Genomic DNA, 98760 nt, shown 5'->3' on the forward strand with positions numbered 1-98760 from the left:
GTCAGCACGAGCAGAGCCCGCAGCAACGTGGTGGCGTGGCGAGGGTGCAAGCGGAGTTTGTCGAGGATGCGCCAGGATTTGAGGGCGGCGAAGCCACCCTCCACCGCGCAGCGCATCGCCGAGAACACCGCATTGGCCCGCAACTGACCCACAGTCAACGGCCGGTTCGCTTCGGCCTTGTAAGGAGTGAGCACGACCTGCTCACACACTCCGCCGCAACGGTCGCAGCCGCGGCTGTTGCGGACGTCTGTGTGCCAGCCGTGGAACCCCTTGTCCCCGGCCGGGGACAGGCCATAGTCGTGCAGCCGTTCGCGTAGGTGTAGCCGGCGGGCGGCGGTGATGTCAGCGGTCCGCCCGGGCAGCACCCCCGAGACCCACATCAGCCGGCCTGTCTCGTCGGTCACGCCGAGCACGACCAGGCCGTGGTGTTTGTGTTTGCCGCTGTAGTTGGCCCGGTTGGCGCGGCCGGTGCGGCGACGGGTCCGCATCAGGGTCCCGTCCACCAGCGCCACGGCCGCGCCCTGGGCGGCCAGCCGGTGCAGGACCCGACCCAACCGGCAGGCGCGGGCGGCGAGCAGGGTGAGGACTTCCAGCACCCAGCGCCGCACCGTGGAAGCCGACACACCCTGGCCTGCGCCGATGTGGGCCAAGCGCGGGTCGTCGCGCAGCACGGCCAGCACGACCAGGGCCTGCTCGCCGGGGCTGGCTTTGCGCCAGCGGGACCGCAGCCGGCCTCGGTGGGCGCGGATCAGTTCGGCGACCATCTGCAGGGTCTGTCGTGAGAGGGGGAGGGTGACCTGGTAGGAAAGGGGGCTGAAGCCCTCGGCGGGTTGTTGACTCACATCTCGATCTTGCCGAGGGCTTCACCTATGCCCGGGCCATCACGCTGGTCCGCGTGTCGTTTCTTGCCACAGCACCTAATCAGGCCGCTCTCGGCATCCTGACCAGCCACAACCACGATGAAACAACCCCAATGTGGCCTTCGGTGCGTTCAACGCACCGAAGGGTCCCTTGGGTGCGCTCAACGCAACCAAGGCCACATTGGGGCGCTTTACTCGCGCTCGATCTTGCGGAGCCCGGCCTCCGGCGTCCACCACTCCACGACCAGCAGGGTCGCCTCCGGGTTCAGGTGCGTGTGGACCACCTCGGTGACGTCGACGCGGAAGCCCTCACCCGTGTCGAAAGCCCGGCCGGCGATCTTCGCCTCCCCCGGCCAGTCCGCCTCGGCGCCCTCGACCGGGTCGACCGTCGCGCTGTGCAGCGCCAGCCGCGGGTCGCGCTTCAGGTCCGCGCCCTTGCGGGCGTTCGGCATCGAGCCGAACGTCAGCTCGCCGTCGGTGAACTTCGTCTCGATGCCGGAGATCCGCGGTGACCCGTCGGCCCGCAGGGTCGCGATCGTCTTGTGCCGGTGCGCGTCGAACAACCCCTGCACGCGCCGAGCGAACTCCGGTTCCGCCGCTTCGAACTCACGCCACGCCGTCATGCGGTCATGATGGCAGCCAGCGCGCGTGGACCGCCGCGGGTTTCCGGAACACCAGCCCGGACGGCGCGGCCGGCTCCGCCAAGGCGATCCCCGGCAGCCGGTCGAGCACGGTCTCCACGGCGATCCGCGTCTCCAGCCGGGCGAGGTCGGCGCCGAGGCAGAAGTGCGGGCCGTGGGCGAACGCCAGCTGTTTGCGCAGGTTCGGGCGGCGCGGGTCGAAGACGTCCGGGTCCGGGAACACCGCGGGGTCACGGTTGGCGGCCGTCAGCGAGACCGTGACGAGATCGCCCCGCGCGATCGACGCGCCGGCGAGCGAGACGTCGCGGGTCGCGTACCGGTCGACCACCGCCGCCGCGGGTTCCAGCCGCAGCGACTCCTCGATGGCCGCCGGGATGAGGGCGCGGTCCAGGTGGACCGGCTCGCGCAGCAGGTGCAGCAGCAGGTTGGCGATCATGCCCTCGGTGGTCTCGATACCCCCGAACATCAGCACCGCCGCGTTCGACACCACCTCCGGCAAGGCCAGCACCGAGGCCGCCTCGGTCAGCAACGAGCGACGCCCGATCGAACCCTCCAGGTGTGCCCGCAGCTCGTCGAAAGCTTCCGCGCCATGAGAACCCGGCTGACGGCCCGCCGAGATGTTGTCCACTGTGGACACGATCGCGTCGTACCAGGCCAGCACCCGCGCCGCGTCGGTACCGTCCAGGCCCAGCGCCTCGGCCACCACCGCGACCGACAGCGGCCCGGCCAGCGCCCGCCGCAGCTCCGCCTGCCCGGCCGCGGCGAACCCGTCGACCAGCCGGGTGCATTCGGCGCGGACGAACCCGGTGAACCGGTCCTCGATCTCCCGGGGCCGGAAGTGCCGGGAGAACGGCGTCCGGTGCCGGGCGTGCTCCCCGGCGTCCAGCGAGAGCATCGACGGGCCGACGACCCGGGCCGTCGAGAAGCGCGGGTCGTCCACGGTGAACGTCGCCGCGTCGCGCATCACCTGCACCGCCAGGTCGTACCGCGTGACCAGCCAGCCGTTCAACGCCGGCAGCCAGGCCACCGGCTCCTCCGCCCGGAGCCGGGCCAGTAGCGGGTACGGGTCGGTCGTGAGCTGCTCGATCACGCCCGCAGCCCCTCGATCAGCAGCCCGACCAGGCGGCGCGCGTCGTAGTCCGGGTTGTCTTCCGCGCCGACGCACAGGTTGCCCACCCCGCGCATCAGCTCCAGCGGTCGCACCCGCGAGGTCAGCTCGGCCGCTTCGAGCAGCTGCGCGCACACCGGGACGAGCCGCTCCAGGAAGTACGCGTGCAGCGTGTCGAAGCCGTCGCCCTGCAGGACGCCGGCCAGCCCGTGCTTGGTCACCAGGAAGTCGACGAACAGGTCGATCCACCGGGCCAGCGCCGCGTGGGGGGAGTCCGCCGCCGCCAGCAGCGCGGGTCCGGCCGAAGCGCACTCCTCCACCTGGTGCCGGTAGACGGCGATGATCAGGTCGGCCCGCGTCGGGAAGTGGCGGTAGATCGTGCCCATCCCGACGCCGGCCTTCGCCGCGATGTCGCGCACCGGCGCGTCCACGCCCGACGCCACGAAGACCGCGGCCGCCGCGTCGAGCAACGTCTTCTCGTTGCGCCGGGCGTCCGCCCGCTTGGGCTTGCTTTCGCTCACCACACCTCCCGGGGTTGCTAAACGGAACACTGCTCCGTATCGTTAGCGGAGCAGTGTTCCGTTTGCCATCTTGTCACGGAGGCCACCGAAATGCAGTACCGCACCCTGGGCCGCACCGGCATCCAGGTCAGCACCCTCGCGCTCGGCGCGATGAACTTCGGCGCGATCGGGCGCACCACCCAGGACGAGGCCACCGCCATCGTCGACGCCGCGCTCGAAGGCGGGATCAACCTCGTCGACACCGCCGACATGTACGGCCAGGGCGAGTCGGAGGTCATGGTCGGCCAGGCCGTCAAGAACCGCCGCGACGACCTCGTGCTGGCCACCAAAGCCACCATGCCGATGGGCGACGAGCGCAACCACCGCGGCAGCTCACGCCGCTGGCTCTTCAAAGCGCTCGACGACAGCCTGCGCCGGCTCGACGTCGACCACGTCGACCTCTACCAGGTCCACCGCTGGGACCCCACCACGAGCGACGAGGAAACGCTTTCCGCGCTGACCGACCTGCAGCGCGCGGGCAAGATCCGCGCCTTCGGCTCGTCGACCTTCCCGGCCTACCGCATCGTCCAGGCCCAGTGGGCCGCGCGGGAGAACCGTCTCAGCCGGTACGTCACCGAGCAACCCAGCTACTCGATCCTGCAACGCGGCATCGAGGCGCACGTCCTGCCCGTGGCGCAGGAGTACGGCCTCGGCGTGCTGGCCTGGAGCCCCCTCGCCTCGGGCTGGCTGTCGGGCGCGGTCCGCGCCGGGCAGGAGATCGCCACCAGCCGATCGAAGGTCCTGCCGCAGCGCTTCGACCTGACCGATCCCGTCAACCGGGCCCGCCTCGACGCCGTCGAAAAGCTGGCCAAGATCGCCGAGCAAGCGGGTCTTTCGCTGATTCAGCTCGCCCTCGGCTTCGTGACCGCGCACCCGGCCGTGACCAGCGCGCTCATCGGCCCGCGCACGCTCGGCCACCTGAATTCGCAGCTCGAAGCCGCCGACACCGTCCTGCCCGCCGACGTGCTCGACGAGCTCGACGCCGTCGTCGCGCCCGGCGTAGACCTGGCCGCGCACGAGAAGTTCGACACCCCGCCCGCCCTGCTCGACCCGTCCCTCCGGAGGCGTTGATGACCCCCAGCTTCGGCATCATGACCGCACCCATGAACGTCGGCTACGACGAGATCCTGCGTGTCTGGCGCGAAGCCGACACCGTCCCGGAGATCGAGCACGCCTGGCTGTTCGACCACCTCATGCCGATCGGCGGCGACCCGGACGGCCCGATCTTCGAAGGCTGGACGCTGCTTTCGGCGCTGGCCGCGCAGACCGAGCGGCTGCGCCTCGGCCTGCTCGTCACCAGCAACCGCTTCCGGCCGCCCGCGGTGCTGGCGAAGATAGCGACGACCGTGGACATCGTGTCCGGCGGCCGCCTCGACTTCGGCATCGGCGCGGGCTCGCGCCCGAGCCATCCCTTGGCCCGCCGCGAATACGACGGACACGGCCTGCCCTACCACACCCAGGACGACGCCGTCGCCGCGCTCGCCGAGGCTTGCACGGTCATCCGTCGCTTGTGGACCGACGATGAGCCGTTCGACTTCGACGGCGAGCACGTCAAGCTGAAGGGCGCCTTCGGCAACCCCAAGCCGGTGCAGCGGCCGCACCCGCCGATCATGATCGGCGGCCGGGCGAGCGCGACGCTGCGCGTGGTCGCCGAGCACGCCGACCTGTGGAACATCCCGGGCGGCGGCGACATCGACGACCTCGCCGGCCGCAGCAGGCTGCTCGACCGCTACTGCGCCGAGATCGGCCGTGACCCGGCGGAGATCACCCGTTCGATCTTCCTGCCGGTCGACTACGACAAGCCCGAGTCCACCCGCGAAAAGATCGAAGAAGCCGTCGGTGCCGGCTTCGGGCACTTCGTCCTCGGCCTGGCGAACCCCTATCCGGATGGCGTCGCGCAATGGGTCGCCGACGAGCTCATCCGCTGAGCTACTTGTCGACTCCCTCGTAGGTTCCCTGCGTGAACCGGCGTGAGAACACGAAGTACACCACCGCGACCGGCACCGTCATGAGCAGCGCGGCCGCGAGCTTCAGCGGGAACTGGTTGCCCTGGCCCAGCTCGCCGGACACCAGGGACGCCACGCCCGAGGTCAGCGTGTTCAGCGCCGGGTCCTGCCGCGACACGATGTAGTGCGGCAGCTCGTTCCAGGAACCCTGGAACGACAGGATGGTCACGGTGATCAGCGCGGGCTTCGACATCGGCAGCACCACCGACCAGAACGTGCGCAGCGGGCCGGCGCCGTCGATGCGCGCGGCCTCCTCCACACTCACCGGCACGGTCTCGAAGAACTGCTTCATGATGAACACCCCGGCGCCGTCGACGAGCAGCGGGATGATCATCCCCGAATAGCTGTCGTACATGCCGAGCTGGTTCAGCACCAGGAACTTCGGGATCAGCAGGACCACGCTCGGGACCGCGATGACGGCCACGACGGCCCCGAAGATCGCGTGACGGCCGCGGAAGCGCAGCCGGGCCAGTGCGTACCCGGCGAGCGAGTCGAACACGACGCGGCCGACGGTGATCGTCACCGAGACGAACACCGAGTTCGCCGCCCAGCGCGGGAAGTCCTGCTCGGCGAGCGTCTTGAAGACGCTGAAGGACCACTGCTGCGGCCAGGGCAGGAGCGGGTTCGCGGTGGCGTCGGCGTCGGTCTTGAACGCCGTCGCGAGCTGGATGAGGAAGGGGTAGATGTACAGCGCCGCGACCAGCACGAGCACCGCATAGCCCAGCCAGCGGCGCTTCATCGACGCTCCCGCAGGGCCCAGCGCTGCACCAGCGTGAAGGCCACGATCACGAGGAACAGGAGGAACGCGATCGCCGCGCCCTGGCCCCACTGGTGGCCGATGAACGACGTCGAGTACGAGAGGTACGCCGGGGTGAGCGTGGTGTTGGCGGGGTTGCCGCGGCTGAGCACGTACACCTGGTCGAAGACCTGCCAGGTGCCGATCAGGCCGAGCGTCAGCACGAGGAACAGCGTCGGGCGCAGCTGCGGCAGCGTGACGCGCCGGAAGCGCTGCCACGCGGTCGCGCCGTCGATCAGCGCGGCCTCGTCGACCGACGGCGGCAGGTTCTGCAGCGCCGCGTAGAACATCAGCATGAAGCCGCCGGTGGAGGTCCAGATGACCAGCACGATGATCGAGCACATCGCCACGCTCGGGCCGGCGAGCCAGTCCCACCAGGACAGTCCGAGGAAACCGTGCCCCGCCAGCGCGGACGGCGGGTTCGCCGGGTCGCCGAGCGCGAGGTGGAAGATGCCGCGCGGGTCGGCGAACCAGCTGGGACCGTCCACTCCGAACAGTTTCAGCGCGGCGTTCACCGTGCCGGTGCTGGAGAACAGGAACAGGAACACGACCGAGATCGCGACCGAGCTGGTCACGGTCGGGAAGTAGAAGGCCGTCCGGAAGAACTGGCGGCCCTTCAGCTTCTTCTTGTGCAGCACCAGCGCGAGGAACAACGCGAACGCCGTCTGCAGCGGCACGACGAACAGCACGAAGTAGCCGTTGTTCCGGACGCTGGTGGCGAAGTTCTGGCGCGTCAGCCCGGGTTCGGTCAACAGCGCGGCGTAGTTGTCCCCGCCGACGAAGGTGACGCGGGAGGAGAACGGGCTGCCGTTGCCGGTCCAGTCGCTGACGCTCACCCAGAGCGCCATCAGGATCGGCAGCACCATGAAGAGGCCGAGCACGACCAGCGTCGGGGTCAGGAAGAGCCACCCGGCCCGGCCCTCGCGGCGCAGCGGACGCCTTCCCCGGGTGCCGCGAGGCGGTGCGGTACCCGGGGCGGGCGGAATCGTGAGCAGCGTGCTCATGGTGTCACTGCCCGAGCGCGGCGGTGGTGTTCTGCTGCAGCTGCTGCAGGATCCGCTTCGGGTCGGCGCCCGGCAGCTGCTGCAGCTGGGCGTCGAAGTCGGTCAGCACCGGGTCCATCTTGGTCACGGTCACCGGGCCGTGCGCGTGGTCGGCGCCGGCGACGAACGCCGACTGGGCCGGGAACTTCTGCTCGTACTGCGCCCGCACGGACTGCCGCGACGGGATCACGCCGAACGCCTCGGCGAACGCGAGCTGCTGCTGCGGCTGCATGAACGAGTCGACGAGCTGCTTGGCCTGCTCCTGGAACTTGCTCTTGGCGGCGATGCCCCAGCACTGCGTGAACGACAGCGTCCCGGGCCCGGCCGGCCCGGCGGGCAGCGCGACGACCCGGTACTTGACGTCCGGGTAGTCCTTCTTCATGCCGCCGACCATCCAGTTGCCGTCGATGCTCATCGACGCCTTGTGCTGGCCGAACGCCTCGCCGGAGTCGCCCGCGCCGATCTGCTTCGGGTACTTGGCCACCCCGGACGAGAGCAGGTCGCGGACGTAGGTCAGGGCCTGGAGGTTCTGCGGGGTGTCCGCGGTGGCCTTCTTCTGGTCGGCGTCGACCGCCCAGCCGCCGGCCTGGACCAGGAACGCGCCCATGCGGTCGCGGGTGTCGTTGAAGACCAGCCCGGTCCGGCCGCCGGTGGTCAGCTTCTGCGCGACGGCCTTGAGCTGGTCCCACGTCTTCGGGAAGTCGGCGTCGGTGAGCCCGGCCGCGGCCCAGTCGTCGGTGTTGATCGCCAGCGCCAGCGTCGAGAAGTCCTTGGGGGCGCAGTAAAGCTTGCCGTCCTGGGTGAACGTCGTGCGCAGGGTCGGGTAGATGTCGTCCTTGTAGGACAGTCCGTCGCCGTACGGGAGCATTTCGGCGGCGTAGCCCTGGAACTTGGTGGCGTCGACGGCGAAGACGTCCGGTGGGCTCCCCGCGGCGAAGCCCTGGCTCAGCTGCTGCGGGAGGTCGTTGGCGGAGACGACCTCGGCCTTGGAGCCGTCTTTGCCCCAGGCCGCGGCGGCGTCCTGCATGGCTTTGAGCTCGGCGCCGCCACTCGCGGCGATCATCACCTTGAGCGTGGCGGGCCCGGCCTGCTGGGTGGCGGGCTGGGACGAGTCGTCGAAGCCACTGCCGCAGGCGGAAAGCGGGAGCAGCAGGCCGGCCGCCGCGAAGGCGGCCACAGTTCGGCGGGGAAGCATCGATCCTCCTTGATCGCGCGGGGACTCAGGTACTGCGGAGCACCAGGTGCGGGGTGAAGAGCGTGGTCGCGGGTCCGGCCGGAGCTTCGCCGCGCAGGATGGCCCGCAGCTGCCGCACACATTCGGCGGCGACGTCGGCGATGGGCTGGGCGACGCTGCTCAGCCCGAGCACGGACGCGGTCGGGGTGTCGTCGAAGCCGATCACGGCGGCGTCGGCACCGGGCCGGATGCCGCGGTCGCGCAGTTCGGCGGTGACGCCGAGGGCGAGAGAGTCGCTGGCACAGACGAACGCGGTCGGGGCGCCGGTATGGCTGCTCTCGGCCGGCCCCCCGCCGGGCAGGCTCGCCGAGCGGTCGCGCCCGGCCGGCCCGCTCGCGTCCAGCAGCCGGACGGCGGCCGAGCGGCCACCCTCCACCCCGTCGTACACCGCGGCCTGCGGGCCTTCGCCCAGCCCGGCCGCGGCGAGCCCCGCCGCCCAGCCCGCGCGGCGGTCGTCACCGCTGCCGGAACCCTCGGGCCAGCCGACGAACGCGATCCGGCGGTGGCCCTGGCGCAGCAGGTGGTCGGTGGCCAGCCGGGTGCCGGCGGCGCCGTCGACGTCAACCCACGGGTGGGTGTCCTCCGCGCCCCACGGGCGGCCGAAGGTGACGAACGGCAGCTCGCGCTCGAGCAGCCAGCGGGTGCGCAGGTCGTCGTGGTGGGTGTTCGTCAGAACGAAACCGTCGATGCCGACCGAGGCGATCAAGTCCGCGTACGCGCGGGTCTCGGCCTCGTCGTCGGCCGCGGTGAACAGCATGATCCGGTGGTCGTAGCGCTCGGCGGTCGCGGTCAGCGAGTGCAGGAACTGGTCGAGCACGACGCCGCTGACGCCGTTGCCCGACGGCGGGATGCACAGCCCGATGATCTGCGAGCGCGTGGTGCGCATCTGCCGCGCCGCGGTGTTCGGGCGGTAGCCCAGCCGCTCGATGGCGGCCTGGACGCGTTCCCGCGTCTCCGGGCTGACCACCTCGGGCGAGTTGATCACGTTGGACACGGTCTGGCGCGACACCGCGGCCGCCTCGGCCACCGAGTTCAGCGTGGGCCGTCCCATTCGAGCCTCCGTTTTGAACGTTCAACTGGCCGACACTCTGAACCCGTGGCGCTGAGCTGTCAAGACCGCGAATAGAGTTGACATTCTTTCGTTTGATCGATCCAATCGTGGTCATGGCCGACCTCCAGCCCCTCCTCCACGACCTCGCGATCGCGCTGCACGCGCCGACCGTCGTCCTGTCCGGCCGGGACGGGCAGATCCGCGACGGCGGCACGCAGGGTCTCCTGCACGGGGACCTGCGGCTGCTCAGCGAAGCCGTAGTGACGGTCGACGGGGACGAGCCGGAGGCCATCGCGAGCGACGAGCCGGGCGCCGGCCGCGCGCGGTTCACCGGGCTGCTGCGCCGGCTCGGCGCCCCCGGGCCCGACCCGACGGTGTGGCTGCGACGCGAGCGCCGCGTCACGGCGTCCGGGATGACCGAGGAGCTTTCGCTCGTCTCGACGGACGGGGTGAGCCGCCACTGCGTCGTCGAAGTGGTGCTGGCGGCCGACTTCGCGCCGATCGACGAGATCAAGTCGGGCGGCCGCCGCGCCCCGGTGACCCCGGACGGCACCCGGTGGGCCGCGGACTCGGCCGTGTCCGAGGTGACGGCCGAGGGCGCCGAAGTCGTCGCCGACGGCCCCCGCGTCCGGCTGCGCTGGCCGGTCGAACTGGCCGGCACCACGACTTTGCGCTGGTCACTGGCGGTGTCCGACGAGCGGGCCCTGTTCGTGCCGGCCGGCACGCGGCTGCCGCGGCCGGAGGTGCACGCCGACGACCGCCGGTTCACGGCGTTGCTCGACCGCGCCCTCGACGACCTCGACGGCCTCCTGCTCGCCGAGCACGATCACCCCGGCGACGCGTTCGCCGGCGCGGGCGCACCCTGGTTCCTCACGCTGTTCGGGCGCGACAGCATCTGGGCCGCGCGGCTCGCGTTGCCGCTGTCAGTGGACCTCGCGGGCGGCACGCTCCGGACGCTCGCCCGGGCGCAGGGCACCCGGCACGACCCGGCGACCGGCGAGGCGCCGGGCAAGATCCTGCACGAGCGGCGCCGGGACGTCTTCGAGACGATCGGCGGCGCCGCGCTGCCCGCCGAGTACTTCGGGACCGTCGACGCGACCGCGTTGTGGGTCTGCCTGCTGCACGACGCGTGGCGCTGGGGCCTGCCCGAAGACGAGATCCGCGACCTGCTGCCGACGCTGCGGTTCGCGTTGTCCTGGATCACCGGCGCGGCCGACTCCGACGGTGACGGGTTCGCCGAGTACCGCGACGAAAGCGGGCACGGCCTGGCCAACCAGGGCTGGAAGGACTCCGGCGACGCCGTCCGCTTCCGCGACGGCGAGCAGGCGAAACCGCCGATCGCCCTGAGTGAAGTCCAGGCGTACCAGCACGAAGCGGTCGTGTGCGCGGCTTCGTTGCTGACGGCGCTCGGCGAGCCCGCCGACGGTCTTTCCGAGTGGGCCGCGGCTCTACGAGAGCGCTTCCGCGACCGGTTCTGGGTGTCCACTTCGGACGGCCACTACCCGGCCTTGGCACTGGACGGCGACAAGCGGCCGGTGGACGCCCTGACGAGCAACATCGGCCACCTGCTCGGCACCGGACTGGTCTCCGATCCGGAAAGCGCGGAGATCGGGGCGCTGCTGCTGGATCCGCGACTGGCGCCAGGGTTCGGCCTGCGCACGATGAGCTCTTCTTCGGGCGGCTATTCGCCGCTGAGCTACCACTGCGGCTCGATCTGGCCGCACGACACGGCGATCGTCCTCCGGGGCCTGCAGCGATCGGGACAGGGTTCTCGCGCGGCTTCCTTGGCCGCGCAACTGCTTTCGGCCGCTCCGGCGTTCGACTACCGGTTGCCGGAACTGTTCTCTGGTTACAGCCCCTCGGAGACGTCGTCGCCCCTCCCCTACCCGGCGTCGTGCCGCCCCCAGGCCTGGTCGGCGGCGGCTGCCATGAGCCTCCTCATGGCATTCCTCGGCTTGGACGCCGACGTCCCCGCGCGGACGGTGACCCTGGACCCGCCCCGGCCCAGCCCGGTCGGGGCGCTGCGGGTCCGGGGGCTGCCGCTGGCCGGGTCCACTTTGGACGTGGCGATCAACGCCGCCGGCGAAGTGACGGAACTGCGGCTGCCGCCGGGTTTCTCACTCCTTCCGGAACAGCGCCACGAGTAGGAACGGCTGGACCGTCGCCTGAAATCGGGTAGCCACTTCGGGCTCGTCTACTCGCCCCGGGGACCGGCGACCCGGACGTCCCGGTTCACGCTTCGACGCGCTCTCGCACGGCCTTGAGCTCTTCGTCGACGACCGCCATCTGCGCGTCGACCGCCGCCGGTTCGGTTTCCTCGGGGAAGAAGAGGCTGAAGATCAGCTCGGCGCCGGTCAGGTTGGGCACCACGCGGGCGAAGAGGCCGAGGTTCGGGTCGTCGGCGCTGACGAAGTCGACGACGCCGTGGTCTTTCGCGACCTTGACGACGACCTGCCGCGCCCCGCCTTCGCCGGGGATGCGCCAGACGTCGTCGTGGTCGTGTTCGACGGCCGGCGCGAACCCGGGCGCCCACTCGGGGAGGTGGCGGGCGTCGGAGAGGTAGGCGACGACGCTTTCGGGCTTCGCGGTGAGGGTGATCGTGCGCGTCTCGGCGCGCCCCGTCTCGATTGATGTCATGATGGAAACGATACGCACATGCGTATGATTTGTCCACGCGTAAGATCCCCCGGGTGACGGAGGACGACGACCTGGCGGCCCTCTGCGCCGGGGCGGGCCGCGCGCTGGCCGAGGCGGAGGGGCCGGTCCTGGCGGAGCACGGGCTGTCGATGTGGCAGTACGCGGTCCTGGCGACCCTGGCCCACGGCTCGGCGTCCAGTCAGCTGGCGCTGGCCCAGGAGATCCACTACGACAAGACGCGGTTGATCGCGTTGCTGGACGGGCTGGTCGCGGAGGGGTTGGTGACCCGCGCGCCGGACCCGTCGGACCGACGTGCGCGCATCGTCCGCTTGACTCCGGCGGGGATCCAGCGGCACGGGGCGGTGCGGGACGCGATCCGGGTGGTGGAGGAACGGAAGCTCGCGGGGTTGAGCCCGGAGGTGCGGCGGGTGCTGCGGTCGGCTTTGACGCACCTGGCGAACACGGACTGACCCGGCAAAGTCGGCTGCCGACCCCGCGCCGGCGCGCCTCCGATGTCGTGAACGACTCGTTCACCTCGTCCGACGCCATGAACGAGTCGTTCACGTCATCCTCAGCCCACCGAGCAAAGAGTCCCGTTCACCCTGAACGCCGTCGGCAGGATGTTCGGCCCGCCATAATCCGCGACGAACCCGACATCCGCCCCCGACGCCAGCGGCGCCGACGACGTCACCTTCACCTCGGAACCGGACTGGGTCCACGTCCCGTTCCAGCCGCTCGTCACCCGCTGCCGCGCGGTCGGCCACGTGAACGTCAACGTCCAGTCCGTCGTCGGGTCGGTGGAGACCACGTGGATCCCGCCCACGAAACCGCTCGCCCAGTCGTTCACGTCCGTCATCCGGACCGTGCAGCTGCTCGCGGACGGCGCACCGGTAGTGAGAGTCAACGGCGGCGACGCCCACGAGACGTTCCCCGCCCCGTCCCGGGCCAGCACGTTCACCGTGTACCGCGTTCCCGGCACCAGGTTCCCGACCGAGAGCGACGTCCCCGTCGTCTCACCCCACTGCTCACTGACGACCCCCGCCTGCCGGTACACCTCGTACTTCACGCCAGGCGCCGACGGCGGCCAGCTGATCGTCGCCGTCGTGTCGGTCGTCGTCGCGGTCGGCTGGCCCGGCGCACGCAACGCAACCGAAGCCGCCGCGGGATGCAGCACCACCGTCGTCAGCGAATACGGCGGCACCGTCCGGTCCCACGACGACGCGTGGGTGATCGACGTCGCGCCGTTCGTGAAGGTGAACACGTCAGACACCGAAGCACCCGCGTAGTCCAGCGTCACCGCGCGGGCCTCGGCAGGATCCTTGTTCACCAGCAGCACCGCGAGATCCCCGTCCGGACGGCGGACCGCGTGCACGTCGAGCAGCGGGTCGTCCGCGCCGGCCCGGACGAACTGGTCGCCGGGACGCGCGAACGTGCTCAGCATCTTCAACCCGTAGTACGGCGCGAACGGGGTGTTGAGCGCGGGCTCGCACCCGCCGTCGAGACAGGTCGCGCTGGACAGCAGGCCGAAGTCGCCGTAGTCCGGATATCCGGCCACTGTGGACAGTGCGGTCGCCCCGTTGTGCGTGTCCCACCAGTCGACCGTGAACACGCCGTTCTCCAGCATGGACGCGTACGCCTCGGCCGCGAACAGCGCGCCGGGCTGGGTGTTCATGCCGATCGGTGTGTTCGTCTCGGTCAGGGCTATACCGAGCGGCCGGCCCGCGTACCGCGTGATCTGGTCCCGCGCCAGGTAGATCATGTCGCTCACCTGCTCGGTCTTGGTAAGCGCTTCCGCGGCCGTCGACCCGCCCGGATACCAGTGCAGCACGGCGAAGTCGACGTGCGGGCCCGCGATCGACAGCACCGTCTGGTTCCACGTGCCGGTGTCCCCGGCGCCGACGATGCCGTCCGGCCAGTTCGCCGGGGTCGTGAGCACCGCGCCGATCTTCACCGACGGGTCGACGGCCTTCATCGCGTCGGCGTAGGCCACCACGCCCGCGGCGTACGCGGCCGGGCTCTTGTCCTCGTGGTTGTCCGCCTCCCAGTTCGCGCCGTAGTGACCGTTGCCGTAGAGCTCGTTGCCGATCTCCCAGTACTTGACGCCGTAGCCCTTCGTGACGTTGGCGTACCGCACCCAGTCGGCGGCTTCCTGCGGCGTCCCGGTGCCGTAGTTGGCGATGACGATCGGCTGGGCACCGGCCCGCCGGACGCCGCCCATGAACGTGTCGAAGTCCGTGCCGGGCGCCACGTAGCCGCCCGGCGCGGTGTTGTCCTTCCAGTGGTAGATGTCGCCGTAGGAGCCGCCGGGGTACCGCATCGTGCGGACCCCGGCGCCGCCGAGCAGGTCGGCCACCGCATCGGTGCCCAGCTGGCTGTCCCACACCGCGTGGTTGACGCCGAGGGCGGTGTCCGGCACGGTGGCCAGCCCCGCTCGCGCGTCGACCGTCACGGTCGCTTCGGGCGGGACCGCCGCGGCCGCCGCCGGCACGGCCGCCACGAGCACGGCGGCCACCGGCCACGCTGCCCAGCGCAGACGTCGAGCTGTCATGGATCGTCCATCCTCACTCGTCGAGACGCACGGATGGCTGAGAGCGCTCTCAGAGCAGAGAACCAGTGCGCGGCCCGGAAGTCAACGAAAGTCCCGCGACGGCCCGGGTTTCATCCGCAGTTCGAGTCTTTCGAGGCGGTCGGCGACGAGCGTGACGACGCCCTCGGCGGCCTGCACCTGCCCGCGGACCAGCAGCGCGGCACTGGTGCGGGCGACCAGGCGCTGCCGCTGCCACAGGCCGGGCGAGACTAGGACGTTCGCCATGCCCGTCTCGTCCTCGAGGTTGAGGAACGTGATCCCGCCGGCGGTGGCCGGGCGCTGCCGGTGGGTGACCGCGCCGCCGACCCACACCCGCGTCCCGTCCTCGACCCGCATGAGCTCGGCGACGGTGAGCGCGCCGCGCTCGGTGAGCAGCTCGCGCAGGTACTCGACGGGGTGGCTGCCCGGGGAGACGCCGGTGGCCCACAGGTCCGCGGCGGTGACCTCCAGCCGCGTCATGCCCGGCAGCGCGGGCGCGTCGAGGCCCGGGGCCAGGCCCGGTAGGTGTCCGGGCCGGGTGGCCGCCGCGGCGCCGGCGGCCCAGAGGTCCTGACGCCGGTCGCCGCCGAACGCGCCCGCGGTGGCCAGGGCTTCGACGGCGTTCTTCTTCAGCTGGACGCGGCGGGTGAGATCACCGGCACCGGCGTACGGGCCGTTCGCGTCACGCTCGGCGACGATCTCATCGGCTACGGAGTCGCCGAGGTGCCGGACCCCGGCGAGGCCCAGGCGGAGCGCGACGCCGCCGGTACTGCCGGCGTCGGGTTCGAGGGTGGCGTGCGCCAGGCTCGCGTTGATGTCCGGCTCCCTCACCAAGACGCCGTGCCGGCGCGCGTCGGCGACCAGGGACTGCGGGCTGTAGAAGCCCATCGGCTGGGCGCGCAGCAGCCCGGCGCAGAACGCGGCCGGGTAGTAACGCTTGAACCACGCGCTCGCGTAGACCAGGAGCGCGAACGACATCGAGTGCGCTTCGGGGAAGCCATAGCCGGAAAAGGCGTGGATCTGCTCGAAGATCCGCGTCGCCAGCTCGCGGTCGAGGCCGTTGGCTTCGCAGCCGGCGAAGAACCGCGCCATCAGCGCCTTCATCTTCGCACTGGACCGCTTGGCGCCCATGGCGCGGCGGAGCTGGTCGGCTTCGGCCGGGGTGAAGCTCGCGACGTCGACGGCCATCTGCATCACCTGCTCCTGGAACAGCGGCACCCCGAGCGTCCGGTCCAAACTGGACGCCAGCAGCGGGTGGGCGTGCTGCCATTCCTCCTCTTCGCGGCGGCGCCGGATGTACGGGTGCACCGAACCACCCTGGATCGGCCCGGGCCGGATCAACGCGACTTCGACGACCAGGTCGTAGAACTTCCTCGGCCGCAACCGTGGCAGCGTCGCCAGCTGGGCGCGTGACTCCACTTGGAACACTCCGACGGCGTCGGCTTCGCAGAGCATGTCGTAGACGTTCGGGTCGGCGAGGTCGAGCTTGCCCATGTCCACAGTGGAGCCGTGGTGCTCGGCGACGAGGTCGATCGTGTAGTGCAGCGCGGACAGCATGCCGAGGCCGAGCAGGTCGAACTTGACCAGGCCGACGGTGGCGCAGTCGTCCTTGTCCCACTGCAGGACCGATCGGTCGGCCATGGTCGCCCATTCGACGGGGACCACTTCGGACACCGGCTGTTTCGAAATCACCATGCCGCCGGAGTGGATACCGAGGTGGCGCGGGAAGTCCTCGATCCGGGCGGCCAGGTCGAGGACGTCGGCGGGGATTTCGCCGGCCGTCTGCTGTTTGGTGCCACCCCAGCGATCGACGAGCTTGCTGTAGGCGTCCTGCTGGCCGGAGCTGTGCCCGAGCGCCTTCGCGGCGTCGCGGATCGCCGAGGGTGCGCGGTAGGTGATGACGTTGGCGACCTGCGCGGCGTGGAAGCGGCCGTGCTTCTCGTACACGTACTGGATGGCCTCCTCGCGGCGGCCGGACTCGATGTCGATGTCGATGTCCGGCGGCCCGTCCCGTTCCGGCGCGAGGAAGCGTTCGAACAGCAGGTTCCACTTCACCGGGTCGGCGTGGCAGATTTCCAGCGCGTAGCAGACCGCGGAGTTCGCCGCGGAGCCGCGGCCCTGGCAGAGGATGCCGGCTTCCTTGCAGAACCGGACGATGTCCCACACCACCAGGAAGTAGCCCGGGAAACCGAGTTTCTCGATGATGGCGAGTTCGTGGTCGAGCTGGGCGTAGGCCTTCGGGTTCTCCTCGCGCGACCCGTAGCGTTTCGCCGCGCCGCGCCGGGTCAGCTCACCCAGGAACGACATCTCGTCGTGGCCGGCCGGCACCGGGAACGGCGGCAGGTCGGGGGCGACGAGCTTCAGGTCGAACGCGACCTCGACGCCCAGGACGGCGGCGCGGCCGACCGCACCGGGATAGCGGCGCTCGAAGCGGCGTCGCTGCTCCATCCCGGACCGCAGGAACGCCTGCCCCGACGGCGGCCGCCAGCCTTCGAGGTCCTCGGCCGAGCGCCGGGCCCGGACGGCGGCGACCATGTCGGCCACGACGGCGTCCTCCGGGCGGGCGTAGTGCGCGTTGTTCGAGACGACGGTCGGCAGCCGCAGCTCCTTCGCCATCGCGGCGAGGTGGTCGTTGGCCGCGTCGTCGAGGGGCTGCCGGTGGTCGATCAGCTCGACGGCGAGGTGCCGCGGCCCGAACCAGTCCGCGAGCCGGCCCAGCTCGGCCCGCGCGGCCGCCGGCCCGTGCTCGGCGAGCGCCCGGCGGACGGGCCCCTTGCGGCAGCCGGTGAGCACGACGACGTGCCCGGCCAGCTCGTCGACCAGCTCCTCGAGGTCGTAGACGGGCCGGCCCTTCTCGCCGCCCGCGATCTGCGCGTGGGAGATGACCTTGCAGAGCCGGTGGTAGCCCTCCTGCTGCCGGGCGAGCACCAGCAGGTGCGACCCTTCCGGGTCCGGTTCGCCGGCCTGCGGCCCGGGCAGGTCGAGCGACAGCTCGGCCCCGAACCCGACCCGGACGCCGAGCTCCCGGGCGGCGTCGTTGAACCGGACGGCGCCGTACAGGCCGTCGTGGTCGGTGAGGACGAGGGCGTCGAGCTCGAGCCGCGCGGCCTCCTCGACGAGCGTCTCGGGATGGCTCGCGCCGTCGAGGAAGCTGAAGTTGGAGTGGACGTGCAGCTCGGCGTAGGGAGCACGGATCCGGTCGCCGGCGTCGTCCCGCGCTCTCCGGTCCCGCAGATCTTCGGGCGCCCCCGCGTACCCTTCGCGCTTGCGCGACCACGCCGGGGCATCGTTGCCGTCGCCGGGAACGGGCGGCCGCCCGGAGGCGATCCGCTCCACTTCGGACCACGGCACGCTCGGATTGTTGAACGCCAAAATCGGCTCCCCACAAGGAGTTCGCTGAGGGGAAGCCAGCGACTACTGTTCGAACACACGTACGACTGCGGTGGCTCGATCCTGAGCCGGGAGCCGCCTGGTGTCAACTCGGGAGTCGCATCGGTCACAAAGGACTAGTCGTAAATTCCTTCGACTGTCCACTGTGGATCGACGCCGACGGTGACTTCGAGCAGCACCGCCAGATCGTCGTCCTCGCCTTCCAGCACCACCTGGACGCGAGCCTTCGGCCGCGCGCCGCGCTTGGCCGGTAACGACGGGTGCACCATCCAGGGACCCGCCGACCCGAGAACGCGGCGCGGCGGGCGGCCGTCGACCGCGACCGTGGCCGGCGGGTAGCTGAGCTCGCCGCGGTCGGTGCAGCGGACCGCGTCGCCCACCGCGTCGAGCACCAGCGCCGCCGGGGGCCGGGGCGGCACCCGGGCCGGGGACGGCGCGGGCAGGCGGCCCGGCCACGGCCGGTCCTCGACCACCGGGCGCCGCGGCTCGCCCCACGGGACCAGGCGGACACGCTCGGCCGGGCCGCGGCCGCCGTCGAGCAGCGGGGTGAAGACGGCGTCGGGTCCGAGGAGGCCCTGGATGCGCACCAGGGCGCGGCCGGCGCGCTCGGCGGCGTCGGCGTCGCGGCCCATCGAGCCGAGCTGCAGCTGCAGCTGCAGCGCCTGCCCGCCGACGACCTCTTCGGGATCGAGGCGCAGCCGGACGATCCCGGCGGTGGGCCGGTCGCGGGTGGTGAGCCAGCCTTCGCACTGCCAGCGCACGCGGTCCGCCGTCGCGCGGGCGGTCAGGGGTTCGGCGCAGCGCCAGACGCGTACGCGTTCTTCGCCCGCTTCGGTGACGGCGACGATCGCCAGGCGGGTGCAGGCGAGTCCGTGGTTCGCGAGGCCGGCGAAGAAGCGTTCGCCGAGGGTTTTCGCGACGAACGCGGCTTCGTCGATTCTCCTGAGGGGGTCGTCGAAGGTTTCGGTGACGGTCAGGTCCGGCGGCAGGGCGCGCCGCAGCGGCGGGCGTTCGGCGAGGCCGCGGGCGAGCCGGTGGGCGGTGACGGCGTCCCGGGAGAAGCGGCCGGCGACGTCGCGTTCGGCCAGGGCGGCGAACGCGCCGAGGGTGCGCAGCCCGAGCCGGCGGAGCGTGTCGACGAGCTCGCCGCGGTCGTCGCCCGGCTGGTTCAGCTCGGCGATCGAGAGCGGCGCGAGGAACTGTGCTGCCTGCCCGGGCGCCACCAGCGCCGCGCGGCGCGCGGCGAGGATCGCGGCGAAGAGGCCGTCGGCGATCCCGACCTGGCACTCGACGCCGGCGTTGGCTTCGACCTCGTCGATGAGGAGCTCGGCGAGGGCTTCTTCGCCGCCGAAGTACCCGGCGGCACCGGTGACGGGGACGGCGACGATGCCGGGCCGCACGACCTCGACCCCGACGGCCTGCGCTTCGACGGCGGCGGCGACGGGTTCGAAGAGCCGGGCGTCGCGGTCCGGATCGTGCTGGTGCACCACGAGTCCGGGACAGCGGGACTGGGCGTCCCGCCGGCGCATCCCGCGCCCGACACCATTGCGGCGCGCCTCGGCGGAGCAGGCGACGACCCGGTTGGCGGAGAAGACGGCGGCGGGGGTGAGGGGCGGAGTCCCGCCGGCGGCCCCGGCGGCGACGACCGGCCAGTCCGGGCACCACAGCACGAGCAGCCGTGGCGGACCGTTCATCCCGCGGCCGCGGGAGGGAAACCGGCTGTGGCGAACGGCTTCCGGGTCATCGCCCGGCCCGGGCAAGGTGCCCGACCGGCATGCACAACGGCGGCGCGGCTCATCGCGCGACCGCGGCAAACCCGCCGCGGAGGCCGGCTCGAAGAACTGCTGCGCACCACTCATCGCGTGGTCCGATCAGCTCGCGGCACCCAGCCCGTCGTCGCGCGGTCCTGGCTGGCTCAACCGATCCCGGCGCCACGGCTCACCCGGCCACCTCGGCCAGCCGTCGCTCCGGCGGCTCGCTCCCCGCGATCCCTCCGCCCGGCCCCGGCAGCTGCAACCGGACCGACGACGGCCTCGCCGCCGCCCCGCGGCCGCGGCTCGTCGCCACCACTTCGCGCGTCCGCAGGTGGCCGTATCCGTCCTGCGTCAACCCTTGCCAGCGACGATCCGAGACCCGCAGCTCCAGGTCCGCGCCCGGCCACGGGCCCACCGTCAGCAGGACCGTTCCGCGGTTGCGGACCCGGCCCGCCAGCCGCCGGGCCAGCTGGGGCTGGACCGCGACCGGTCCGAGCACCACCAGGTCGAACCCGTCCACCAGCGCCGACAGCACGCCCGTCAGCTCCGCGCCCGGGTGCGGCACCAGTGCGAGCCGCTCCAGGTCGACGCCGAGCTCCGCCGCCGCGGCCAGGCCCAGCTCGGGGAGCGCCGTCACCGCCGCCCATGACCCGTCGCGGGTCGCCGCCGCCAGCAGGGCCAGCACCAGGGACATCGCGCCGCCCACCGCGATCGTGCTGCCGCGGCGCAATCCGCCTTCCGGCAGCAACCGCGCCAGCGGCGGGAGCACCGTCAACAACTCAGGAGAACCCGAACCCGGACTCAGCTGCGCCGCCGTACCGACCCCCGGGATCGCCGTGAGCCCGGCCAGCGCCTCCGGCACCGCCACCACGCTCACCTCCAGCACCACGTACTCGCACCGGGCGAACCCAGGAACTCATCGAACACTTGTTCGCATAGTGCGAGACGAGCGGCCCGCTGTCAAGCCGGGGGTCACCCCGGCGGGGCAGGTGCGTTCCGGCACACTGGAGCGCATGACCCGCACGACCCCGGGCATCGACGCCGCGAGCGTCGACACGCTGACCGACGCGGTCCTCACCGCGTCCCGGCTGCTGGTGGCGGTGTCCGTCCGGTCGATCGCCGCGGCCGAGGGCAGCTTGACCCTGCCGCAGTTCCGGCTCCTGGTGGTGCTGCACACGCGCGGGCCGCTCAAGCACGCGACGCTGGCCGAGCACCTCGGGGTCACGCCGTCCACCGCCAGCCGCATGGTCGACAGGCTGGTCGCCGGCGGCCTGGTCGATCGTCAGCACAGCCCCGTTTCCCGCCGCGAGATCGTGCTGGAGATCACCCGCGAAGGCGCCCGGATCGTCCGGCAGGTGACGACCCGGCGGCGCAAGGAGATCGCCAAGATCGTCGCCCGGATGCCGGCGGAGAGCCGGCAGGGGCTCGTCGACGCGCTCACCGCGTTCGCCGAAGCCGGCGGGGAACCGCCCGCCGCCGCGGCCCCCGAAGCCATCTGGGGCTGACGCTCAGACCACGCGGCTCACGATCCACGCGTGCGTGCCGACCTGCCGCACGCGGGTGAACCCGAACTCCTCGAACAGCTCGACGGTCGCGCTGAACAGGAACCGGCCCGGCGCGTCCCGGCCGGCCGTCACCTCGGAGACGGCCTCGACGAGCCCACCGCCGACCGCGGCCAGCTGCGCCAGCGCCCCTTCCAGCGCCGCCCGCGCGACGCCGTCGCGCCGGTGCTTCCGGTCGACGAAGAAGCAGGTGATCCGCCAGTCCGGGCGCGGCGGCGCGGCCTTCTCGTACTCGCGCCGGTGCTTGATGCGGGGCAGCTCGTCCGGGCCGCCGTACTGGCACCACCCCTGCGCGACGCCGTCGTCGTCGAACACGAGCGCCGCGTGCGCGCCACCGGTCCGGACCCGCTCCTCCTTGAGCTCCCGGCGGACCTTCCCGCGCACGGTGCCCTCCGGGTGGAATCCGAGGCACCAGCAACCGCCGAAGACGCCGTTGTTGCGCTCGGCCAGCTCCGCGAACGCGTCCCACGTCGAAGCGTCGAGCGGTCCGGTGGTGTAGGTCATCCGCGGGATCCTGCCCCCATTTCCGCGGTGGTGTCGAACGGCGACGGGCCCGTTCGTAGCCAGGGTGAGAGACCCCCACCTGAGGAGGACACCATGACCGCCACCTACACCTTCGACGTCTTCTCCAGCCTCGACGGCTTCGGCACCCACTGCGGCGACTGGGGCGGCTACTGGGGCAAGCAGGGCCCCGAACTGCTCGAGCACCGGTTCGCCCAGTTCAGCGAGCCGCAGCGGATGGTCTTCGGGGCCACGACGTACCGCGAGAACGCCGAGCTGCTGCCCTCGATCGTCGCGGAGCCCGGCAGCTGGGACCAGTGGCTCGTCCGCATGAAGGACCTGCCCGCGACGATCGTGTCGAGCACCCTGCGGGGACCGCTCGGCTGGCCGGACGCCACCGTCGTGAGCGGTGACGGTGTGGACGTCGTCGCCCGGCTCAAGGAAGAGTCCGACGTGCCGTTGCGCTCGAACGGCAGCCTGTCGCTGAACCGGGCGCTGCTGGCCGCCGGCCTGGTCGACCGCGTCCAGGTGACGATCTTCCCCGTCATCACCGGCCGGACCGGGACCAACCCGGTCTTCGCGGGCGCGGAGGACTTCGACCTCGAGCTGCTCGAGAGCCGGACGCTCGACGGCCACACCCAGGAGCTCGTCTACCGGCCCACCCGGCACGGCCTGTGACGCGGATCCCTGTCACGTCCCCGGCCGCCCCCTCGTCCTGGGGGTGAAGCGAGAAAAGAGGACGAGATGCGCCGGATCCTGATCGTCGGCGGTGGTTACGCCGGTTTCTACGCCGCCTGGAAGCTGGAAAAGAAACTGAGGAAAGGCGAGGCCGAGGTCGCCCTCGTCGACCCGCGGCCCTACCTGACCTACCAGCCCTTCCTGCCCGAGGTCGTCGCCGGGGCCGTCGAAGCCCGGCACGCCGCGGTGTCGCTGCGGCGGCACCTGCGACGCACCCGCGTCATCGCGGGCACCGTGACCGCCATCGACCACGCGCACCGCGTCGTCACCGTGCGGCCCACCGACGGCGACGCCTTCGAGCTCGGTTACGACCTCGTCGTCGTCACCGCCGGGGCCGTCACCCGGAAACTGCCCGTGCCGGGTGTCGCCGACGAGGCGATCGGCCTCAAGCACGTCGAAGAGGCCGTCGCGATCCGGGACCGGCTGCTCACCTCGTTCGACCGCGCCGCGGCGCTGCCCGACGGCCCACTGCGCCGCAAGCTGCTCACCGTCACCTTCGTCGGCGGTGGTTTCTCGGGCGTCGAGGGCTTCGGCGAACTGCTGTCGCTCGCGACGGCGCTGCTCAAGCACTACCCGGAACTGCACCGCGACGAGCTGCGGTTCCACCTCGTCGAAGCGTCGGGCCGGATCCTGCCGGAGGTCACCGACCGGCCGGGACGCTGGGTCGTGCGCGAGCTGGAACGGCGGGGCGCGCGCGTCCACCTGGACACGCTGGTGACGTCGGCGACCGGCGGGCACGTGACGCTCTCGACGGGCGAGGAGTTCGACTCGGAGCTGATCGTGTGGACGGCCGGCAACGGCGCCAACCCCGTCGTCGGCCAGCACACCGACCTGCCGGTCGACGAACGCGGCCTGGTCGTCGTGCGGCCGGACCTGCGTGTCGAGGGCGTGGCCGATGCCTGGGCGGCCGGCGACGACGCCGCGGTGCCCGACCTCGCCTCGCCGGTGCCGGGCGCGCGCACGGTGCCCAACGCGCAACACGCCTACCGGCAGGGAAAACTGCTGGCCCGCAACATCATCGCGACGCTGCGCGGCCGGCGGCCGAAGCCGTACGTCCACCACAGCCTGGGCGCCATTGCGACGCTCGGCCTCGGGCGCGGCATCTTCCAGTACCGGCGCCTGGTCGTCACCGGCCTGCCCGCGTGGCTCATGCACCGCGGCTACCACGTGCTGGCGGTGCCGAGCTGGGAACGCAAGGTCCGTGTGCTCACCGTGTGGCTGACCGCGGCGCTGTTCGGGCGGGACATCCTGTCGCTGGCTTCGGTGCAGCACCCGCGCGACGCGTTCGTCAGCGGCGGCGACCGTCCGGAATGGAACGAAGAACTCCCCGCCCCCTTCAAGGTATAGCCGAACCCGGGGCTTGCGGCAAGGCGGGGGTGATCCCGCAGAATGGCCCGCCGAAGGCTGCAACCTGGGAAAACGGGGGAACGCGGAATGCGTGTTTTGCTGACGACGTGGGGATCGCGCGGGGACGTCGAACCGCTGGCGGGACTGGCGGTGGCGCTGCGGGAGGCCGGCGCGGACGCGGTGGTGTGCGGGCCACCGGACGAGGACTTCGTATCGCTGCTGGCGCGGGCCGGGGTGGCGCACGTGCCGCTGGGCCCGTCGGTGCGGTCGGTGGTGACCCGCGAGCGGCCGGACCCGTTCGCGCTCGCGGACGAGCTGGTCACCGCGCGGTTCGCCACGCTCACCGAGGTGGCTGCGGACTGCGATGTGGTGGTGGCGCAGGGACTCCTGCCCGCCGGCGCGCGGGACGTCGCCGAGCGGGCCGGGATCCCTTACGTGTACGCGTGCTACCACCTGCACGGCCTGCCGTCGCCGCACTTCCCGCCGGGGGCCCGGCCGGGCACGCCGTCGCCGGCGGGCGAGACCGACAACCGGGTGCTGTGGCGGCAGGACGCCGAGCGCGTGAACGCCTTGTACGGCCCGGCGCTCGACCGGAACCGGGCGGCGATCGGGCTGCCGCCGGTGGACAACGTCCGCGACCACGTCTTCACCGACCGGCCGTGGCTGGCCGCGGATCCGGTGCTGTGCCCGACGGACCTCGACGTGCTGCAGACAGGCGCGTGGCTCCTGCCCGACGAGCGTCCGCTGTCGGACGAGCTGGAAAAGTTCCTCGACGCCGGCGAGCCGCCGGTGTACGTCGGCTTCGGCAGCATGGCCGCGTACGCGCCGGAGGGCATCGCCCGGGCGGCGACCGACGCGATCCGCGCGCACGGCCGCCGGATCGTCCTGGGCAGCGGCTGGGCCGGCCTGACGGCGGTCGACGACGCCGAGGACTGCTTCGTCGTCGACGAGGTCAACCACCAGGCGCTCTTCCGCCGGGTGGCGGCGGTCGTGCACCACGGCGGCGCGGGCACCACCACGACGGCCGCCCGGGCCGGCGCGCCCCAGGTGGTGGTGCCGCGGATCGCGGACCAGCCCTATTGGGCGGAGCGGGTGGCCGAACTGGGCATCGGCGCGGCCCACCCGGACCCGGTGCCGACCGCGGAGTCCTTGTCCGCCGCGCTGGCCACGGCGCTCGCGTCCGAAGCCCGCGTGGACATCCGTACCGACGGCGCAATGGTGGCCGCGAAACGGCTCGTCGAACTGGTCTGAGCGAGCGGGCCTCGCCGGGAGTTCCGGCGAGGCCCGCCCTACCTCAGCCCGCGAACGGGCTCGCGTCGATCGCGCAGGTCTTGCCCGCGGCCGGGAACGTCCCGGCGATCAGGTAGTCCCGCTTCACCTGCTCGGTGCACGTGCTCGGCACGTACATCGACGAGTGCCCGTACCCCTCGGTGACGAACACCCGGGCGCGCGCCAGTTCCGCGGCGCCGTCGCGGGCCCCGGCCAGCGGCGTCGACGGGTCGTAGCGGTTGTTCAGCACCAGGATCTCCGCCGACGTCGGGCGGTTCCACGGGCCGGTGTACCGGTCCGCCGCCTTCGCCTTCCAGAACGCGCAGCTCATCATGTCCAGCACCGCGATCCGGCCGAAGTACGGGACCCGCTGGTCCTCGGACTCCGCGTACCGGCTGTAGATCGCCGGATCGGTGGGCACATCGCTGTCACTGCACTGGATCGCGTTGAAGGCCTCAGTGCGGTTGGAGGTGTACGGCTCGCCTGCCTTGACCGCGGCGACCGTGCTCTTCGCGTCGTACAGACGCTGCAGCAGCGACGCGATGTCCGGCCAGCCCCGCGAGTCGGACAGGTCCGCCGCCGCGTTGATGATCCCGGAGTACGTCCACGTTTCGCCGTCCGTGGTGATCGGCGCCTGCTTGGCCCGCGCGGTGATCGCCGCCCACTTCGCCTTCGGGTCGCCCGAGGAGAACGCGCACTTCGGCCCGGCTTCCGTGCAGAGGCGCAGGAACTGGTCGAACGTCTGCGAAATGCCGGTGGCGACGTCCTGCCGGGTGTCCAGCGGGACGCTCTTGCCGCTGCCGTCGTGACCGGTGGCGTTGCCGACGAAGTCCATCGTGCCGTCGAACACCATCGCGCGGATCCGGCCCGGGAACAGGTTCGCGTAGGTGGCGCCGAGCTGGGTCCCGTAGGAAATGCCGTGGTAGGTCAGCTTCGCGTCGCCGACCGCGCGGCGCAGCAGCTCGAGGTCCCGCGCGGTGTCGGCCGTCGAGACGTGTTCGAGGATCGGGCCGGCGTTCGCCGCACAGCGATCGGCGAGTTCCTTCGACTTGGCGTAGAAAGCCGCGTTGCCGCTCGGGTCGCCGGGCATCTCCGGGAACGAGCCGAAGAACGACTCCTGCTCGGCCAGCGAGCCGAAGCACCGGACCGCGGTGCTGTTCCCGATCCCGCGCGGATCCCACGACACCACGTCGAACCGCGCACGCAGCTCGTCGGAGAACAGCCACGGCCACTTCCCGCGCTCCCGCAGCCGCTGCAGGCCGGACGCGCCCGGGCCGCCGAAGTTGACGAACAGCGTGCCGATCTTGTGCGTGGGATCGGTGGCCGGCAGCTTGATCAGCGCGAGGTCGATCTTCGCGCCGGCCGGCCGGTCGTAGTCCAGCGGCACCTCGGCGGTGGCGCACTGGAAGCCGTCTTCACAGCCGGTCCAGCTCAGCTTGGGTGCCGGAACGCTGTCGACGGAGGCCGAAGCCACGGCCGGGCCGCCCACGACGGCCATCGAGACGCCGAGCGCGACGACCAAGCCGCGCACGATGCCTCCCCCAGGAAAACAAGGCACGAAGAACCCTTTCGTCGGAGGGAAACGATCACCTCCACAGACGGCCGAGGGGGTGGGGAGGTTGGCAGCGGAGCCGGAAAAGATCTCGGACGGGCGGTTCGCGGCGTTCGCCGGGTCCGGTCCGCACGTCATGAACGACTCTTTCAGGGCGCCGGACGCGGTGAACGACTCTTTCATGACGTGCGGACCAGCTGCCCGCGCGACCCGCCGGCGCCGGGCGGGCAGCGCCGCAAAGACCCTCTGGCGCCGACTTCTCCTCCTTAGCTATAGTACTAGTCACCTAGTTAAATGGAGTTGCCGATGATCGAGTTCCATCTCGACGCCCGGTCGGGGCTGTCGCCGTACCAGCAGCTGGTCCAGCAGGTGCGGCACGCGCTGCGGCTGGGCATGCTCGCCAAGGGAGACCAGCTCCCGAAGGTCAAGGACGTGGTCGCCGACCTCGCCATCAACCCGAACACCGTGCTGAAGGCCTACCGCGAACTCGAGCACGACGGCCTCGTCTCGGCCCGGCCCGGCGTCGGCACCTTCGTGACCGCGACGCTGAACGGCGGCGCCTCCTTCGCCGCGCTCGGGCCGCTGCGGCAGGACCTGCGCCGCTGGCTGGGCAAGGCCCGCAAGGCCGGGCTCGACGAAGAGAGCATCGAGGCCTTGCTGATGTCCACGTTTCGCGACTCCGCCAGAGAGGACATAGCGTGACCGTCCTGCGTGCCCAGGGACTGGGCAAGAAGTACAAGCGCAACTGGGCGCTGACCGGCTGCTCACTGGAAATCGAAGCCGGTCACGTCACCGGGCTCGTCGGCCCCAACGGCGCCGGCAAGTCCACCCTGCTGAACATCGCGTCCGGCATGCTGGAGCCGACGACCGGCACCATCGAGGTGTGCGGCGGCGTGCCGGGCAGCGGCCCGGACCAGCTGGCGAAGGTCGGCTACGTCGCCCAGAGCACGCCCGTCTACACCGGGCTGACCATCGAAGAGCACCTGCGGCTCGGCGCGCACCTCAACCCGCGGTGGGACGACTCGCTCGCCACCAAGCGGGTCGAACGGCTCGGGCTGGACCCGAAACAGGCCGCCGGCAAGCTGTCCGGCGGCCAGCGCGCGCAGCTCGCGCTCACCCTCGGCATCGCCAAGCGGCCCGAGCTGCTGCTGCTCGACGAGCCGGTCGCCGCGCTGGACCCGCTGGCACGCCGGGAGTTCCTGCAGGACCTGATGGAGTCGGTCGCCGAGCACGGGCTGTCCGTCGTGATGTCCTCGCACCTGGTCAACGACCTGGAACGGGTCTGCGACCACCTCGTCGTGCTGGTGGCGTCCGAGGTCCGGGTGATGGGCGACGTCGACGAGCTGCTGGCCTCGCACCACCGGCTCTCCGGGCCGCGCCGCGAAGTCGACTCGCTGCCGGCGGACCAGCACGTCATCTCCGCGAAGCACACCGACCGCCAGACCACCGTGCTCGTGCGCACCGAGGCGCCGATCCTCGATCCCGCGTGGACGGTCGCGCAGCTCGGCCTGGAGGACCTCGTCCTCGAGTACATGAGCAACCCCGTCGCCACCCGCCCCGCCCTGGAGGTCCTCCGATGACCTGGCTGACCTGGCGCCAGTTCCGCCTGCCCGCGCTGTCCGTGTTCGCCGCGCTGGTCCTGATCGGCGTCGTGCTCGGGATCACCGGGCCGGAGCTGGTCGGGCGCACGAACTTCTCCGACCAGGACACGATGTTCGGCGGGACGATCCTGGTGCTCTACCTGCTGCCCGCGGTGATCGGCGTGTTCTGGGGCGTCCCGATGATCACGCGCGAGCTGGAGAGCGGCACGCACAGCCTGGTGTGGAACCAGACCGTCACGCGCAAGCGGTGGCTCGCCACGAAGCTCGGGTTCGGCCTGCTGGCCGCGATGGTCGCGGCCGGCCTGCTCGGCTGGGCGGTGTCGTGGTGGGCGAGCCCGATCGACACGCTCGCGGCCGCGCAGACCGATCGCGGGATGCTCTCGCGCATCGCGCCGGTGGTGTTCGGCGCGCGCGGCATCGTCCCGATCGGCTACGCGGCCTTCGCCCTCGCGCTCGGCGTCGCGGTCGGGATGCTGCTGAAGCGGACGGTGGCCGCCATGGCCGTCACGCTCGTCGTGCTCGCCGCCGTGCTGCTCCTGGTGCCGAACTTCGTGCGGCCGTACCTGCTGCCGCCACAGCAGATGACGATCGCGATCGTCGGCGAGGACATCACGAACATCAGTGGCGACGAAACCGGCGCGGTGCAGGAGATCGGCGTGCGGAACCCGGCCGGCGCGTGGGTGCTGGCGAACGAAACCATCGACCCGAACGGGAACGTGGCGTCCCCGCTGCCGGACTTCGTGCAGAACTGCCTGCCGCGGCCGGGTGGGGGCCCGCCGGAACGCGGCGGCCTCGAGCAGTGCATGGCGCAGCTCGGCGCGCACGGCTACCAGCAGCGCCTGACCTACCAGCCCGGCTCGCGGTTCTGGCCGCTGCAGTGGCTCGAACTCGCGCTGTTCCTCGCGATGACCGCCCTGCTCACCTGGTTCAGCTTCCGCCGCGTCCGCCACCTGTCCTGATCCCGATTCCTGGGGGAATCATGCGCACTCTCGCAGTAGCCACCGCTTTGACCCTCACGCTGGCCGCGTCGCCGGCCGCTTCGGCGGCCACGACGCCTTACCTGCCCCGCCCGACCGGCCACCAGCCCGTCGGTGTCACCTCACTGTCCCTCAAGGACATTTCACGGCCTGACCCGTGGGTGCCGACGGTGCCCTACCGGGAGCTGATGGTCTCCGTCTTCTACCCGGCGACCTCGGCGAACGGGCCCAAGAAGCAGTACATGACGCCGCTGGAGTCCGAGCGCAACCTCGAACGGGAAAACATCCCGGGGCTGCCGCTGGACGTCATGAGCACCGTCCGGACGAACGCCGTCGTCGACGCGAAACCGGCCGGGCGGTGGCACGACCTGCCGCTGGTCGTGCTGTCGCCGGGCTGGACGCAGCCCCGCGCCACGCTCACCGCACTGGCCGAGGAGCTCGCCAGCCGCGGTTACGCCGTCGCGGCGATCGACCACACCTACGAGAACCGTGCCACCACGTTCCCCGACGGCCACGTCACCGGCTGCGCCGCCTGCGAAGTCGACGACCAGCCCGGGTTCTGGGAGAAGTTCGCGCAGGTGCGGACGAAGGACACGTCGTTCGTGCTCGACGAGCTGCTGCGTTCGAAGAAGTGGGGCGCCCTGATCGACCCGCAGCGGATCGGCATGACCGGGCACTCCGCGGGCGGCGCGATCACGACGCAGGCGATGCTGGCCGACCCCCGCATCCGCGCCGGCGCCGACATCGACGGGAGCATCCACGTCCCGCTCCCGGCGTCCGGGTTGTCGAGGCCGTTCCTGTTCCTGGGCAGCATGGACGAGTACACGCCGGGCCAGCCGGGTCCGTACGACGACTGGGAGACGGACTGGACGCACCTCACCGGGTGGAAGCGCTGGCTCATGGTGTCCGGCACGGCGCACAGCTCGTTCACCGACCTCGGCGTGCTCGCGTCCCAGCTGGGGGTCGACATCGGCGCGTCGATCGACGCGTACCGGGCGCTGGCCATCACGCGGAACTACGTAAGCGCTTTCTTCGACGAGAACCTGCGCTGCCGTCCGCAACCGCTGCTGGCCGCGCCTTCGCCCGCCTACCCGGAAGTGACGTTCATCGGATGAAGAAAGCCATTCTCCTGACCGTCACCGCGCTCGCGCTCGGATCGGCCGCACCCACCTCGGCGTCTCCGGCGCTGTCGCTGGCCCGGCCGACCGGCGCGCAGCCGGTGGGCACCACCTCGCTGTACCTGAAGGACACCTCGCGGCCGGATCCGTGGGTCACGACGGTGCCCTACCGCGAGCTGATGGTGTCGCTCTTCTACCCGGCGGTTTCCGCGCAGGGGCCGAAGAAGCAGTTCATGACCGAAGCCGAGGCGGCCGCGGTGTTCGAGGAGGCCGGCATCACCGGCATCCCGGCTTCGGTCATGACGACCGTGCACACCGACGCCGCGGTCGACGCCCGGCCGGCCGGGCGCCACCTGCCGCTGGTCGTCCTGTCCCCCGGGTTCAAGCGACCGCGGGCCGAGCTGACGTCGCTGGCCGAGGACCTGGCGAGCCACGGCACGGCCGTCGTCGTGGTCGACCACACCTACGAAAACGTGGCGACGACGTTCCCCGACGGCCGGGTCACCGGGTGCGCGGCCTGCGGCAGCTACGACGACGCGTTCTGGAAGAAGCTGGAACGCGGGCGCGCGGCGGACGTGTCGTTCGTGCTGGATTCCCTGACCCGCTCGCCGAAGTGGGCTTCGCTGATCGACGCGTCCCGGATCGGCATGGCCGGGCACTCGGTCGGGGGCGCGAGCGCGATCGACGCGATGGTGACCGACCCCCGGATCAAGGCGGGGATCGACATCGACGGCACCACGGACGACCCGCTGCTCGCGCCGGGGCTCGACCGGCCGTTCCTGTTCCTGGGCCGGGCGAACATGTACACCCCGGGCACCGGCGTCGAGTCGGACAGCTGGCACCAGGACTGGGCGCAGCTGAAGGGGTGGAAGCGCTGGCTCGTCGTCGCGGGCATGGCGCACCCCTCGTTCACCGACATAGGTTTGGTGGGTGAGCAGCTCGGCCTCGACTTCGGCGCGACGACACCGGCGGCGCGCGGGCAGGCCATCACAGCGGCGTACGTCCGGGCGTTCTTCGACCAGCACCTGCGCGGACAGTCCCAGCCGCTGCTCGACCAGCCGTCTTCCCGGTACCCGGAGGTCAGCTTCGCCATGACGTCGACGCCCTACCTGCCCGCGCCGACCGGGAACCGGCCGGTGGGCAGCACGCAGGTGTACCTGAAGGACGCTTCGCGGCCGGACCCGTGGGTGCCGTCGGTGCCCTACCGGGAGCTGATGGTTTCGCTCTTCTACCCGGCGACGTCTTCGCACGGGCCGAAGACGCGGTACCTGACCGCGGCCGAGTCGGCGGCACTGCTCACCGGCAGCGGCCTGGACGTGCCGCCGGACCTGCTCACCAAGGTGGTGACCCACTCGGTCGCCGACGCCCGCCCGGCGGGGTCCCACCTGCCCTTGGTGGTGCTTTCGCCCGGCTACACGAAACCCCGCGCCACGCTCAGCGCGCTGGCCGAGGACCTGGCGAGCCACGGGTACGCCGTCGCGCTGGTCGGCCACACCTACGAAAACAGCGGGACGAGCTTCCCCGACGGGCGGTTCGCGGGCTGCGCGTCGTGCGAAGTACCGCACGATCCCGCGTTCTGGACGAAGCTGGAGCTGGGCCGGGCCGCCGACGTGTCGTTCGTGCTGGATTCCCTGACCCGTTCGCCGAAGTGGGCTTCGCTGATCGACGCGTCCCGGATCGGCATGGCCGGGCACTCGGCCGGCGGGGCGAGCTCGCTGCCCACGATGGTCGCCGACGCGCGGGTGCGCGCCGGGATGGACATCGACGGCACCACCGAGGTTCCGCTCACCGCACCGCTTTCGCGGCCGTTCATGTTCATGAGCCACCAGCTGGCGCCGACCGCCTGCGCGCCGAACGTGCCGTGGGAGCGGGATTGGGCGCAGCTGTCGGGGTGGCGGCGCTGGGCCGAGGTGGCGGGCACGAAACACGCGTCGTTCACCGACATCGGCCTGTTCGGTGACCAGCTGGGCGTCGACGTCGGCACGACGACCACGGCGCTGCGCACCCAGGAGATCACCCGGACGTACGTCACCGCGTTCTTCGACCAGCACCTGCGGGGCGAGGCGCGGCCGGTGCTCGACGAGCCGGGGTATCCGGAAGTTTCGTTCTGCCATTGAGACTCGGCGGAAGCGGCACGCGTTGGGGGTGTGCCGCTTCCGCCGGTTCGGTCAGCGCAGCCCCACGATCGGCAGCTGACCCGCCATCCGCCGGCGGGCGGCGGCGCTGCCGTCGTAGCGCCACCCCAGCAGCTTGCTCAGCACCCGCCGCAGGATCGGGGCGACCAGGCGGTTGCGGTGCTCGTACGCGGCGAGCACCGCGACCGCCTCGACCTCGTCCAGCACCCGGTGCGCGGGCACGAACCGGCGCCGGCCCACCACCACGTCCACCGGCGGCCGCGCCCGGATGTTGCGGTACCAGTCCGATCCCGCGCCCAGCCCGGCGACGACGAAGAACTCGCCGCCCTCGACGCCGACCACCTCCAGGACCGTCCGGTAGGTCCGCCCCGACCGGTGGCCGACGTGCGTCAGGCACAGGAACCGCCGGCCGAACACCCACCCGAAGCCGTGGTCGTACACCCGCACCGGCGCGCGGAAGACCGCCCGCATGAACGGCCCGGGCCGCACCGCCCTCATGACCGGACCAGGCGGCGCAGGACCGCTGCCGACGTCGCGGGCGCCGGGCTCAGGGCCCGGTGCAGCAGCAAGCCGTCGACGGTGGCGGCGAGCACCGCCGCGGTCGCGTCGGGGTCGGGGACGCCGTGGTCGCGGAACCAGCCGCCCAGCCGCGTCCGCAGGCCGTCGAGGACCTCCGCGATCCCCCGCCGCAGCGCCTCATCGCGCGTCGCGGCCAGGGAGGCCTCGATGACCAGCAGGGACATCGGGTCGGTACCGGTGTAGCGCTCGACGGCGCCGGCCACCGCGTCGACGGCCTCTTCGGGCGTGCGCGCCTGCTCGAGCATCGGCTCGAACTCGCCGGCCACGCCGCGCATCGCTTCCAGCACGGCCTCGACGAGCAGTGCCTGGACCGACGCGAAGTGGTAGTGCACGACGCTCGGCGTGACGCCCGCGCGCTCGGCGAGAACCCGGGTGCTGACCGCCGGCCAGCCCCGCTCCGGGACCAGTTCGAGCGCGGCCGCCAGCAGCCGTCGCCGGACCGCTTCGCCGCGCGCGGCCGCTGGTGAAGTCATGGGAGCTCCGATCAGGGCAGTCGTCCTGTACGACTGCCCTGATCGTAGGGCCGGCGCCAACCCCGGCAAAGCGGGTAGATCAGATGTTTTGCCTGATCAAGCCGATACTGGACCGGTGAACGAGACGCTGTCGCTGCTCATCGGGCTCATCAACGCGATCGCGGCCGCCGTCGGAGCCTGGATCGCCGTGGCGCAGTGGCGAGCCTCGCGATCCAAACCGCCGATCGCCGCTCCGCCACCGCGGGCACCCGCCGTGACACCTCGGCTGCCCGCGCCGCTGCGCGCCCCCGTCGCCGCCCGGCAGGACGGCCGGATCCTCGCCCGCACCGCCGCCGTGGCGGTCGCTTTCGGAGCGGTCGCCGCCGTGTTCTCCGCGCTGACCGACCTCGTGTACGGGGTGGAGCAGTCGTCCGACGGAGAGCACGGCGCGCTCCTCACCGTCCTGGCGAGCGTCCTTTACCTGGTCGCCCTGGTCGCCTTCCTGCTCGGGCTCTTCGTGCTCGTCGCGGGCCTGGTGAAGCGACGCAAGCGCGTGGTCCGGCTGGGCCTGCTCGCGGTGCTGCTGAGCCAGACGCTCTGGCTCGCGATGTGGCTGACCTCGTTCATGTAGCCGGCGTCAGAGCTTCCCGCCGGCGACCGGCGGCATGGCCGGCGCGTCCTCGACGCCCGTGGCCGCCTCGCGGTACAGGTGGTTCTCGACCTCGAAGAGGTTGTCCGCGGCCCGCTCGACGACCGTGAGCAGCGTGGACATCTGCGACACCTCTTCGACCTGCTCCTTGAGGAACCAGGCCACGAACTGCTCGCCGAGGTAGTCCTCCTCCAGCCGCGCGGCCTTCGCCATCGCCTCGATGTCGGCGGTCACGGCGCGTTCCTGGTCCAGGGCCAGCTCGATCGCCTCGTGCGCGCTCGAGAAGTCGTTGCGGACGTCGCCGCTGCCCGGGATCGCCACCGGCTGGCTCCGGTCGAGCAGGTACTGGACCATCGCCAGCGCGTGGTTGCGCTCCTCGATCGACTGCCGGTAGAAGCGTTTCGCCAGCCGCGGCAGGTCACGCGCGTCGAACCAGACGGCGAGGGCGACGTACTGCTGCGCGGCGGTGAACTCGTGCCGGATCTGCTCCTGCAGGAGTTCGGAGAACTTCGAACGCTCGGTATCGGCCATGCCCCACAAGGTACGGCGCCGGGCCGCCCGCGCGCACCCGTCAGCCGCCTCACGTGCGCGGCTGGTACTGCTCCACCCGGATGCTGTCCTTCACCGCGTCCAGGAACTCGTTCCGGGCCGTGTTCAAGGCCCGGTACTCGGGCTTTCCGGGGTTGATCAGCTCGTGCCACAGGGAAACGACCACGCCGCTGCGGTCTTCCAGCTCGTGCGCCCGGGAGATCAGCGCCGGCGTCCCGATCACCTCCAGCATCGCGACCTGTTCCCGCATGCCCGCGAGCGCGTCGGCGCCGGCCTGGTACCGCACGCGGCGGTCGTCTTCGTCGGTCAGCACCTGGTGCCGGAAGGCGGTGATCCGGGCGAGCTGCCGGGTGATCTCGAGGTAGGTGTCGCGCACCTCCCGGTCCCACCGGCGGCGGTCTTCCCGGTTCAGCTTCCGGCGGTCGCTCAACGCGATCGCGAGGAACGCGAGCAGCGCGCCCGCGAGCAGGAAGCCCCCGGCGATCACCGGAACGCCCCACCAGGGCACCGGCTCGACGAGGGTGAGTGCGGTCGGCACCGGCGAGATCATGCGGGCACGATACTCGCGAAATCCGGGAAAAACGCCCGCCGATCGCGTCCCGGCTACGATCGGACTCGTGCCGAGCCACCTCCCCGACCTCTCCGGCACGGTCACCTGCGTCACCGGTGCCGCCGGCACGATCGGCCGCGGGATCGCGCTGCGGTTCGCCGAGGCGGGCAGCGCGGTGGCCGTGCACCACCGCCGTCCCGGCGCGGGCGACGACGTCGTCGCGGCGATCGAGGCCGTGGGCGGCCGGGCCCGCGCCTTCTCCGCCGAGCTCACCGACGAAAGCGCCTGCGACGCACTGCTCGAAGCCGTCGCGGTCTGGGGCGGACGGCTCGACGCGCTCGTGAACAACGCCGGCGTCCAGCCGGTCGAAGCCCTCGCGGACCTGACGGCCGAGCGCTGGCGCGCGATGCTGGACAGTACGCTGACCAGCGCTTTTTCCTGCACCCAGGCGGCATGCCGGCTGATGCGCGAGGGCGGCAGCGTCACGCACATCGCCTCGATCGAAGCCCGGCAGCCCGCGCCCGGGCACGTCCACTACAGCGCGGCCAAGGCGGCGCTGGTGATGCACGCCCGCGGTGCCGCGCTGGAGTACGGGCCGCGCGGCATCCGCGTCAACACGGTGTCGCCCGGGCTGATCTCGCGGGCGGGACTGGAGCAGGACTGGCCCGAAGGTGTCGAGCGGTGGCAGCGCGCCGCCCCGCTGGGCCGGCTGGGCACGCCGGCCGACGTCGGCAACGCGTGCGTCTTCCTGGCTTCCCCGCTGGCTTCCTGGATCACCGGGCACGACCTCGTCGTCGACGGCGGAGTGACGGCCCGTCCGACCTGGTAACGTGGAACACGTTCTAGTTTTTGGGGGGCGCGATGACATTCCCGATCGTCGACGGCGTGCCGCCCGGGCGTGCGCTGCTCGGGTCCCGGATCCGCGAGCTGATCGACGCTTCCGTGTGCGCGGGCGAAGACGCCGACCTGGCCGCCGCCGCGAGCCGGGTCGAGGCGGTCACCACCGCCCTGCGCGCCACCGCCGGTTCGCCGCCGTTGCTGCTGGCCGCGCTCGAAGGCGGTGGCCACCTCAGCATCAACAACCCCCTCGAAGGCCCCGGGAACCCGCTGGCTCCCCCGCTTTCCTGGACGCACATCGGGCCCGACGAGGTCCGCGCGGAGGTCCTGCTCGGCGCGGCGCACGAAGGACCACCGGGCCGGGTCCACGGCGGCTGGGTGGCGGCGGTCCTGGACCACGTCCTGGGCCGCGCGACCGCGGCGGCCGGCTATCCCGGGATGACGGCGTCGCTGACGATCGACTACCACCGCGGCACGCCGTACGCCGTGCCGCTCGTCGCGGAGGGCAGGCTGGAACGCCGCGACGGGCGGAAGCTCCACGCGACCGGGACCCTTCGCGCCGGGGACACGGTCTGCGCCAGCGCGAAAGCGATCCTGGTGCACTTCAGCGCGGACCGGTTCCCGGTGTCCACAAGGGACTGACCGGTCGCCCGGTGCAGTGAATGACTCATTCCTTGCGCCGGACGCCAGGAATGAGAGTCATTCACCGCGTTCCGGTCAGGAGACCGACGTCGTGTGGCGGGGCGCCTCCGAGCTCGACGAAGCCATCAGGACCGCGCAGATCGGCACCGCCATCGCCAGCGCCGCCAGCACGAACACCGGGAACAGGAACGAGAACACCTCCGTGCCCGACGGGTCCGGCGCCGCCGGGTCGAGGTGGAGGCGGACCGCCGCCATGCCCGTGTAGTGCATGCCGGTGACCGCCGCGCCCATCACCAGGCCCGCCGCCAGCCGGGGCAGGAGCTTGTCGAGCCCGACCGTGAACCACAGCGCCGCCGTCGCCGCGACGACCGCGATCACCACCGACAGCGCCACCAGCGTCGGGTCGTAGCCGATCGTGCCCTTGATCTGGACCGCCCACATCCCGGTGTAGTGCATGACGTTCACCGCGAGCCCGGTCAGCAGCCCGCCGAACAGCAGCCGCTTCCACGCGAACCGGTTGCGGACGCCGAACACCAGCAGGCCGCAGAACACCGCCGCCACCGACAGGACCGCCGAGAGGGCCGTGCGCAGGATGTCGTACCGCACCGGCAGCCCCGGCGTCGAGAAGCCGAGCATCGCGATGAAGTGCATGACCCAGATCCCGACCCCGCCGATCGACACCGCCGCGAGCGCGAGCCAGGTCAGCCGCGTCCGCGCGTTGTCCGTGGACCGCGCCTGCAGCGTGCAGGCGAGCCCGAGCGCGCAGCCCACCACCGAAGTCAAGTACGCGAGCACGACGAGCCAGTTGCCCATCGCGAAGTCGTCGTGGTCCATGTGCATTTCCGTGCTCCTGTCAGGCTTGTTGCCGGCGCGGCGCGTGCAGCGCGGCCAATGCGTGCTCCGCCGCGGCGATGAGGGTCTCTTTCGTCGACTCCGGCGAACGCGCGTCGCACGTGATCACCTGGACCTCGGCCGGGATCTTGAGGGCCTCGCGCACCTGTTCCGGCGGGTGCTGGCGGGTGTCCGCGAACTGGTTGACGGCCACCAGGAACGGCAGCCCGCGCGACTCGAAGAAGTCGATCGACGCGAAGCAGTCCGCCAGCCGGCGCGTGTCGACCAGGACGATCGCCGCCACCGCGCCGGTGACGAGGTCGTCCCACATGAACCAGAACCGGTGCTGGCCCGGCGTGCCGAACACGTAGAGGACCAGGTCGTCGGCCAGGGTGAGCCGGCCGAAGTCCATCGCCACGGTCGTGGAGAACTTCCCCGGCACCGCTTCGGTCCGGTCGACGCCGACGGCCGCGGCCGTCATCACGGCTTCGGTGCGCAGCGGGTCGATCTCCGAGACGGCGCCGACGAAGGTCGTCTTGCCGGCTCCGAACCCGCCGGCGACCACGATCTTGGCCGAGGTGATCCGTTTTTCAGAGTGCGCGTAGTCCACTGAGGACCCTTTCGAGCAGGTCGTTGCGTTCGTCGAAGGAAGCGTCCGCGGTGAGCGTGTCGCGGATCGACACCTGGCCGGCGACCAGCAGGTCGCCGATGAGCACCCGGGCCACCCCCAGCGGCACGCCCAGGTGCACCGCGACCTCCGCCACCGAGCGCTGGTGCAGGCACAGCTGCGTCACCGCGGCCAGCGGGTTGGTCGGGCTGAAGGGCGCCGTCCGCCCCTCCCGCGTCGTTTCGACGAGGGCTTCCACCGCCAGGTCGACCGTCGGCCGGGTGCGACCGGCGGTCCACGAGTACGGGCGGGCCAGCGAAGCCGCGTGCCGCCCGCCTTCGCGGCGACGGCCTTCCGTCACCGGCTCGCCCCCGGGGCAGCCGCGGGCCGCGCGGGAGTCTCGACCATCTTCCCGACCCGGTCGACGAGCAGCGTCATCTCGTAGCCGACCAGGCCGATGTCGCAGCCGGGGTTGGCCAGCACCACCAGGTTCGAGCCGTCGCCGACGTTCATCAGCATCAGGAAGCCCTGCTCCATCTCGATGACCGACTGCACGACCCGGCCGGCGGTGAACAGGTCGGCCGTGCCGAGCGCGAGGCTCGCGAGGCCGGACGCGATCGCCGAGAGCTGGTCCGCGCGGTCGCGCGGCATCGTTTCGTTCGCCGCCACGAGCAGGCCGTCCGCCGAGACGAGCGCGGCGTGCGCGACGCCGGGCACCTCCTGCGTGAACGCCGACACCAGCCAGTTCCGGGACTGGTCGACCACTTCCGCTCCTTCCTGCCGCGCGCTCGTGCTCATGACGGGCCCTTCGGGTCGGTCGCGACCCGGTGCCGGGCCGCGCGCATGCCGCTGTAGTGCCGGGAAAGGTTGTTCCGCACCGCGGCCGGGTCCCGGAACGACGAGTCGGCCGGTTGCGGCTGACGCGGGGCGACCGAGCCCGGGGCGAGCTGGGCGCCGGGCTGCCGGGTGGGCAGGCCCGAGTCGGTGAACTCGAGGTCGTCCAGCGTCCCGACCGCGGCTTCGGCGGCCTGCCGGACGTCGTCGGCCGGGGTCGTCCACTCACCGGGCCGCGCCGGTTTCGCGGGGGTGTCGGCGAACCAGTGCGAAAGCATCTGGTCGAAGATCGGCGTCGGCATCGGCGCGTGCTCCACGACAGCGACGGGTTCTTCGACGGGCCACCGGGGTTCCAGCTCGTGCCGGGCGGCGCCGTTGACCCCCGGGGTCAGTGCCGGCAGCCCGGGCCGGGCCGGCAGGTCGACCAGGATCAGCACGCCCGGGACGTGCACGCTGGCGGTGATGCCGGCGCTCGCGGTCCGCGTGGTCGTGGGCCGCAGCCGCACGGTGATCCCGTGGGAGGCGGCGAGCCTGCTCACCACGAACAGGCCCATCCGGCGGGTGGTCTCCGGGCTCACCGAGGCGCCGGCGGCGAGCCGGGCGTTCGCCGCATCGAGGTCCTCGCGGGTCATGCCGAGGCCGACGTCGACGACCTCGATCAGCACGCCGCCGTCGAAGCCGCGGTCGGCGGTGAGCACGACCTGCTCGTCCGGCGGGGACGACCGGATCGCGTTCTCCAGCAGCTCGGCGAGGATGTGCACGACGTCGGCCGCGGCCTCGGACTGCACCGAACCGCGGGGTGCGTTGCCGAGCGTGATCCGCTGGTAGTCCTTGACCTCCGACGTCGCGGCCCGCAGCAGCTCGACCGTCGCGACCGGGCCGACCTCGCGGCGCACCGGCCGGCCGCCCGCGAGGACCTGCAGGTTCTCGCCGTTGCGCCGCAGCCGGGTGGCGATGTGGTCGATCTGGAAGAGCTCGGCCAGCCGCTGCGGGTCCTGTTCGTCGGCTTCGAGGTCCTCGATCACCGACAGCTGCAGCTCCACCAGCGACTGGCTGCGCCGCGACAGCGTCATGAACATCTCGCTGACCTGGATGCGCATCTCGGCCTGCTCGCCGACGGCCAGCCGCACCGCCTGCCGGTGCATGTCGTCGAAGGCGCGGGCGAGCTGGCCGATCTCCTCCTCGGAGTCGACGGGGAGCCGCTCGGTCGCCTGCCAGTCGACGTCCTCGCCGCCCCGGATCCGCTCGATGGTGCCGGGCAGCCGGCGGCGCGCGGTGTCGAGCGCGGCCGCGTGCAGCCGCCGGATCGGGGCGACGACCGAGCGGGCCACGGCGAGCGCGATGGCGAGGGCGCCGAGCAGCGAGGCGATCACCAGCGCGGCGTCGCGCAGGGCGTCGGACCGGGTGACGTTGGTCCGCGCGCCGACCGCGTCCGAAAGCGTCTTCACCTGGTCGGACAGGATGGTCCCGAGCGCGGCGCGCTTGGCCGCGGGCCCGCCGGCGCCGGGGATGGTGGCGGCGGCGAACCGCGCGGCCACCGCACCGGTGGGCAACGCCCGGCGGATCTGCCCGGTGAGCACGGATTCCTCGGCGACGGCCGCCGCGAGCGAGTCCGCCGACCGCCCGTCCGGCACCTCCTGCCCGGCGAGGGTCGCCCTCAGCTGCGTCAGCCCTTTCGTGATATCGGCCGAAGCGTCGAGGTCGGCATTCCCGGCCTGGCCGACGATGCCGGGGATCACTTCACTGAGGGAGACGACGAAGTCGTGGTAGGCCGGGGTTTTCCCGCCGGCGGAACCGCCTTGCTGACGCAGTCCGGCCAATTTTCCCAATTGATCTTCCAGCGTCCGCGAAAGCTCCGGTCCCAGCTGTGCGAATTCGGCGTCGTGGCGGATGGTGGCGGCTTTCGCGTCCACCGCGGCGGTCTGCTCGGCTCCGCCGTCGTGGATCATCTCGTCGTCGACGAGCCCGGTGAGCTCGGCGATCCCTTGCACTACCGGCATTTGGTCGCGCACCCCGCTGAGCGCGCCCGCCTGGGCGAGCTCGGCCTGCACGCGCCCGCCGGCCAGCAGCAGGGCGACGAGGACGGGCAGCAACAACACGACGGAGATCTTGGTGCGCAGCCGCCAGGTGCCGGGATTCCACGACGGGGCGGAACGACGGCGAAGCGGTTCGTCTTCTTTCATCGGTGGCTTGGCTCGATTCGTACCGGTGGCCCGAGAACGATTTACTGGATTTTTTCCGCTGAATTCAGAACGGAGACATAACCCCGGCGACGGCGGCGCTGTCAAGGAACACCGGCCGTTTCCCCCGTACGCACCAGCTACGCAGGGTGAGCCTCGACAGCCCGGATTTTTACCCTCGCGGAGGGTGAGCGACCCCAAGACATCGTGCGGAAAACCGTGCGGAGTCCGTGAATTTCCGCCCTCGCGACCGGCCCGGGCGACACCTTGTCGGGGGACGGTCCGTGCGCGGACCGTGGTCACCGGGGCCCGGACCGTCCATTTCGGACTACCGTGGCCAGGCCGACCCCCAGCCGGCCCGCACCACCCGTCGCCGGGTACCGGCCAGAACGTGCCAGGGGCGCCCCGGCAGCGTCAACCGGCCCTGGGACCTTTCGCGCCTGCGCGAAACGTCACAGCTCCCGGGGTGGGGAGACCCCACCCCACCAGCGCTATTCTCGGCCCGGAAAGGGCGGTGCGTCGATGCTGAAGATCCACTTCACGGATGCGGACCTGGCGAAGGTGACCATCGCCGGGGACGCCGATCCGATGTGGGAGCTGCTCATGAGCAGCTACCGGATCCGGCGTCCGGAGGGCGAGCCGTTCTTCGGCCGGTGGCGCCGGGGGTCGCGCTCCGCGGTCCCCGAGTCCGGCCGGCTGCTGATGTCCGCCGTCCCGCCGTACGGGTACTGCCCGGACTTCATCACCCCCGCCGGGCGCGCCACGATCGGCGAGGGCGTCTCGGCGGTGCTCGAAACGCCTCCGGCGGCCCTGGCCGCCGACGTCGCCGAGCTGGCGGCGCAGGGCACGCGCGTCGCACCGTGGCTGCGCCGGATGGCCGGCGGCGAGACCCGCGAACTGCACCGGCTCGGCACGTCCCTGCACGACTACTACCGCCAGTGCGTGGCCCCGGACTGGGCGACGGTCCGCCGCGTGGTGGCCCGCGACCGCCGCCGGCTGGAGTCGAACCTGGACCGCGGCGGGCCGCAGCTGCTGCTCTCGACGGTGCACCCGGACGTCACGTGGTCACCGCCGGTCCTGCGGGTGCGCTTCCCGATCGAGCAGGAGCTGCACCTGGACGGCCGCGGCCTCCGCCTGATCCCGACGTTCTTCGCGCACGGCATGCCGACGACCTACAAGGACCCGGGCCGCCCGCCGGTGCTGGTCTACTCGATCAGCCACACCCGCTTCGACAGCGACGCGGAGCCCGGGCCGTCCCTGGCGGCACTGCTCGGCCAGACGCGGGCGCGGGTGCTGATGACGGTCGCGATCACGCGGTGCAACACGAGCGAGCTGGCCGAGCTGACGGGCGTCTCCCTGGCGACGGCCAGCCAGCACGCGTCGGTGCTGCGGGCCAGCGGGCTGATCACGAGCGCGCGGTCGGGGAAGTCGCAGATCCACGAGGTCACGCCACTGGGGCTGGGCGTCATCCGGGCCAGCTGACCCCGGTCGCGATGCCGTGAATGACTCAGTCCTGGCGCCGGACGCCAGGAATGAGTCATTCACGGCGTTTCGGACCTGGGCTTGCGCACCCCGCCCGCCAAAGCGAACAATCATTCGCTATGGAGTCCAGAGCCAGCTTCACCGCCGAGACGATGGCCCTGCAACGGGCGTTCGAATCCCACCGCCCACCCGGGCGCCGGCTGTTCGACGACCCCTACGCGACCGCCTTCCTCCGCCCCTCGCTGCGCGTCCTCGCCGAAGCGGCGAGGTTCCCCGGCCTGAGGCGCCTGGCCACCGGTCTCTACGACGCCGCCGCCGGGCCGGGGCCGCGCGCCTCGGGCATCGCTCGGACCAAGGTCATCGACGACGCCCTCGCCGAAGCCATGACCGGTGACACCCAGTGCGTCCTCCTCGGCGCCGGCTACGACACGCGCGCCCACCGGCTGGCCGCGCTCGCCGGCCGGGCCGTCTTCGAGGTCGACCACCCCGCCACCCAGGCCAGGAAGCGGGCCGTCCTGGGCGCGGGCCCGCACTACGTGCCCGTCGACTTCGAACACGACGACCTCACCGCCGGCCTCCTCGAAAACGGCTTCGACCTGGGGAAACCGAGCGTCTTCGTCTGGGAGGGCGTCACCAACTACCTCACCGCCGACGCCGTCGACGCGACCCTCGCCGCCGTGCGCGGGCTCGGCGGCGACCTCGTCTTCACCTACGTCGACGTCCGGGCCCTGCACGAGCCCAGCCCCTTCCCCGAGGCACGCCGGTGGGTGCGGGCCGTCGCGCGGTCCGGGGAGCCGTGGACCTTCGGGTTGCTGCCCGCCGAAACCGGGAAGTTCCTGGCCGAACGCGGTTTCGACCTCGAGAAGGACGTCTCGGCCCACGACGCCGGCGGCGGCTCGCGGCTCTACCGGATCGCGATCGCCCGGAGGAGCGCGGATGCCCCGCATCAGTGAAGAACGCCGCGCCGCCCAGCGGCAGCGGATCCTCGACGCCGCGATGACCTGCTTCGAGAAGGCCGGCCCGGACGGCGCGTCCATGCAGGACATCGTCGCCGAGTCGGGGATGAGCGCCGGCGCCATCTACCGCTACTTCGACGGCAAGGAGGCGATCATCGAGGCGGTCGCCGCCGACCGGCACGACCACGAGCGGGACCTCGTCGCCACGGCGATCGCGGCCGGCGGCCCGGACGCGCTGAAGCAGTTCCTGAACGCCTACTTCGACTGGGTCGCCGACCCCGAGGAGGCCCGGCGCCGGCGCGTCACCGTCCACGTCTGGGCCCGCGCCCAGCACGACGAGCGGCTCCGCCGGATCGTCACCGAAGGGCTCGCCCCGCTCGACGACGTCGCCCGCGCGCTGGCCGGCGTCGGGCTGCCGGACGGCGTCGAGCCGGACATGTTCGCCCGCGTTCTGCTCGCGCTCATCCAGGGTTTCCTGCTCCAGCGCTCGTGGGAGCCCGACCTCGACCCCCAGCGCTACCGCGACACCGTGACCAGCCTCCTCGATCACGTCTTGCCCGGGTGAGCGACGGTCGTGTTAGCCTGTCGCCGTGCAGCGCCTCATGACGTCCTCGCGACTCGTAACCCGGCGCGCCGGCTGAACCCAGGTCGCCGGCGCGCAGCGTCGTCGATCGCGTTTTCTCGGGACCTGGCCCCGATCTCATTCCTTCTTCAGCCAGGAGATCCCGCCGTGTCCACTTCCTTCGCCATTCCCGCGGCCCGCTCGGCCATGCTGCTGCGCCGCCGTATCGCCACTTACTTCGTCGGCGGCGCCGAAGAGATCCCGTCGCTCGTCCACGCACTGGACGGCCACCTCGTCCACGAGCTGTCCGTCGACATCAAGGACGGCGTCCGGGAGAGCGGCATGGTCTGCGCCGTCCTGCTCGCCGCGGAGGAGACCGAGCCCCTGCTCGACCGGCTGCGTGAGCTGCCTTCGGTCGTCTCGGCCGAACTCGCCTAGCTGCGAACGAGGGTCCGCGGGCGCATCGCGTTCGCGACCATGGCGACGCCCTCCTCGGTGAACAGCGACTCCGGGTGGAACTGCACCCCTTCGATCGGCAGGTCGCGGTGCCGGACGCCCATGACCTCCCCGGTCGACGACCAGGCCGTCACGATCAGTTCGGCCGGGAGCGAAGCCGGGTCGAGCACCAGGGAGTGGTAGCGCGCCACCGTCAGCGGGTTGCGCAGCCCGGCGAAGACGCCGCGGCCGTCGTGGGCGAGCGGCGAACACTTGCCGTGCATCGGCTCGGCCGCGTGCACGACCCGGGCGCCGAACGCCGCCCCGATCGCCTGGTGCCCCAGGCAGACCCCGAGGATCGGCACGCGCCCGGCCAAGCCGCGGACCAGGTCCACCGAGATGCCCGCGTCCGCCGGGTCGCCGGGGCCGGGCGAGATCAGCACCAGCTCCGGGTCGAGCGCGGCGACTTCGGCCACGGTGATCTCGTCGTTGCGGTAGACCTCGCACGTGCCGCCGAGGTTTCCCAGGTACTGCACCAGGTTGTAGACGAACGAGTCGTAGTTGTCGAGCACGCAGATCACGCGGCCGCCCCTTCCACCGTCACGCCGAGGGCGCGGGCCCCGGACCCGAGCTTCGCCAGGCATTCCGCGTACTCCTCGGCCGGGTCCGAGTCGTGCACGATGCCGCCGCCGGCCTGCAGGCGGATTTCGCCGTCGCACCAGACCATGCTGCGGATCGTCAGGTACAAGTCCACATGGGACACCCCGAACGAGCCGACCGCGCCCGAGTACAGCCAGCGCCGCGAGGGTTCCAAGGTGTCGATGATCTCCATCGCGCGCACCTTCGGCGTCCCGGTCATCGTCCCCGCCGGGAACGTCGCCCGGATCAGCTCGGCGGTCCCGCGCTCCCCCGACGGCTCGCCCCACACGTCGGAGGTCAGGTGCATGACGTGCGAATACCGCTCGACGGCCATCAGCCGCTCGACCGAGACGGTGCCGGGCCGGCACACCCGGCCGAGGTCGTTGCGGGCGAGGTCGACCAGCATCCGGTGCTCAGCCAGCTCCTTCACCGACGAGCGCAGGTCGTCCTCGGCGAGCCGGTCGGCGCGGCCGTCGCGGCCCCGCGGCCGGGTGCCGGCGAGCGGGCGGATCAGCGCCCGGCCGCGGATGAGCGTCAGGCACGGTTCCGGGGACGCGCCGACGGCCTCGAACTCCGGCCCTCCGTACCAGAAGTGGTACGGCGACGGGTTGATCTCGGTGAGCCGCCGGTAGACGTGCAAACCGTCCACAGTGGCCGGTGCCGTCCAAGCGGTGGACAGCACGAGCTGGAAGACGTCGCCGTCGAGGATGTGGCGTTGCGCGCGCCGCAGCGCGTCGACGTACTCGTCGTAGCCGAAGCCGAACGTCCCGGCGCCCACCGCGATGGTCCCGAGCGAGGTGACGGCGAGCCGGTCGAGGATCCGGGCGACCTGGGTGGCCGCCTTGCGGGCGGCCGCGGCGGTGGTGCCGCGGCCGATCACCTGCCCGCCGGCGACCAGCACCTCGGGCAGGAAGAACTCGTACACCGGACGCCCGCCCGCCGGGTGCCGGCTGGGCAGCCGCTCGAAGTCGCGCGCGGCGTCGTAGGCGAGGAACCCGTACCAGGCCGCCTCGGCGTCGGTGGTGCCCGGCGGGAGGTCCAGCCCGGCCAGCAGGTCCACCGCCGCCGTGAGCGGCGCGGGCCCGTCGCCGCCGGGGTGCGAGAGGACGGCGAGCTCGCCCGCGGCCAGCACCGCGTCCCGGCCGCCCGGCCCGGCGGTGAGCATGACGCGCCCGGCGGGGCGCAGGGCCGCGGCGGCCGCCACCGGGTCGACCGCCGTGGCCAGCGGGACGACGTGGCGGTGCAGCCGGCCGCCCGGCGACAGGGCGGACGTGATCATCGCGCGCCCGCCGGCACCCGGAACTGCGTCCGCTCGTGGTCGCCGACGGGCTTGCCCATGGCGTAGCGGAACGCGGCGAGCTGGATCGCCCGCGGCGGGCAGCCTTCGACGAAGATGCCCAGGTCCCGGCTCTCGTACAGGCAGTTGCCGACGAGCACGACCTCCCCGCGCAACGGCGGATGCGAAACCTGCGGCCCCGAGATGACCGTCATCTCCCCGTCCCACTCGCACAGTTCCCCGGCCAGCGCCTTCATCGCCCCGGCGACGAACCGGCTGCACGCCGGGCAGGCGTTGTCGGCGTAGACGTGGATCCCCTCGCGCGGCACGACGATCTCGACCGGCGCCTTCACCATGTCGAACGCCAGCTCTTCGAGCGGGGTGCCGAGCAGCTCGACGTCGTCCAGCGCGAGCGGTCCCATCCCCCGCTGGTGCGCGTCCCGCAGATAAGCGACGCTCTCCGGGGCGAAGCCGGCCAGCGTCCCGACGGCGACGTCGAGCGCGACGGCGTTGCGGCTCGCGGCCAGGAACCCGACCTCGCGGGCCTGCCCGTCCATCGGGTAGTTGCCCTCGATCACCGTGGTCCCGTCGCACACCACCAGGTCCTGCGGCCGCATCAGGTTGAGGTCCACAGTGGACTCGTCGACGCCGGCCATGTGCACGATCCGAGTCGTGTACCCGGGCAGCAGCCCGACCAGGTTCTTCATCGCGTTCGAGTAGACGACGCTCGCGTGCGTGCGCAGCTGCGGGACGCCGATGAAGTAGTCGCAGTCCAGGATCAGCTCCGGGACGGCGATCGGCACCCGCAGCGAAGTCGCGCCGGGGATGCCGGTGATGCGCAACGGCAGGTCGTCGAAGCTGACGACGCGGGCGTACTTCGCGGCCTCGTGGTCGCGCAGGATCTCGTAGATCGCGTGCGTGCGCTCGGCGATCACCGGGCGGGCCCCGTGCTCGGCGACGACGCGGGCGATCGCGGCCAGGAGCGCCGGCCGCACGTGGAACCCGGGCGCCGTCTGGAACAGGTTCGGCTTGATCAGCACCTCGGCACCGGCCGGCAGCCCGGACAGCGGGTCGCCGAGCAGGTCGAGCAGCCGGTCCAGGCCGTCCGGCACGCCGGCGTCGCCGTCGACGGCCGTGAGGGCGACCTGCTCAGTCATCGGTGTCCTCCATCGCGATGACCCGAGCCGGGGCGGCTTCGGCGCCGGCGACCTTGGTCGGCAGCGCGATCAGCTGGACGACCTGCTGGGTCAGCTCGTGCATGTTGGTGACGTACTCCAGCAGCGGGATCCCGGCGGCGAGCAGCGCGTGGTGCACCGGGGACTCGCCGTCGCCCGGCCGTTCGGTGAGGCAGTCGAAGCCGATGAGGCACGCGCCGTTGTCGATCGCCCACTGCGCGGCCGACGGCGTCAGGTAGGGCGGGCGGTCCCAGTAGTCGGGCCGGCCCCAGTTGTGCCGCAGGTAGTCGGTGCGGATGAGCAGCCGGTCGCCGCGCTGCCAGACGGGCCGCAGCGCCTTCTCCAGGTCGTCGCCGGTCACCTCGTCCAGCTCGCCCTTGTGGGACAGGTCGGCGACGCAGGCGCGGCCGATCAGCGTCTCCAGGGGAACCTCGTCGATGCCTTCGGTGCCGGGGTAGAAGTGCAGCTTGTACTCCATGTGCGTCCCGTTGTGCGGGAACACGTGCAGGTACGAGAAGGTGCGTTTGGTGCCGTACGGGTCGGTCTCCGGGGTCATCGAGCGTTCGCTGACGAACTTCGGGAACCAGTCGGCGGGGTAGGACGGCATTCCGTCGTAGAAGCCGTGCGTGAGGTCGACGAGTCGGGGCACCGGGGTTCTCCTTGTTCAGCAGGTGAAGAGGCAGGTGTTGCGGACGTCGGGGTTGTTGATCATGGTGATGACGGTGGTGCCGCCGGGCGCGATCGCGCGCACGCCGCCGCCCGACAAACCGGCCGGGGTCATGAACGCCGCCCACAGCGCGTACCACTCGGAGCGGGCGCCGGTCTCGGGGTCGATCACCGTCTCGAGGTTCGGCCGCACGATCTCCTGGACGAGGGAACCGGTCCGCGAGCCCGCGTCGAGGGTCTCCCGCCAGGTCCGCGCGTCGACCTCCTGGCCGATGACGACGCCCTGGCCGCCGTAGAGCCCGGTCGGCTTGAACACCAGCTGGTCCTGGCGCCGCACGCACTCTTCGATGCGCCCGGCGTCCGGGCCGGCGCCGGGTAGCCCGAGCATCCGGCACCACGGCAGCACGCGCTCGATCACGGCCTGCTCTTCGGCTGAAAAGAGCGACGCGAACTCCGACAGCATCGCCAGGGTTCCCTTGTTGCTGAACACGTTCGTCGGCGTCCACACGACGGCCTGACCGGTTTCGTGGGCGCGGAAGACCGGCTCCAGCAGCGCGTCGCAGTCCGGGTGCTCCAGCATTTCCTCGAGGCCGTAGTACCGCAGGATGACGTCGACCGCGGTGCCCTCCAGGTACGGCTTCCCGGAGCGGTACTCCAGGTCGCCGATCTCCCCGACCCGGCAGACGATGTCGTTCTCCGCCAGCAGCTCCGCGATCGCGCGCCGCTGGTGGCCGTAGGTCGTCATCCCGCCGGGGCCTTCGACGATCGCGACCACGGGCTCGCCGGCGCCGATCGTCTTGCCCGCGTTGCGCAGCGCCTCCGCGAGGTCGGAGCCCATGTCGAGGTACCCGAGCCCGTGCTCGGCGGCGAACTCGGCGACCGCCGGCACCCGCAGGTACGCCTTCGGCAGCGTGCCCACCATGTCCAGGCCGCCGAGCGCGCTGCCGATGTTGTACTCCAGCAGCTTGAACGCCGAGCCGTCGTAGTAGACGTCGGCGCGGCCGTACAGCGGCGGCGGTCCCTCGCCGAGCAGCCGGGTCATCAGCGCGGCGTGCCGGTCGTCGATGCCCAGCGCCCGGCGGAACCGGTCGAAGTCGCCGTCGAATAGCCGCCGCGGCAGGCTGCCGACGAGCTCGTAGATCGTGACGAGGTCCCGGCCGAACGCCCGGTATTCCGCCTCGTCGACCATGATCGGCCGCGGCAGCAGCCGGGGCCAGGAGAGGCGTTTGGTCTCCGACAGCTCGAGGCTCGCCCGCGCGTCGCGCAGCGGCCCGTCGGGCGCCTCGCAGCCGGCGAGGTAGGCCTCGGTGACCCGGTCAGCCCGTGTGGACATGGATTCCTCCCAGGGAGTCAGACGGAGACGGGCGTGGTGGCGGGCGTCGCGCGGCGGGCCAGGATCACGCGGTACTGCAGGATGATGACGACGCCGAAGACCAGGTAGATCCCGGCCATCCCCTGCGTGCTGACGACCGCGCTCAGGCTGATCAGGATCGAGTTGACGATCTGGCCGAACCTGATGTGCAGGTAGTACGCGGCCAGGTACCGCGGCCGCCCGTCGTCCGGGGCCAGTTCGGCCAGCAGCGCCTGCTGCACCGGCAGGTTCATCAGCTCGCCGACGGTCAGCACGACGACGGCGACGAGCAGCAGCCAGGCGTCGTCGGTGACGGCGAGAACGGCGAACCCGCCCGCGTACAGGGTGATGCCCGCGTAGAGCCGGGCGCGGTCCGGCATCCGCTTCAGGAGCGTGTTGACGACGAGCGCGAACGCCACGACCAGAACCGTGTTGACCGCCTTGAGCACGCCGAGCATCTCCACGCCGGTGACTTCGCCGAACGGGAACACGGGCTGCACGGGGAAGTCCGTCGACAGCCGGATCCCGATCGCGGTGCTCAGCTGCCCTTCGAGCGTCAGGATCAGCGTGGCGGCGATGATCAGCCGGCGGAACGTCGCGTCGGCCAGCACCACCCGGTACCCCTGGACGAACTGGGCGAACCCGGTGAGCTTGGTGGCCGGGCGGGGCGTCTCCGGCTTGGTCTCCGCCACGAGCGTGACGGTGACGGTGAGCGCGAACGCCATGCCGATCGCGCCGCCGAGGATCACCGCGCCGAAGTGGGCGCTGTAGAGGAAGGCGCCGAGCAGCGCGCCGGTGCCGAGCGCGAGGTTGATCACCCAGTAGTTGACCGTGTAGACGAACTTGCGGTCGGCCGGCGGGGTCACGTCGATGATCGTCGCGTCGTTGGCGGGCAGCGCGAGGTTCGTCCCGAACTTCACGATGGCGTAGCTGAAGTAGACCGCGAGCGCGCCCCAGCCGGAGTAGTAGGCGATCGCCATCAGCGCGAGGAACCCGGTGCCGACGACGTCTCCGATGATGAGCACCGGACGGCGTCCCCAGCGTTCGGACAGGTGCCCGCCGGCGAGCATGCCGACCACCGCGAACGCGGCGAACACCAGGATCAGCGCGCCGGCGACGGCGACGCCCACGTGGGCCGCGAGGTAGATCGCGATGAAGGTGAGGATCATCGCGTCGATCAGCTTGTGCACGAACGCGAGGCCGATCCGGACCCGGACGTTGCGGTGCAGGGCGAAGAAGGCCCTCATCGGACTTCCACCTCGATCAGGGCGCGGACGTGGTCCGCGCGGGCTTGGGCTTCCGCCGCGTCCGCGGAGCCGGTGAGGATGACGAACCCGTGGCGGGTCTTGGAGCTGACTGTCTCCGGCAGGACGTCGCCGGGCGCGAACGGGAAGCTCAGGGTGTCCACGAAGTCCAGTGCGCGGGCCTCCTCGAGGCCGGACACCTTGCGAAGAATCCCGGTGGGAAAGGCGAAGTAGGCGATGTGCCCGACGAGTCCGCCGTGTTCGGGGAGGGACGTCCGCCCGGCGAGGGCGGCGAACATCGCCCGCTTGACGTCGAAGCCGCGAGCGTGCCCGATGATGTCCGGGATCTTGTCCCCGCCCAGCCGGGCCTGGGACTCCACGATCCGCGGCCCGTCGGCGGTGAGGATGACCTCCGTGTGCGCCGGCCCGCACTGGTAGCCGACGGCGTCGAGCAGTTCGACCGCGAGGGCCGCCGCTTGCCGCGTCTCGGTCGTTTCGGGCTCACCGAAAAGATGCCCTCGCTCGACGAAGTGCGGCAGCGGGCCGAGCAGCTTGCGCGTCACGCCGAGCACGTGGTGCTCCCCGCGCACGGTCATCGTCTCGACGCTGAACTCCGGGCCGCGCAGGTACTCCTCGACCAGCAGCGGCCCGGAGTAGGCCAGGGCGGCCAGCTCGTCACCCCAGGCGGGCAGCTCGGCCGGGTCGGTGAGCAGCCGCGTCCCGCGGCTGGCCGACAGCGCGGCGGGCTTCACCACGACTGGCAGTGTGAAGCCGTCCAGCAGCGGCCCGACGTCCTGCCAGCGGTCCGCGGTGGCGAACCGCACCGTCGAGATGCCCTTGTCGCGCAACAAGGTGCGCATGGCGAGCTTGTCGTTGAGCAGGAAGACCGAACGCGGCGAGTTGACGGCCACGCCGAGTTCGTCGGCGACGTCGTGGGCGAGCTGCATGCTCTCCTCGCTGCCGACGTGCCAGACGTGCTCGGGGCCGGTTTCCGCTACCGCTTCCCGGATCGCGGCGGCGTACGCGAGGCGGTCGGTGAAGTCCACCAGCCGGAGGCCGTCGGCGAGCGCCTCGACCTCCTTCAGGTACGCGGGGGCGCCCGCGCCGAACAACCGGCCGGCCTCGGCCGGGTCCCAGATCGCGGTGATCCGGAAACCCTCCGCCCGCGCCTTGCCGAGGTATGCCTTGTAGGGCATCACCATCACGAGGTTCGGCATGTCTTCTCCTGTCCGGGCGCCGGTGCGTCCAGCCTCGCCGACGCGGCCATCAGCGGACCATCGGCGGCGCATCGGCGCGGGTTTCCACCACGATCTGCTGGGCGGCGGCCTCGGCGATCCGGCCCGCGAGGTAGGCGTCCCCGGCCGTCGCCAGGACGTGGCCCACCCGGTCTTCGTTCACCCGCAACGGATCCACCCGCCCGCCGGGCTCCACCGAAACCACGGCCTCACGGACCCCGCGCACCGCGGCGGCGATGTCCAGCCCGGTCACCCCGGTCACGACGCCGGGATCGGCGGTGAGGTACCGGATCGCCGCACCGCCCGCCGGTTCGGTGACGACGTCGCCGACGGGCTCGCCGAGGTACTGGCGGATCAGCAGCTCCATCGTGGACACCCCGAAGCTGGCGTCCATCAGCTCGGTGATCCGGTCGCCCGCCGGGCGCGGGTTGATCTCGATCAGCTTCGGGCCCGTGCCGGTGTACTTGATCTCCACGTGCGCGATGCCGAGGTCGAAGCCGACCGCCGTCGTCGCGGCCACGGCGGCCGACTCCAGCTCGCGCCGGACCGGGTCCGGCAGCACTGTCGGGAAGCTGTGCCCGAGCTCGATGAACCGGTTGCGGCCGCCGAGGATCTTGTCGGTCACCCCGAGCACGCGGACGGTCCCCGCCTCGGCCAGCACCTCGACGCTGACCTCGAACCCGACGAGGCACTCCTCGACGAGCACCTCGGGCGAGCGGGGCTGACCACGGCGGTTGGTCGCGGCCGACCGGATCGCGGTGAACGTCGCGGTCACCTCGGCCGGGGTCGTGCAGCGGACGACGTGGGCGCCGCTGGTCTCGTCCACCGCCTTCACCACGCACGGCAGCCCGATCTCTTCGGCGGCCCGCGCGGCCTGCCCGGCCGTGGTCACGACGCGGAACTCCGGCACCGGCACGCCGCGCTCGCCCCACCGCCGCCGTTGCGCGGCCTTGTCCCGCGCGATCCGGATGGCGGCCGGGTCGGGGCCGGGCAGGCCGAGCTGGCGGGCCGCCTCGGCGGCCTGGATGACCTCGTACTCGGCCACCGAGAGCAGCGCGTCGAGCGGCTTCGCGGCGTCGACCGCCTTCACCGCTTCCAGCAGCGGTTCCAGCTCGTGCGTCGGGCAGGACACGACCTCGTCGACGCACCGTTCGAGCACTTCGGTGCCGCCCGGCGTCGCGTGGTACCGGTCCAGGCTGCAGCTGAAGAAGGTGACGTGCAGGCCCAGCCCGCGCGCCGCCCGCAGGGCGTCGAACCCGGATCCGGACCGGTTCGACTCGACGAACCCGATGCGTCTCATGGCCGTTTCCTCACTCGTAGTCCAGGCCCGGCGTGCGGGCGCGCTTCAGCTCGAAGAAGTGCGGGTTGCGCGCGAGCGCCACCACGCCGTCGAAGAGGCTCACCGCTTCCTCGCCGCGCGGAATGGCGTTGAGCACCGGGCCGAAGAACCCGGTGCCGTCGACGTGGATCGCCGGCGTGCCGAGGTCCGCGCCGACCGGCGCCAGCGCCTCGGCGTGGCTGTTGCGCAAGGCCTCGTCGTAGTCGGTGCTCTCCATCGCTTCGGCGAGTTCGGCGGGCAGACCGACGTCGGCCAGCGCCTGGGCGACCACCTCGGGGAAGTCCTTGTTCCGTCCGTTGTGGATCCGGGTGCCGAGCGCGGTGTAGAGGTCGCGCAGCACGTCCTCGCCGTGGTGCTGCGCGGCGGCGACGCAGACGCGGACCGGGCCCCACGAACGGTCGCAGAACTCGCGGTACCACGGCTCGAGCTCGCGCTCCTCGTTGAGCACGCCGAGGCTCATCACCCGGAACCGCAGGGCGATGTCGCGGTGCTGTTCGACTTCGAGGATCCACCGCGAGGTGATCCAGGCGAACGGGCAAGCCGGGTCGAAGTAGAAGTCGATGGTCATGCGGGTCCTCTCAGTCCGCGGTGACGGCGTGCAGCCAGCCGAACTCGTCGGGCGCCTGGCCGTACTGGATGTCCAGCAGGGCGTTCAGCAGGCGGCGGGTGACCGGGCCGGTGGTGCCGTCGCCGATCGTCCACTCACGCTCGGGAGTGACGGCGTGCCCGACCGGCGCGACGGCACGCGCGGTGCCGCACGCGAACGTCTCGGTGACGCGCCCTTCGCGGCAGCCGCGTTCCCAGTCGTCGAGGGTGACCTGCTCTTCGGAGACGGTCAGGCCGAGCCGCCCGGCCAGCCGCAGGATCGAGTCGCGGGTGATGCCGGCCAGCAGCGTCCCGCTCAGCGGCGGCGTGACGAGCCGGTCGCCTTCGACGAAGAACAGGTTGGAGCCACCGACTTCTTCGACGTACCGGCGCTCGCGCGCGTCCAGCCAGACGACCTGGTGGCAGCCGTGGGCCGCGGCCTCGCGCTGCGCGACGTAGGACCCGCCGTAGTTGCCGCCGCACTTGATCGTGCCGGTGCCGCCGTCAGCCGCGCGGACGTATTCGGGGGACGCCCACAGCCGGATCGGCTCCGGCTCCGCCGCGGCGGGCCGGGCGGGGCTGCCGATCACGGCGAACAGGTACTCCTCGGCGGGCCGGTTGGACAGGTGCGTCTCGGCGGCGATCATGAACGGCCGCAGGTAGAAGCTGTGGCCGCGCGCGCTCGGCACCCAGGCGCCGTCGACGCGCAGCAACGCCTCCGCGGCCGCGACGAAGTCCGCCTCGGCCAGCTCGGGCATGGCCATCCGGCGGGCCGACCGCGCGAACCGGGCGGCGTGGTCGCGGGGCCGGAAGAGCACGCGCTGCCCGTCCGCGCGCCAGAACGCCTTCAGTCCCTCGAAGACCGTCTGTCCATAGTGGAACGCCATGGTGGCGGGGTGCAGGGTGAACGCGGCGAGCGGCCCGGTCCGGGCGTCGTGCCACCCGCGCTCGGCCGTCCACCGCGCGGTCACCATGTGGTCGGAGTAGAGCGAGCCGAACCCAGGCATGCGCAGCAGCTCTTCGCGCTGCTCGGCGGGCATCGGCTCGGTGCGCTCGGGCGCGAAGTCCAAGCTGGTCATGAGAGCTCCTCGCGTTCGAAGCGGGCCAGGGCCCGGTCGGCCAGCGGGCCGGCGAGCCCGGTGTAGCCCGCCGGGTCCAGCAGGCCCGGGGGAACGTCCACGTCGAGCAGGTCGGCCAGGTCGGCCCCGGTGCGCTCGGCTTCGGCGGACGCCTCGGCCAGCAGGCGCTTGGCCGCGGCTTTGCCGAGCTTCGGGGCCAGGACGGCGTTGACGCGTTCGGAGACGATCGCGCCCCGGGTGAGCCGCAGGTTCGCGGCCATCGCCTCGGGTCTCACCCGCAGCGTCTCGGCCAGGCGGGCGGCGTTCGCGGCGGCGCCGGCCGTGATGCGCAGGCCGTCGCGCAACGGCTGCCACTCCGCGTGCCAGCCACCCGAGGACCGTTCGTCCTCGGCGGTCATCGACTGGAACAGCACCACGGCCAGCGGTGGCAGCTGCCGGGCCGCGGTCGCCACCAGCGTCGCGAACACCGGGTTGTGCTTCTGCGGCATGGCCGAAGACGCCCCGCGGCCCGGCGCCCGCTCCTCGGTGACCTCGCCGATCTCGGTGCGGGACAGCACGAGGACGTCCGCGGCGATCTTGCCGAGCGCGCCCGTGGTGACCAGCAGCGCCGCCGCGACGTCCGCGATCGGCGTCCGGATCCCGTGCCAGGGCAGGGTTTGCGGCGCGAGCCCGAGCTTTTCCGCCACGCGGTCGGGCAGCTCCAGCGAGCCCGGACCGTACTCCTCGTAGGCGGCGAGCGTTCCTGCCGCGCCACCGAGCGACACCGGCAGGCCGGCGCGCGCCCGCCGCACCCGCTCGACGGCGTCGAGCACGAGGTGCAGCCAGGTCGCCGCCTTGAGCCCGAACGTCACGGGCACGGCGTGCTGGGTCAGGGTGCGCCCGGCCATCGGCGTGTCCCGATGCGCGCGGACGTGCCCGGCCAGGCTGACGGCGGTCGCCAGCAGATCGCGCTCGACGCGGTCGAAGGTGGCCGCGCACAGCAGCATCAGGGCCGTGTCGAGGATGTCCTGGCTGGTACTGCCGCGGTGCACGTACTCGGCAGCGGCCGGGTCGACCGCCGCGGTGAGCCCGGCGACGAACGCCACCACGGGGTTCGCCGTCTCCCGCACGCCCTCGGCGATGGCCGCGGGATCCAGGTTCTCCGCCACCGCGGCGGCGCGGATGGCCTTCGCCGCTTCGTCGGGGATCACGCCCAGCTCGGCTTGGGCCTCGGCGAGCGCGACCTCGACGTCGAGCATCGCGGTCAGCAGCGCGCGGTCGTCAACGAGCGCACCGGCGCCCGTCGCGGCCCACGCGGGGGCGAGCAGCTCACTCATGCGGTCCTCTCCAGGTCATCTCGTTCAGCGGCGATCCGCAGACACGAGCGCGCGATCGCATCGGCGTCGCCGAGGATCACCGAGTTGACGCCCGGCCGGATGCCCGCCGCGGTCACCCAGTGGACCGCCTCGGTCGGCACGCCGAACGCGAACCGCCGCGCGTGTGGCCGATCCCCTGCGTCCAGTACGTGGTACGGCCGCCGGGTGACCGCCAGGCCGCCGGTCTCGAACTCCCCGATGCGGTACGGGCGGCACTCCCCGCGGGCGAGCAACGTCCGCAGCAGCGGGTCCGTCGTGCGCCGCACGTCCGTTTCCGGCAGGCGGGCCTCGATCAGCGTCTTCGCACGGACGACGACGTCGGGGCACGCGGCCGAGCGCGCGACGAACCGGCCGCCGGTGCCTTCGATCCGCACGTCGGGGCCGAGCACCTCGAGCACGCCCGCGTCCAGCAGCGCGCCGAACTGCTCGACGCGTTCGGCGGGCGGCCCGATCGACAGGTACGCGTTGAGCGGCATGTACCAGCGCCGCAGGTCGTCGCGGTAGGAGGCGCCGGAGATCCCGCCGTGGTCGACGACCAGCCGGATCTCGTTGCGCAGGTCGCGCAGGACGTCCGTCGCCGCCTTGAGCGGACCGGTCACGTTGCCCTTGCGCGCCTCGGCCAGCTCGGTGTCCACAGAGGACCGCAGCCACGCGCGGAAGGTCGCTGTCGAAGCGAGGTCGGCAGCCGAGTAGGGCGCCGAGATGGTCCGCCAGTCCCAGCTCGGGCCGAGGCCGAACTTGGCCAGGACGATCCGCTGGGCCTCGGTCTCCCGCACCGCCAGCGGGTCGCCGTCGAGCGGCACCTCCGCGGGCCCGGCCGCGGCGAACGCCTCGGTGAACTCCCCGACGTCACACGCGCACCCCCGCTCCCGCACCTGGGCCGCGTAGAAGACCGCGCGGACCTCCTGGTCGATCAGCGGCCAGACGTCACGGCGGAAGTCGGCGCGGTCCCGCAGCCGCGCGATCACCGCCGGCGTGAGGAACCGCGGTTCGTGACGGCCGGAGGCACCCTTCTCGTTGCGGGCGCGGGCCTGGTACGGGACCCCGCGCCGCGACCCGGCGACCAGCCGCGGTTCCCGGCCGGACGGCACGTACGCCAGCGCGCCGCCCGGCGACCGGGTGAACCGGCCGCCACGCCCGAGCGTGAGCAGCGCCAGGTGGTCGAAGAAGTTCAGGCCCATCCCGCGCAGGAGCACCGGCTCCCCCGAGGGCACGTCGTCCGTCGGCTCGTCGGCCGGGTTGCCCGGCGCGAAGTAGCGCAGGCCGTGGCGCTCGGCGTAGCGGCTCAGGTCCGCCTCGGCCGGGTCGAGCTCGTGCGGCTGGTGCCCCAGCGCGAGCACGACGGCGGCCAGCCCGCCGACGGTCGTCCCGTCGTCCAGCACGACGTCCTGCCGGCCGGCGCGGCCGTCCCGGACGTCGACCGCCCTCGCTTGGTGCGCCACGAACCGCAGCGACGACGGCGCGGTCCGCGTGATCCGCCGCCGCGTCCAGCGCAGGTAGCTCCCGTAGAACGCCCGCGACGGGTAGTCGTCCGGGCCCAGCGCCTCGGCTTCGGCCCGGACGGCGTCCGGCACGGCCGGGCTGCCGAGCAGGGCGATCGAGCGCGCCCACTCGTACAGGCTCGGCCCGCGCACGACCGGGCCCGCGCAGTCGACGGTCTCGTCGACGAACATGGTCACCTGGCCGGCGACGGTGTTCATCAGCAGCAGGCGGTCCTGCGTGCTGCGCCACACCTGGCCGCCGTCGGCCAGCCGCGGGTCGACGAGGTGCACCACGAGCCGGTGGCCGGGCGGCACGAGCGCGCTCGCGTTGGCGCTCAGGCGTTCCGCGACCGACAGCCCGCGCGGGCCGAGCCCGACCACCGCGATCTCCGACGTCTCCCCGAACACTGTCTCCCACTCCCGTACTGGTCGTGCGCGGACTGCCGCGCACGACGTCTTGGTCAGCGTCTCTGCAGGCTCCGGCCCAGCCCGGCCGCGGCGCCGGCGAGCCGGATCATCAGCCCGGCGAACTGCTCCGGGCGCAGCGCCTGCTTCGCGTCGCACAGGGCCTCTTCCGGCCGCACGTGGACGTCGATCAGCAGCGCGTCGGCCCCGGCCGCGACGGCGGCGAGCGACAGCGGCTCCACCAGCTCCGGGCGTCCGCCGGAATGGCTCGGGTCCACGATGACCGGCAGGTGGGTGCGCTGCTTCCACAGCGCCACCGCCGTCAGGTCGAGCGTGAACCGCGACGACGGCTCGAACGTGCGGATGCCGCGTTCGCACAGCACCACCTGGTCGTTGCCCTCCATCAGCAGGTACTCCCCGGCGGCGAGCGTCTCCTCGACGGTGCAGCCGAACCCGCGCTTGAGCACCACCGGTAGGCCGCTCTGACCCACCGCGCTCAGCAGCGCGAAGTTCTGCATGTTCCGCGCGCCGATCTGGAAGCCGTCCACCACCTCGGCCAGCCGCTTGACGTGCTCCGGGTCGACGACCTCGGTGAGGAACGGCAGCCCGGTCTTCCGCCTCGCCTCGACGAGCAGCTCCAGGCCGGTGAACCCGAGTCCCTGGAACGAATGCGGCGACGTGCGCGGCTTGAAGACCCCGCCCCGCAGGCCGACGGCGCCGTGTTCGGCGACGAGCTCCGCCGTCTCGAGCATCTGCTCCGGCGTCTCGACCGCGCACGGACCGGCGATCACCGCCACCGAGCCGTCGCCGATCGTGGCCGGGCCGAGCGACACCTCGGTGCCGGCCGGGCGGAGCTCCCGGCGGCCCAGCCACGCCTCGCCGCCCCGCGGCACGCGCCGGGTCGGGACCGGCAGGCCCGCCGACGCGGCGAGCAGGTCGGCGTTGTCCACTCCGGACACCGGGAGGACGTGGCCGGCCCCGAGCCGGTACATCTGCGTCGGCGTGCCCACGGACTCCAGGTACCGCAGCCAGCCGTCGACCCGGGCGCGGGTCACGGTCTCGTCGAACACGAGCAGGAGGTCTGGTTCGGTCACGGCGATCGTCTCTTCTCGAAGGGGGTTCACGCCAGCGCGTCGCTGGTGGCGAGGCTTTTGCCCCGGCGGTCACGGACGTGGACGGCGAGGTCCTTGTACTTGTCCCGGAGGAAGCGCTTGAGCGACTTTCCGGTGACGCCGAGCGGGAAGTCGTCGTCGCCGGTGGCGACCTCGACGACGGACAGCTCCGGTTTCCCGTTGGCCCGCAGGGCTTCGTTGGCCGCGAACAGCACCTTTTCGGCGTCCACGTCCCGGCCGGTCACGACGGCCACGGCGACCTGCTCGCCGCCGTAGCCGCCCGCGACGACGGTGCAGTCCTCGACGCCGGCGACCTCGTTGAGGATGAGCTCCTCCATCAGCACGGAGTAGCCGGGTCCGGCGGCCGTGTGCACGACGTCGACCGCGCGGTCGACCTGGTAGAAGTTGCCCTCTTCGTCCCGGTAGGCGACGTCCCCGGTCAGCCAGTACCCGGCGAGCTTGCTGCGGTAGTAGGTGTCCTGGTTCCCCCAGTACCCGACGGTCATCGACGGCGGTTTCGCGCCGAGGAAGCCGTATTCGTAGGGTTCGGCGAGCGTGCCGTTCTCCCGCACGATCGCGACCTCCGCGTACCCGACCGACTTGCCGACGCAGCGGTCGTTGCGCCGGGTCGCCAGGGTGCGCGGCTGCATGAGCACGCCCCAGCCCAGCTCGGTGGTGCCGAGCCGGTCGAGGAACGCGGCCGGCGGCCGCTCCGGCGAGCGGCGGCCGAGGATGTTCTTCAGGTGCCGCTCGTGGATGGCGTCCGCCATGGACACCCAGATGTTCACCGAGTCGAGGGCGCCCCGCGGGGTCTCGATCGCCGCCAGCTCCGGGTAGGCGTGGCCGAACGCCATCACCATGCTCGGCTGGTGCGTCTCGACGGCTTCGGCGAGCTCCGCGCCGGAGACGTCCCGCCAGACGACCATCGGCTGGCCACCCAGCACGGCGTAGGCGTTGAACGACACACAGCCCTGGTGCGACTGCGGAAGCGCGTTCAGGATGAGCGCGTCCGGCTCCTCCTGGTAGTTCACCGCACGCCACTTGGGACCGTCCAAAAGGGTCTTGTGGGTGTGGATGACGGGCTTCGGCAGGCCGGTGGTGCCGGAGGAGTGCATGAGGCCGACGGGGTCGTCCGGGTGGTGCCGGAACCGGTCGGCGTCCGGCAGGACGGCCGACGGCGGCCCGTCCTGGCTCGTGTGGACCCACTTCAGGTTCAGCCGGTCGAGGTCCGGGGCGACCCGGTCGAGCCGTTCCTGGTCGGTGTAGAGGGCGATGGCCCCGCTGCGCTCGATCAGGGCGGCCGCGCTGTCGCGCTTCGCGTTGCTGTTGATGAGCATGGAGATCGCGCCGATCTGCGCGAGCGCCGACAGGTGCAGGAAGTACTGGATGGAGTCGGGTGGGAAGACCGCGACCCGGTCGTGCGGCCGCACGCCTCGTTCGAGGTACCAGACCGACCAGCTCTGCACGAGGTGGTCGAGGTCCCGGAGGCTGAACCAGGTCTTCGTTTCGCCGTCGGTGTACGGGATCGGCGTGAGCGAGTGGAGGAACGGCTCATCCGGAAAGGGGTTGAGCTCGAGCATGGCGGGCAGCAGGTTCCCCCCGCCGATGCCCGGATCGGCGAGGACCCGGGCGCGCGATTCGGGGCTCAGGACGGTCTTGTGCGTGAACTCCATGGCACCACTTTCTGCTGCGGTCGGCTCCGTCCCCGAGCTTGCCCGCACGCGCCATCGGCACTGCCTCACCGGCGCATCGGTGCTGCATCGGCGACGACGGCGTTGCCGCGCAACGGATATCGGCGTGGCACAGCGGGTTCACCCGGTCACCGACGGACAAGAAAAAACCGTCCGGAGCCGGCTGGCCACGGACGGATGCTGGTGTCACAAGCAGTTCAGCCGATGCTGCACTCCAGCTCGCCGACCGAAGGCAGCGTCTTGCGGCCGAAGGTCGTCAGCACCGCCTCGTGGTCCTCCGCCTTCGCGCGCGCGTGCTCCCGGACCAGGTCGTGGAAGTGGTACCGCCCCGCCGCCCGCTGGCGCAGCACGTGGGCGTCGAACAGCTCCTCCAGCAACCGCTCCGCCTCCGGCACCGGCTGCCCCACCAGCACGGCCGCCTCGGCCGCGCCGAGCTCGTCACCGGCGAACGCCCCCAAGGCCCGGAACAGCCGGCGCTGCGCGGCGGGCAGCCGTTCGTAGGACACTTCGAACCGGGCCTCCACACTGCGATCCTCGAGGCTCAGCTCGGCGAGCCGCGTACTCCGGTCGCGCAGCCGGAACGCCAGGTCGTCGAGCGACCACGCCGGACGGTTGTGGAACCGGCACGCCGCGATCGCCACCGCCAGGGGCAGGTGCCCGCAGAGCGCCACCACCTCCGCGACCGCGTCCGGCCGGCCCGCCGTGCGGTCCGGTCCCGCGATCCGGGTGAACAGCGCGGCCGCGTCCGGCGGCGGGAACACGTCCAGCGACCGGGACGTCACCCCGTCGAGGCCGGCCAGCCGGCGGCGGCTGGTGATGATCACCTGCGCCTTTCCCGTGCCCGGCAGCAGAGGGCGGACCTGCCGGGCGTCGAGGGCGTTGTCCAGCACCACGAGGACCCTCCGCTCGGCGAGCTCCGCGCGCCAGCGTGCCGCGCGCTGACTGCCGTCGCGGGGGATCCGGTCCGATGGGAGCCCGAAGTCCAGCAGCAGCCGTTCCAGTGCCTCGTCCGGTGCGAGCGGCTCCCGCCCGGCCGTGTGCCCGTGCAGGTCGAGGTAGAGGTGCCCCTCGGGAAACCGGTGCGCCAGCTGGTGGGCGAGCCGGACGGCCAGCGTCGTCTTGCCGGCACCGGGCATGCCGTCGATGGCCAGGATGCTCAGCGCGGTTCCCGCCGGCCGGCTCACCGAAAGGAACCGCAGCTCCTCGGCGCGGCCGGTGAAGTGCGCGGTGTCGTACGGCAGATAGGAACAGCCCCGGGCGGGCTCGGGCCGCCGCTTCGGCAGGTCGGCACGCAGGATCCGCTCGTACAGCTCGCGGATGCTCGCTCCCGGGTCGACGCCGAGCTCGTCGCGGAGCATCCGCCGGCCCTGTTCGTACGCGTTGAGCGCGTCGGCCGTGCGGCCACACCGGTGCAGCGCCAGCATCAGCAGCTTGCGGGTCTCCTCCCGCAGCGGGTGCCGCGAGACGAGCTCGCCCAGCTGCGGCACGAGCGCCGACGCCTCTCCGCCGTCCAGGCGCAGCCCGATGAGCCGTTCGGTCGCGGTCAGCCGGTTCTCCTCGAACCGCGCGGCGACGATCTCGAACACCGGGCTGTTGAGCCCCGACAGCGCCGGCCCGGTCCAGAGCGCGAGCGCCGCCTCCAGCTGCTCGGCGGCCGCGGTGGCGCGCCCGGCGGCGGCCGCCGCGGAGGCCGCCGCGACCATCGCGGTGAACCGGTGCGCGTCGACGTCCTGCGGGTCCACCGTGATGCGGTAGCCGGGACCGTCCTTGACGACGAGGTGCTTGGCCGCCCCGAAGCTGCGTCTCAGTGCGGCGACGGCGTTGTGCAGCTGTCTTCGCGCGGTCGCCGGCGGCTCACCGTCCCACATGGCCTCCAGCAGCCGGTCGGCGCCGACCACCCGGTTCGCGCTGAGCAGCAGCATCACCAGGAGCCGCTGCTGGCGGAGGCCGCCGAGGTCCACCCGCTCCCCGTCGCGCAGGACCCGCGTGGTGCCGAGCAACTCGAAGTACATTCGATCCTCCCCCACCGTGCACGAACCACTACCGATCGCAGCGGCCACGCGCCGAACTCGGGAAACATAGCCGAAAAATGCGCTCGGCAAGACGGAAAAACCGACACGGTGTTTTCAGCACGGCATCTCCGGCGAATGATCGACTCGGACCGTACACGAATCGTCGCAATTGGCCGACGAACAAATCCAACGCGATAGCGGCGGGTTCGGTATGTGGTTTTTTCATACCCCGTTCGGTGACGGCATATTTGACCACGACGAACGCGCGGCGAAAAGAACCTATGGGGGCGGCGCGAGCGCGGGCGCGCGATAGGCCGTGACCGCACCCGGGCCGTTCAGGCCGAGGCCACCGAGCTCGCCGACCACCGCGGCCACGAGCCCCGGCCGCGCCTCGACGGCCGCGTGCGCCGCACCATCCACCTCCACCCGGAATCCCCGGCCGAGCAGGCGGACGCGCAGGTCACGGGGGCGGATCCCCGCCTCGGCCAGCCGTGCGCCCACCGCGATCTCGGCGCGCTCCACCAGTCCCAACCTTCCTAAAGAGACGGGCACGCCCACGGAGATACGTGACGCCAGGCAGGGTGTCGACGGCTTGTCCGCGACCGGCAGCGACCACGCGGCGGCCAGCGCCCGGACGTCGCGCTTGCCCAGCCCGGCCTCGGCCAGCGGCTCGACGACGCGCAGCTCACGGGCCGCACGCAGGCCGGGGCGGTGCACGGCGCGGTGGTCGTCGGCGTGGGTGCCGGTGGCCACGAACGCGAACCCGCGCCGGAGCGCGAGCCCGGCGATCGCGCCGAGGACGGCCTGCTTGCAAAAGTAGCAGCGGTCCCCGGCGTTGTCCCGGTATCCGGGAACGGCCAGCTCGGTACCCGCGACCTCGGCCAGCTCGACCCCGAGACCGGCCGCGATCCCGCGCGCGGCAACGAGTTCCGCCCGCGCGAGGCTGGGCGAGTCGGCGATCGCCGCCAGCACCCGCCCGGCCGGCAGCGCCCGCACGGCCGCGGCCAGCACGAGCGCCGAGTCGACGCCGCCGGAGAACGCGACGGCCACGCTCCCGAGCGCGCGGACCTCCGCCAGCAACCGATCTTCGATTCCGGTGTCCATTACGTCGTCCCCGCAGGTCGCGCGGTCACGGTGATCCGATTTCGGCAAAAGAACAGCACTTTTCCTCCGCTCGAGGCGTCTTGCGTGTGGTAAGTCGATCGCGACGGGTCCACCCAGTCAACCCATTGCCGTATTCGTGCGGCATCCCCCGGGAACAGTTTACATACGGCGCGCCGGAACGCTAACGTGTCGAAGGTGGTATCGACTGGGGTTACGGCGGCGACCGCCGATCTGGGCTTTGCACGACTGGACCTCGACCGGGCCGCCCGGACGGGGGATCCGGAAGTGGTGTTCGGCGCGGGAAAGACGCCCGGGCAGATCACGGCCGCGCTGGCGCGGCTGCACGAGGCGCATCCCGGCCGCGCGGTGCTCGCCACGCGGGTCGGCGAAGAAGCGCGGGCGCTGTGCCGGGAACAGCTGCCGGACGCCGATGTGGACGACGCCGGCCGGACGGTGACGCTCGGGACCGTGCCGGCGCCGCGCGGCCGGGTGGCCGTCGTGTGCGCGGGGACGTCGGACCTGCCCGTCGCCCGCGAGTGCGCGACGACAATCGCGGTCTTCGGCGCGGAGCCGGACCTCGTCGTCGACGTCGGGGTGGCCGGGCTGCACCGGCTGCTGGCCGAACGCGACCGGATCGCCGCCGCCGACGCGGTCGTGGCGATCGCCGGGATGGAGGCGGCGCTGCCCACCGTCCTCGGTGGACTGTGCGGCACCCCGCTGATCGCCGTGCCCACGAGTGTCGGCTACGGCTGGCACCTCGACGGCCTGACCGCGTTCCTGACCATGCTGAACAGCTGCGCCCCCGGGGTGGTGACGGTCAACATCGACAACGGCTTCGGCGCGGGCGTCGCCGCGGCCCGCGTCGCCCGGCAGTCGGTGGCGTCGTGACCGTCGCGTGGATCGACGCCGGGAACGGCTGCGCCGGCGACATGCTGCTGGCCGCGCTGGTCGACGCGGGCGCGGACTTCGACGGTGTCCTGGCGGGACTCGCCCGGCTGCGCGTCGACGACGTCCGGCTCACCGAGCAGGTGGTGCGGCGGCACGGGTTGCGGGCGCGGCAGGTGGTGGTCGAGGCTCCCGAGACGCGGCACGCCCGCCACCTCCCGGAGATCCTCGACCTGATCGGGTCCGCCGCGCTGCCCGGCGCCGCGGAACGCTTCGCCACCAAGGTGTTCGGGAGGCTGGCCGACGCGGAAGCCGCCGTGCACGGCATCGACCGGGACCGCGTGCACTTCCACGAAGTCGGCGCGCTGGACGCGATCGTCGACATCGTGGGGTGCGCGCTCGCCCTGGACGCGCTGGGCCTGTTGGACGCGACGGTGACGGTCTCCCCGATCGCCGTCGGCGGCGGCACGGTGACCGCGGCACACGGCCGGCTCACGGTGCCGCCACCGGCGGTGCTCGCGCTGCTCACCGGCGCGGCCGCACCGGTCGCGGCGCACCCCGCCGCCCGGGAGCTGTGCACCCCGACGGGTGCCGCGCTGCTCGTCACGCTGGCCGGCGCGTACGGCCCGATGCCGGCGTGCGTGCCGGAGAAGGTCGGGGTCGGCGCGGGCACCGCCGACCCGCCCGGGCACGCGAACATCGTCCGGGTGGTCGTCGGGTCGGCGTCGGAACCGGACCGGACGTGGGTGCGCGCGAAGATGACCGTCATCGAGACGACGGTGGACGACCTCGATCCCCGGCTGTGGCCCGAAGTCCTGACGGCCCTGCGCGAAGCGGGCGCGGCCGACGCGTGGTGCGCACCGGTGACCGCGCCGAAGGGCCGGCCGGGCATGGTCCTGACGGCGCTGGCGGCGGACGACCGCGTCGACGGCGTCTGCGCGGCGGTGTTCGCCCACACGTCGACGCTGGGGGTCCGGCTGTCCCCGGTCGAGCGGCGATCGCTGCCGCGCGACAGCGTCACCGTGGACTACCGCGGGCGCCCGGTGAGCGTGAAGCGCGGGTACTTGAACGGGGTAGTCGTGACCGCGCAGCCGGAGTACGAGGAAGTGAAGGCCGCAGCGGTTGCGACCGGGCAGCCGCTGCGCCGGGTGCTGGAGGAGGTGCGCGCGGCCGCGGGATCGTGACCGGTTCGTCCGCGCGGCGAAGCGCGGCGCCCCGTCCATCCACAGAGGACTTCGCGCGGGCGAACCACCCGGGTGCTATCTTCGAAGTGAAGATCCCTTGGAGGAGACCACTCGTGGCAGGTGACGTCGACATCTCCGGATAGCTCCGGAGTGTGCAGGCCCCCGGCAGTGCCGGTGCGGGCCGCCTTCGACGTCCCCCTTTCTCTTCGCACCACATCGAGGTCTTCGTCATGTCCGAAATCGTCCTGTCCGGCCTGTCCTTCTCGTGGCCGGACGACACCCCCGTCTTCGACCGCCTCTCCGCCACCTTCCCCGGCGGCCGCACCGGGCTCGTCGCCCCGAACGGCTCCGGCAAGACCACCCTGCTGAAACTCGTCGCCGGAGTGCTGAAGCCGTCGTCCGGCAGCGTCACCGCCGACGGTGTCCTCGGCTACCTGCCGCAGGACCTGCCCCTGAGCGGGGAGCCGTCCGTCGCCGAAGTGCTCGGGGTCGCGCCGGTCCTGCACGCCATCGCGGCCGTCGAGTCCGGCGACGCCGACGAAGCGCACTTCACCACCATCGGCACCGACTGGGACATCGAGGAACGCACGCGCGCCCAGCTCGACCGGCTCGGCCTCGACGTCGCGTTCGACCGTTCGCTGAGCACGCTGTCCGGTGGGCAGATCGTCTCGCTGGGCCTGGCCGCGCAGCTGCTCAAACGGCCGGACGTGCTGCTGCTCGACGAGCCGACCAACAACCTCGACCTCGAAGCCCGCCACAAGCTGTACGCCGTGCTCGACGACTGGTCCGGCTGCCTCGTCGTGGTCAGCCACGACCGCGCGCTGCTCGACCGGATGGACCGGATCGCCGAGCTCGACCGCGGCGAGATCCGGTTCCACGGCGGGAACTTCACCTCCTACGAAGCCGCCGTCCAGGCCGCGCGCGAAGTCGCCGAGAAGAACATCCGCAACGCCGAGCAGGACGTCAAGCGCGAGAAGCGGGAGATGCAGCAGGCCCGCGAGCGCGCCGCCCGCCGCGCGAGCACCGCGTCACGCAACCTGGGCAACGCCGGGCTGCCCAAGATCTTCGCGGGCACCATGAAACGCAACGCGCAGGAGTCGGCCGGCAAGGCGGACGGCACGCACGCGGCGCGCGTCGGCGCGGCCAAGGCCAAGCTCGACCAGGCCGAGCGGGCGCGGCGGGACGAGCAGAAGATCAGCCTGGAGCTGCCACGAACCGAGGTCCCGGCGGGCCGGACGCTCTTCCTCGGCGAGCACCTGCGGGTGCGAAACCTCTTCCCGGCCGGCGTCGACCTGGCGATCCGCGGCCCCGAGCGGATCGCGCTCACCGGAGCCAACGGTGCGGGGAAGTCCACGCTGTTGCGTCTGGTGAAGGGCGACCTCGAGCCGGACAGCGGTTCCGTATCGCGCGCCGACGGCCGGGTCGCGTTCCTGTCCCAGCGTCTCGACCTGCTCGACGACGACCACACGGTGGCCGAGAACCTGGCGGCGGCCGCTCCCGCGTTGCCGCCGTCGCAGCGGATGAACCTGCTGGCGCGCTTCCTGTTCCGCGGCTCGCGGGTGCACCTGCCGGTCGGTGCTCTGTCGGGTGGGGAACGGTTGCGCGCCACGCTGGCCTGCGTCCTGTTCGCCGAACCGGCGCCGCAGCTGCTGTTGCTGGACGAGCCGACGAACAACCTCGACCTCGTCAGCACGGGACAGCTGGAGAGCGCGCTGACGGCGTTCCGCGGCGCGTTCGTCGTCGTGAGCCACGACGAGCGCTTCCTCGATCGCATCGGGATCGACCGGTGGCTGTGGCTGGAAGACGGTGACGTACACGGGTGACGTCGTGCGACGGTCGCCGCGGTCCCGGCCGGATTCCTAGCGTGGTGACGTCACCCGCCGAAAGGAACACCATGTCCGAAGTGACCTACACCGCCGTCGCCACCTCCACCGCGGAGGGCCGCAACGGCGGCCGCGCGACCTCCGACGACGGCGCGCTCGACGTCACGCTCGCCGTGCCCAAGGCCCTCGGTGGCGCGGGCGACGGCACCAACCCGGAGCAGCTGTTCGCGGCGGGCTGGGCGTCGTGCTTCGTCGGCGCGGTGCGCCGGGTCGCCGGAGTGAAGAAGGTGCCGCTGACCGACCTCGCGGTCGTCGCCGAAGTCACCCTGCACCACGACACGGAGGCGGGCGAGTTCAAGCTGAGCGCGGTCCTGCACCTGGAGGCGACGGGCATCGACCAGGCCACGGCCGACGAGCTGGTCGCCGGCGCACACCAGGTCTGCCCGTACTCGAAGGCGACCCGCGGCAACATCGAGGTCACCCTCGACGCCACCGTCGCCTGAAGTCCGTGAATGTCACATTGAGGGACTCTGAGTCCCTCAATGTGACATTCACGGCTTACAGGCGGGCGGCGTCCAGGATGGCCTGGGCGAAGGGGCGCGGGGCCTCCTGCGGGACGTTGTGGCCGATGCCGTCGAGGATCCGGTGCTCGTACTTGCCGGTGTACTTCGCGCGGTAGGCCTTGCCGTCCTTGGCCGCGCCGTCGAAGTCGCTGGCGATCGTGATCGCCGGGACCGTGATCGCCGGGCCGGCGGCCAGTTTCTGTTCGTACGCCTCGTACTGCGGCTCGCCCGGGGCGAGGCTCAGGCGCCAGCGGTAGTTGTGGATCACGATGTCGACGTGGTCGGGGTTGTCGAACGCCGCCGCGCTGCGGTCGTACGTCGCGTCGTCGAAGTGCCACGCCGGGGACGCCGTCTTCCAGATCAGCTTGTTGAAGTCGTGGCGGTTGGCCGCGTAGCCGGCGCGGCCGCGCTCGGTCGCGAAGTAGTACTGGTACCACCAGCCGAGCTCCGCCTGCGGGGCCAGCGGTTTCTGGTTCGCCGCCAGGTTCGTGACGATGTACCCGCTCACCGCGACGACGGCCTGGCAGCGCTCCGGGAAGAGCGCCGCGATGATGTCGACCGTCCGCGAGCCCCAGTCGTACCCGCCGAGGACGGCCTGGTCGATCTTGAGCGCGTCCATCAGGGCGACGACGTCGAGCGCGACCGCCGCCTGCTGACCGTTGCGGACGGTCTGGGCGGACTTGAACGTCGTCGGACCGTAGCCGCGCAGGAACGGGACGATCACCCGGTAGCCGGCGGCGGCCAGGATCGGCCCGACGTCGACGTAGCTGTACGGGTCGTACGGCCAGCCGTGCAGCAGCACGACCGGCTGCCCGGTGGCCGGGCCGAACTCGGCGTAAGCCATGTTCAGCACTCCGGCGTCGACGTGCTTGAGCTCCCCGAGCGAGGTGTGCTCGCCCGACCCGGCCCGCGGGTCGGGGGCCGGGGACGCGGCGGGCGCGGCGGCCTTCGTCGAGCAGGCGGCCAAGGAAGTCGCCGCCAGTCCCGCCGCGAACGCCTGCCCGAACCTTCTCCTGCTGATCATCTGGACTCCTGTGCGAAAGACCGTGGGACTTTCACGACGTTAGAGCCGGTCCGGTGATCTTCGCGCCCGTCAGGTGACGCAGCCGGTGTAAGTCACCCGTCGAGGGTCTTCAGCATCCCGGCGAGGTCGGCGCGGGAGCTCACGCCCAGCTTGGGGAAGATCCGGTGCAGGTGGGTGCCGACGGTCCGGTGCGAAAGGTACAGCCGCTGCCCGATCTCCCGGTTCGTCAGCCCGTCGGCGGCCAGCTGCGCGATGCTCAGCTCGTGCGGGGTCAGCTTCTCCCGCGCGTCCGGGCCGCGGTTCGGGCTCGACTCGCCGGCACTGCGCAGCTCGCCCCGCGCCCGCTCGGCCCAGGCCGTCATGCCCAGGGCGTCGAACGTCTCGCGGGCGGTGCGCAGGTGCGTCCGCGATTCGACGACCCGCCGCTGCCGCCGCAGCCACTCGCCGAAGGCCAGGTGGACGCGGCCGCGTTCGGCGGGCCAGCCGGTCAGGTCGGCCCGCAGCGCCTCGGCGAACCGCTCGTCAGCCGGGTCGAGCACGGCCCGCGCGTACCGCAGGCCGATGTGCAGGGCGGGCGACGGCGTGCACCGCGCGAGAGGTTCCAGCTCGGCGAGGATGTCGCGCATCGCGTCGGTCTGCCCGGCACGCACCGCGGCCTCGGTGAGCTCCGAGACGCAGTACGCGCGCAGCGCCAGCTGGTAGGCGGGGTCGGCCGGGTCGAGCAGCCTTCGCAGGTCGGCGAACGCGTCGTCGAAGCGGCCCTCGCTCAGCGCGATGAGTCCGCGCGTGAGCTGGACGGTGGCGAGCACCGGCCGGGCGCCCGCGGCGAGCCCGGTGCGTTCGGCCTCGGCGGAGAGGGTCTTCGCTTGCTTGTGGTCGCCGCGCAGGGCGGCGATCTCGGCCTGGACGGCGGTGGCCAGGCCGTACATGAAGGGCTGGCCGGTCTCGCGGGCGAACCGCGCGGCTTCGGCCGCGACCGGCGCCGCCGCGGCGAGGTCGCCGAGCCGGGCGCGGCTCCACGCCTGGACGGCCAGCGCCCGCGGCAGCAGCCCGAGCCGGGCCTGGGCCCGCAGCCCCGGCGCGGCGGCCGCGGAGAACCGCGCGGCGAGGTCGAAGGCGCCGACCTGCAGGGCGGCGCTGCCCAGGTACCGGTCGACCTCGGGATCGGCCCCGGTCGCCCCGGCGAGCTTCTTGAGCCGGTCGATGACGACGTCGCCACGCTCGAACGGCGCGACGTAGGCATTGACGGCCACGACGCGCGGGTCGTCGTCCGGGATGGGCAGCCGGTCGGCGACGTCGAGCAGGGCTTTCCGGGCGGCGGCGCCCGGCTCGGTCCAGAAGCAGCGCATGGCGGCGCTCCAGAGGATCCGCATCGCCGCCGCGGTTTCCCCGTCGGCGGCGACGGCCTCGGCGGTGACCGCCAGTTCGGCCACCCGGGCGGGATCCTCGCGGACGCCGTCTTCGAATTCGCTCAGCAGCCGGCTCGCGGTGGCCCGCTGGCGTTTGCCGGCGGGGTTCGCGGCGTGCACCAGGCGTTCGGCGGTCTCGCGCCGCCCGGACTCGACGGCCAGCTCGGCGGCCTTGAGCAGCCGGTCGGTCCGGTTCCCGGAGTGTTCGCTCAGCCGCGCGGCCTGTTCGAGAGCGGCGATGGCCGCGGCGGCCCCACCCCGGTACCGAGCCCGTTCGGCGGTGCGATCGAGGTCGCAGGCAACGGTTTCATCGGGCCCGGCGCTCGCGGCGGCTTGGTGCCAGGCGCGCCGGTCGGGCTGGTCGTGGAGGGCCTCGACGAGGGCGAGGTGGGCGCGCCGCCGGTCGGTCGGGGTGGCGGCCGCGGGGATGGCGGAGCGCATGAGGGGGTGCCGGAAGGTGACGGTGCCGGCGGCGAGCTCGATCAGCCGCGCTTCGACGGCGGGGGCGAGGATTTCCGGCTCGACGCGGCACCGACCACCGGCGCTCGGCCCGGCATCGCCGCCCGGGACCGCCGCGGCGGGCGTCCCCAGGAGCGCGCCCGTTGCCGTCAACGTCTCCGCCAGCGAGGTCGTCTCGTTCAGCGCCGCCACCAGCAGTGCCGTGCGCGTCTCCGCCGGCAGGCCCGCCACCCGCGCCGTGAACGTCTTCTCCAGGCGTTCCGTCAGCGGCAGCACCGGGTCGAGCCCGTCGAGGCCGGCCAGCCCCGACGGCAGCTCCGTCAACGCCAGCGGGTGCCCCGCCGCCTCCGTCAGCAGCCGCGTGCGGACCGCCGGGGCCAGGCGGGGCGCAACCGCGTCCAGCAGGTCCGCCGCGTCGTCCGCTCCCAGCCGCGCCAAGACCATCGGCGTCAACCCGGCATCGAGCAGCGGCGACGACACGCCGTCCCGGAGCGTCGCCACCAGGACGATCGGCTCGGTCTCGATCCGCCGCGCCACGAACGCCAGGACGTCCGCGCTGGCGCGATCGAGCCAGTGCACGTCCTCCGCCACCAGCAGCAACGGCTTCGCGACCGCCTCCTCGGCCAGCAGCGTCAGCGTGGCGAGCCCGACCAGGTACGCGCTGGGTTCGGCCCCTTCGGCCAGCCCGAGCGCGGTCCGCAGCGCGTCACGCTGGGGCGGCGGCAGCTCCGCCACGCCCGCCCGGACCGGGTGCAGCAGCTGGTGCAGCCCGGCGTACGCGAGGTTCCGTTCGGCCTCGGCCCCGGTCGTCCGCAGCACGCGCAGCCCGGCGACCGACGCCGCGGCCGCCGTCTCGGCCACCAGCGCCGTCTTCCCGATGCCGGCTTCGCCGCGGAGGACGACGCCGCTGCGATCCTCGGGACCGTCGACGAGCTCGCCCAGCTCCTTCAGCTCGGCTTCCCGCCCGTGCAGCGCCATGGACCCGACCCTACCCAACGCACGTTTCCGCAGCTCAAGGCCGAGTGACGTACATCAACAGCGTCACCCGACGGGCGCGGGCGCCCGGCTCCGCCGCCTAGCTTGGCAGCGCCCTGTCCACATCGGACGAAAGCGACCAGAGGAACCGATGAGACGCATCCCCAAGTTCTTGGTGGCCGCCGTGCCGCTCCTGCTGACCGGCCTGGTCCCGCTGGCGCCGAGTGCGTCGGCCGCGCCGGTCTGCGCCGCCGTCTCGGTGCCCGCTCCGGCCGGCGCGAAGATCGAGTCGGTCACGGCCGAACACAAGACCTCGTACTGCCAGCTCACCGTCACGCTGACCCACTCCGGCAGCGACCACGTCAAGGTCGCCGTCGCCCTGCCCGACACCGGGTGGACCGGGCGGCTGCAGGCCCTCGGCGGCAGCGCCTACGCCGCCGGCAACTTCGACGGGCTCGCCCAGGCCGTCAAGGACGGCTACACCGGCGTGACGACCGACGCGGGCGTCTCCCTGGACGGGCTCGACACGTCGTGGGCGGTGACCGCTCCCGGCCAGGTCGACCAGACGCTCCTGACCAACTTCGCCACCCGTTCGGTGCACGAAGAGGCCTTGATCGGGAAGGCCGTCACGCAGCGGTACTACCACCGCCCGGTGGCGTACTCGTACTGGACCGGCTGCTCGACCGGCGGCCGCCAGGGCTACTCCGAAGCCCAAAACCACCCCGGCGACTTCGACGGCATCCTCGCCAACGCTCCCGCCGTCGACTGGACGCAGTTCGCCGTCGCGACGCTCTGGCCGCAGATCGTCATGAACCAGAGCCACGACTTCCCCAGCAACTGCGTGCTTTCGGCCTTCCGGACGGCCGCGGTCCAGGCGTGCGACGCGCGCGACGGCGTCACCAACGGCATCGTCGACCGGCCGGACGAATGCGGCTACGACCCGCGCAGCCTGATCGGCACGAAGGTGGTGTGCGAAGGCCAGGAGTTCACCGTGACCGCGGCCGACGCCGAGGTCATGCGCAAGATCTGGGCCGGCCCGACCGACGAGCGCGGCCGCAAGCTGTGGTCCGGGCTCCCCAAGGGCGCGGACTACACCTGGCTGGCCGGCACGACGCCCGGTCCCGACGGGGTGCTCTACGCACCCGGTTTCCCGGTGGCCGTCCAGTGGGTGCAGGCGTTTCTGGAGAAGCAGCCCGGTTTCGACACGTCGAAGCTGACGTACGGCCAGTTCGCCGATCTGTTCCGCCAGTCGGTGCGGGAGTACGACGACGTCATCGGCACGTCCGACCCGGACCTGTCGGCGTTCCGCCGCGCCGGCGGCAAGCTGATCACGTTCGTGGGCGCGAACGACCAGCTGATCCCGCCCGGCGGCACGCTGTCCTACCGCAGCCAGGTCGAGCGGACGATGGGCGGTGCGCAGCGGGTGAACGACTTCTACCGGCTGTTCCTCGCCCCGGGCGTCGAGCACTGCTTCGGTGGCGGCGGCCCCGAGCCGACGAACCCGCTCGGGCAGCTGGTCGACTGGGTCGAGCACGGCAAGGCCCCGGCCACGCTCGCGGCGGCGTCCGCGGACGGCAAGACCCGGAACCTGTGCCCGCTCCCGTCGGTCTCGCGCTACACGGGCGGCGACCCGGCTATGGCGTCCAGCTACCGCTGCCGCTGATCCCAAGCGCCCCAATGTGGCCTTGGTTGCGTCTGACGCACCCAAGGGGCCCTTCGGTGCGTTGAACGCACCGAAGGCCACATTGGGGCGCTCGCAGACTGGACTTGCGGGTCCAAAAACCACTAGGCACGCTGAAGTCATGCCACTTGATCAGTACTACCTCCTCGGCCGTTCGGGCCTGCGCGTCAGCCGGCTCGCGCTCGGGACGATGAACTTCGGCACCGGCGGGTTCCACGCCGCCTACGGGAAGACCGAGGACGAGGTCCGCCCGATCTTCCGCAAGTACCTCGACGAGGGCGGCAACTTCCTCGACACCGCGGACTTCTACACCGCGGGCGAGAGCGAGACCATCCTCGGCCGGCTCATCGCCGAGGCGAACGTGCGCGACCGCGTCGTGCTCACCACCAAGTTCACCAACAGCGTCGACCCCGGCGACCCCAACGCGGGCGGCAACGGCCGCAAGCACATGGTCCGCGCGCTCGAAGCATCGTTGCGCCGGCTGGGCACCGACCACGTCGACCTCTTCCTGCTGCACACGTGGGACCGGCTCACCCCGGTCGAGGAGGTCGTGCGCACGCTCGACGACCTCGTCCGCGCCGGCAAGATCCGTTACGCGGGCCTGTCGGACGTACCGGCCTGGTACGCGGCGCGGGCCCAGAGCATCGCCGAGGCGAACTCGCTCACACCGATGATCAACCTGCAGCTGCCGTATTCCTTGGTGCAGCGGGAGATCGAGACGGAGCACGTCCCGATGGGCCAGCACCTCGGCCTCGGCGTGACGGCGTGGAGCCCCCTGGCCGGCGGCTTCCTCACCGGCAAGTACCGCGACGGCGGTTCCGGCAGGCTCAGCGACGCCCAGACGTGGACCGAGCGTGACTGGCAGCTGCTCAAGCCCCTGGAAGAGGTCGCGGGCAAACTGGGCGTCACGATGGCCCAGGTGGCGATCAACTGGGTGGCAACCCAGCCGGGCATCGCCTCGGCGATCGTCGGAGCCAGCAGCGCCGACCAGCTGAGCAAGAGCATGGCGGCGCTGGACTTCGAGATCCCGGCGGAGCTGCGGACGGTACTGGACGAGGCGAGCGCGGTGCCGCCGGCGTCGGTGTACCGGATGTTCACGCCGAAGTACCAGAACTGGATCGTCACGCCGGACACCAAGGTGGGCGACAAACCGGACGGCTACGCACCCGCGGTGCGGAACTGGTGAACGGGCGCGGAGCGGCACCCGCCGCTCCGCTCAGCCCGCGACCACCTCGCCGCCCTGGATGATGTGGCGGAAGTGCTTCGGCTCCGCCAGCACTCCGATGTCCGCCAGGGGATCTCCGTCCACCACCAGCAGGTCCGCGTATGCGCCCACGGCCAACGTCCCGATCTCACCAGTCAAATTCAGCAGCTCCGCCGCCGTCGACGTCGCCGAGCGGATCACCTCCAGCGGGGCCTGGACCTCGCCGCGCAGGCGGAACTCGTGGTTCTGGTGGCGGTGCATCCCGCCCAGGAGGTCCGTCCCGTACACCAGCTTCACGCCTCCCCGCGCGGCGCGCTCCAATGCCGTCAAGCCCGCGCCGAGGACGTCGTCGACCTTGCGCCAGCTCGACTCCGGCAGCCCGTGCTCGCGGCCCTCCTCCTTCAGCGCCCAGTACGTCACCAGCGTCGGCACCAAGTACGCCTCGTGCGAGAGGAACAGCGAAACGCTCCGGTCGTCCAGCAGGTTGCCGTGCTCGATCGAACGGACACCCAGCTCCAAGGCCCGGTTCACCGCTCGGGCCGTGTACGCGTGCGCGGCCACGTACCGGTTGGCCGCCGTCGCCTCCTCGACGATCGCGCTCAGCTCCTCCGCCGAGTACTGCGTCGAGTCGATGCGGTCGGTCGGGGACGCGACGCCGCCCGAGGCCATCACCTTGATGTGGTGGGCACCCTTGCGCAGCTCGTCGCGGGCGGCCGCGCGGACCGCGTCGACGCCGTCGGCCACCCGGCCGAGACCCGCGCAGCACGCGTGGTCGTCCTTCACGTGCGTGCCGCGGGTGCGGCTGTCGCCGTGCCCGCCCGTCTGGCTCAGCGCCCGCCCGCAGAACAGCAGCCGCGGGCCGCGGAACAGCCCCTCCGCCTGGGCGTCCGCGAGGCCGTAGTCGGCACCCGACGCGTCGCGGACCGTGGTGAACCCGCGGTCGAGCATCCGGCTCATCGTGCGAGCCGCGTGAGCGGCCACATAGGACGGTGACGACGACGACAGCGAGCCCAGGTCCGCGGTCGACGCCGTGACGTGCACGTGCGCGTCGACCAGCCCGGGCATGACCACCGCGCCCCGGACGTCCACCGAACGCACGTCGGCCGCGGCGAGGTTCGGCCCGACCTCCACGATGCGGCCGTCGGCAGTCCGCAGGTCGCCTTCGGTGTACTCCCCGGAAACGGGGTCGAGCAGCCGGGCGTTGCGCAGCAGCAGGGTCACCGGTTCTCCTTCTCCAGGTCGAGCAGGGCGGACACGGCCAGCGGCGCGAGCGATTCCGCGACCACCACCGCATCTTCGTCGTAGCTGCCTTCCGCGTCGAGGATGTTGAGCACCCCGAGCGTCCGGCCGCCGGCGAGCACCGGCACGTTGATGATCGAGCCGCAGCCGAGGCCCTCGATCAGGTCGTGGTCGGCGAAGATCTCGCGGACGGCCGCGCGGTCCGGCCCGAAGTACGGTTCCTGCGCGGTGATGCAGCGATCGAGCCAGCCGGCGGCGACTTCGACCGTCTTCTCCCCACCCACCGGGTACTCCGCCGGGTGACTGCTGTGCACCCGCCGCAGCGCCCGCCGCTCCGGCACCCAGGCGAGCACCGTGAACAGCCGCACGCCGATCGCGTCGCGCACCCGTTCCTCCACAGTGGACAGAGTCACTTCGTCATCTCCTTCGCGGCGCGCACCGGCGCGCCGTGTTCGGTCAGTTCTTCCAGGGACCGCCCGGCCGTGGACAGGCCGAAGACGAGCACGCAGAGCACGCCCGCCGCGAGCACGGCCGTCGTCAGGCCGAAGACACCGGCGAACCCGAGGCTCGCCGAGGACAGGCCGATGATCGTCGGCGCGAGGATGCTGCCGACCCGGCCGAACGCGCTGGACAGGCCGGTGCCGCTGGCGCGGATCCAGGTCGGGAACACCTCGGGCGTGTAGGAGTACACGCCGGCGTAGGTGCCGTTGAGGAAGAACGACAGCACTGCTCCGGCGAGCGTGATCGACCACGGCGCGCTCGTCTGGCTCAGCCAGAACGCGCTCACGGCCGAGCCGGCGAGGTACAGCGCGATGGTGTGTTTGCGGTCGAGCCGTTCGGACAGCCACGCGGCGGAGAAGTACCCGGGCACCTGCGCGAGGTAGATGATGATCGAGAACTCGAAGCTTTTCGTCACGGTGATGCCGCGTTCGACCAGCAGCGTCGGGATCCAGGAGAAGAAGCCGTAGTAGGAGAACGTGATCACGAACCAGACGGTCCAGATCACCGCCGTCCGGCGCCGCATCGCGGGGCTCCACAGGAACTTCAGCGCGCTGAAGAGGTTGACCTTCGGGGTCTCGGTGGCGGGCTGGGCGTCGGCGGGCGGCACCGGCGGGAGCGTCGTCCCGGTGGCCTTCTCGACGTCGCGTTCCAGCTTGACGACGACGCTTTCGGCTTCGGCGGTCCGTCCTTGGGCCAGCAGGAACCGCGGCGACTCGGGCAGCGACCGCCGCCACCACAGCAGCATCACGATCGGCAGCGCGGTGACGAGCTGCGCGATCCGCCAGCCGTCGTCGAACGACGGCACGACGAACCGGCCGATCAGCGCGGCCGCCACGAAGCCGAAGGAGAAGAACCCGGCGAGCGCGCCGACGAACCAGCCGCGGCGCTTGGCCGGCACGAACTCGGACAGGAACGGCGCGATGATGGCGCTTTCCGCGCCGGCGCCCGCCCCGGCGAGCACCCGGGCGCCGAGGAAGATCTCGTAGTTGGGCGAGAAGGACGCGATGACGGAGAACAGCGCGTAGAAGGCCAGCGCGTACATCATGACCTTCTTGCGGCCGATGCGGTCGCCGAGCAGGCCGGCCGCGATCGCGCCGAAGAGGAAGCCGAACGGCGTCGCGGAGCCGATCAGGCCGAGCTGGCCGTTGTCGAGGCCCCACGCCGCCTTGGCGCTGGGCAGCAGGAAGGCGACGACGGCCGAGTCCATGCCGTCGAAGGTGTAGCCGAGCCCGCCGATGAGCAGCAGCTTGTAGTGGGGCCGGCTCAGCGGGAGCCGGTCCAGTCGTGCCAGCAGGGTCATGGGGGAACGCCTTCCGTGTCCGGGCGCCGGGGAGTGCGGACAACGTATACTGCGTTTTTGCAGTTTTGCAACGTTCATTGCAAGACAACCTCGCTGCGTTACGGTCTACGCGACCTGAGGGAGGGGCCGAAGTGGCGGAAACCGACGACGGTTTCGAAGCGTGGCTGCGGGACCGGCTGCCGGAGCGTGGACTGCGGCCGAAGTCGGCCTCGGTGCTGGAGGTGCTGGTCTCCCAGCCGAGGCGGGCCTCCTTCGGCTCGACGGCCGAGCTGGCGCAGCTCGCCGGCGTCAACGTCGCGACCGTGACGCGCACGGCGCAGGCGCTGGGCTTCGCCGGCTGGCCGGCGTTGCAGCAGGAGCTGCGGGCCCGGTACATGTCGTCGCTGAGCGCGCCGCAGGTGGCCGAGGAGCACCGCGGCGTCGACTCGCCGGGCTCGGCGTCGCTGCGCCGGGACCTCGACAGCCTGGCCCTGCTGAACCGGCGGTTCGACGAAGAGGTGATCCGCGAGGTCGCCCGCGCGATCGCCGCGGCCCGCCGGACGCTGGTGATCGCCGACGGCAGCTACGCGGCGGTCGGCATCGCCTTCGCGCACAACGCGCGTCTCGCGGGCTACGACGTCCACGCCGTGACGGCGGGCGACGCGGAACTGGCGAACCAGACGGCGAAGCTGACCTCGGACGACGTGCTGGTGGCGATCAGCTTCTGGCGCCTGTACGAGAGCACGGTCCTGGCGGCGAGCGAGGCGAAGAGCCGCGGCGCGCGGGTGTTCGCCGTGACGGACGCGGCCAGCCCGGCCCTGGCGGGCGCGGTGGAGCAGGTGCTGATGGTGCCGGCGGAGGGCGTGACGTTCTTCCCGTCGCTGACCGCGGGCATGGCGCTGGTGCAGGCGATCGTGGCGCAGCTGGCCGCGGTCGACCCGGCGCGGACGAGCGAGTCCATCGAGGCCGCGGAGGCGATGTGGTCGCGGTTCGACCTTCTCCATCGCCGCCCCTCGGCCAAGCCGATGTGAGCTGGGTCACTCAGCGACGGTATTTCGATCCCCCGGTGGTCTTGATCCGGTCCGCACCGCATCAACCACTCCGGAGGACCCCATGTCCACCCACTCCACCGCCGTCGTCACCGGGGCCGGCCGCGGCTTCGGGCGCGCCATCGCCGCCGCGCTCGTCGCCGGCGGGCACACCGTCGTCGGCATCGCGCGCAGCGAGCCCGAGCTCCAGGCCGTGCGCGACGAGCTCGGCGCGGGCTTCGTCCCCGTCGCCGCCGACGCGACCGACGACGCCCTCGCCGAAAGCGTCCTCCGCGAACACCGCCCCGGCCTGCTCGTCCTCAACGCGGGAGCCGTGCCGCACATGGCGCCCGTGCACGAACAGACCTGGGAGACCTTCAGCCGCAACTGGCACGTCGACACCCGGCACGTCTTCGCCTGGACGCGCGCCGCGCTGCGGGAACCCCTCGAACCGGGCGGCGTCGTCGTCTCGATGTCGAGCGGGGCGGCCCTCGGCGGGTCACCGCTCAGCGGTGGGTACGCCAGCGCGAAAGCCGCGATCCGGTACCTGCGCGGGTACGCCGCCGACGAGTCGGACCGCGCCGGGCTCGGCCTCCGGTTCGCCACGCTCCTCCCGCAGCTGACCCCGCTCACCGGCCTCGGGACGGTGGGCGTCGACGGCTACGCCGCGCGCACCGGGGTCGACCGCGACACCTTCGTCAAGAACATGGAGTCGGTCCTGACGCCGGAGCAGGTCGCCAAGGCCGTCCTCGAAGTCGTCGACGGCGACGCCGCGGAGTACCAGGTCAGCGGCACCGGACTGCGTACGCTCTGACGGCCATGCCCGACTTCGCCGCCAGCACCGAGCAGTTCCGGCCCGAGCTGCTCGCGCACTGCTACCGCCTCCTCGGCTCGATCCACGACGCCGAGGACCTCGTGCAGGAGACGTACCTGCGGGCGTGGCGCGCCTTCGGCGGCTTCGAGGGCCGGTCTTCGGTGCGGCGCTGGCTGTACAAGATCGCCACCACGACCTGCCTGACGGCGCTGGAGACGCGGGCCCGGCGGCCGCTGCCGTCGGGGCTGGGCGCGCCGGCGGACGACCACCGGGTGGCCGTCGCGGCGGCGGACCCGTCGGTGCCGTGGCTCCAGCCGATCCCCGACGCGCTGCTCGACCCGGCGGCCGTCGTGGCCGGCCGCGCCGGTGTGCGGCTGGCGTTCATCGCCGCGCTGCAGCTCCTGCCCGCCCGGCAACGGGCCGTGCTGACCCTGCGCGACGTGCTGGCGTTCCACACCGGCGAGGTCGCCGAGATGCTCGGCACGACCCCCGCGGCGGTGGACAGCGCGCTGCGCCGGGCCCGCGGCCGGCTCGCCGAGGCGGGCCCGGTGGCGGCGGACCTCACCGAGCCGGCCGGGCACGGCCCTTTGCTCGACCGCTACGTCGACGCGTTCGTCCGGCCCGACCCGGGCGCGCTGGTGACGTTGCTGCGCGCCGACGTCGAGCTGGAGATGCCGCCGATCCCGACGTGGTTCACCGGCCGGGACGCGGTCGCCGGGTTCCTGGGTCGCCGCGTGCTGCGCCCGGGAGCCTGGCGGTTGGTGCCGACGCACGCGAACGGCCAGCCGGCCCTGCTCGAGTACGCGGCGACCGGGGCCGGACGGTTCGAAGCCCACGGCGTCCAGGTGCTGACGCTGATCGGCGCCAAGATCGCGCGGATCACGGCGTTCAACGACCCGGCGCTGGTCCCGGTCTTCGCGGCGACCGGCTCGGCAGTGGAGGACGCCGGGCTGCTCTTCACTAAGGCCGGCCGCCGCCCGCCGAGCTCATCCTCTCCGTGAAGCGCGCCGCGACGTCGCGCAGCTTCGTGTTCGTGTGCTGCGACTCGACGATCAGGCGTTGCATCGCCGTGTCCTCGTTGACCCGGTGGATCAGCATGAGCATGCCCTTGGCCTGCTCGATCACCGCGCGCGTCTCCATCGCGTGCCGGAGCTCGTCGGCGAGCAGGCGGGCCTCGCGGTAGCGGCGGGTCAGCCGCAGGACGGTTTCCACGCACAACGTGAACAGCCGCAACACTTTCGTGTCGAACTCGTGGTAGCCGTGGGCTCCGAAGCCGAACAGCGTGATCGCGCCGACGAGCGTGTCGTCCACGCGCAGCGGCACCGCCAGGTAGCTGCCAACGCCGAGGTCCTTGGCCGCGAGGACGAACTCGGGCCACCGCTCGCCCGTGTCGCCGACCGCGACCCGCACGACCTCGCCCGTGAGCGCCGCGAGCAGCCCGGGACCGTCGCCCGCCGCGTACTGCACGTCGTCGATGCGCCGGGCGCGCTCGTCGGTGAAGGCCGCGGTCCGGGTCACGCCGTCACGGACCACCACGATGCTCGCCAGGTCCGCGTCGGGCACCACCCGGACCGCCTCGCCGCAGACGGCGTCGAGCAGAACCGGGGTGTCGGACACCGATTCGAGGACACCGACGAGGTCCGCCAGCACGGCGTTCAGCTCGTCGACCCGCTCCGCCATGCCGTCGCCAGTGGTCGGCACAGCCCCACCCCTCCCCTGCGTCGAGTGGCGAGCAACGGGAAAGAGCTCGCCAGCAGCGTCAACCGAGACCACCGCTGGCGTTTCAACGGGTCCGCGAGAATTCTAGCGGCCGCCGGAGCCGAGTCCGATGCCGCTCCCGGCGGGTAGGGGCGGCCGAGCCGGGGACGCGCCTGAGCAGCCCCCGGTTTCCACGCTAGCGGAGGGCACCGACAAATCTCGGCGCCGGCCGCGCGCGATCGGCCAGTTGTCCACAGTGCCGGTCAAGCGCCCCAATGTGGCCTTCGGTGCGTTCAACGCACCGAAGGGCCCCTTGGGTGCGGTCAACGCAACCAAGGCCACATTGGGGCGCTTGGGTCAGTGGGGGACCGCCTGCCAGCGCTGGTTGGGGCCGTTCGTCGGGCGGTACAGGCCGATGCGGGCGCCGTCTTCACGGGACTCGCCGGTGACGTCCAGCAGTTGCCCGTCCGCGGCGTTGACGAACGTCCACGTCCCGTCGCCGGTCGTCGACAGCGTCCACTGCGCGGCCGCGCCCGAGGTTCCCGGCGGGGCCAGCGTCACCGCGCCGCCGGCCGTGGTGAGCACCTGGCCCGTGCCGGCGTTGGCAACCGTGAACCGGTCGCGGTTGCCGTAGCGGCCCGTGCGGTCGGTCAACGTCCAGCGCTGAGCGGCCGCCGATGCGTCCGTCGTGCGCTGGACCAGCGAACCACCCTCCGCCGACAGCGACTTGCCGCTCTGCACCCCGGTGAACGTGAACGGCTTGCCCGAGCCCAGTCCGGTTCCCGCTGCCGTCGAGGAGACGCCGTCGACCAGGAACGTCGTCACCGACCGCGCCGGGACCCGCAGCGTCGCGTGGGCCGACGTCACCCGCACCGGCTTGCCCCGCCGCAAAGCCCCGTTGACGTCGGTGACGACCGGCGTCACCGAAGCGCCGGGCCGGACGCACCCGAACCCGGACAGGTCCAACGTGACGTCCTGCTCCGCCGTGCCCGAGTTGATGTGGACCACGGACGACAGGGCGTCGCCGCGCATCGCGGCCGTCGAAGCGGTGTCGTTCGACGCGATCAGCCGGTCACCCGGCCGGATGTAGTGGGTGAAGTTCCGCATGGTGTCGAACTTCGTGTTCGTCCGGATAGGACAGTCGGACGTCGTGCAGTTGAACGGAACCTGGATCTCGCCCCAGTTCATCCCGGCCGCGGACTCCCCGCCGGGCTTCATGTTGTCGTAGTCCTCGATCGGCTGCCAGCTCACCCACGCGCTCGGTTCGAGCAGCCGCAGGTCGTCGGTGATCTGGCCGGCCAGCCCGAGCCCCGGGTCCATGCTGGTGAAGTCCTGCCGGTCGAGCCAGCTGCCGCCGACCTCGCTCATCCACAGCGGCTTCGACGCGCCCTTGGCGATGTCGCGCGGGATCGGCCGGTTGCCGGTGCCGTAGGTGTGCACGTTCAGCCGGCCCGCCGCCGCCCGCGCCTCGGCGGACCAGCCCGCCCAGTCCGCGGCGAAGATGTCCGGGTTGGTTTCGTCGGGCGCGGAAACCACCTTCCTGGGAAGGGCCGCGGCCATCGCCGGGATCAGCCGCGACTGGACCGAAGGCCCGATGTGCGCGCCTTCTTGCCGGCCGCCGGTCGGGTTTCCGTCGGCGCCGAGCGTCGTCTTCCAGTAGATCGTGTTGGGCTCGTTCAGCGGGTTCACCGACGAGAACTTGATGCCGTGCGCGCGTTCCAGGGTCCGCACCACCTGCGCCAGGTACGCCGTGAATTCGCCGATCTTGTCGGGACGCAGCTGTTCGTCCGTCGCGTCGAGGCCGCCGGAGACGTACCCCGACACGGTCTGGAAGTACGGCGGCGAGTTGCTGAACGCCTCCCACTTCGTGACGCGGTTCTTGACGCGGTCCACCCACCAGCGCTGGTTCGGGTCCGCGGCGGCGTCGAACTCGGCGGGGTTCCCGGGCGTCCACCAGTCCTTGTCGGCGCGGGTCGTCCCGGCCGGCGCCTTCCACCAGCCCGGCACCGCCCCACCCGGACGCAGGTACGACGGGACGTCCGGGGCGTTGCCGCCGCCGACGTTGAAGCGGGCGATGTTCAGGTTCAGCCCGTCGGCGCCGAAAACGAGGTCGGCCAGCTTGTTCCGCACCGGATCCGGGTAGCCGCCGGTCGCCTCGGCCATCCACGCCAGGCTCGAGCCCCAGCCTTCGAACGGCTGCTGCCGGTAGGCGGGGTCGGGTCTCACGGTCACCGCGGTCGCCGCGGCGGCCGGTGCCGCGACGATCCCTGTCACGACAAGAGGTACACAAAGGACGGTGAGCAATCGTTTCATCGTCGATCTGCCCTTCGTTCCGGTGGGGACTTCTCAGGCCTCGGTGTGTCCCAGCAGCGGCCGCGGCACGAACCGGGCCGCCGGGTCGAGCATCGTGCCCAGTTCGAGCACGACGAGTTCGTTGGCCCCCGCGCGGACGACCGGGCGCGGCACGTACAACGTCCGCTGCGGCCCGCGCCGCCAGTACCGGCCGAGCGGGAAACCGTTCAGCCACGCGAGACCCTTGCCCCATTCCCCGGTGTCGAGGAAGAGGTCCCCGGACGCTTCGACCTCGAACGACGCGCGCAGCAGCACCGGGCCGGCGACCGGACCTTCCACAGTGGACGTCGCGAGCGGCGCGGGCAGCGCGTCCAGGTCGAGCGGCAGCACGTCCCAACCGGCCAGCGGCTCGCCGTGCAGCGACGCGCCGCCGATGAGGCCCTTCGCCTCGCCGATCCGGGGGCCGTAGTCGACGCGGCCCTGGTCCTCGACCAGCACCAGCAGCTCGCCGTTCGCCCGCGGCAGCGCGAGCGCGCGGTCGTGGTGCTCCCGCAGCAGTGTGCCCACCGGCTCGCCGTCGAAGAACACCGTCGCGCGGTCGCGGACCTCGCCGAACGTCAGGACGCCCGGCCGGTCGCCCGAAACGGTCGTGCGCAGCAGGGCGAGCCGCGGCATCGGCGTCAGGTCGTCGAACGCGGGCAGCTCTTCGTGGAACTCCCAGGTGCCCCAGCGGTCCGGGGCGTCGAGCAGCCGGACCGGGTCGCGCAGCACCGACTCGAAAGCCGGCGCGGGCTGCGCCGGCGGCGGGACGGTGTCGGGAACCTTGTGGTAGCGGGCGATCACGTCGCGGAAGGCGTGGTACTTCGGCGTCGGGTCGCCGGCTTCGTCCAGCGGCGCGTCGTAGTCGTACGACGTGACGAGCGGCTGGTAGACGCCCTTGTCGTTCGCGCCGCTGGTGAGCCCGAAGTTGGTGCCGCCGTGGAACATGTAGAGGTTGACCGACGCGCCCGCGGCGAGCAGCGCGTCGAGCTCGGCCGCCGCGTCCGCCGCCGACGTCGTGTGGTGGTGGGCGCCCCAGTGGTCGAACCAGCCGTTCCAGAACTCGCTGCACATCAGCGGCCCGGTGGGCTGGTGGGCGCGCAGGGTCGCGAGCCGCGCCTCCGCGTTCGAGCCGAAGGACGCGGTGCGGTGCAGCCCTTCCAGGCTGCCCGCTTCGAGCATGTCCGGCTGGTCCACTGTGGTCAGTGGCACGGTGATCCCGGCCGCCCGCGTGTGCTCGGCCAGGGCCCGCAGGTACCGCTTGTCGTCGCCGAACGCGCCGTACTCGTTCTCGATCTGGACCAGCAGCACCGGCCCGCCGCGGTCGACCTGGTGCGGGACGACGACTTCGTAAACGCTCGTGAGGTACGAGCGCACCGCGTCCAGGTACTTCGGCTCGTACCGGCGGACCCCGACCGACGGGTCGCGGAACAGCCACGCCGGTAGGCCGCCGTTGTCCCACTCCGCGCAGATGTACGGGCCGGGCCGGACGATCGCGTACATCCCGGCGTCGGCGACGAGCCGCAGGAACCGGTCGAGGTCGAGCCCGCCGGACAGGTCGAACGTGCCCGGCGACGGGGCGTGCGCGTTCCACGGGACGTAGGTCTCGATGGTGTTCAGGCCCATCCGCCGGGCCTTGTCGATCCGGTCGGCCCACAGGTCCGGGTGCACCCGGAAGTAGTGCAGGGCCCCGGAAAGGATCCGGAACGGCCGGCCGTCGAGCAGGAAGTCGTTCTCCCCGATCACGAACTCAGGCATGGCCGTCCTCCGGGCACAGCTGGAGCACGGTCCAGGACAAGGGTGGCAGTGTCACGGTGATGGTCGTCCCCCCGGGGTCGGACGTCACGGCGGTGCCGGGCAGGGGCACCGGCCGGACCGGTTGTGAGCCGGCGGTGTTGACGGCGTGCCGCGTCTCGCCGTCGGGCGTGGTCAGGGTTTCGGCGGCGTACACGCCGTACCGCGCGCCGCGCAGGCGCAGCCGGACCTCGGTCGGCGACGCCGTGGCCCGGTTGGTGAGGAACACCGCGCCACGCCCGGACTCCCCGGCCGTCGCGGCGACGTCGACGAGGTCGACTTCGCCGTGCTGGGCGGTCCGGAGGCGCTCGCCCTCGACGGTCAGGCGCAGGCTGACCCCGCTCGCCAGCGCGGCGACCTGCCGGAACGGGTGGAACGTCGCCTGCCGCCAGGCCGGGCCGCCGGGCTCGGTGCGGATCGGCGCGATGACGTTCACCAGCTGCGCCTGGTTCGCCATGGTCACGCGGTCGACGTTGCGCAGCAGGGAACTGAGCAGCGAGCCGACGACGACCGCGTCGGTGACCGTGTAGTCGTCTTCGATGATCCGCGGGTGCTCCCGCCAGCCGCCTTCGGCGAGCCGCGCCTGGTCGACCTCGGTCCAGCGGCGCAGGTCCCAGACGTTCCACTCGTCGACGCTGATCCCGATCTTCTTCTCGAGGCCCAGCTCGGCGAGCGTCTCGTCGATGATCCCCGCCGTCGTGCGGATGTAGCGGTCCAGCGCGGCCCCGCTGGCGAGGTAGCTGTCGGTGTCGCCGTGCAGCTCCTGGTAGTAGGCGTGCAGCGAGATGTGGTCGACCAGTTCGGCGGTGTGGCGCAGCACCGTGCGTTCCCACTCGCCGAACGTCGGCATCTCGGCGTGGGAGCTGCCCGCGACGACGAGCTCGACGTCCGGGTCGATCATCCGCATGAGCCGGGCGGTCTCGGCGGCCAGGCGGCCGTACTCGCCGGCCGTCTTGTGGCCGATCTGCCACGGGCCGTCCATCTCGTTGCCGAGGCACCACAGCTTGAAGCCGAACGGGCGGTCGGCGCCGTTCGCGCGCCGCCGCTCGCTCAGCTCCGTGCCGCTCGCGTGGTTGCAGTACTCGAGGACGTCGGCGGCCTCCTGGATGCCGCGGGTGCCGAGGTTGACGGCGTACATCACCTCGGTTCCCGCGGCTTCGGCCCACGCGACGAACTCGTGCAGGCCGAAGCGGTTGGACTCCACGCTGTGCCAGGCGGGGTCGAGCCGGGCCGGCCGCTCCGGCCCGACGCCGTCCTCCCAGCGGTACGCGGAGACGAAGTTGCCGCCGGGGTAGCGGACCACGGTCGGCCCCAGCTCCCGGACCAGCTCCAGGACGTCGCCGCGGAAGCCGCGTCCGTCCGAAGTGGAGTGCCCCGGCTCGTACAGTCCCGTGTAGACGGACCGGCCCAGGTGCTCGGCGAACGAGCCGAACAGGCGACGCGGGACCGGGCCGATCACCTCGCCCGCGTCGCCTTCGATCCGGACGCTCATCCGGCGCTGACCGTGAAGCCCTGCTGGTTGCCGTAGTCGACGATCGCCTGCTGCCAGGCCGCCAACCCGGCGTCGAGCCCGGTCGCGTTCAGGTAGGCCTTGCCCGCGGTGTCGCTGAAGACGCTGTTGGCGTAGGTCTGGTACGGCAGGTAGGTCCAGCCCGGCGCGACGTCCTTCGACGCCTGGGTCAGCACCTGGTTGACCTTCTGGCCGCCGAAGTACGGCACGGCCTGGTCGACGAACGCGGGCGAGGTCAGGTCGGCCGTGGTGGACGGGAAGCCGCCGCTCTTGATGAACGGCTGGACGCCGCCGTCGTGGTTGAGCCAGCGCACGAACGCCGCGGCCAGCGCCGGGTTCTTGCTCTGCTTGAGCACCGACTGCGTGCTGCCGCCGTTTTCCGCGGTGACCGCCTTCTGCCCGTCGTAGGTCGGCATCGGCGCCACCGCCCACTTGCCGCTGCCCCCGGGCACCGACGAGATGAAGTTGCCCGGCATCCAGGCGCCGGTGACCAGGGAGGAGATGGTGCCGTCACCGAGGGCGCGGAACCAGTCGTCGGACCACTCCTTGACCGGGGCGAGCAGCTTCCCCTGGATCAGCTGGTCCCACATCGCGGTCCACTTCTTGCTGCCCGCGTCGGCGAAGTTCACCTTCACGTTCCGGCCGTCGACGCTGACCGGGTGCCCACCGGCCTGCCAGATCATGCTCAGCGCGAACCCGGGGTCACCGGTGTCCGAGGTGATGTACTTGGTGGGATCGGCCGCGTGCAGCTTCTTCGCCGCGGCGATGTACTCCTCCCACGTCTTCGGCACGGCGATGGCGTTCTTGTCGAAGACTTCCTTGTTGTAGAACAACGCCATCGGCCCGGAGTCCTGCGGCAGGCCGTAGACCCCGTTGCCGTTCTTGACCTGGGCCCACGTCGAGGCGCTGTAGTCCTTTTCGAACGACCCGAAGCCGTACTGGTTCAGGTCGACGAGTGAGTCCGTCAGCGCGAACTGCGGGAGGGCGTAGTACTCGATCTGCGCGACGTCCGGCGCGCCGGAGCCGGCCTTGATCGCGTTCTGCAGCTTGGTGTATTCGTCCTTGTTCGTCCCGGCGTTGACGTAGTTCACCTTGACGTTCGGGAATTCCCGCTCGAACGCGGCGACCTGGTCCTTGGCCGAGGGCGTCCAGCTCCAGTACGTGATCGTCCCGCCGGCCTTGAGCGCGGCGTCGACGGAGTCCTGGGTGCCGGTGGCGGCCGCGGGCCCGGCCGTGGAGCCCCCGGACGAACAGCCGACCGCGACGGCGGCGGCGAGCGCCACGGCGGCGAACGCCTTGGCGCGACTGCGGATGCGTGACATCGAGTGTCCCTTCACGACGGTGTGACGGCTCATTGCTTGACACTCCCCGCGCTCAGCCCCGATTGCCAGAACCGTTGCATGAACAGGAAAGCGATGACGAGGGGGATGATGGTGAGCAGCGACCCGGTGAGCACCAGGTTGAAGATCGGCTGGGCGCCGGCGCCGTTCGCCTGCGCGCTCCACTGGTTGAGCCCGACGGTCAGCGGGTACCACTTGGGCTCGCTGAGCATGATCAGCGGCAGGAAGTAGTTGTTCCAGGTCTGCACCATCGTGAACAGCGCGACCGTCACGATCCCGGGCACCAGCTGGCGCAGGGTCACGGTGAGGAAGATCCGGAGCTCCCCCGCGCCGTCGATCCGCGCCGCCTCCATCAGCTCGTCCGGGATCGCGTCGGCGGCGTAGACCCAGATCAGGTAGAGGCCGAACGGGCTGATCAGCGACGGGATGATGACGGACAGCGGCGTGTTCGTCAGCCCGAGCTTGCTGAACATCAGGAACGTCGGCACGGCGAGCGCCGTCGTGGGGACGGCCACCGCGCCGAGGACGATCGCGAACACCGCCCGGCGGCCGGGGAAGCGGTACTTGGCCAGGCCGTAGCCCGCCGCGGTGGCGAGGATCGTCGCGCCGCCGGCGCCGACCACGACGTACAGCAGGGTGTTCCCCAGCCAGCGGAAGAAGATGCCGTCGTTGTAGGAGAACGTCTGGCCGATGTTGTCGAAGAGGGCGAACGGGCCGCCGAAGGACAGGCCGGACGTCGAGAACAGCGCCGGCTGCGTCTTGGACGCGTTGATCACCAGCCACACCAGCGGAATGAGGGTGTAGACCAGGTACAGCGCCATGACGGCCGTGAGCGTGCGCGACTTGCGGGGCCGCGTCACCGAGAGCGTTTTCATCGGAACAGCGGCCACGTCACATCTCCTTCCGGGAACCGCGCAGCTGCACGACGTAGGCGATGATCGCGGTGATCACGCCCATCACGATCGCGACCGTGGCGGAGTAGTTGTACTGCTGGCCGGCGAAGGAGAGGTTGTAGGCGTACATGTTGGGCGTGTAGAAGGTGCCGATGATGTTCGGCACCAGGTTGCGCATGATGTTCGGCTCGTTGAACAGCTGGAAGCTGCCGATGATCGAGAAGATCGTGGCGATCACGATGGCGCCGCGGATCGCGGGGAGCTTGACCGACCGGATCACGCGGAACGTGCCGGCGCCGTCGATCGCGGCCGCCTCGAACAGCTCCGTGGGGATCACCTTCAGCGCGGAGTAGAAGATCAACATGTTGTAGCCGACGAACTCCCAGGTCACGACGTTGCCGATCGAGGTGAGCAGCCAGCTTTGGGACAACGGCTTGACCGCGTCGGTGCCGAGCAGGTGGTTGAGGTCGGCGGCGAGTCCGAAGTGGTCGCCGTAGATGAAGCCCCACATCAGCGTGGCGACCACGGCGGGCACCGCGTACGGCAGGAAGATCACGATCCGGAAGAACCCGGCGGCGTGCAGCCGGGCGCTGTCGATCGCCAGCGCCGCGACCAGCGCGAGCAGCAGCATGATCGGCACCTGCACGGCGAGGAACACCAGCACCCGCTCGAAGGACTCCCAGAACTTCGGGTCGCCGAGCACCTGCGCGTAGTTGTCGGCGCCGACGAACACCGTGCCGCCGAAGAAGGCTTGGTCACGGAAGAGGCTGAGCACGAACGCATACACGACGGGCGCGATGAACGTCAGCGCGAACACCAGCATGAAGGGAGCGACGAAGAGCCAGCCTCGCCACTTCCGCCGGGGCCGGCGGGCCACGGTCGCGCGGGGCGGCGCCGGAACGGGCGGAGCCGCTGTGGACGTCATCGTCCCTCCGGTGGTTCACGTGGATGTTTACGTCAACATGGACGGTCGGAGGGTAACGTGTTGACGTAAACATGTCCAGGACACCGAGGAGACCCCGTGCCGGCTGCATCCCCCCGCCGTGGACCGTCGATGGCCGACGTGGCGCGCGAGGCGGGCGTGTCCGGCCAGACGGTGTCCCGCGTGGCGAACGGCAAGACCAATGTGGACGACGCCACCCGCGAGCGCGTCCTCGCCGCGATGCGCCGGATCGGCTACCGGCCCAACAGTGCCGCGCGCGCGTTGCGCAACGGCAAGTTCCGCAGCATCGGCGTGATCATCTCGGCGCTGCCGACGTTCGGCAACAGCCGCACGCTCGACGCCATCGCGGCGGCGGTCGTGCCGGAGGGGTTCTCGATCATCCTGATGCCGGTGACGCGCCCGACGCAGGGCGAGGTGACGGGGGCGTTCAGCAAGCTGAACGAGCAGGCCGTCGACGGCGTCATCATCCTCATCGAGCAGCACCAGCTCGACCAGAGCGCGATCGAGCTGCCGCACGGGCTGCCGGTGGTGGTGATCGATTCGAGCGCCCGCTACGACTACCCGGTGGTCGACACCGACCAGGCCGACGGCGCCGCCACGGCGACCCGGCACCTGCTGGAGCTGGGCCACGAGACGGTCTGGCACATCGCGGGGCCACCGCAGTCGTATTCGGCCGAGCGCCGCCGGAAGTCGTGGCGGGCCACTTTGGAGCTGGCGGGCCGCTTCGTGCCCCCGGTCCTCGTCGGCGACTGGTCCCCTTCGTCGGGCTACCAGGCGGGACTGGAGCTGGCGGCCGACCCGTCGGTGACGGCGGTGTTCGTGGCGAACGACCAGATGGCCCTGGGCCTGCTGCGCGCGTTGCACGAGACGGGCCGGCCGGTGCCGGCCGACGTCAGCGTGGTCGGGTTCGACGACATGGAGGAGTCGGCCCACTTCTGGCCCCCGCTGACAACGATCCGCCAGTCGTTCGAAGCGGTCGGCCACCACGCGGTTTCCGCACTGCTGGCCGAGATCGAGACGGGCGCGGAGGTGGGCGAGCCGGTGACGGTGCCGACGGAGCTGGTGGTCCGGTCGAGCACGGCACCCCCACCGGCCTGACCTCCCGCATCACGGCGGCACGCCAAAACTGTCGGTGCCCGCCGGTAGCGTGGAAGACGGGGGGCGCCGCCACGCGCAAAAGCTTTCGCCGCCGTCGACCGGATCGGTGAGCCGACCGTCCAGGCACGCCAGCCGACTCCCCAGGTACGCGAGCCGACCGTCCAGGCACAACCCCGCGAGCCGCCCCGCCGATTACCCGTGCCGCCTTTTCGGTTTCGGCGTGCGGGACCCGGGGAACTACTGGCCACCGGACCGGATCCCCGGCATCCGCGAACGTCGCAGTGGTGTGGACCATTTGGCCCTACGCCACGGAAAACGAGGCCGTCATGCTCGCCATTCTCGCCGCCGTGCTCTTCGGGCTCGCCCTGATCATGGAGCTCGCCGGGTTCGGGCTCGGCCCGGTCATCACGACCGGGACGCTGACCACGGCCGGGCTGCTGTGCGTCGCCCTGCACCTGGCCGGCGTCGCGACCGACCGTTCGCGGTTCTCCCGGAGCCGCCGCCGTCGCTGAGCCCTCAGCCCGCCGCGGGCTCCAGCGCGCGCCGGAGCACCTGGGTGAACACCTCGGGTGACTGGGCGCCGGCGACGCCGAACCGCTCGTCGAACACGAAGAACGGGACCCCGGTCGCGCCGAGCGCCCGGGCCTGTTCGCCGTCCGCCACGACTTCGGCTTCGTAGGCGTCCGACTCGAGGACCGCGCGGGCTTCGGCGGCGTCGAGCCCGGCTTCGGCGGCCAGCTCGACCAGCGAGCCGCGGTCGAAGATCGACCGCTGTTCGGTGAAGTGCGCGCGGTAGAAGCGGTCGACGACGGCGTCGGCCAGCCCGCGCTCGCCGGCGAGGTGGACCAGGCGGTGGCCGTCCACGGTGTTGCCCAGGTGGACACCGCCGAGGTGGTACTCGAGGCCGTCGGCGGCGGCGCGCTGTTCCATCTGCGCCTCCATCTCGTCGGCTTCTTCGAGCGTCCGGCCGTACTTCTCGGAGATGATCTCGCGGGTCGGCCGGGACGTGCCCCGCGGGAACGACGGGTCGAGCTGGAACGAGTGGTGCACCACCTCGACGTCGACGCCGAGCTCGGCGACCGCCCGCTCGAAGCGACGCTTGCCGAGATAGCACCAGGGACAGACGAGATCGGACCAGATGTCTACGCGCACCACTCCACGTTAACCCCAGTGGTGGCACGCACTTCAAGGTAACCGGCCCGGACTAGGGTGGACGGGGTGACCGTCTCGACCGACGACATCGTCCGGCACGCGGCCCGGCTGCTGTTCGCCGGAACCCGCCTCGACCTCGGCCGGATGGCGACCGAGCTGGGGATCTCGCGCACGACGTTCTTCCGCCGCGTCGGCAACCGCGACGACCTGATGGGCGCCGGGCTCAGCCTCCTGTCGGAGCGGACCTGGCAGCGCGCGCTCGACCACTGGCGCACGAAGTACGGCGACGAGGCGCGGACCCCGGATGGCCGGCTGCGGTCCCTGTGGGTCATGGAGGAGTACCGCCGCGAGGTCGCCGCCAACGAGGGCATGCGCAAGCTGTTCGACACGGAGTCGACGGTGGCGCTGCGCGTGCTGACCGATCCGCGCGGCGCGGTCCAGCCCGCTCTGGTCGACGCGCACGTCGACCTGTTCCGCGCCGACGCCGAAGCGACCGGGCTGACCCCGCTGGTTCCCCTGCCGGACCTGGCGTTCGCCGTGGTCCGGCTCGGCGAGTCGTTCCTCTACTCCGACGTCCTGGCCGCGCGCACGGTGGACCTGACCGTCGCGACCACCCTGCTCGACACCCTGGTCCGGGGTGCTTTGGAGCCCGTCGCCGTCCACTGAGGCGATCGTCGGAGGTCGTCGGAGGTCACTGAGCAAGCGCCCAGTCAGTCACCTCCTCACCCGTTCGGCCGTTGTGGAACATTTCGCCTAAGTGTTTCATAAGGCGACGGGAAAGCGGTTACCCCGCACCCCGTACGCGGCACGCCCTCCGTTGCCGCGCAACGGTTCCATCGGTCTGCCCTTCCGTGTCCGGGCGCGCTTCCGCCTGCCCGGGGAAAGAGAGCGATCCATGTCCGTACTCACCAGCCCGCCGACGTCGTCTGGCCCGGGTGAGAAACTTTCCCGCCGCCGCGGGTGGCGCGCCAAAGCCACCGGTGTCGTCCTGGCCGCACTGGCCCTGACGGCCGGGGTGGCTTCGCCGGCCCCGGCCGCGGCGAACCCGTACGAGCGGGGCCCCGACCCGAGCACGTCCAGCATCGAGGCCAGCCGGGGCTCCTTCGCCACGGCCACGACCTCGGTGTCCCGGCTGGCCGTGTCCGGCTTCGGCGGCGGCACCATCTACTACCCGACGAGCACGACCGCCGGCACGTTCGGCGCGATCTCGATCGCGCCCGGCTTCACCGCCACGCAGTCGAGCATCTCCTGGCTGGGCCCGCGGCTCGCGTCGCAGGGCTTCGTGGTCTTCACCATCGACACCCTGACCACCAGCGACCAGCCCGACAGCCGGGGCAGGCAGCTGCTGTCCTCATTGGACTACCTGACCCAGCAGAGCTCGGTGCGGTCGCGGATCGACAGCAGCCGGCTCGGCGTCGTCGGGCACTCGATGGGCGGCGGCGGCACGCTGGAGGCGGCGCGCTCGCGGCCGTCCCTGCAGGCGGCGATCCCGTTGACCGGCTGGAACCTGACGAAGAACTGGTCGTCCCTGCGCGTGCCGACGCTGGTCGTGGGCGCGCAGTCCGACGCCGTCGCGCCGGTGGCGTCGCACTCGATCCCGTTCTACACGAGCCTGTCGTCCTCTTTGGACCGCGCGTACCTCGAACTGCGCGGCGCCAGCCACTTCGCGCCGAACTCGTCGAACACGACGATCGCGAAGTACACGCTGTCCTGGCTCAAGCGCTACCTCGACAACGACACCCGCTACGACCAGTTCCTGTGCCCGATCCCGAGCACGAGCCTGACGATCTCGGACTACCGGGGCAACTGCCCGCACAACGGCTGACGACGCCGGGAGGCGCCCGGCGCCTCCCGGCCCGTCACAGCGTCACGACCACCTTTCCCTTGGCGTGCCCGGCTTCCTGGTACGCGATCGCGGTGCGCAGGTCGTCGAACGGGTAGCTCCGGTCGATCACCGGCGTGAGCGCGCCACGCTCCGTCAGCGCGGCCAGCTCACCCAGCACCGCTTTCTTGTCCCGGCAGCCCACCGCGTCCGCGAGGACCGCCCGCCGCCGGGCGAACGGACCGGTGGCCAGTACCCCGAAAGCGTGCCCGGCCGGCTGCAGCCAGCGCCCGGCCGGGCCGCCGACGGCCACGAACCTGCCCCTCCGCTCCACCACCCGGCGGCAAGCCGCCAGCGACCGGCTGCCCGCGATGTCCAGCACGACGTCGTAGCGCCGCCCGATGCGCGTGAAGTCCTCCGAGCGGTAGTCGACGACGTGCTCCGCGCCGAGCGAGCGGGCGAGGTCCGCGTTCGCCGCACCGCAGACGGCATCGACCTGGGCCCCGAGCGCCTTGGCGAGCTGGACGGCGAAGGTGCCGACGCCGCCGGAAGCGCCGTTGACCAGCACTCGCTGCCCGGCTTCCAGACCGCGAAGGGCGAGCAGCGCGGTGACGGCCGCCATCGGCATGGCCGCCGCCTGCGCGTGGGTGAGGCTCGGCGGCATCGGCGCCAGCAGGTCCTCGCGCACGCAGACGTACTCGGCGTAAGCGCCGTTCGGCAGCAGCGCGTAGACGTCGTCGCCGGGCCGGAAGCGCACGCCGGCCGTCTTGACCCGGCCCGCCAGGTCGCAACCGAGGATGCCGGCGCGCGGGCGGCGCAGCCCGAACCCACCCTGCAGCAGCCTCGCGACATAGGGCTCGCCTCTCATGAAGTGCCAGTCGTACGGGTTGACCGACGTCGCCCGCACCCGGACCAGCACCTCGCCGGCGGCGGGCACGGGGTCGGGGACGTCTTCGAAGGTCAGGCTGTCCGGTGCGCCGTACACGTGCTGGACCAGGGCTTTCATGTCGCCTCCGTGAATCTTACGTCGTAAGTCGTACGCCGTAAGGTACGCCGTACAACGTAAGGCCGTCAACGGCGCCTTACCTTGTACGATCTTGGGCGTGACCACGGAAGCGCGGATCCCGCTGAGCCGAGAGCGCGTGCTGCGCGCGGCGGTCGAGCTCGCCGACGAGCACGGTCTGCGGGCGCTGACGATGCGCCGCCTCGCCGAGGAGCTCGGCGCCGAGGCGATGTCGCTCTACTACCACGTCGCGAAGAAGGAAGACGTGCTCGACGGGATCGTCGACGTCGTGGCCCAGGAGATCAACGACGCCGTCGCCGCGGTGCCGCCGGCACCCGGCTGGCAGGGCGCGGTCCGGCAGCGGATCCTCACGGCGCGCCAGGTGTTCCTCCGCCACCGCTGGGCGCCGGAGCTGTTCGAAACGAGGTCGTCGACGAGCCTGGCGGTGCTGAGGTACTACGACGCGCTGGTCGGTCTGATGCGCGACGGCGGGTTCTCCTACGACCTGGTCCACCACGCCCTGCACGCACTCGGCAGCCGCGCGCTCGGGTTCAGCCAGGAGCTGTTCGACCCGGCCGCCGGCGAGTCCGCGGACGTGCCGGCGGAGCTGGCCGCGCAGTTGCCGAACCTGGTGGGGATGCTGAGCGAGATCGCCCACGACGACCCGGAGTCGACACTGGGCTGGTGCGACGACCAGACGGAGTTCGAGTTCGGCCTGGACGTCATCCTCGACGGCCTGGACCGCCTGCGCGACCCGTCCTGAGCCCGGCGATCACCCGGCCATCCACGCCTGAAGCTGCTTTCTGGCTTGGCGGTAGTTCTCGTGAAAGGCCGTCTTCTTCCAGTTCTTCTCGTCGACGAGCCCGGCGATGGCAGGGAACTCCTTCGCGGGCAGGCGAGGGACCGTGGAGAGATTCGCTTCGGCCCCGTCGAGGACGCGCCGCCGGAGGTGCTCCTCCGCGAGGCCTTCCGACGTGATGCGCGAGTAGTTGCCCTGGTATTCGCTCAACACGCCGTTCAGGTAGTCCAGCATCCGCTGTACGTACTCGTCGACCTCGGAATCGAGGACGAACCGCTCCCGCTGGACGCGATGGAGGTGCGCCCGCGCTTTCGCGAACACCTCGATCTGATCACCGAAGGTCTTGCCCGTCGTCCGGGCACGGAGAAAGAACCGCGCCATTTGAACGCACTCGTACCCCGCCTTGAGCTCTCGCAGCGCCCCTGCCAGCGCGGACGCTTTCTGCTCGCGCTGCGCCCGGTCCGCGGCGTGCCGAGCCAGCATGGCGGACAAGCCGCCGGTTATCAGCACGGCTGCGATCAGGTTCATCGCCACCTTGGCCAATTCGAGATTGATATCCGTTCCCGGCTGGGAAACGGCCAGAAAAAACCCGGCAAGCGCACCGAGGACGACTATCGAAGAAACGAGGACGACGGTGATCATTCGCATTCATCCATCGTCCTCGCCTCACCCGCCGGAACCGCATCCTTCGCGTATCGCCTGAGCGGCGAAGCGGCTCAGCTCGCCTGGCCCGCGCCGAGCTTCGCCTGCAAGCCGTCGAGCAATGTTCGGCGGGCCGATCGGCGCGCTGGCCCTGACCCTGTGACGTGCTCACCCAGTGGAACGCCCGCGGCCCGGACCCGGGCCGCGGGCAGAATCGGTGTGGTGTCGCGACCCCTGCGGAAGCTCGGCTTCCTGACCATCGGCCTGTTCGACCCCGCCGACCCGCGGCGCGGGCACGAGTCGACCCTCGAGATCGTCGAGCTCGGGGAACAGCTCGGGTTCGACAGTGCCTGGGTGCGGCACCGGCACCTGCAGCACGGCATCTCCTCGCCCGTCGCCGTGCTGGCCGCCGCTTCGCAGCGGACCCGCCGGATCGAGCTCGGGACCGCCGTCATCCCGCTCGGCTGGGAGAACCCGCTGCGGCTGGCCGAAGACCTGGCCACCGTCGACCTGCTCTCCGGCGGCCGGCTCAACCCGGGGATCAGCGTCGGCCCGCCGATGCGCTACGACGAGGTCAAGGGCGCCCTCTACCCGGACACCGCCGACGCCGAGGACTTCTCCTACGACCGCGTGCGACGGCTGCTGGACTTCGTGCGCGGCAAGCCAGCGACCGGCTTCAGCGGCACCGAAGGCTTCGAGGTCTTCTCCGACCGGGTCCAGCCGCAGGCACCCGGGCTCGGCGACCGCCTGTGGTACGGCGGCGCGAGCCTCCGCTCGGCCGAGTGGGCCGGCGAGCACACGATGAACTTCCTGACCAGCAGCGTGGTCAAGGCCGACGGCGAGAGCACGGACTTCGCCGAGATCCAGCTGTCGCACATCCGGGCGTTCCGCGAGCGGCACCCGGCCGGCGACGCGGCCCGCGTCTCGCAGGGCCTGGTCGTCGTCCCGACCGACAGTGCGACGCCGGAGCAGCGCGCCAAGTACGAGGCGTACGCCGCGAAGCGACTGCCGCGCACCGCGCAACCACAGGGCCCGGCGCGGATGCTGTTCTCCCCCGACTTCGTCGGCAGCTCGGCCGAGATCGCCGGACGGCTGCACGCACACGCCGCGTTCCGCGAGGTCGACGAGGTGGCTTTCGCCCTGCCGTTCACCTTCGAACACGAAGACTACGTGCAGATCCTCACCGACATCGCGGAACGGCTCGGCCCCGAGCTCGGCCGGAAGTCCTGACCTACTTGTTGGTGCCGGGGGTCAGCACCTTGTCGATCACGAAGACCGTCGCGTTCTTCGTGGGGATGTTGCCGCACAGGATCTTCGCGCCGTTGAC

At 71.8% G+C, this 98760-nt stretch carries 91 protein-coding genes; 35 read left to right on the plus strand and 56 right to left on the minus strand.

Translation table 11 applies throughout. From position 1 onward, the window contains the following. From AB0C38_RS40355 to AB0C38_RS40370, 4 genes are all read right to left on the minus strand, one after another. Positions 1-842 (minus strand): transposase family protein (locus AB0C38_RS40355; RefSeq protein ID WP_360683491.1); only part of this gene is annotated, 842 nt, incomplete at its 3' end. A gap of 209 nt (positions 843-1051) precedes the next feature. Next, positions 1052-1483 (minus strand): pyridoxamine 5'-phosphate oxidase family protein, encoded by a 432-nt coding sequence (locus tag AB0C38_RS40360; protein WP_360683494.1) that lies wholly within the window; start codon positions 1481-1483, stop codon positions 1052-1054. A 4-nt stretch (positions 1484-1487) separates the two neighbouring features. Continuing rightward, entirely contained in the window at positions 1488-2591 is a 1104-nt protein-coding gene (locus AB0C38_RS40365) for a cytochrome P450 (RefSeq protein ID WP_360683497.1), read from the minus strand. Beyond that, positions 2588-3130: a TetR/AcrR family transcriptional regulator gene (locus tag AB0C38_RS40370; protein ID WP_360683500.1), complete on the minus strand. Its 543-nt coding sequence runs from the start codon at positions 3128-3130 to the stop codon at positions 2588-2590. The genes AB0C38_RS40365 and AB0C38_RS40370 overlap by 4 nt, the downstream gene beginning before the upstream one ends. Before the next feature lie 90 nt (positions 3131-3220). On the opposite strand from AB0C38_RS40370, the gene AB0C38_RS40375 reads away from it, so the two are divergent. Next, entirely contained in the window at positions 3221-4240 is a 1020-nt protein-coding gene (locus AB0C38_RS40375; protein WP_360683502.1) for an aldo/keto reductase, read from the plus strand. Then, on the plus strand, positions 4240-5097 hold the full coding sequence (locus AB0C38_RS40380; RefSeq protein ID WP_360683504.1) for an LLM class flavin-dependent oxidoreductase: 858 nt from the start codon (positions 4240-4242) through the stop codon (positions 5095-5097). Before AB0C38_RS40375 ends, AB0C38_RS40380 begins: the two co-directional genes overlap by 1 nt. A 1-nt stretch (position 5098) precedes the next feature. Here the strand turns inward: AB0C38_RS40380 and AB0C38_RS40385 are convergent, their stop codons facing one another. Genes AB0C38_RS40385 through AB0C38_RS40400 form a run of 4 tightly spaced genes read right to left on the minus strand, consistent with a single transcriptional unit; the run spans position 5099 to position 9299 of the window. After that, positions 5099-5914 carry a carbohydrate ABC transporter permease gene (locus AB0C38_RS40385; protein ID WP_360683507.1) on the minus strand — a complete coding sequence of 272 codons (816 nt, stop codon included), beginning with the start codon at positions 5912-5914 and terminating at the stop codon, positions 5099-5101. Beyond that, positions 5911-6975 (minus strand): sugar ABC transporter permease, encoded by a 1065-nt coding sequence (locus tag AB0C38_RS40390; protein ID WP_360683510.1) that lies wholly within the window; start codon positions 6973-6975, stop codon positions 5911-5913. The genes AB0C38_RS40385 and AB0C38_RS40390 overlap by 4 nt, the downstream gene beginning before the upstream one ends. A gap of 4 nt (positions 6976-6979) precedes the next feature. After that, positions 6980-8209 (minus strand): extracellular solute-binding protein, encoded by a 1230-nt coding sequence (locus tag AB0C38_RS40395; protein WP_360683512.1) that lies wholly within the window; start codon positions 8207-8209, stop codon positions 6980-6982. Positions 8210-8234: 25 nt separating this feature from the next. Beyond that, positions 8235-9299, minus strand: a complete 1065-nt coding sequence (locus AB0C38_RS40400) for a LacI family DNA-binding transcriptional regulator (RefSeq protein ID WP_360683515.1) — start codon at positions 9297-9299, stop codon at positions 8235-8237. Between the two features lie 113 nt (positions 9300-9412). On the opposite strand from AB0C38_RS40400, the gene AB0C38_RS40405 reads away from it, so the two are divergent. After that, complete coding sequence (locus tag AB0C38_RS40405) at positions 9413-11446, plus strand: glycogen debranching N-terminal domain-containing protein (RefSeq protein WP_360683518.1); 2034 nt, start codon at positions 9413-9415, stop codon at positions 11444-11446. 85 nt (positions 11447-11531) lie between these two features. Here the strand turns inward: AB0C38_RS40405 and AB0C38_RS40410 are convergent, their stop codons facing one another. Next, on the minus strand, positions 11532-11936 hold the full coding sequence (locus AB0C38_RS40410; protein ID WP_360683521.1) for a hypothetical protein: 405 nt from the start codon (positions 11934-11936) through the stop codon (positions 11532-11534). Positions 11937-11989: 53 nt separating this feature from the next. On the opposite strand from AB0C38_RS40410, the gene AB0C38_RS40415 reads away from it, so the two are divergent. After that, positions 11990-12406: a MarR family transcriptional regulator gene (locus tag AB0C38_RS40415; RefSeq protein ID WP_360683524.1), complete on the plus strand. Its 417-nt coding sequence runs from the start codon at positions 11990-11992 to the stop codon at positions 12404-12406. A gap of 101 nt (positions 12407-12507) precedes the next feature. On the opposite strand, the gene AB0C38_RS40420 is transcribed toward AB0C38_RS40415, so the two are convergent. The 4 genes from AB0C38_RS40420 to AB0C38_RS40435 all read right to left on the minus strand — a co-directional run bounded on the left by AB0C38_RS40420 (position 12508) and on the right by AB0C38_RS40435 (position 20514). Then, the gene (locus tag AB0C38_RS40420; RefSeq protein WP_360683527.1) at positions 12508-14484 is read right to left on the minus strand and encodes a cellulose binding domain-containing protein; all 1977 of its coding nucleotides are present in this window, start codon (positions 14482-14484) and stop codon (positions 12508-12510) included. An 81-nt stretch (positions 14485-14565) separates the two neighbouring features. Next, the gene (locus tag AB0C38_RS40425; protein WP_360683530.1) at positions 14566-17874 is read right to left on the minus strand and encodes an error-prone DNA polymerase; all 3309 of its coding nucleotides are present in this window, start codon (positions 17872-17874) and stop codon (positions 14566-14568) included. Between the two features lie 134 nt (positions 17875-18008). Then, entirely contained in the window at positions 18009-19586 is a 1578-nt protein-coding gene (locus AB0C38_RS40430; RefSeq protein ID WP_360683533.1) for a DNA polymerase Y family protein, read from the minus strand. Between the two features lie 244 nt (positions 19587-19830). Next, positions 19831-20514, minus strand: coding sequence for a hypothetical protein (locus AB0C38_RS40435; RefSeq protein ID WP_360683742.1), 684 nt, complete (start codon positions 20512-20514; stop codon positions 19831-19833). 145 nt (positions 20515-20659) lie between these two features. Between AB0C38_RS40435 and AB0C38_RS40440 the strand changes: the two genes are divergently transcribed. After that, positions 20660-21151, plus strand: coding sequence for a MarR family transcriptional regulator (locus tag AB0C38_RS40440; RefSeq protein ID WP_360683536.1), 492 nt, complete (start codon positions 20660-20662; stop codon positions 21149-21151). Between the two features lie 3 nt (positions 21152-21154). On the opposite strand, the gene AB0C38_RS40445 is transcribed toward AB0C38_RS40440, so the two are convergent. Continuing rightward, a complete protein-coding gene (locus tag AB0C38_RS40445; protein ID WP_360683539.1) occupies positions 21155-21712 on the minus strand; it encodes a GNAT family N-acetyltransferase in 558 nt (185 codons plus the stop codon). Between the two features lie 93 nt (positions 21713-21805). Between AB0C38_RS40445 and AB0C38_RS40450 the strand changes: the two genes are divergently transcribed. The 3 genes from AB0C38_RS40450 (at position 21806) to AB0C38_RS40460 (ending at position 25045) form a co-directional block, all read left to right on the plus strand. Next, positions 21806-22387 (plus strand): dihydrofolate reductase family protein, encoded by a 582-nt coding sequence (locus AB0C38_RS40450; protein ID WP_360683542.1) that lies wholly within the window; start codon positions 21806-21808, stop codon positions 22385-22387. Between the two features lie 66 nt (positions 22388-22453). Beyond that, entirely contained in the window at positions 22454-23794 is a 1341-nt protein-coding gene (locus AB0C38_RS40455) for an NAD(P)/FAD-dependent oxidoreductase (protein WP_360683545.1), read from the plus strand. An 87-nt stretch (positions 23795-23881) separates the two neighbouring features. Further along, a complete protein-coding gene (locus AB0C38_RS40460; protein ID WP_360683548.1) occupies positions 23882-25045 on the plus strand; it encodes a glycosyltransferase in 1164 nt (387 codons plus the stop codon). 43 nt (positions 25046-25088) lie between these two features. On the opposite strand, the gene AB0C38_RS40465 is transcribed toward AB0C38_RS40460, so the two are convergent. Beyond that, on the minus strand, positions 25089-26594 hold the full coding sequence (locus AB0C38_RS40465; protein ID WP_360683551.1) for an alpha/beta hydrolase: 1506 nt from the start codon (positions 26592-26594) through the stop codon (positions 25089-25091). 327 nt (positions 26595-26921) lie between these two features. On the opposite strand from AB0C38_RS40465, the gene AB0C38_RS40470 reads away from it, so the two are divergent. The 5 genes from AB0C38_RS40470 to AB0C38_RS40490 are packed head-to-tail and all read left to right on the plus strand — an operon-like array spanning position 26922 to position 32428. Continuing rightward, positions 26922-27317: a GntR family transcriptional regulator gene (locus AB0C38_RS40470; protein WP_360683554.1), complete on the plus strand. Its 396-nt coding sequence runs from the start codon at positions 26922-26924 to the stop codon at positions 27315-27317. Then, positions 27314-28195: an ABC transporter ATP-binding protein gene (locus tag AB0C38_RS40475; RefSeq protein ID WP_360683557.1), complete on the plus strand. Its 882-nt coding sequence runs from the start codon at positions 27314-27316 to the stop codon at positions 28193-28195. The genes AB0C38_RS40470 and AB0C38_RS40475 overlap by 4 nt, the downstream gene beginning before the upstream one ends. Continuing rightward, the gene (locus tag AB0C38_RS40480) at positions 28192-29175 is read left to right on the plus strand and encodes an ABC transporter permease subunit (RefSeq protein ID WP_360683560.1); all 984 of its coding nucleotides are present in this window, start codon (positions 28192-28194) and stop codon (positions 29173-29175) included. Before AB0C38_RS40475 ends, AB0C38_RS40480 begins: the two co-directional genes overlap by 4 nt. 20 nt (positions 29176-29195) lie before the next feature. Beyond that, positions 29196-30308: an alpha/beta hydrolase gene (locus AB0C38_RS40485; protein WP_360683563.1), complete on the plus strand. Its 1113-nt coding sequence runs from the start codon at positions 29196-29198 to the stop codon at positions 30306-30308. Further along, on the plus strand, positions 30305-32428 hold the full coding sequence (locus AB0C38_RS40490) for an esterase (RefSeq protein WP_360683566.1): 2124 nt from the start codon (positions 30305-30307) through the stop codon (positions 32426-32428). Before AB0C38_RS40485 ends, AB0C38_RS40490 begins: the two co-directional genes overlap by 4 nt. A gap of 51 nt (positions 32429-32479) precedes the next feature. Here the strand turns inward: AB0C38_RS40490 and AB0C38_RS40495 are convergent, their stop codons facing one another. After that, positions 32480-32944 carry a nitroreductase family deazaflavin-dependent oxidoreductase gene (locus tag AB0C38_RS40495; RefSeq protein ID WP_360683569.1) on the minus strand — a complete coding sequence of 155 codons (465 nt, stop codon included), beginning with the start codon at positions 32942-32944 and terminating at the stop codon, positions 32480-32482. Beyond that, entirely contained in the window at positions 32941-33498 is a 558-nt protein-coding gene (locus AB0C38_RS40500) for a TetR/AcrR family transcriptional regulator (RefSeq protein WP_360683572.1), read from the minus strand. Before AB0C38_RS40500 ends, AB0C38_RS40495 begins: the two co-directional genes overlap by 4 nt. A 115-nt stretch (positions 33499-33613) precedes the next feature. On the opposite strand from AB0C38_RS40500, the gene AB0C38_RS40505 reads away from it, so the two are divergent. After that, on the plus strand, positions 33614-34108 hold the full coding sequence (locus AB0C38_RS40505) for a hypothetical protein (protein WP_360683575.1): 495 nt from the start codon (positions 33614-33616) through the stop codon (positions 34106-34108). Positions 34109-34114: 6 nt separating this feature from the next. On the opposite strand, the gene AB0C38_RS40510 is transcribed toward AB0C38_RS40505, so the two are convergent. After that, a complete protein-coding gene (locus AB0C38_RS40510) occupies positions 34115-34657 on the minus strand; it encodes a ferritin (protein WP_360683578.1) in 543 nt (180 codons plus the stop codon). Between the two features lie 49 nt (positions 34658-34706). After that, positions 34707-35225: a hypothetical protein gene (locus AB0C38_RS40515; RefSeq protein ID WP_360683581.1), complete on the minus strand. Its 519-nt coding sequence runs from the start codon at positions 35223-35225 to the stop codon at positions 34707-34709. Positions 35226-35292: 67 nt separating this feature from the next. Here AB0C38_RS40515 and AB0C38_RS40520 point away from each other — a divergent pair, with 67 nt between their 5' ends. Next, the gene (locus AB0C38_RS40520; RefSeq protein ID WP_360683584.1) at positions 35293-36054 is read left to right on the plus strand and encodes an SDR family NAD(P)-dependent oxidoreductase; all 762 of its coding nucleotides are present in this window, start codon (positions 35293-35295) and stop codon (positions 36052-36054) included. A 32-nt stretch (positions 36055-36086) separates the two neighbouring features. Then, positions 36087-36704 carry a PaaI family thioesterase gene (locus tag AB0C38_RS40525; RefSeq protein WP_360683587.1) on the plus strand — a complete coding sequence of 206 codons (618 nt, stop codon included), beginning with the start codon at positions 36087-36089 and terminating at the stop codon, positions 36702-36704. A 75-nt stretch (positions 36705-36779) separates the two neighbouring features. Here the strand turns inward: AB0C38_RS40525 and AB0C38_RS40530 are convergent, their stop codons facing one another. The 5 genes from AB0C38_RS40530 to AB0C38_RS40550 are packed head-to-tail and all read right to left on the minus strand — an operon-like array spanning position 36780 to position 41159. Further along, entirely contained in the window at positions 36780-37538 is a 759-nt protein-coding gene (locus tag AB0C38_RS40530) for an MHYT domain-containing protein (protein ID WP_360683590.1), read from the minus strand. Positions 37539-37557: 19 nt separating this feature from the next. After that, positions 37558-38145 carry an ATP/GTP-binding protein gene (locus tag AB0C38_RS40535; protein WP_360683592.1) on the minus strand — a complete coding sequence of 196 codons (588 nt, stop codon included), beginning with the start codon at positions 38143-38145 and terminating at the stop codon, positions 37558-37560. Next, positions 38126-38503 carry a DUF742 domain-containing protein gene (locus tag AB0C38_RS40540; protein ID WP_360683595.1) on the minus strand — a complete coding sequence of 126 codons (378 nt, stop codon included), beginning with the start codon at positions 38501-38503 and terminating at the stop codon, positions 38126-38128. Before AB0C38_RS40540 ends, AB0C38_RS40535 begins: the two co-directional genes overlap by 20 nt. Then, positions 38500-38940 carry a roadblock/LC7 domain-containing protein gene (locus AB0C38_RS40545; protein ID WP_360683598.1) on the minus strand — a complete coding sequence of 147 codons (441 nt, stop codon included), beginning with the start codon at positions 38938-38940 and terminating at the stop codon, positions 38500-38502. The genes AB0C38_RS40540 and AB0C38_RS40545 overlap by 4 nt, the downstream gene beginning before the upstream one ends. After that, on the minus strand, positions 38937-41159 hold the full coding sequence (locus AB0C38_RS40550; RefSeq protein WP_360683601.1) for an ATP-binding protein: 2223 nt from the start codon (positions 41157-41159) through the stop codon (positions 38937-38939). The genes AB0C38_RS40545 and AB0C38_RS40550 overlap by 4 nt, the downstream gene beginning before the upstream one ends. A 519-nt stretch (positions 41160-41678) precedes the next feature. Between AB0C38_RS40550 and AB0C38_RS40555 the strand changes: the two genes are divergently transcribed. The 4 genes from AB0C38_RS40555 (at position 41679) to AB0C38_RS40570 (ending at position 44594) form a co-directional block, all read left to right on the plus strand. Next, entirely contained in the window at positions 41679-42638 is a 960-nt protein-coding gene (locus AB0C38_RS40555) for a winged helix-turn-helix domain-containing protein (protein WP_360683604.1), read from the plus strand. Between the two features lie 119 nt (positions 42639-42757). Further along, entirely contained in the window at positions 42758-43591 is an 834-nt protein-coding gene (locus AB0C38_RS40560; protein WP_360683606.1) for an SAM-dependent methyltransferase, read from the plus strand. Beyond that, complete coding sequence (locus AB0C38_RS40565; protein ID WP_360683609.1) at positions 43575-44159, plus strand: TetR/AcrR family transcriptional regulator; 585 nt, start codon at positions 43575-43577, stop codon at positions 44157-44159. Before AB0C38_RS40560 ends, AB0C38_RS40565 begins: the two co-directional genes overlap by 17 nt. 165 nt (positions 44160-44324) lie before the next feature. Continuing rightward, a complete protein-coding gene (locus tag AB0C38_RS40570) occupies positions 44325-44594 on the plus strand; it encodes a hypothetical protein (RefSeq protein WP_360683612.1) in 270 nt (89 codons plus the stop codon). Here AB0C38_RS40570 and AB0C38_RS40575 read toward each other — a convergent pair. The 16 genes from AB0C38_RS40575 to AB0C38_RS40650 all read right to left on the minus strand — a co-directional run bounded on the left by AB0C38_RS40575 (position 44591) and on the right by AB0C38_RS40650 (position 64340). Further along, positions 44591-45172: an aminodeoxychorismate/anthranilate synthase component II gene (locus AB0C38_RS40575; protein ID WP_360683615.1), complete on the minus strand. Its 582-nt coding sequence runs from the start codon at positions 45170-45172 to the stop codon at positions 44591-44593. The genes AB0C38_RS40570 and AB0C38_RS40575 overlap by 4 nt on opposite strands. Next, the gene (locus tag AB0C38_RS40580; RefSeq protein WP_360683618.1) at positions 45169-46509 is read right to left on the minus strand and encodes an anthranilate synthase component I family protein; all 1341 of its coding nucleotides are present in this window, start codon (positions 46507-46509) and stop codon (positions 45169-45171) included. Before AB0C38_RS40580 ends, AB0C38_RS40575 begins: the two co-directional genes overlap by 4 nt. Next, positions 46506-47663 (minus strand): DUF362 domain-containing protein, encoded by a 1158-nt coding sequence (locus tag AB0C38_RS40585; protein WP_360683621.1) that lies wholly within the window; start codon positions 47661-47663, stop codon positions 46506-46508. The genes AB0C38_RS40580 and AB0C38_RS40585 overlap by 4 nt, the downstream gene beginning before the upstream one ends. Beyond that, positions 47656-48330, minus strand: coding sequence for a cyclase family protein (locus tag AB0C38_RS40590; protein ID WP_360683624.1), 675 nt, complete (start codon positions 48328-48330; stop codon positions 47656-47658). The genes AB0C38_RS40585 and AB0C38_RS40590 overlap by 8 nt, the downstream gene beginning before the upstream one ends. A 15-nt stretch (positions 48331-48345) precedes the next feature. Continuing rightward, positions 48346-49680: a hypothetical protein gene (locus tag AB0C38_RS40595; RefSeq protein WP_360683627.1), complete on the minus strand. Its 1335-nt coding sequence runs from the start codon at positions 49678-49680 to the stop codon at positions 48346-48348. A 17-nt stretch (positions 49681-49697) separates the two neighbouring features. Continuing rightward, the gene (locus AB0C38_RS40600) at positions 49698-50945 is read right to left on the minus strand and encodes an MFS transporter (RefSeq protein WP_360683630.1); all 1248 of its coding nucleotides are present in this window, start codon (positions 50943-50945) and stop codon (positions 49698-49700) included. Beyond that, positions 50942-52159, minus strand: a complete 1218-nt coding sequence (locus tag AB0C38_RS40605) for an ATP-grasp domain-containing protein (RefSeq protein WP_360683633.1) — start codon at positions 52157-52159, stop codon at positions 50942-50944. Before AB0C38_RS40605 ends, AB0C38_RS40600 begins: the two co-directional genes overlap by 4 nt. Positions 52160-52208: 49 nt before the next feature. Continuing rightward, positions 52209-53477, minus strand: a complete 1269-nt coding sequence (locus AB0C38_RS40610) for an ATP-grasp domain-containing protein (RefSeq protein WP_360683636.1) — start codon at positions 53475-53477, stop codon at positions 52209-52211. A 10-nt stretch (positions 53478-53487) separates the two neighbouring features. Continuing rightward, positions 53488-54084, minus strand: a complete 597-nt coding sequence (locus AB0C38_RS40615; protein WP_360683639.1) for a DsbA family protein — start codon at positions 54082-54084, stop codon at positions 53488-53490. 10 nt (positions 54085-54094) lie between these two features. Next, on the minus strand, positions 54095-55180 hold the full coding sequence (locus AB0C38_RS40620) for a branched-chain amino acid aminotransferase (protein ID WP_360683642.1): 1086 nt from the start codon (positions 55178-55180) through the stop codon (positions 54095-54097). Beyond that, the gene (gene pcaB / locus AB0C38_RS40625) at positions 55177-56496 is read right to left on the minus strand and encodes a 3-carboxy-cis,cis-muconate cycloisomerase (protein ID WP_360683645.1); all 1320 of its coding nucleotides are present in this window, start codon (positions 56494-56496) and stop codon (positions 55177-55179) included. The genes AB0C38_RS40620 and pcaB overlap by 4 nt, the downstream gene beginning before the upstream one ends. Beyond that, the gene (locus AB0C38_RS40630; RefSeq protein WP_360683648.1) at positions 56493-58424 is read right to left on the minus strand and encodes an FAD/NAD(P)-binding protein; all 1932 of its coding nucleotides are present in this window, start codon (positions 58422-58424) and stop codon (positions 56493-56495) included. The genes pcaB and AB0C38_RS40630 overlap by 4 nt, the downstream gene beginning before the upstream one ends. A 53-nt stretch (positions 58425-58477) precedes the next feature. Further along, positions 58478-59515 (minus strand): 3-deoxy-7-phosphoheptulonate synthase, encoded by a 1038-nt coding sequence (aroF, locus tag AB0C38_RS40635; RefSeq protein ID WP_360683651.1) that lies wholly within the window; start codon positions 59513-59515, stop codon positions 58478-58480. A gap of 26 nt (positions 59516-59541) precedes the next feature. Beyond that, entirely contained in the window at positions 59542-61206 is a 1665-nt protein-coding gene (locus AB0C38_RS40640; RefSeq protein WP_360683654.1) for a class I adenylate-forming enzyme family protein, read from the minus strand. 215 nt (positions 61207-61421) lie between these two features. Then, positions 61422-63236, minus strand: a complete 1815-nt coding sequence (locus AB0C38_RS40645; protein WP_360683657.1) for a BTAD domain-containing putative transcriptional regulator — start codon at positions 63234-63236, stop codon at positions 61422-61424. A gap of 279 nt (positions 63237-63515) precedes the next feature. Continuing rightward, on the minus strand, positions 63516-64340 hold the full coding sequence (locus AB0C38_RS40650) for an ExsB family transcriptional regulator (protein ID WP_360683660.1): 825 nt from the start codon (positions 64338-64340) through the stop codon (positions 63516-63518). Between the two features lie 195 nt (positions 64341-64535). Here AB0C38_RS40650 and larB point away from each other — a divergent pair, with 195 nt between their 5' ends. From larB to AB0C38_RS40670, 4 genes are all read left to right on the plus strand, one after another. Further along, complete coding sequence (larB, locus tag AB0C38_RS40655; protein ID WP_360683663.1) at positions 64536-65228, plus strand: nickel pincer cofactor biosynthesis protein LarB; 693 nt, start codon at positions 64536-64538, stop codon at positions 65226-65228. Beyond that, complete coding sequence (larC, locus tag AB0C38_RS40660) at positions 65225-66409, plus strand: nickel pincer cofactor biosynthesis protein LarC (protein ID WP_360683666.1); 1185 nt, start codon at positions 65225-65227, stop codon at positions 66407-66409. The genes larB and larC overlap by 4 nt, the downstream gene beginning before the upstream one ends. A 230-nt stretch (positions 66410-66639) precedes the next feature. Beyond that, positions 66640-68232 carry an ABC-F family ATP-binding cassette domain-containing protein gene (locus AB0C38_RS40665; protein ID WP_360683669.1) on the plus strand — a complete coding sequence of 531 codons (1593 nt, stop codon included), beginning with the start codon at positions 66640-66642 and terminating at the stop codon, positions 68230-68232. 71 nt (positions 68233-68303) lie between these two features. Then, positions 68304-68735, plus strand: coding sequence for an organic hydroperoxide resistance protein (locus AB0C38_RS40670; protein WP_360683672.1), 432 nt, complete (start codon positions 68304-68306; stop codon positions 68733-68735). A 55-nt stretch (positions 68736-68790) separates the two neighbouring features. Here AB0C38_RS40670 and AB0C38_RS40675 read toward each other — a convergent pair whose 3' ends face one another. Both AB0C38_RS40675 and AB0C38_RS40680 read right to left on the minus strand, forming a co-directional pair. Continuing rightward, positions 68791-69819 carry an alpha/beta hydrolase gene (locus AB0C38_RS40675; RefSeq protein ID WP_360683675.1) on the minus strand — a complete coding sequence of 343 codons (1029 nt, stop codon included), beginning with the start codon at positions 69817-69819 and terminating at the stop codon, positions 68791-68793. A gap of 92 nt (positions 69820-69911) precedes the next feature. Continuing rightward, entirely contained in the window at positions 69912-72665 is a 2754-nt protein-coding gene (locus AB0C38_RS40680; RefSeq protein WP_360683678.1) for an AAA family ATPase, read from the minus strand. Between the two features lie 148 nt (positions 72666-72813). On the opposite strand from AB0C38_RS40680, the gene AB0C38_RS40685 reads away from it, so the two are divergent. Beyond that, positions 72814-74325, plus strand: coding sequence for a tannase/feruloyl esterase family alpha/beta hydrolase (locus AB0C38_RS40685; RefSeq protein WP_360683681.1), 1512 nt, complete (start codon positions 72814-72816; stop codon positions 74323-74325). A 139-nt stretch (positions 74326-74464) separates the two neighbouring features. Continuing rightward, entirely contained in the window at positions 74465-75529 is a 1065-nt protein-coding gene (locus AB0C38_RS40690; RefSeq protein ID WP_360683684.1) for an aldo/keto reductase, read from the plus strand. Positions 75530-75559: 30 nt separating this feature from the next. Here the strand turns inward: AB0C38_RS40690 and AB0C38_RS40695 are convergent, their stop codons facing one another. Genes AB0C38_RS40695 through AB0C38_RS40705 form a run of 3 tightly spaced genes read right to left on the minus strand, consistent with a single transcriptional unit; the run spans position 75560 to position 78587 of the window. After that, complete coding sequence (locus AB0C38_RS40695; protein WP_360683688.1) at positions 75560-76768, minus strand: amidohydrolase family protein; 1209 nt, start codon at positions 76766-76768, stop codon at positions 75560-75562. Continuing rightward, positions 76765-77199, minus strand: coding sequence for a GAF domain-containing protein (locus tag AB0C38_RS40700; RefSeq protein WP_360683691.1), 435 nt, complete (start codon positions 77197-77199; stop codon positions 76765-76767). Before AB0C38_RS40700 ends, AB0C38_RS40695 begins: the two co-directional genes overlap by 4 nt. Continuing rightward, positions 77196-78587 carry an MFS transporter gene (locus tag AB0C38_RS40705; RefSeq protein ID WP_360683694.1) on the minus strand — a complete coding sequence of 464 codons (1392 nt, stop codon included), beginning with the start codon at positions 78585-78587 and terminating at the stop codon, positions 77196-77198. Before AB0C38_RS40705 ends, AB0C38_RS40700 begins: the two co-directional genes overlap by 4 nt. Before the next feature lie 131 nt (positions 78588-78718). Here AB0C38_RS40705 and AB0C38_RS40710 point away from each other — a divergent pair, with 131 nt between their 5' ends. From AB0C38_RS40710 to AB0C38_RS40720, 3 genes are all read left to right on the plus strand, one after another. Further along, a complete protein-coding gene (locus AB0C38_RS40710; RefSeq protein ID WP_360683697.1) occupies positions 78719-79597 on the plus strand; it encodes a MurR/RpiR family transcriptional regulator in 879 nt (292 codons plus the stop codon). A gap of 82 nt (positions 79598-79679) precedes the next feature. After that, a complete protein-coding gene (locus AB0C38_RS40715; protein WP_360683700.1) occupies positions 79680-80408 on the plus strand; it encodes an SDR family oxidoreductase in 729 nt (242 codons plus the stop codon). A gap of 5 nt (positions 80409-80413) precedes the next feature. Further along, a complete protein-coding gene (locus tag AB0C38_RS40720) occupies positions 80414-81409 on the plus strand; it encodes an RNA polymerase subunit sigma-70 (protein ID WP_360683703.1) in 996 nt (331 codons plus the stop codon). Here AB0C38_RS40720 and AB0C38_RS40725 read toward each other — a convergent pair. The 7 genes from AB0C38_RS40725 to AB0C38_RS40755 all read right to left on the minus strand — a co-directional run bounded on the left by AB0C38_RS40725 (position 81369) and on the right by AB0C38_RS40755 (position 90899). Beyond that, positions 81369-82088, minus strand: a complete 720-nt coding sequence (locus AB0C38_RS40725) for a GAF and ANTAR domain-containing protein (protein ID WP_360683745.1) — start codon at positions 82086-82088, stop codon at positions 81369-81371. The two genes, AB0C38_RS40720 and AB0C38_RS40725, sit on opposite strands and share 41 nt — an antisense overlap. Positions 82089-82463: 375 nt before the next feature. Then, positions 82464-84380 carry an RICIN domain-containing protein gene (locus AB0C38_RS40730; RefSeq protein ID WP_360683706.1) on the minus strand — a complete coding sequence of 639 codons (1917 nt, stop codon included), beginning with the start codon at positions 84378-84380 and terminating at the stop codon, positions 82464-82466. Positions 84381-84452: 72 nt separating this feature from the next. After that, a complete protein-coding gene (locus AB0C38_RS40735) occupies positions 84453-86195 on the minus strand; it encodes a beta-galactosidase family protein (RefSeq protein WP_360683709.1) in 1743 nt (580 codons plus the stop codon). Next, the gene (locus AB0C38_RS40740; protein WP_360683712.1) at positions 86188-87723 is read right to left on the minus strand and encodes an alpha-L-arabinofuranosidase C-terminal domain-containing protein; all 1536 of its coding nucleotides are present in this window, start codon (positions 87721-87723) and stop codon (positions 86188-86190) included. The genes AB0C38_RS40735 and AB0C38_RS40740 overlap by 8 nt, the downstream gene beginning before the upstream one ends. Then, complete coding sequence (locus AB0C38_RS40745; protein WP_360683715.1) at positions 87720-89063, minus strand: sugar ABC transporter substrate-binding protein; 1344 nt, start codon at positions 89061-89063, stop codon at positions 87720-87722. The genes AB0C38_RS40740 and AB0C38_RS40745 overlap by 4 nt, the downstream gene beginning before the upstream one ends. Positions 89064-89092: 29 nt before the next feature. Beyond that, positions 89093-89956: a carbohydrate ABC transporter permease gene (locus AB0C38_RS40750; RefSeq protein ID WP_360683748.1), complete on the minus strand. Its 864-nt coding sequence runs from the start codon at positions 89954-89956 to the stop codon at positions 89093-89095. A gap of 16 nt (positions 89957-89972) precedes the next feature. Then, the gene (locus tag AB0C38_RS40755) at positions 89973-90899 is read right to left on the minus strand and encodes a sugar ABC transporter permease (RefSeq protein WP_360683718.1); all 927 of its coding nucleotides are present in this window, start codon (positions 90897-90899) and stop codon (positions 89973-89975) included. A gap of 129 nt (positions 90900-91028) precedes the next feature. Here AB0C38_RS40755 and AB0C38_RS40760 point away from each other — a divergent pair, with 129 nt between their 5' ends. Together AB0C38_RS40760 and AB0C38_RS40765 are read left to right on the plus strand one after the other, a co-directional pair. Continuing rightward, positions 91029-92015 carry a LacI family DNA-binding transcriptional regulator gene (locus tag AB0C38_RS40760; RefSeq protein WP_360683751.1) on the plus strand — a complete coding sequence of 329 codons (987 nt, stop codon included), beginning with the start codon at positions 91029-91031 and terminating at the stop codon, positions 92013-92015. Between the two features lie 326 nt (positions 92016-92341). Next, a complete protein-coding gene (locus AB0C38_RS40765; protein WP_360683721.1) occupies positions 92342-92527 on the plus strand; it encodes a hypothetical protein in 186 nt (61 codons plus the stop codon). Between the two features lie 4 nt (positions 92528-92531). On the opposite strand, the gene AB0C38_RS40770 is transcribed toward AB0C38_RS40765, so the two are convergent. Then, positions 92532-93155 (minus strand): DsbA family oxidoreductase, encoded by a 624-nt coding sequence (locus tag AB0C38_RS40770; RefSeq protein WP_360683754.1) that lies wholly within the window; start codon positions 93153-93155, stop codon positions 92532-92534. A 78-nt stretch (positions 93156-93233) separates the two neighbouring features. Between AB0C38_RS40770 and AB0C38_RS40775 the strand changes: the two genes are divergently transcribed. Beyond that, entirely contained in the window at positions 93234-93833 is a 600-nt protein-coding gene (locus tag AB0C38_RS40775; protein ID WP_360683724.1) for a QsdR family transcriptional regulator, read from the plus strand. A gap of 229 nt (positions 93834-94062) precedes the next feature. Continuing rightward, a complete protein-coding gene (locus tag AB0C38_RS40780) occupies positions 94063-94992 on the plus strand; it encodes an alpha/beta hydrolase (RefSeq protein WP_360683727.1) in 930 nt (309 codons plus the stop codon). Positions 94993-95026: 34 nt separating this feature from the next. Here AB0C38_RS40780 and AB0C38_RS40785 read toward each other — a convergent pair whose 3' ends face one another. After that, positions 95027-95995 carry an NAD(P)-dependent alcohol dehydrogenase gene (locus tag AB0C38_RS40785; protein ID WP_360683730.1) on the minus strand — a complete coding sequence of 323 codons (969 nt, stop codon included), beginning with the start codon at positions 95993-95995 and terminating at the stop codon, positions 95027-95029. Between the two features lie 97 nt (positions 95996-96092). Between AB0C38_RS40785 and AB0C38_RS40790 the strand changes: the two genes are divergently transcribed. After that, positions 96093-96755 (plus strand): TetR/AcrR family transcriptional regulator C-terminal domain-containing protein, encoded by a 663-nt coding sequence (locus AB0C38_RS40790; RefSeq protein WP_360683733.1) that lies wholly within the window; start codon positions 96093-96095, stop codon positions 96753-96755. A gap of 9 nt (positions 96756-96764) precedes the next feature. Here the strand turns inward: AB0C38_RS40790 and AB0C38_RS40795 are convergent, their stop codons facing one another. Then, positions 96765-97433: a hypothetical protein gene (locus tag AB0C38_RS40795; protein WP_360683736.1), complete on the minus strand. Its 669-nt coding sequence runs from the start codon at positions 97431-97433 to the stop codon at positions 96765-96767. A gap of 222 nt (positions 97434-97655) precedes the next feature. Here AB0C38_RS40795 and AB0C38_RS40800 point away from each other — a divergent pair, with 222 nt between their 5' ends. Continuing rightward, the gene (locus tag AB0C38_RS40800) at positions 97656-98663 is read left to right on the plus strand and encodes an LLM class flavin-dependent oxidoreductase (protein WP_360683739.1); all 1008 of its coding nucleotides are present in this window, start codon (positions 97656-97658) and stop codon (positions 98661-98663) included. Position 98664: 1 nt separating this feature from the next. Here AB0C38_RS40800 and AB0C38_RS40805 read toward each other — a convergent pair. Beyond that, a partial coding sequence (locus tag AB0C38_RS40805; protein ID WP_360683757.1) for a fasciclin domain-containing protein occupies positions 98665-98760 on the minus strand: 96 nt, incomplete at its 5' end.

Origin of the sequence: Amycolatopsis sp. NPDC048633 (assembly GCF_040650695.1) — a bacterium.
Taxonomy (GTDB): Bacteria; Actinomycetota; Actinomycetes; order Mycobacteriales; family Pseudonocardiaceae; genus Amycolatopsis.

Excerpts from the sequence above, each read along its gene's own strand:
- AB0C38_RS40360 (WP_360683494.1), bottom strand. The coding sequence starts at position 1,483 with ATGACGGCGTGGCGTGAGTTCGAAGCGGCGGAACCGGAGTTCGCTCGG.
- AB0C38_RS40565 (WP_360683609.1), top strand. The coding sequence starts at position 43,575 with ATGCCCCGCATCAGTGAAGAACGCCGCGCCGCCCAGCGGCAGCGGATC.
- AB0C38_RS40455 (WP_360683545.1), top strand. The coding sequence starts at position 22,454 with ATGCGCCGGATCCTGATCGTCGGCGGTGGTTACGCCGGTTTCTACGCC.
- AB0C38_RS40780 (WP_360683727.1), top strand. The coding sequence starts at position 94,063 with ATGTCCGTACTCACCAGCCCGCCGACGTCGTCTGGCCCGGGTGAGAAA.
- AB0C38_RS40560 (WP_360683606.1), top strand. The coding sequence starts at position 42,758 with ATGGAGTCCAGAGCCAGCTTCACCGCCGAGACGATGGCCCTGCAACGG.
- AB0C38_RS40680 (WP_360683678.1), bottom strand. The coding sequence starts at position 72,665 with ATGGCGCTGCACGGGCGGGAAGCCGAGCTGAAGGAGCTGGGCGAGCTC.
- AB0C38_RS40490 (WP_360683566.1), top strand. The coding sequence starts at position 30,305 with ATGAAGAAAGCCATTCTCCTGACCGTCACCGCGCTCGCGCTCGGATCG.
- AB0C38_RS40500 (WP_360683572.1), bottom strand. The coding sequence starts at position 33,498 with ATGACTTCACCAGCGGCCGCGCGCGGCGAAGCGGTCCGGCGACGGCTG.
- AB0C38_RS40550 (WP_360683601.1), bottom strand. The coding sequence starts at position 41,159 with ATGAAAGAAGACGAACCGCTTCGCCGTCGTTCCGCCCCGTCGTGGAAT.
- AB0C38_RS40760 (WP_360683751.1), top strand. The coding sequence starts at position 91,029 with ATGGCCGACGTGGCGCGCGAGGCGGGCGTGTCCGGCCAGACGGTGTCC.
- AB0C38_RS40480 (WP_360683560.1), top strand. The coding sequence starts at position 28,192 with ATGACCTGGCTGACCTGGCGCCAGTTCCGCCTGCCCGCGCTGTCCGTG.
- AB0C38_RS40460 (WP_360683548.1), top strand. The coding sequence starts at position 23,882 with ATGCGTGTTTTGCTGACGACGTGGGGATCGCGCGGGGACGTCGAACCG.
- AB0C38_RS40745 (WP_360683715.1), bottom strand. The coding sequence starts at position 89,063 with ATGTCACGCATCCGCAGTCGCGCCAAGGCGTTCGCCGCCGTGGCGCTC.
- AB0C38_RS40795 (WP_360683736.1), bottom strand. The coding sequence starts at position 97,433 with ATGATCACCGTCGTCCTCGTTTCTTCGATAGTCGTCCTCGGTGCGCTT.
- AB0C38_RS40555 (WP_360683604.1), top strand. The coding sequence starts at position 41,679 with ATGCTGAAGATCCACTTCACGGATGCGGACCTGGCGAAGGTGACCATC.
- AB0C38_RS40440 (WP_360683536.1), top strand. The coding sequence starts at position 20,660 with ATGACCCGCACGACCCCGGGCATCGACGCCGCGAGCGTCGACACGCTG.
- AB0C38_RS40430 (WP_360683533.1), bottom strand. The coding sequence starts at position 19,586 with ATGAACGGTCCGCCACGGCTGCTCGTGCTGTGGTGCCCGGACTGGCCG.
- AB0C38_RS40675 (WP_360683675.1), bottom strand. The coding sequence starts at position 69,819 with ATGATCAGCAGGAGAAGGTTCGGGCAGGCGTTCGCGGCGGGACTGGCG.
- AB0C38_RS40755 (WP_360683718.1), bottom strand. The coding sequence starts at position 90,899 with ATGACGTCCACAGCGGCTCCGCCCGTTCCGGCGCCGCCCCGCGCGACC.
- AB0C38_RS40765 (WP_360683721.1), top strand. The coding sequence starts at position 92,342 with ATGCTCGCCATTCTCGCCGCCGTGCTCTTCGGGCTCGCCCTGATCATG.
- AB0C38_RS40445 (WP_360683539.1), bottom strand. The coding sequence starts at position 21,712 with ATGACCTACACCACCGGACCGCTCGACGCTTCGACGTGGGACGCGTTC.
- AB0C38_RS40640 (WP_360683654.1), bottom strand. The coding sequence starts at position 61,206 with ATGGAGTTCACGCACAAGACCGTCCTGAGCCCCGAATCGCGCGCCCGG.
- AB0C38_RS40645 (WP_360683657.1), bottom strand. The coding sequence starts at position 63,236 with ATGTACTTCGAGTTGCTCGGCACCACGCGGGTCCTGCGCGACGGGGAG.
- AB0C38_RS40750 (WP_360683748.1), bottom strand. The coding sequence starts at position 89,956 with ATGAAAACGCTCTCGGTGACGCGGCCCCGCAAGTCGCGCACGCTCACG.
- AB0C38_RS40525 (WP_360683587.1), top strand. The coding sequence starts at position 36,087 with ATGACATTCCCGATCGTCGACGGCGTGCCGCCCGGGCGTGCGCTGCTC.
- AB0C38_RS40515 (WP_360683581.1), bottom strand. The coding sequence starts at position 35,225 with ATGATCTCGCCGGTGCCGACCGCACTCACCCTCGTCGAGCCGGTGCCC.
- AB0C38_RS40395 (WP_360683512.1), bottom strand. The coding sequence starts at position 8,209 with ATGCTTCCCCGCCGAACTGTGGCCGCCTTCGCGGCGGCCGGCCTGCTG.
- AB0C38_RS40580 (WP_360683618.1), bottom strand. The coding sequence starts at position 46,509 with ATGATCACGTCCGCCCTGTCGCCGGGCGGCCGGCTGCACCGCCACGTC.
- pcaB (WP_360683645.1), bottom strand. The coding sequence starts at position 56,496 with ATGAGTGAGCTGCTCGCCCCCGCGTGGGCCGCGACGGGCGCCGGTGCG.
- AB0C38_RS40585 (WP_360683621.1), bottom strand. The coding sequence starts at position 47,663 with ATGACTGAGCAGGTCGCCCTCACGGCCGTCGACGGCGACGCCGGCGTG.
- AB0C38_RS40595 (WP_360683627.1), bottom strand. The coding sequence starts at position 49,680 with ATGTCCACACGGGCTGACCGGGTCACCGAGGCCTACCTCGCCGGCTGC.
- AB0C38_RS40605 (WP_360683633.1), bottom strand. The coding sequence starts at position 52,159 with ATGCCGAACCTCGTGATGGTGATGCCCTACAAGGCATACCTCGGCAAG.
- AB0C38_RS40545 (WP_360683598.1), bottom strand. The coding sequence starts at position 38,940 with ATGAGCACGAGCGCGCGGCAGGAAGGAGCGGAAGTGGTCGACCAGTCC.
- AB0C38_RS40510 (WP_360683578.1), bottom strand. The coding sequence starts at position 34,657 with ATGGCCGATACCGAGCGTTCGAAGTTCTCCGAACTCCTGCAGGAGCAG.
- AB0C38_RS40600 (WP_360683630.1), bottom strand. The coding sequence starts at position 50,945 with ATGAGGGCCTTCTTCGCCCTGCACCGCAACGTCCGGGTCCGGATCGGC.
- AB0C38_RS40620 (WP_360683642.1), bottom strand. The coding sequence starts at position 55,180 with ATGACCAGCTTGGACTTCGCGCCCGAGCGCACCGAGCCGATGCCCGCC.
- AB0C38_RS40720 (WP_360683703.1), top strand. The coding sequence starts at position 80,414 with ATGCCCGACTTCGCCGCCAGCACCGAGCAGTTCCGGCCCGAGCTGCTC.
- AB0C38_RS40615 (WP_360683639.1), bottom strand. The coding sequence starts at position 54,084 with ATGACCATCGACTTCTACTTCGACCCGGCTTGCCCGTTCGCCTGGATC.
- AB0C38_RS40410 (WP_360683521.1), bottom strand. The coding sequence starts at position 11,936 with ATGACATCAATCGAGACGGGGCGCGCCGAGACGCGCACGATCACCCTC.
- AB0C38_RS40400 (WP_360683515.1), bottom strand. The coding sequence starts at position 9,299 with ATGGGACGGCCCACGCTGAACTCGGTGGCCGAGGCGGCCGCGGTGTCG.
- AB0C38_RS40610 (WP_360683636.1), bottom strand. The coding sequence starts at position 53,477 with ATGAGACGCATCGGGTTCGTCGAGTCGAACCGGTCCGGATCCGGGTTC.
- AB0C38_RS40390 (WP_360683510.1), bottom strand. The coding sequence starts at position 6,975 with ATGAGCACGCTGCTCACGATTCCGCCCGCCCCGGGTACCGCACCGCCT.
- AB0C38_RS40485 (WP_360683563.1), top strand. The coding sequence starts at position 29,196 with ATGCGCACTCTCGCAGTAGCCACCGCTTTGACCCTCACGCTGGCCGCG.
- AB0C38_RS40670 (WP_360683672.1), top strand. The coding sequence starts at position 68,304 with ATGTCCGAAGTGACCTACACCGCCGTCGCCACCTCCACCGCGGAGGGC.
- AB0C38_RS40470 (WP_360683554.1), top strand. The coding sequence starts at position 26,922 with ATGATCGAGTTCCATCTCGACGCCCGGTCGGGGCTGTCGCCGTACCAG.
- AB0C38_RS40380 (WP_360683504.1), top strand. The coding sequence starts at position 4,240 with ATGACCCCCAGCTTCGGCATCATGACCGCACCCATGAACGTCGGCTAC.
- AB0C38_RS40405 (WP_360683518.1), top strand. The coding sequence starts at position 9,413 with ATGGCCGACCTCCAGCCCCTCCTCCACGACCTCGCGATCGCGCTGCAC.
- AB0C38_RS40375 (WP_360683502.1), top strand. The coding sequence starts at position 3,221 with ATGCAGTACCGCACCCTGGGCCGCACCGGCATCCAGGTCAGCACCCTC.
- AB0C38_RS40495 (WP_360683569.1), bottom strand. The coding sequence starts at position 32,944 with ATGAGGGCGGTGCGGCCCGGGCCGTTCATGCGGGCGGTCTTCCGCGCG.
- AB0C38_RS40450 (WP_360683542.1), top strand. The coding sequence starts at position 21,806 with ATGACCGCCACCTACACCTTCGACGTCTTCTCCAGCCTCGACGGCTTC.
- AB0C38_RS40725 (WP_360683745.1), bottom strand. The coding sequence starts at position 82,088 with ATGGCGGAGCGGGTCGACGAGCTGAACGCCGTGCTGGCGGACCTCGTC.
- AB0C38_RS40690 (WP_360683684.1), top strand. The coding sequence starts at position 74,465 with ATGCCACTTGATCAGTACTACCTCCTCGGCCGTTCGGGCCTGCGCGTC.
- AB0C38_RS40650 (WP_360683660.1), bottom strand. The coding sequence starts at position 64,340 with ATGGACACCGGAATCGAAGATCGGTTGCTGGCGGAGGTCCGCGCGCTC.
- AB0C38_RS40685 (WP_360683681.1), top strand. The coding sequence starts at position 72,814 with ATGAGACGCATCCCCAAGTTCTTGGTGGCCGCCGTGCCGCTCCTGCTG.
- AB0C38_RS40735 (WP_360683709.1), bottom strand. The coding sequence starts at position 86,195 with ATGCCTGAGTTCGTGATCGGGGAGAACGACTTCCTGCTCGACGGCCGG.
- AB0C38_RS40530 (WP_360683590.1), bottom strand. The coding sequence starts at position 37,538 with ATGGACCACGACGACTTCGCGATGGGCAACTGGCTCGTCGTGCTCGCG.
- AB0C38_RS40715 (WP_360683700.1), top strand. The coding sequence starts at position 79,680 with ATGTCCACCCACTCCACCGCCGTCGTCACCGGGGCCGGCCGCGGCTTC.
- AB0C38_RS40420 (WP_360683527.1), bottom strand. The coding sequence starts at position 14,484 with ATGACAGCTCGACGTCTGCGCTGGGCAGCGTGGCCGGTGGCCGCCGTG.
- AB0C38_RS40740 (WP_360683712.1), bottom strand. The coding sequence starts at position 87,723 with ATGAGCGTCCGGATCGAAGGCGACGCGGGCGAGGTGATCGGCCCGGTC.
- AB0C38_RS40785 (WP_360683730.1), bottom strand. The coding sequence starts at position 95,995 with ATGAAAGCCCTGGTCCAGCACGTGTACGGCGCACCGGACAGCCTGACC.
- AB0C38_RS40705 (WP_360683694.1), bottom strand. The coding sequence starts at position 78,587 with ATGACCCTGCTGGCACGACTGGACCGGCTCCCGCTGAGCCGGCCCCAC.
- AB0C38_RS40665 (WP_360683669.1), top strand. The coding sequence starts at position 66,640 with ATGTCCGAAATCGTCCTGTCCGGCCTGTCCTTCTCGTGGCCGGACGAC.
- AB0C38_RS40385 (WP_360683507.1), bottom strand. The coding sequence starts at position 5,914 with ATGAAGCGCCGCTGGCTGGGCTATGCGGTGCTCGTGCTGGTCGCGGCG.